At 37.1% G+C, this 115,343-nt stretch carries 100 protein-coding genes, 2 tRNA genes, 3 rRNA genes, 1 pseudogene and 1 CRISPR repeat array (2 of these 107 only partly in view); of the genes and pseudogenes, 26 read left to right on the top strand and 80 right to left on the bottom strand.

Going from position 1 to position 115,343, the window contains the following annotated elements:
* Window positions 1-510, bottom strand: the 5' portion of a protein-coding gene (locus NITER_RS04905) for a tetratricopeptide repeat protein (RefSeq protein WP_159445319.1). It extends 96 nt beyond the left edge of the window; the window shows 510 of its 606 coding nt (coding positions 1-510); the start codon lies at window positions 508-510; its stop codon lies off the left edge, out of view.
* A gap of 86 nt (window positions 511-596) precedes the next feature.
* On the opposite strand from NITER_RS04905, the gene gatC reads away from it, so the two are divergent.
* From gatC to NITER_RS04945, 8 genes are all read left to right on the top strand, one after another.
* A complete protein-coding gene (gene gatC / locus NITER_RS04910; RefSeq protein WP_084275597.1) occupies window positions 597-890 on the top strand; it encodes an Asp-tRNA(Asn)/Glu-tRNA(Gln) amidotransferase subunit GatC in 294 nt (97 codons plus the stop codon).
* 7 nt (window positions 891-897) lie between these two features.
* Window positions 898-1,959: a type IV pilus twitching motility protein PilT gene (locus NITER_RS04915; protein ID WP_084275596.1), complete on the top strand. Its 1,062-nt coding sequence runs from the start codon at window positions 898-900 to the stop codon at window positions 1,957-1,959.
* 9 nt (window positions 1,960-1,968) lie between these two features.
* On the top strand, window positions 1,969-2,598 hold the full coding sequence (locus tag NITER_RS04920) for a CvpA family protein (protein ID WP_084275595.1): 630 nt from the start codon (window positions 1,969-1,971) through the stop codon (window positions 2,596-2,598).
* A complete protein-coding gene (gene lysS, locus NITER_RS04925) occupies window positions 2,598-4,109 on the top strand; it encodes a lysine--tRNA ligase (RefSeq protein WP_084276583.1) in 1,512 nt (503 codons plus the stop codon). The genes NITER_RS04920 and lysS overlap by 1 nt, the downstream gene beginning before the upstream one ends.
* Window positions 4,109-5,356, top strand: a complete 1,248-nt coding sequence (locus NITER_RS04930; RefSeq protein WP_084275594.1) for a serine hydroxymethyltransferase — start codon at window positions 4,109-4,111, stop codon at window positions 5,354-5,356. Before lysS ends, NITER_RS04930 begins: the two co-directional genes overlap by 1 nt.
* A gap of 75 nt (window positions 5,357-5,431) precedes the next feature.
* On the top strand, window positions 5,432-6,202 hold the full coding sequence (locus NITER_RS04935; RefSeq protein ID WP_084275593.1) for an SPOR domain-containing protein: 771 nt from the start codon (window positions 5,432-5,434) through the stop codon (window positions 6,200-6,202).
* The gene (locus NITER_RS04940) at window positions 6,203-7,615 is read left to right on the top strand and encodes an anthranilate synthase component I family protein (protein ID WP_084275592.1); all 1,413 of its coding nucleotides are present in this window, start codon (window positions 6,203-6,205) and stop codon (window positions 7,613-7,615) included. It abuts the gene before it with no gap.
* Entirely contained in the window at window positions 7,612-8,400 is a 789-nt protein-coding gene (locus NITER_RS04945) for a shikimate dehydrogenase (protein WP_084275591.1), read from the top strand. The genes NITER_RS04940 and NITER_RS04945 overlap by 4 nt, the downstream gene beginning before the upstream one ends.
* A gap of 165 nt (window positions 8,401-8,565) precedes the next feature.
* A CRISPR array of direct repeats spans window positions 8,566-10,004; the repeat unit is 36 nt; unit sequence GTCTCAATCCCCTTCAAATCGGGTCTGTATTGAAAT.
* 209 nt (window positions 10,005-10,213) lie between these two features.
* On the opposite strand, the gene NITER_RS04950 is transcribed toward NITER_RS04945, so the two are convergent.
* The 3 genes from NITER_RS04950 to recR form a co-directional block, all read right to left on the bottom strand.
* Window positions 10,214-10,576, bottom strand: coding sequence for a rhodanese-like domain-containing protein (locus NITER_RS04950; protein WP_084275590.1), 363 nt, complete (start codon window positions 10,574-10,576; stop codon window positions 10,214-10,216).
* A complete protein-coding gene (locus NITER_RS04955; protein WP_084275589.1) occupies window positions 10,576-11,919 on the bottom strand; it encodes a class II 3-deoxy-7-phosphoheptulonate synthase in 1,344 nt (447 codons plus the stop codon). Before NITER_RS04955 ends, NITER_RS04950 begins: the two co-directional genes overlap by 1 nt.
* Before the next feature lie 67 nt (window positions 11,920-11,986).
* Window positions 11,987-12,559: a recombination mediator RecR gene (gene recR, locus NITER_RS04960; protein ID WP_084275588.1), complete on the bottom strand. Its 573-nt coding sequence runs from the start codon at window positions 12,557-12,559 to the stop codon at window positions 11,987-11,989.
* A gap of 106 nt (window positions 12,560-12,665) precedes the next feature.
* Here recR and dnaJ point away from each other — a divergent pair, with 106 nt between their 5' ends.
* Window positions 12,666-13,787 (top strand): molecular chaperone DnaJ, encoded by a 1,122-nt coding sequence (dnaJ, locus tag NITER_RS04965; protein WP_084275587.1) that lies wholly within the window; start codon window positions 12,666-12,668, stop codon window positions 13,785-13,787.
* Window positions 13,788-13,794: 7 nt separating this feature from the next.
* Here dnaJ and NITER_RS04970 read toward each other — a convergent pair whose 3' ends face one another.
* Together NITER_RS04970 and polA are read right to left on the bottom strand one after the other, a co-directional pair.
* Entirely contained in the window at window positions 13,795-16,923 is a 3,129-nt protein-coding gene (locus tag NITER_RS04970) for a cytochrome c biogenesis protein (RefSeq protein WP_084275586.1), read from the bottom strand.
* A gap of 113 nt (window positions 16,924-17,036) precedes the next feature.
* A complete protein-coding gene (gene polA / locus NITER_RS04975; protein WP_084275585.1) occupies window positions 17,037-19,703 on the bottom strand; it encodes a DNA polymerase I in 2,667 nt (888 codons plus the stop codon).
* Window positions 19,704-19,838: 135 nt separating this feature from the next.
* On the opposite strand from polA, the gene NITER_RS04980 reads away from it, so the two are divergent.
* Window positions 19,839-20,162, top strand: a complete 324-nt coding sequence (locus NITER_RS04980; RefSeq protein ID WP_084275584.1) for a hypothetical protein — start codon at window positions 19,839-19,841, stop codon at window positions 20,160-20,162.
* On the opposite strand, the gene uvrA is transcribed toward NITER_RS04980, so the two are convergent.
* Together uvrA and NITER_RS04990 are read right to left on the bottom strand one after the other, a co-directional pair.
* Window positions 20,149-22,962: an excinuclease ABC subunit UvrA gene (uvrA, locus tag NITER_RS04985; protein ID WP_084275583.1), complete on the bottom strand. Its 2,814-nt coding sequence runs from the start codon at window positions 22,960-22,962 to the stop codon at window positions 20,149-20,151. The two genes, NITER_RS04980 and uvrA, sit on opposite strands and share 14 nt — an antisense overlap.
* Before the next feature lie 8 nt (window positions 22,963-22,970).
* Window positions 22,971-23,699: a sulfite exporter TauE/SafE family protein gene (locus NITER_RS04990; protein ID WP_084275582.1), complete on the bottom strand. Its 729-nt coding sequence runs from the start codon at window positions 23,697-23,699 to the stop codon at window positions 22,971-22,973.
* 112 nt (window positions 23,700-23,811) lie between these two features.
* On the opposite strand from NITER_RS04990, the gene NITER_RS04995 reads away from it, so the two are divergent.
* Window positions 23,812-24,609: a hypothetical protein gene (locus NITER_RS04995; protein ID WP_084275581.1), complete on the top strand. Its 798-nt coding sequence runs from the start codon at window positions 23,812-23,814 to the stop codon at window positions 24,607-24,609.
* Here the strand turns inward: NITER_RS04995 and NITER_RS05000 are convergent.
* The 20 genes from NITER_RS05000 to pheS all read right to left on the bottom strand — a co-directional run bounded on the left by NITER_RS05000 (window position 24,606) and on the right by pheS (window position 50,465).
* Entirely contained in the window at window positions 24,606-25,553 is a 948-nt protein-coding gene (locus NITER_RS05000; RefSeq protein ID WP_084275580.1) for a tRNA dihydrouridine synthase, read from the bottom strand. The genes NITER_RS04995 and NITER_RS05000 overlap by 4 nt on opposite strands.
* Entirely contained in the window at window positions 25,554-26,561 is a 1,008-nt protein-coding gene (locus NITER_RS05005) for a hypothetical protein (RefSeq protein ID WP_084275579.1), read from the bottom strand.
* A gap of 8 nt (window positions 26,562-26,569) precedes the next feature.
* Complete coding sequence (locus NITER_RS05010; RefSeq protein WP_084275578.1) at window positions 26,570-27,019, bottom strand: 23S rRNA (pseudouridine(1915)-N(3))-methyltransferase RlmH; 450 nt, start codon at window positions 27,017-27,019, stop codon at window positions 26,570-26,572.
* Entirely contained in the window at window positions 27,012-27,608 is a 597-nt protein-coding gene (locus NITER_RS05015; RefSeq protein ID WP_084275577.1) for a thiamine phosphate synthase, read from the bottom strand. The genes NITER_RS05010 and NITER_RS05015 overlap by 8 nt, the downstream gene beginning before the upstream one ends.
* The gene (gene accD / locus NITER_RS05020) at window positions 27,598-28,482 is read right to left on the bottom strand and encodes an acetyl-CoA carboxylase, carboxyltransferase subunit beta (protein ID WP_084275576.1); all 885 of its coding nucleotides are present in this window, start codon (window positions 28,480-28,482) and stop codon (window positions 27,598-27,600) included. The genes NITER_RS05015 and accD overlap by 11 nt, the downstream gene beginning before the upstream one ends.
* Window position 28,483: 1 nt before the next feature.
* The gene (locus NITER_RS05025) at window positions 28,484-29,203 is read right to left on the bottom strand and encodes an inositol monophosphatase family protein (RefSeq protein ID WP_159445318.1); all 720 of its coding nucleotides are present in this window, start codon (window positions 29,201-29,203) and stop codon (window positions 28,484-28,486) included.
* A gap of 1 nt (window position 29,204) precedes the next feature.
* The gene (locus NITER_RS05030) at window positions 29,205-30,584 is read right to left on the bottom strand and encodes a glutamate synthase subunit beta (RefSeq protein WP_084275574.1); all 1,380 of its coding nucleotides are present in this window, start codon (window positions 30,582-30,584) and stop codon (window positions 29,205-29,207) included.
* A 1-nt stretch (window position 30,585) separates the two neighbouring features.
* A complete protein-coding gene (gene gltB, locus NITER_RS05035; protein ID WP_084275573.1) occupies window positions 30,586-35,010 on the bottom strand; it encodes a glutamate synthase large subunit in 4,425 nt (1,474 codons plus the stop codon).
* 277 nt (window positions 35,011-35,287) lie between these two features.
* Window positions 35,288-35,854, bottom strand: a complete 567-nt coding sequence (gene efp, locus NITER_RS05040; protein WP_084275572.1) for an elongation factor P — start codon at window positions 35,852-35,854, stop codon at window positions 35,288-35,290.
* 26 nt (window positions 35,855-35,880) lie between these two features.
* Window positions 35,881-36,084, bottom strand: a complete 204-nt coding sequence (locus tag NITER_RS05045) for a DUF2905 family protein (RefSeq protein WP_197685361.1) — start codon at window positions 36,082-36,084, stop codon at window positions 35,881-35,883.
* The gene (locus tag NITER_RS05050) at window positions 36,081-37,784 is read right to left on the bottom strand and encodes an efflux RND transporter permease subunit (protein ID WP_084275570.1); all 1,704 of its coding nucleotides are present in this window, start codon (window positions 37,782-37,784) and stop codon (window positions 36,081-36,083) included. Before NITER_RS05050 ends, NITER_RS05045 begins: the two co-directional genes overlap by 4 nt.
* Window positions 37,781-39,418: an efflux RND transporter permease subunit gene (locus NITER_RS05055; protein ID WP_084275569.1), complete on the bottom strand. Its 1,638-nt coding sequence runs from the start codon at window positions 39,416-39,418 to the stop codon at window positions 37,781-37,783. The genes NITER_RS05050 and NITER_RS05055 overlap by 4 nt, the downstream gene beginning before the upstream one ends.
* Window positions 39,419-39,427: 9 nt before the next feature.
* A complete protein-coding gene (locus NITER_RS05060) occupies window positions 39,428-40,219 on the bottom strand; it encodes an efflux RND transporter periplasmic adaptor subunit (RefSeq protein WP_084275568.1) in 792 nt (263 codons plus the stop codon).
* Window positions 40,220-41,638, bottom strand: coding sequence for a TolC family protein (locus tag NITER_RS05065; RefSeq protein ID WP_084275567.1), 1,419 nt, complete (start codon window positions 41,636-41,638; stop codon window positions 40,220-40,222).
* A 91-nt stretch (window positions 41,639-41,729) separates the two neighbouring features.
* A complete protein-coding gene (gene serA / locus NITER_RS05070) occupies window positions 41,730-43,319 on the bottom strand; it encodes a phosphoglycerate dehydrogenase (protein ID WP_084276582.1) in 1,590 nt (529 codons plus the stop codon).
* Between the two features lie 2 nt (window positions 43,320-43,321).
* The gene (locus tag NITER_RS05075; RefSeq protein WP_143779635.1) at window positions 43,322-44,995 is read right to left on the bottom strand and encodes a 30S ribosomal protein S1; all 1,674 of its coding nucleotides are present in this window, start codon (window positions 44,993-44,995) and stop codon (window positions 43,322-43,324) included.
* A 32-nt stretch (window positions 44,996-45,027) separates the two neighbouring features.
* On the bottom strand, window positions 45,028-45,861 hold the full coding sequence (locus NITER_RS05080) for a 4-hydroxy-3-methylbut-2-enyl diphosphate reductase (RefSeq protein ID WP_084275566.1): 834 nt from the start codon (window positions 45,859-45,861) through the stop codon (window positions 45,028-45,030).
* The gene (gene aroA / locus NITER_RS05085) at window positions 45,851-47,152 is read right to left on the bottom strand and encodes a 3-phosphoshikimate 1-carboxyvinyltransferase (protein WP_084275565.1); all 1,302 of its coding nucleotides are present in this window, start codon (window positions 47,150-47,152) and stop codon (window positions 45,851-45,853) included. Before aroA ends, NITER_RS05080 begins: the two co-directional genes overlap by 11 nt.
* Entirely contained in the window at window positions 47,149-49,476 is a 2,328-nt protein-coding gene (gene pheT / locus NITER_RS05090) for a phenylalanine--tRNA ligase subunit beta (protein WP_084275564.1), read from the bottom strand. The genes aroA and pheT overlap by 4 nt, the downstream gene beginning before the upstream one ends.
* A complete protein-coding gene (pheS, locus tag NITER_RS05095; protein ID WP_084275563.1) occupies window positions 49,473-50,465 on the bottom strand; it encodes a phenylalanine--tRNA ligase subunit alpha in 993 nt (330 codons plus the stop codon). Before pheS ends, pheT begins: the two co-directional genes overlap by 4 nt.
* A gap of 73 nt (window positions 50,466-50,538) precedes the next feature.
* On the opposite strand from pheS, the gene NITER_RS05100 reads away from it, so the two are divergent.
* Window positions 50,539-50,898, top strand: coding sequence for a histidine triad nucleotide-binding protein (locus tag NITER_RS05100; RefSeq protein WP_084275562.1), 360 nt, complete (start codon window positions 50,539-50,541; stop codon window positions 50,896-50,898).
* Window positions 50,899-50,904: 6 nt separating this feature from the next.
* Here the strand turns inward: NITER_RS05100 and argH are convergent, their stop codons facing one another.
* The 15 genes and pseudogenes from argH to mqnE form a co-directional block, all read right to left on the bottom strand.
* Entirely contained in the window at window positions 50,905-52,287 is a 1,383-nt protein-coding gene (argH, locus tag NITER_RS05105) for an argininosuccinate lyase (protein WP_084275561.1), read from the bottom strand.
* Window positions 52,288-52,427: 140 nt separating this feature from the next.
* Window positions 52,428-52,543 (bottom strand): 5S ribosomal RNA (gene rrf, locus NITER_RS05110).
* A 129-nt stretch (window positions 52,544-52,672) separates the two neighbouring features.
* Window positions 52,673-55,580 (bottom strand): 23S ribosomal RNA (locus NITER_RS05115).
* A gap of 355 nt (window positions 55,581-55,935) precedes the next feature.
* Window positions 55,936-56,011: transfer RNA gene (locus NITER_RS05120), tRNA-Ala, on the bottom strand.
* Between the two features lie 92 nt (window positions 56,012-56,103).
* Window positions 56,104-56,180: transfer RNA gene (locus tag NITER_RS05125), tRNA-Ile, on the bottom strand.
* 178 nt (window positions 56,181-56,358) lie between these two features.
* Window positions 56,359-57,889, bottom strand: a 16S ribosomal RNA gene (locus NITER_RS05130).
* Together the 16S, 23S and 5S rRNA genes with 2 tRNA genes alongside form the textbook arrangement of a ribosomal RNA operon.
* 268 nt (window positions 57,890-58,157) lie before the next feature.
* The gene (locus NITER_RS05135) at window positions 58,158-59,216 is read right to left on the bottom strand and encodes an integrase core domain-containing protein (RefSeq protein WP_281847386.1); all 1,059 of its coding nucleotides are present in this window, start codon (window positions 59,214-59,216) and stop codon (window positions 58,158-58,160) included.
* Between the two features lie 48 nt (window positions 59,217-59,264).
* Window positions 59,265-60,236: pseudogene (locus NITER_RS05140) on the bottom strand (DDE-type integrase/transposase/recombinase); the annotation flags it as partial.
* Between the two features lie 62 nt (window positions 60,237-60,298).
* A complete protein-coding gene (locus NITER_RS05145; protein ID WP_084275560.1) occupies window positions 60,299-61,054 on the bottom strand; it encodes a hypothetical protein in 756 nt (251 codons plus the stop codon).
* Window positions 61,026-62,870: a citrate/2-methylcitrate synthase gene (locus NITER_RS05150; protein WP_084275559.1), complete on the bottom strand. Its 1,845-nt coding sequence runs from the start codon at window positions 62,868-62,870 to the stop codon at window positions 61,026-61,028. Before NITER_RS05150 ends, NITER_RS05145 begins: the two co-directional genes overlap by 29 nt.
* Before the next feature lie 11 nt (window positions 62,871-62,881).
* Window positions 62,882-64,213, bottom strand: a complete 1,332-nt coding sequence (locus NITER_RS05155) for an ATP citrate lyase citrate-binding domain-containing protein (RefSeq protein WP_084275558.1) — start codon at window positions 64,211-64,213, stop codon at window positions 62,882-62,884.
* Between the two features lie 133 nt (window positions 64,214-64,346).
* Complete coding sequence (locus NITER_RS05160) at window positions 64,347-65,492, bottom strand: glycosyltransferase family 39 protein (RefSeq protein WP_084275557.1); 1,146 nt, start codon at window positions 65,490-65,492, stop codon at window positions 64,347-64,349.
* Entirely contained in the window at window positions 65,489-66,058 is a 570-nt protein-coding gene (locus NITER_RS05165) for an anthranilate synthase component II (RefSeq protein WP_084275556.1), read from the bottom strand. The genes NITER_RS05160 and NITER_RS05165 overlap by 4 nt, the downstream gene beginning before the upstream one ends.
* The gene (locus NITER_RS05170) at window positions 66,039-66,491 is read right to left on the bottom strand and encodes a phosphoribosyltransferase (RefSeq protein WP_084275555.1); all 453 of its coding nucleotides are present in this window, start codon (window positions 66,489-66,491) and stop codon (window positions 66,039-66,041) included. The genes NITER_RS05165 and NITER_RS05170 overlap by 20 nt, the downstream gene beginning before the upstream one ends.
* Complete coding sequence (mqnE, locus tag NITER_RS05175; RefSeq protein ID WP_084275554.1) at window positions 66,491-67,552, bottom strand: aminofutalosine synthase MqnE; 1,062 nt, start codon at window positions 67,550-67,552, stop codon at window positions 66,491-66,493. The genes NITER_RS05170 and mqnE overlap by 1 nt, the downstream gene beginning before the upstream one ends.
* A 49-nt stretch (window positions 67,553-67,601) precedes the next feature.
* Here mqnE and NITER_RS05180 point away from each other — a divergent pair, with 49 nt between their 5' ends.
* Genes NITER_RS05180 through flgL form a run of 5 tightly spaced genes read left to right on the top strand, consistent with a single transcriptional unit; the run spans window position 67,602 to window position 74,618 of the window.
* Window positions 67,602-70,118 (top strand): [protein-PII] uridylyltransferase family protein, encoded by a 2,517-nt coding sequence (locus tag NITER_RS05180; RefSeq protein WP_084275553.1) that lies wholly within the window; start codon window positions 67,602-67,604, stop codon window positions 70,116-70,118.
* A gap of 3 nt (window positions 70,119-70,121) precedes the next feature.
* Window positions 70,122-71,921 carry a glutamine--fructose-6-phosphate transaminase (isomerizing) gene (gene glmS, locus NITER_RS05185; RefSeq protein ID WP_084275552.1) on the top strand — a complete coding sequence of 600 codons (1,800 nt, stop codon included), beginning with the start codon at window positions 70,122-70,124 and terminating at the stop codon, window positions 71,919-71,921.
* A 1-nt stretch (window position 71,922) separates the two neighbouring features.
* Entirely contained in the window at window positions 71,923-72,279 is a 357-nt protein-coding gene (locus NITER_RS05190; protein ID WP_084275551.1) for a hypothetical protein, read from the top strand.
* 2 nt (window positions 72,280-72,281) lie between these two features.
* On the top strand, window positions 72,282-73,673 hold the full coding sequence (gene flgK, locus NITER_RS05195) for a flagellar hook-associated protein FlgK (protein WP_084275550.1): 1,392 nt from the start codon (window positions 72,282-72,284) through the stop codon (window positions 73,671-73,673).
* A 51-nt stretch (window positions 73,674-73,724) separates the two neighbouring features.
* Complete coding sequence (gene flgL, locus NITER_RS05200; protein ID WP_084275549.1) at window positions 73,725-74,618, top strand: flagellar hook-associated protein FlgL; 894 nt, start codon at window positions 73,725-73,727, stop codon at window positions 74,616-74,618.
* On the opposite strand, the gene NITER_RS05205 is transcribed toward flgL, so the two are convergent.
* From NITER_RS05205 to NITER_RS05235, 7 genes are all read right to left on the bottom strand, one after another.
* On the bottom strand, window positions 74,615-74,869 hold the full coding sequence (locus NITER_RS05205; RefSeq protein ID WP_084275548.1) for a hypothetical protein: 255 nt from the start codon (window positions 74,867-74,869) through the stop codon (window positions 74,615-74,617). The two genes, flgL and NITER_RS05205, sit on opposite strands and share 4 nt — an antisense overlap.
* Entirely contained in the window at window positions 74,842-75,207 is a 366-nt protein-coding gene (fliS, locus tag NITER_RS05210; protein WP_084275547.1) for a flagellar export chaperone FliS, read from the bottom strand. The genes NITER_RS05205 and fliS overlap by 28 nt, the downstream gene beginning before the upstream one ends.
* A 10-nt stretch (window positions 75,208-75,217) precedes the next feature.
* Window positions 75,218-76,525: a flagellar filament capping protein FliD gene (gene fliD, locus NITER_RS05215; RefSeq protein ID WP_084275546.1), complete on the bottom strand. Its 1,308-nt coding sequence runs from the start codon at window positions 76,523-76,525 to the stop codon at window positions 75,218-75,220.
* Window positions 76,526-76,527: 2 nt separating this feature from the next.
* Window positions 76,528-76,893 carry a flagellar protein FlaG gene (locus NITER_RS05220; RefSeq protein WP_084275545.1) on the bottom strand — a complete coding sequence of 122 codons (366 nt, stop codon included), beginning with the start codon at window positions 76,891-76,893 and terminating at the stop codon, window positions 76,528-76,530.
* Window positions 76,894-76,958: 65 nt separating this feature from the next.
* Window positions 76,959-77,816, bottom strand: a complete 858-nt coding sequence (locus NITER_RS05225; protein WP_084275544.1) for a flagellin — start codon at window positions 77,814-77,816, stop codon at window positions 76,959-76,961.
* A 47-nt stretch (window positions 77,817-77,863) separates the two neighbouring features.
* Window positions 77,864-79,315, bottom strand: a complete 1,452-nt coding sequence (locus tag NITER_RS05230; protein ID WP_084275543.1) for a tetratricopeptide repeat-containing glycosyltransferase family 2 protein — start codon at window positions 79,313-79,315, stop codon at window positions 77,864-77,866.
* The gene (locus tag NITER_RS05235; protein ID WP_084275542.1) at window positions 79,312-81,198 is read right to left on the bottom strand and encodes a glycosyltransferase; all 1,887 of its coding nucleotides are present in this window, start codon (window positions 81,196-81,198) and stop codon (window positions 79,312-79,314) included. The genes NITER_RS05230 and NITER_RS05235 overlap by 4 nt, the downstream gene beginning before the upstream one ends.
* A gap of 67 nt (window positions 81,199-81,265) precedes the next feature.
* On the opposite strand from NITER_RS05235, the gene NITER_RS05240 reads away from it, so the two are divergent.
* From NITER_RS05240 to NITER_RS05260, 5 genes are read left to right on the top strand one after another with little or no spacing between them, the layout of a single operon-like run.
* The gene (locus NITER_RS05240) at window positions 81,266-82,468 is read left to right on the top strand and encodes a hypothetical protein (RefSeq protein WP_084275541.1); all 1,203 of its coding nucleotides are present in this window, start codon (window positions 81,266-81,268) and stop codon (window positions 82,466-82,468) included.
* Between the two features lie 8 nt (window positions 82,469-82,476).
* Window positions 82,477-83,529 carry a flagellar brake protein gene (locus NITER_RS05245; protein ID WP_084275540.1) on the top strand — a complete coding sequence of 351 codons (1,053 nt, stop codon included), beginning with the start codon at window positions 82,477-82,479 and terminating at the stop codon, window positions 83,527-83,529.
* Window positions 83,526-83,945 (top strand): hypothetical protein, encoded by a 420-nt coding sequence (locus NITER_RS05250; protein WP_084275539.1) that lies wholly within the window; start codon window positions 83,526-83,528, stop codon window positions 83,943-83,945. Before NITER_RS05245 ends, NITER_RS05250 begins: the two co-directional genes overlap by 4 nt.
* A complete protein-coding gene (locus tag NITER_RS05255; RefSeq protein ID WP_084275538.1) occupies window positions 83,908-84,354 on the top strand; it encodes a MotE family protein in 447 nt (148 codons plus the stop codon). The genes NITER_RS05250 and NITER_RS05255 overlap by 38 nt, the downstream gene beginning before the upstream one ends.
* Window positions 84,341-85,810, top strand: coding sequence for a GGDEF domain-containing protein (locus NITER_RS05260; RefSeq protein ID WP_084275537.1), 1,470 nt, complete (start codon window positions 84,341-84,343; stop codon window positions 85,808-85,810). Before NITER_RS05255 ends, NITER_RS05260 begins: the two co-directional genes overlap by 14 nt.
* Here NITER_RS05260 and flhB read toward each other — a convergent pair.
* The 30 genes from flhB to fliG all read right to left on the bottom strand — a co-directional run bounded on the left by flhB (window position 85,799) and on the right by fliG (window position 112,113).
* Window positions 85,799-86,854, bottom strand: a complete 1,056-nt coding sequence (gene flhB, locus NITER_RS05265) for a flagellar biosynthesis protein FlhB (RefSeq protein ID WP_084275536.1) — start codon at window positions 86,852-86,854, stop codon at window positions 85,799-85,801. The two genes, NITER_RS05260 and flhB, sit on opposite strands and share 12 nt — an antisense overlap.
* Entirely contained in the window at window positions 86,855-87,631 is a 777-nt protein-coding gene (locus NITER_RS05270) for a flagellar biosynthetic protein FliR (protein ID WP_084275535.1), read from the bottom strand.
* A complete protein-coding gene (gene fliQ, locus NITER_RS05275; RefSeq protein ID WP_084275534.1) occupies window positions 87,628-87,897 on the bottom strand; it encodes a flagellar biosynthesis protein FliQ in 270 nt (89 codons plus the stop codon). Before fliQ ends, NITER_RS05270 begins: the two co-directional genes overlap by 4 nt.
* Entirely contained in the window at window positions 87,894-88,604 is a 711-nt protein-coding gene (fliP, locus tag NITER_RS05280) for a flagellar type III secretion system pore protein FliP (RefSeq protein WP_197685308.1), read from the bottom strand. Before fliP ends, fliQ begins: the two co-directional genes overlap by 4 nt.
* Window positions 88,597-88,863 (bottom strand): flagellar biosynthetic protein FliO, encoded by a 267-nt coding sequence (locus NITER_RS05285; protein ID WP_159445317.1) that lies wholly within the window; start codon window positions 88,861-88,863, stop codon window positions 88,597-88,599. The genes fliP and NITER_RS05285 overlap by 8 nt, the downstream gene beginning before the upstream one ends.
* Entirely contained in the window at window positions 88,853-89,101 is a 249-nt protein-coding gene (locus NITER_RS05290) for a FliM/FliN family flagellar motor switch protein (RefSeq protein WP_084275532.1), read from the bottom strand. Before NITER_RS05290 ends, NITER_RS05285 begins: the two co-directional genes overlap by 11 nt.
* 12 nt (window positions 89,102-89,113) lie before the next feature.
* A complete protein-coding gene (locus NITER_RS05295; RefSeq protein ID WP_084275531.1) occupies window positions 89,114-89,623 on the bottom strand; it encodes a flagellar basal body-associated FliL family protein in 510 nt (169 codons plus the stop codon).
* A 9-nt stretch (window positions 89,624-89,632) separates the two neighbouring features.
* Window positions 89,633-90,946 (bottom strand): flagellar hook protein FlgE, encoded by a 1,314-nt coding sequence (locus NITER_RS05300; protein ID WP_084275530.1) that lies wholly within the window; start codon window positions 90,944-90,946, stop codon window positions 89,633-89,635.
* Between the two features lies 1 nt (window position 90,947).
* Complete coding sequence (locus NITER_RS05305) at window positions 90,948-91,598, bottom strand: flagellar hook assembly protein FlgD (protein WP_084275529.1); 651 nt, start codon at window positions 91,596-91,598, stop codon at window positions 90,948-90,950.
* Window positions 91,599-91,673: 75 nt separating this feature from the next.
* Entirely contained in the window at window positions 91,674-92,972 is a 1,299-nt protein-coding gene (locus NITER_RS05310; protein WP_084275528.1) for a FliI/YscN family ATPase, read from the bottom strand.
* Window positions 92,938-93,627, bottom strand: coding sequence for a V-type ATP synthase subunit I domain-containing protein (locus NITER_RS05315; protein ID WP_084275527.1), 690 nt, complete (start codon window positions 93,625-93,627; stop codon window positions 92,938-92,940). The genes NITER_RS05310 and NITER_RS05315 overlap by 35 nt, the downstream gene beginning before the upstream one ends.
* A complete protein-coding gene (fliF, locus tag NITER_RS05320) occupies window positions 93,624-95,237 on the bottom strand; it encodes a flagellar basal-body MS-ring/collar protein FliF (RefSeq protein WP_084275526.1) in 1,614 nt (537 codons plus the stop codon). Before fliF ends, NITER_RS05315 begins: the two co-directional genes overlap by 4 nt.
* Window positions 95,238-95,246: 9 nt before the next feature.
* Entirely contained in the window at window positions 95,247-95,531 is a 285-nt protein-coding gene (fliE, locus tag NITER_RS05325; protein WP_084275525.1) for a flagellar hook-basal body complex protein FliE, read from the bottom strand.
* A gap of 10 nt (window positions 95,532-95,541) precedes the next feature.
* On the bottom strand, window positions 95,542-95,949 hold the full coding sequence (gene flgC / locus NITER_RS05330) for a flagellar basal body rod protein FlgC (RefSeq protein WP_084275524.1): 408 nt from the start codon (window positions 95,947-95,949) through the stop codon (window positions 95,542-95,544).
* A 2-nt stretch (window positions 95,950-95,951) separates the two neighbouring features.
* A complete protein-coding gene (flgB, locus tag NITER_RS05335; protein WP_084275523.1) occupies window positions 95,952-96,317 on the bottom strand; it encodes a flagellar basal body rod protein FlgB in 366 nt (121 codons plus the stop codon).
* Between the two features lie 2 nt (window positions 96,318-96,319).
* Window positions 96,320-98,293, bottom strand: coding sequence for a tetratricopeptide repeat protein (locus tag NITER_RS05340; RefSeq protein ID WP_084275522.1), 1,974 nt, complete (start codon window positions 98,291-98,293; stop codon window positions 96,320-96,322).
* Window positions 98,280-100,253, bottom strand: coding sequence for a hypothetical protein (locus tag NITER_RS05345; RefSeq protein WP_084275521.1), 1,974 nt, complete (start codon window positions 100,251-100,253; stop codon window positions 98,280-98,282). Before NITER_RS05345 ends, NITER_RS05340 begins: the two co-directional genes overlap by 14 nt.
* Window positions 100,250-100,885 (bottom strand): sigma-70 family RNA polymerase sigma factor, encoded by a 636-nt coding sequence (locus NITER_RS05350; RefSeq protein WP_084275520.1) that lies wholly within the window; start codon window positions 100,883-100,885, stop codon window positions 100,250-100,252. The genes NITER_RS05345 and NITER_RS05350 overlap by 4 nt, the downstream gene beginning before the upstream one ends.
* A 3-nt stretch (window positions 100,886-100,888) precedes the next feature.
* The gene (locus tag NITER_RS05355) at window positions 100,889-101,734 is read right to left on the bottom strand and encodes a MinD/ParA family protein (RefSeq protein WP_084275519.1); all 846 of its coding nucleotides are present in this window, start codon (window positions 101,732-101,734) and stop codon (window positions 100,889-100,891) included.
* Entirely contained in the window at window positions 101,731-102,903 is a 1,173-nt protein-coding gene (locus NITER_RS05360) for a flagellar biosynthesis protein FlhF (RefSeq protein ID WP_084275518.1), read from the bottom strand. The genes NITER_RS05355 and NITER_RS05360 overlap by 4 nt, the downstream gene beginning before the upstream one ends.
* The gene (gene flhA, locus NITER_RS05365; protein WP_084275517.1) at window positions 102,890-104,977 is read right to left on the bottom strand and encodes a flagellar biosynthesis protein FlhA; all 2,088 of its coding nucleotides are present in this window, start codon (window positions 104,975-104,977) and stop codon (window positions 102,890-102,892) included. Before flhA ends, NITER_RS05360 begins: the two co-directional genes overlap by 14 nt.
* A complete protein-coding gene (locus NITER_RS05370) occupies window positions 104,974-105,252 on the bottom strand; it encodes a rod-binding protein (RefSeq protein WP_084275516.1) in 279 nt (92 codons plus the stop codon). Before NITER_RS05370 ends, flhA begins: the two co-directional genes overlap by 4 nt.
* A 9-nt stretch (window positions 105,253-105,261) precedes the next feature.
* Window positions 105,262-106,353: a flagellar basal body P-ring protein FlgI gene (locus NITER_RS05375; RefSeq protein WP_084275515.1), complete on the bottom strand. Its 1,092-nt coding sequence runs from the start codon at window positions 106,351-106,353 to the stop codon at window positions 105,262-105,264.
* A 36-nt stretch (window positions 106,354-106,389) separates the two neighbouring features.
* Window positions 106,390-107,073 (bottom strand): flagellar basal body L-ring protein FlgH, encoded by a 684-nt coding sequence (locus NITER_RS05380; protein WP_084275514.1) that lies wholly within the window; start codon window positions 107,071-107,073, stop codon window positions 106,390-106,392.
* Window positions 107,031-107,972 (bottom strand): flagellar basal body P-ring formation chaperone FlgA, encoded by a 942-nt coding sequence (gene flgA / locus NITER_RS05385; protein WP_084275513.1) that lies wholly within the window; start codon window positions 107,970-107,972, stop codon window positions 107,031-107,033. Before flgA ends, NITER_RS05380 begins: the two co-directional genes overlap by 43 nt.
* A complete protein-coding gene (flgG, locus tag NITER_RS05390) occupies window positions 107,935-108,735 on the bottom strand; it encodes a flagellar basal-body rod protein FlgG (protein ID WP_084275512.1) in 801 nt (266 codons plus the stop codon). Before flgG ends, flgA begins: the two co-directional genes overlap by 38 nt.
* 11 nt (window positions 108,736-108,746) lie before the next feature.
* Window positions 108,747-109,463 (bottom strand): flagellar hook-basal body protein, encoded by a 717-nt coding sequence (locus tag NITER_RS05395; RefSeq protein ID WP_084275511.1) that lies wholly within the window; start codon window positions 109,461-109,463, stop codon window positions 108,747-108,749.
* A gap of 3 nt (window positions 109,464-109,466) precedes the next feature.
* Entirely contained in the window at window positions 109,467-109,973 is a 507-nt protein-coding gene (fliN, locus tag NITER_RS05400) for a flagellar motor switch protein FliN (protein WP_197685307.1), read from the bottom strand.
* Window positions 109,966-110,937 (bottom strand): flagellar motor switch protein FliM, encoded by a 972-nt coding sequence (gene fliM / locus NITER_RS05405; RefSeq protein ID WP_084275510.1) that lies wholly within the window; start codon window positions 110,935-110,937, stop codon window positions 109,966-109,968. The genes fliN and fliM overlap by 8 nt, the downstream gene beginning before the upstream one ends.
* Before the next feature lie 153 nt (window positions 110,938-111,090).
* A complete protein-coding gene (fliG, locus tag NITER_RS05410) occupies window positions 111,091-112,113 on the bottom strand; it encodes a flagellar motor switch protein FliG (RefSeq protein ID WP_197685306.1) in 1,023 nt (340 codons plus the stop codon).
* 98 nt (window positions 112,114-112,211) lie between these two features.
* On the opposite strand from fliG, the gene NITER_RS05415 reads away from it, so the two are divergent.
* The 4 genes in view from NITER_RS05415 to NITER_RS05430 are tightly spaced (at most 9 nt apart) and all read left to right on the top strand, a layout consistent with a single transcriptional unit that may run on beyond the window.
* Window positions 112,212-112,553, top strand: a complete 342-nt coding sequence (locus NITER_RS05415) for a hypothetical protein (protein WP_084275508.1) — start codon at window positions 112,212-112,214, stop codon at window positions 112,551-112,553.
* A gap of 3 nt (window positions 112,554-112,556) precedes the next feature.
* Window positions 112,557-114,605 (top strand): chemotaxis protein CheA, encoded by a 2,049-nt coding sequence (locus tag NITER_RS05420; protein WP_084275507.1) that lies wholly within the window; start codon window positions 112,557-112,559, stop codon window positions 114,603-114,605.
* Window positions 114,605-115,114, top strand: a complete 510-nt coding sequence (locus tag NITER_RS05425) for a chemotaxis protein CheW (RefSeq protein ID WP_084275506.1) — start codon at window positions 114,605-114,607, stop codon at window positions 115,112-115,114. Before NITER_RS05420 ends, NITER_RS05425 begins: the two co-directional genes overlap by 1 nt.
* A gap of 9 nt (window positions 115,115-115,123) precedes the next feature.
* Window positions 115,124-115,343, top strand: partial view of a chemotaxis protein gene (locus NITER_RS05430; RefSeq protein ID WP_084275505.1) — the beginning only. It continues 740 nt past the right edge of the window; 220 of the gene's 960 nt are visible here — the first part of the coding sequence; the start codon lies at window positions 115,124-115,126; its stop codon lies off the right edge, out of view.

Raw genomic sequence — 115,343 nt, forward strand, 5'->3', positions numbered from 1 at the left:
AGCTATTGCATCTTTCATGAAATCCATATAAGCACTATCTAAATATGCAAAATCACGTAAAATTGCATCAGAATTATTTGCATATCGTTCAAGCGCTTTGCTATCTTTTTTGATAACTGCGATATGGTATTTTGCAAGATCTCCAAGTACTCTATCATCTCCATTTGCAATCTTTTGGAGTGCTTCTATATCATTTTTCTCTATAGCTTTTTGATAGATATAAAGTGCATATAGTTTGGGATTTTTGTTTTTAAGAGTTTGTAAAGCTTCTTTATCCTGAGGATTTTGTAATAGAGAATTGTACGCAGCATTACTTACTTCGAGATTATGTGTTTTCATCATATCGTAACCAACATACCCCAAAAACCCTATAACTACAAGAACCACCAGAGCTGTTATCTTTTTTTTATGTTTTTTATAAAACTTTTCTGCTTTTATTACCGATTCTAAAAACTTCTCCTCACTATCCAGCTCTTTTTTTATATATTCAATATTATCTTTTGTACTCAATGTCACTCCTTCAATAAATTCACCTAATATTATCAAACAAAACATTATTTTATGGTAAAATACGAAAAATTTTACGAAGGTTTGGGATGAAAAAGATCGATGAAAATCTGCTCCAAAGGCTGCAAACTCTCAGTATGATTCAGATAAAAGATGAAAACAGAGATCGCATTCTCGAAGATCTCAATAAATTCTTAGAATTTGTAGATGTTTTAGATGAGCTTGATATATCTTCATACGCAGCTACGTACAGTCCAATAGAAGCAAGTGCTCCTCTTCGCAAAGATATTCCGCAAAACCAGAGTGAGATCGGACAAAAAATCTTACGCAATGCACCAAAAAGTGAAGATGACTTTTTTATTGTCCCTAAAATAATCGAATAGGACATTTATGGTAGATATCAACTCTTTACTCAAAACTGTTGTTGCGCATAAAGCTTCAGATCTCCATTTGGTTTTTGGGAGTGAACCGCAAGTAAGAATCGATGGAAGACTTATCCCACTCAATCTTCCTGTCTTAACTGGCAAAGAGATACAAACATTGTGCTACTCTCTCTTAACTGATAAACAAAAGAAAGAGTTTGAAGAAAATTATGAGCTTGATTTTGCCTTCAGTATCCCCAATGTTGGACGTTTCCGTGCAAACTATTACAAAACTTTAGGAGAAGTTGCAGCTGCATTTCGTATTATTCCACAAGAAATTCCAAGTATTGATGATTTGGGACAGCCTCCTATATTTAAAGATATTATTAAACGAGAAAAGGGACTCATACTTGTCACTGGTCCTACTGGAAGTGGTAAATCAACTACTCTCGCTGCAATGCTTAATGAAATTAACAATGTCGAGCATAAGCATATAATTACTATAGAAGATCCTGTTGAGTTTATACATAAAAATAAAAAATCCCTCTTTTCCCACCGCGAGTTAGGATTTGATACAAAAAGTTTTGCAGTCGCGCTCAAATATGCCTTGCGTGAAGATCCCGATGTCATATTGATTGGAGAGATGCGAGATCGTGAAACAATCAAAGCAGCCCTCACTGCAGCTGAAACTGGTCACTTGGTATTTGGGACCCTCCATACCAACTCTGCACCTCAAACTATCAATAGAATTATAGATGTTTTTGGTGGTGATGAGCAACCACAAATAAGAGCACAACTCTCCACAAGTCTTGTGGCTGTTATATCCCAAGCACTTTTGCCAAAAATTGAAGGTGGAAGAGTAGCTGTTTATGAAATCCTCGTCAACAATCCAGCTATCGCAAACCTTATTCGAGAAAACAAAATACACCAGATCTATTCACAAATGCAGTTAGGGCAGCAACAAACAGGTATGCAAACACAAACAAAAGTTTTACAAAAACTCCTCTTACAAAAAGTAATAGACAAAGAGACTGCAATAAAATTCTCTAATAGACCAGAAGAGTTAATGAACTTTATAAAAAATCTTTAAAGGAAATAGATGACGTTTGACTATTTCGATCTCATCATTGGCGCACTCATTATCTTTTTAGGACTCAAAGGTATCATAGACGGTTTTATAAAAGAGTTTTTTGGATTAGCAGGAATTATTGGTGGTATATACTATGGCTCACGCTATGCAGAGAGTGTAGGGAATTGGATTAGTGATAACCTCTATCACATAAAAAATGAAGCAGCACTCACTTTCGTAGGGTTTCTTGCTGCACTATTTGCAATCTGGATCGGGATGGTAATACTAGGAAATCTTATAACCAAACTGACACATGCAAGTGGAATGGGGTTTTTTAACAAACTTCTTGGCCTTCTATTTGGTTGGGCAAAAATTTTTCTCATCTTCTCTGTCATCATATATGCAATTTCTAGCATTGAAATAACAAAAAAAGTGCTAGAGAAATATACTAAAAACTCTATTCTCTATCCTCTTCTTGTACAAACAGGAAGCTATATAATCAAACTTAAACCAGAAGATTTCGTTTCTCCAAATGTACAAAAACAGGGAAAAGAGTTTACGAAAAAGGTCTCAAATGACGTGCAAGAGAGTGCAGTAGAAACAGCTAAAAAAAGTGCTATAAAAGCAATAGAGCAAAATATATCGAAGGAGAAGCATTGATATTTGATAATCAATATGAACAACAGCGCATACAAAAAGCCGAAGAACTTCGCAAAGAGGGTATCAATCCTTATGGACACGGCTTTTGTAAAGAGATAACAAATAAGCAATTTTTAGAAAAATATGCATATGTCAAAGAGCGTGAAGAGAAAAAAGATGAATCGGTATGTGTAAAACTCAATGGACGCATCAAATTTTTGCGTCATATGGGCAAAGCAGTATTTGCCAAAATAGAAGATGAAAGCGGTATAGTACAGATATATTTTAATCAAGACTCATTAGGGAAAGAGTGGTTTAAAAAGGTAAAAAAACTTATAGAAGTTGGAGATATTATTGAAGCAATCGGCTATCCATTTGTAACTAAAACAGGGGAGCTGACCCTCCATGCAAATGAACTCAATCTCGTGACAAAAGCAATTGTACCACTCCCCGAAAAATACCACGGATTGCAAGACAAAGAGTTGCGTTATCGCCAACGCTATCTTGATCTTATTATGAATCCAGATGTCAAAAAAGTTTTCGTATTAAGAAGCCGTATTGTAAGCCTCATTCGTGATTTTTTTGAAAATCATGGCTTTTTAGAGGTAGAGACTCCTATGATGCACCCAATCCCTGGTGGAGCAAATGCAAGGCCTTTCATCACCCATCATAATGCTTTAGGAGTTGATAGGTATCTTCGTATTGCACCAGAACTCTATCTCAAACGCCTCATTGTGGGAGGTTTTGAAGCGGTATTTGAGATAAATAGAAACTTCCGCAACGAAGGTATGGATGCTACCCATAACCCAGAATTTACAATGATAGAGTTTTATTGGGCATACCATACCTATGAAGATTTAATGAAACTCACTGAAGATCTTTTTGATTATCTCTTTGAAAAACTTGGACTTCCTAAAAAACTTCCCTATGGTGAGCATACAATCGATTTTTCTACACCGTTTGATAAAATTAAATATAAAGATGCAATAGTTGAAATAGGTGATGTTCCTCAAGAGGTTGTAGAAGATAAAGAGAAGATCATTTCTTATCTTAAAGAGAGAGGTATAGAGCTTGAGTTTCCACATAAAATGAGCTTAGGTGCATTGCAAGCAGAACTTTTTGACAACTTTGTCGAAGAAAAACTCATCAATCCAACTTTTATCACCCATTTTCCAATCGATATCAGCCCACTTGCAAGAAGAAGTGATGACAATCCGGAAATTGCAGAGCGTTTTGAGCTCTTTATAGCAGGTAAAGAGATAGCCAATGGATTTAATGAGCTCAACGATCCATTAGATCAATATGAACGTTTCAAAGCACAAGTTGCGAGTAAAGATGTAGATGATGAAGCGATGCATATGGATGAGGATTTTGTAAGAGCCTTAGGACATGGAATGCCTCCAACTGCAGGAGAAGGTATAGGAATCGATAGATTAGTAATGCTCCTTACAAATCAACACTCTATTAGAGATGTAATACTCTTTCCTGCAATGCGACCATTACCAAAAGAAGAAAAAGGAGAAAAAGAATAATGGATTTTTTAAAAAATGCAGACCCAGAAGTTTTTAACATATTAGAAAATGAGCTGCAAAGGCAAACAGATCATCTTGAAATGATTGCAAGTGAAAACTTCACCTCTCCAGCCGTTATGGAAGCAATGGGAAGTATTTTTACAAACAAATATGCCGAGGGCTATCCTGGCAAACGCTATTATGGTGGCTGTGAATATGCTGATGCTGTAGAAGAACTTGCAATTGAAAGAGCCAAAAAACTCTTTGGATGTGAATATGTCAATGTACAACCCCACTCTGGTAGTCAAGCCAATCAGGGGGTCTATTTAGCACTTTTAAAACCATACGACAAAATATTGGGAATGGATTTAAGCCATGGGGGTCACCTCACACACGGTGCTAAAGTCAATGCAAGTGGAAAAATCTATCAAAGCTTTTTCTATGGCGTCAATGATGAGGGGTGGATCGATTATGACAGGGTATTAGATATAGCAAAAATAGTGAGACCAAAACTTATTGTTTGTGGAGCAAGTGCATATCCAAGAGTAATTGACTTTAAAAAGTTTCGCGAAATTGCTGATGAAGTGGGTGCACTATTGATGGCAGATATTGCCCATATTGCAGGACTTGTAGCAGCCGGTGAGCATCCAAGTCCTTTTCCTTACTGCGATGTGGTAACAACTACTACACACAAAACTCTTCGAGGCCCAAGAGGCGGTATGATTATGACCAATGATGCTGATATCGCCAAAAAGATCAATAGTGCTATCTTTCCTGGAATCCAAGGTGGGCCTCTTGTACATGTCATTGCTGCAAAAGCAGTCGGATTTGGCGAAAACTTGAAGCCTGCATGGAAAGAGTATGCAAAACAGGTGCGCAAAAATGCTTCAACTTTGGCTACTGTACTCATGAACAGAGGCTACAATGTAGTAAGTGGCGGTACTGACAACCACCTTGTACTTGTAAGCTTTCTTGACAAAGATTTTAGCGGGAAAGATGCAGATGAAGCACTTGGACGTGCTGGAATTACAGTAAATAAAAATACTGTCCCGGGAGAGACAAGAAGTCCATTTGTTACAAGCGGTATCCGTATAGGAAGCCCAGCACTTACAGCTCGAGGCATGAAAGAGGGTGAATTTGAGCTTATAGCAAACCGCATCGCTGATGTCCTTGATAATATCGAAGATGTCAATCTCCAAGAAAAGATCAAAAAAGAGATGGTAGCACTTGCTCGCAAATTCATCATCTACGATCGCCCTACCTTCTAAGGGTTCTTACCCTTATGAAGCTCTCTTTTAGTAAAATATATTATAATATCTTCTAACTTGCCTAAAGGATTTATTATGGCTAATGAGCAAATGGATAATTTTGAAGATCTTGAAGAGCTTCATACTAATGAACTTGATGATATAGTCTTAGAAAAATATGAAAAAAAGAATAAAATCAAAAAGTATTTTCTCATTGGCGGTTCACTCCTTCTTATCTTTTTAATTGTCCTTAGCGTCGTCAAAATAATTTCAGACTCCTCTTCTGCACCACAAGAGAGTTTGGTAGAAACTCAAGAGGTTCCCACTCAACAAGAGCAATTGTCTGAGCCTTCTAATATGCAAGAAGTCCCCATTGTCGAAGAAGACACTTTGAAAAAAGAAGAGAGCGAAATATCGCAGGTCATTAATGAAGTTATGAAAAAAGAGAAAGAGATTGCAGCTACAAATCAAAATGAGCCTCCTCAACGTAAGATTATCCCATCCCACCCTGTTGAAAAAAAAGTGCAAACTAAGCCTGTCGTAAAACCTAAAAAAGTAGCAAAAGAGACAAAAAAAGCCCTTACAAAAACTCCTCCAAAACATACCAAAAAAACACAACAAATAGTAAAAACTGGCTCATACTATATCCAGGTAGGCGCTTTTTTAAAATATTATCCTGATAAGGCCTTTTTGAAAAAAATCAAAAAAGCCGGTTTTAACTATATTATCAAAGAGGTCATAAGCAATGGAAAAAAGATTAGACGCGTCTATATAGGACCATTTCAAAGTCGTAAAGAAGCAAGTAAATACCTCGGGAAGGTACGTTCTAAAATTAGTAAAAATGCATTCATTACAAGGATACGATAGATGATTTTTTACCGGCAGTTTATGCTCGATGAGTTTACTCCCATTGCTCTGTATGAAAAAGCTAAAGATTTTTTCAAAAATGAAAAGAGCTACCTTTTTGAGAGCGTCGTCAATACAAGCGATGGCAACTTTAGCTACATAATATGTGGAGAAAAAGAGGCTATTTGGAGTGAAAATGGCAAAAGCTTCTATAAAAACAGTGAAGGAGATATTAAAGAGGTTGAGAGTAATCCACTCCTCTTTATGAAAAGGTATTACAAAAATATCAATTTTGCACAATATAAAAAGATTTCAAAAGAGCTTGGTGTAGGTTTTATAGACGGTTTTATTGGCTATATCGGATATGATATGGTACAAGAGTTTGAACCTGTACTCAAAAAATATATGCAAAATCTCAAAGATGAACTGCATACTCCAGATTTTTATATGCTTCGTCCAAAACTCATCATCGCTTATAGCCACAAAAACTCCACACTTACACTGATTACATCAACAAAAGAGATAGAAGAACAGATTTTCCCTCCTATAGAAAGTGCCATAAAAGATAGCTACCAATATACACCTCTAAAAAAAGCAAAGCTTTTAGGAGAAGCCACATTTGCTCATAGCAAAGAGAAATTTTTTGCTATGGTTGAAAAGAGCAAACAGATGATTCGCAGTGGCGATGTTTTTCAGATAGTTATCTCCAATCGTCTCAAGCAAAAAGCGGTTGTGGATCGCTTCAGCTTTTATCGCAAACTCAGATCCCTCAACCCTTCTCCATATCTCTTTTTATTGGAATTTGAAGATTTTGCGATTGCAGGAAGTAGTCCAGAGGTTATGGTACGCCTTACAGATAGAGAAATCCTCTTGCGTCCAATTGCTGGTACTCGCAAACGCGGTAATACAGCTAAGAGGGACAAAGAGCTTGAAATCGAGATGCTTAACGACCCAAAAGAAGTGGCCGAGCATGTCATGCTCATAGACCTTGGGCGCAATGATGTAGGAAGAGTAGCAAAAGCTGGAACTGTCAAGGTGCCAGAAATAATGCGCATAGAGCGCTATAGCCATGTAATGCACATGGTAAGTGATGTAGTAGGTATTTTGGATGAGAAGTATGACATGTTTGATCTTTTTATGGCTACTTTTACTGCTGGTACAATGACAGGAGCACCAAAAATTAGAGCGATGGAGCTTATCGCGGAGTTTGAGGGACTCAAAAGAGGATATTACAGCGGGAGCATCGGCTATTTTGGCTTCAATGGAGATATGGATAGCGCCATTACTATACGCACCGCACTCTTGAAGGAAAATGAAGTCATTTTCCAAGCAGGTGCTGGAATAGTAGCAGACAGTAAACCTGAGCTTGAGTATCTCGAAGTTAATAATAAACTTGGTGCGCTCAAAAAAGCTTTAGAGGAACTAGCACAATGAAACTCTATGCAATATTTGGCAACCCTGTAGCACACTCCATCTCTCCAACAATACACAACTATGCCTTTATGCATCTTAGATTTCCTGGTTGCTACACCAAAATCTTAGTACAAGATGGAAGTAAGCTCAAAGAAAAGTTTTTAGAGCTGCAACTCCAAGGTGTCAACATCACTGTTCCTCATAAAGAGTGGGCTTATAAACTTGCTGATGAAGTTTTTGGCATTGCAAAAGAGGTAGAAGCTGTTAATACCTGGTATAACAAAGATGGAAAAATTCATGCTTACAATACAGATGCACCTGGATTTTATGAAAGCATAAAGGAGTATGAGTTTTCTAATATCCTCATCTTAGGAGCTGGAGGTACCGCAAAAGCGATAGCCCTCTATCTCAAGGAGCAAGGCTACGATCCGCAAATACTCAATAGAAGTGAAAAAAGACTTGCTTTTTTCAAAGAAAGAGGCTTTAGCTGTTATACGTGGGATGAGTTTTCTGTACAAAAGTATGATCTTATTATCAATACCACTTCTGCAGGACTAAAAGATAATAGCTTGCCTGCTCCTCAAGATATTTTGCTTCCCCTTATGAAGCAGGCAAAATACGCTGTAGATGTTATTTACAATAAACTCACACCTTTCTTAGCCCTTGCAAAAGATCTAGGACTCACTTATAAAGATGGTACAGATATGCTGCTATATCAAGGGGTTTTAGCATTTGAGATTTTTACTGACTTTGCATACGAAAAAGAGTATATTATTAAACTAATGAAAAAATCACTTCAACTTTAAAGAAATTTATATCACTATCTCTTACTTTCTTGCAAAATAAAGCTATCTTAACAATTCAATAGAAAACTATTAATTCTCCAGCCACCTTTAACCCAACACTTTTAAAATCACATCTCTAGCGTAACTGAGAGTTTTACTGCAAAAAGTTTTGAAACTTATCAAAGGGTCTCAATCCCCTTCAAATCGGGTCTGTATTGAAATTTTTGATAAAGCTGTAGAAGATGAAGCAATAGAGAGAAAGTCTCAATCCCCTTCAAATCGGGTCTGTATTGAAATCTGAGTCCTATCACAACTCAACCCCTTTGGCAGGTCTCAATCCCCTTCAAATCGGGTCTGTATTGAAATCTTCAAAACAATAGAAGAAGCAAGAGACTACAAGGAAAACCAGTCTCAATCCCCTTCAAATCGGGTCTGTATTGAAATAAAGAAAAATGTCTGAAAGGAGTGTCTGATGAGAGCATGTCTCAATCCCCTTCAAATCGGGTCTGTATTGAAATATAGACGAACTTCCAAAAGAGATTGAAATAGAAGCTGAAGTGGGTCTCAATCCCCTTCAAATCGGGTCTGTATTGAAATAAGCTTGCGCTGTCAAAGTTGTTAGACTTGATTAAGTCTGTCTCAATCCCCTTCAAATCGGGTCTGTATTGAAATCCCCTTTGTGGTAAACAGAGTAGAAAACGGTGTGTCTCAATCCCCTTCAAATCGGGTCTGTATTGAAATTCATTACGCCCGCGAAGCATTTAGAACCAGCGGGCTTGAGTCTCAATCCCCTTCAAATCGGGTCTGTATTGAAATAGTTAGATAAATATGTCAAAGAGCTTAAAGAATGGTTGTCTCAATCCCCTTCAAATCGGGTCTGTATTGAAATTTTGCCGTTGAGGCAAGCACAAAAGAAGAGTTAGATAGTCTCAATCCCCTTCAAATCGGGTCTGTATTGAAATTTGTAAACTTTTATGCTGCAAGACGTGGAGAGTTTGGTCTCAATCCCCTTCAAATCGGGTCTGTATTGAAATAAGTTGAGTATGAAAGAGTAAATACTATGTTACCGCGAGGTCTCAATCCCCTTCAAATCGGGTCTGTATTGAAATTTGACGCGAAAAACAAAAAACAGGAGGTGCAAAGATGAGAGTCTCAATCCCCTTCAAATCGGGTCTGTATTGAAATTAGAGAGCATTTTAAAGAACACAGAGACTGGGTAGAAACAGTCTCAATCCCCTTCAAATCGGGTCTGTATTGAAATAAAACAAACACCTCTCAAAAAAAGAGAGGAAGGGCGAGGGCAGTCTCAATCCCCTTCAAATCGGGTCTGTATTGAAATAATTTTATGACGTAACGAACACCAAGAGAACAGTCTCAATCCCCTTCAAATCGGGTCTGTATTGAAATTCTTTAAGAGAAGAGATTGAAAAAAGAAAAGAAGTCTCAATCCCCTTCAAATCGGGTCTGTATTGAAATCTTCTAAAAAACCCCCCCAAACACTACCAAATAGCAACAAGTCTCAATCCCCTTCAAATCGGGTCTGTATTGAAATAGGGCTTCTCCGCTATACAAATCAAAAAGCCCTTTTTGTCTCAATCCCCTTCAAATCGGGTCTGTATTGAAATAGCAACATTAAGTTTTCAAATACCCATAAAATCGATATACTAGTGTAACAGCAGTTTTCTTAAAAATTGCTTTAATACTCATATTCTGCACCACTCAGTAGAGTGCAATCCCTTCAGAACGGCACTTTCAGGTTTGTTTAATACTTAAATGAAACTTTAATAAATAGACCTTTTCATACACAATTTGAAAGAATATAGGCTTTAAATGACTATTTTTGAAGAGGAAAGCCTGCCGCTTTCCACTCCAATATACCACCTCTTAAATTATAAACCTTTTTTGCTCCCCAGCTCTCAAACCATCTACTCGCAGTGACACTCCTATTGCCACTACGGCAGTAGACGAGTATTTTTTTATTCTTTATTCCCAAACCACCAAGTTTGAGATACTGAAAAACTTGAACGGGAACAAGATTTGCTCCCAAAATGTGCCCTTCTTGAAACTCCTGAGGAGTACGCACATCAAAAAGCACAACATCTTTTTGGCGCAAAAGATTTGCAAACTCTTTAGAATTTACATTTTCAAAGGCAAAAGAGCTTACAATCATTGCACACAAAAATAAGAATGTTCGCATTAAAGATCCTTAAATGTTTCAGCTACCATAAATGCAAGCTCAAGCGCTTGATTAGCATTGAGGCGAGGATCGCATTGCGTGTGGTAACGGCTGTTGAGTGCATCTTCTGTAATAGAAGCGCTGATACTTCCTGTACATTCAGTAACATCACTTCCCGTCATCTCAAGATGCATTCCTCCAGGTACTGTTCCTTCAGCTTTATGTATCTGGATAAACTGTTTTACTTCAGATAAGATCTTTTCAAAATCTCTTGTTTTGAGTCCACCACCTGTTTTATATGTATTTCCATGCATCGGATCGATACTCCATACCACCTCTTTGCCAGCCTCTTTAACAGTGCGAAGAAGTGGAGGAAAGAGTTCTCCTATCTTCTCTGCTCCCATTCTCACAATGAGAGTCAATCTTCCTGGCTCATTTTCTGGATTAAGCTTATCAATGAGTTCTAAAAGCTCATGTGGTTTCATAGAAGGGCCCACTTTGACACCAATTGGATTTTTAATACCTCTAAAAAACTCTACATGCGCCCCATTAGGATCTCTTGTGCGATCCCCAATCCATAGAAAATGTGCACTACAATCATACCAATCACCTGTAAAAGTATCTTTTCGCGTGAGTGCCTCTTCATAATTGAGAAGTAATGCTTCATGAGAAGTATAGAGTGTGGTTTGCTTGAGTTGTGGTGTATTATCTGGATTTACTCCACACGCCTCCATGAAACGGAGTGCTTCAGTAATTTTATCAGCCAACTCCTCAAAACGACTCTCAAGTTCATTCCCTTGTAGAAACTCGAGATTCCATTTATGTACTGCACGTAGATCCGCAAATCCTCCGCGCGCATAGGCACGTATGAGATTAAGCGTAGCTGCAGATTTATAGTACGCTTCAAGAAGCTTTTCTGGCTTTGGCTCACGTGCCTCTTCGCTAAAAGCAATATCATTGACTATATCACCGCGATAGCTAGGAAGTTTCACTCCCCCTATCTCTTCATAATCGCTACTGCGAGGTTTTGCATACTGCCCTGCAATACGGCCAATTTTTACAACAGGCTTACCTGTTGCATACATCAAAACCATATTCATCTGCAAAAGCACTTTGAAAAGATCGCGAATGTTAGCTGCATTGAAGTTGGCAAAACTCTCTGCACAGTCTCCACCTTGCAGCAAAATCGCCTCCCCTTTTGCAACTTTTGCGAGATCTTTTTTAAGTTCTCTTGCTTCACCTGCAAAAATGAGGGGTGGAAATGTTTTAATCTCTGCTTCAATACTGTGAAGCTTATCTAAATCTTTATAAGTTGGTTGCTGTTTTATAGGAAAATCTCTCCAACTGCTTGGACTCCAGCTCATAGTTCTACCCTTTGTTGAAATTGCGCCATTATACCAAAAAGTTTCTTCTCTTTTGCAAAACTTTTATTTAAATTTCTACACGCTCAGCAATAGCTTTGGAAAGGGAAAGTGTGTCCACATTTTCAAGATTTACACCGGTTGGAACACCTTGGGCGATTTTTGTAAATTTTATGGCATACTCTTGGAGCTGATCCTCGATATAGAGTATAAGTGCATCATTTTGAATCGAGGGTGTAAAAGCAAAAATAATCTCTTGTATCTTTTTTATTGTAACGAGATTTTTAAGCTTATCAAGATTTGTCTGGTTGAGTCCTTCAAAGACAAAGTAGAGACCATTATATTCCCCACTCTCCTCGATGATATAGATATCTTTTGCACTCTCTACTATACATAGAGTCTGCTGATCGCGCAAATCATCACTACAGATATAACAGAGCTCATCTTCACTAATACCGCCACATTGCGAACATTTATGAATCGAGCTTACGGCATCTTCGATTGCGTGGGCAAGTTTCATAGCATCCATAGGATTTTGAAGTACAAGATGGAAAGCTAGTTTTGTAGCACTCTTTTTGCCGATACTTGGCAAGGTTTCAAGTGCTGCTACAAGTTTATAGAACTTCTTAATTCCTCTTTTCAATCCGCCCCCGAATTTTTGCGCAATTATATCAAAAATTTAACTCTTTATAAAAAATTTTTTGCTACACTTACACAACTTAAACAAAACTTAAACAAAGGATGCCCTCTTGGTAGATATCGATTATTACGAAATTTTAGAAGTTGACAGAAACGCCACATTTGATGAGATAAAAAAAGCGTATCGCAAACTTGCTCTCAAATACCACCCCGATCGCAATCCAGATAACAAAGAGGCAGAAGAGAAGTTTAAACTTATTAATGAAGCCTATCAAGTTTTAAGCGATGAAGAAAAAAGAGCACTCTATGATAGGTATGGTAAAAGTGGCCTAGAAAATCAAGGCTTTCAAGGGTTTGATAATACCAGCTACGAAGATATTATGGACTTTTTTGAATCAGTATTTGGTCAAACTTTTGGTGGTGGTTTTGGGCAAAGAAGAAAGCAGGAAGAGAAGTATCCTTTAGATCTAGCTATTGAAGTGGAAATATCATTTGAAGAAGCCCTCTTTGGAACAAAAAAAGAGATCTCATACCGCTATAAAGTACCATGCGAAGAGTGTAAAGGTACCGGAGCAAAAGGCGGAATTCTCACAACCTGTCCTGAGTGTCATGGTAGAGGACAGATCTATTACCGTCAAGGATTTATGACATTTTCACAAACTTGCCCTCGCTGCCATGGAACTGGAGAAAGCGCACAAGAGAAGTGTCCAAAATGCGCCGGAAGAGGGTATGCCATAAATGAAGAGACAATAACAATCGAAATTCCAGAAGGAATAGATAACGAAAATCGTATCCGTGTACAGGCAAAAGGAAATCTCTCTCCTTCAGGTCTGCGAGGAGATCTCTACATCAATGTCTATGTAAAAGAGGATGAGCATTTTGTACGCTACAATGACGATATATATATGGAAGTACCTGTCTTTTTTACCCAAGCGGCATTAGGAGAAACCATCACTATTCCTACTCCTCGTGGAGAGCGAGAACTGCAACTTCATGTAGGTACAAAAGATAAGGAGCAGTTTATTTTCAAAGGCGAAGGTTTCAAAAATATCCATACCGGTCGCAAAGGTAATCTCATTGCACAGGTAAAACTCATTTTTCCCAAAAAACTCACAGATGAGCAAAAAGAGCTTCTTCATAAACTGCAAGACTCATTTGGGGTAGAGAGCAAACCTCACGAAGAGAAATTCTCATCAATTTTTGAAAAAGTTAAAAGCTGGTTCAAAAAATAACCAGCTTTTATATTCTTATATCTATATTGTATTTTTGTTTTTTATAGTAGGCTGCAGCGATTATTGCAAAGATTATTCCAATTGCCCAATAAACCCACTGTGGAATTGGCACAGGATCTCCTTGAGCGTATGAGTGCAATCCACTTAAGTAAAAATTTACTCCAAAATAGGTCATGATAACACTTGAATATCCAAGAAGCGCCAATACATTATATAAAAATAGTTTATTCATTTTTGGTATCAAGCGTACATGCTCTATACAGGCATATACTAAGATGGTTACAGCAGCCCAAGTCTCTTTGGGATCCCATCCCCAATACCTTCCCCAACTCTCATTTGCCCAGACACCACCAAGAAAGTTTCCAAGCGTTACAAGAACAAGCCCAATAATGAGACTCATCTCATTAATATATGTTAGCTCTTTGAATGTAAGCTCCATTAAATCTTTATTATTCTCATTGACAAAAATAAAGAGTATTAAAACCACAAAAGCTAGAAGAGCACTGAGACCTAAAAAGCCATAGCTAGCAGTAATGACTGAAACATGTATCATCAGCCAGTAGGATTTAAGTACTGGAACAAGGTTAGTGATTTGAGGATCAAGCCAGTTGAGATGTGCTACAAAGAGAATCAAACCACCTAAAAGTGACGTAGCGGCAAATGCTATCGGACTCTTTTTTGCAAAGAAAAATCCTGCAAAAATAGTAGCCCACGAGATATAGACCATCGATTCATATCCATTACTCCAAGGCGCATGCCCTGCAACATACCAGCGCAGTGCCATTCCAAAAGTCTGCGCCATAAAACCCAAAAAGATAAGCACAACGCCAACTCGTACAATCCATTTGATATTAAACCGAGGATTGATGAGATTGATAAGTATGAGAATAAGCAGAATAAAACCTATAAGCATATAGTATGGCACGAGCCTGTTGAAAATATCGAGTTTGTTGTAAAGAAGCTCTGCTTTTATTTTACTTTTTGGCGGAATAAGATCTGAGCCATAATATTTTTGATAATCGGCTATAACATCCAAAGATTTGTCTGCTTTACTCCAATCACCAGTTTTAATACCATTTTCTACATTTTGAAAATAGCTTGCCATTATAAGTCGTACCAATTCAGCCTCTTTCGGAGCAAAACTCTTCATTGCTTCAATTGGAGTTACCCATTTACGGTTTTTATCTTTATTATTTGGAATGATACGCAAAAGCGCTCCGGTATAGACCATATAAGCCACATTGACTCTCTCATCTACTTTAATCACATCTTTATCAAATTGATCTCTTGCACCCGGTTTCTTGGCAGTCGCTTTTTGCACATATTGCAGTAACTTATATGCCCCATCTTTGCTCATATCGAAAAAATCGTTAAAAGTAGCATACTTCTCATTTGGATTGAGACCTATAATTTTTTTAATAGCTGGATGATGAACATAGATCATCTTTATCTTTTGAAAAATCTCTGGCTTTACAGTCATGCCTAAAAAGAACTGATTTGCATCAAGACCATAAAGCTCCTCTTTGCGAGCAATTTTGGCAAGTACTTTGCGAGAAAGTGTATCTATCGGCTCAATTCTTCCGCTATTATCTTGCACTAAAATCTTTTCTCCAAATTTGTCAGCATGAGTTTTGCTTATCTTTTTTGCAACTTCGAGAGGATTATCAGCTGCATATCCAGACATGCCAAGTATCAGAAAAGCAATGAGAGCAAAATTTTTCAGTAACATACTTTCACGCTGTTCTTGCACTCTTTTTGTCAAACGTGCTAACTTTTGAAAACGACTTTGCGGCATAAAAAAGTGCAATAACATACCAACAGCTAAAAGAAGGTATCCGATATATGTAATGAGAGTTCCAGGATCATGATTCACTGAAAGAATGGTGCCTTTTTCATCCATATCGTAAGAACTTTGAAAAAATCTATATCCTTTGTAATCAAGCACATGGTTCATATAGATCCTATAATCAAAACTCTTGTTTCCATCTACTACTGTCACTTCACTCGCATAAGAGCTTGGACTCATGGAGCCTGGATAGCGCTCCAGCTGAAAATCGCGCAGTTTCAGCGCAAAAGGAAGTTGTATGCGTCTTGCCCCATAGCTCAGCGTCAATTCCAAATCTCCCAACTTCACATGTACAGGCTCCCCTTCTCGTCCACTTTTACCAAAGAGCGTTACAATCTTTTCACCCTTAGTACTTTTTACACGTAAAATAAGTGCATCATCATGAGGAGAGTTTTTTGCCAGTGGATTTTTGCTTTGCAGCTCCACTTTTGCATGGGGTTGGAAGTTTTTGAGAACAATATTGAGCCCTGCAATTGCGTAGAGATGTCCTTTTTCAAATGGAACATCCTCACTAGGTGCAAAATTTTCTTCTTGCATCGAGCCCATTACCATTCGCTTGATATGAAAAGGGGCTTTGATATAAAGCTTTCCCTCTTTTTGTGTAATTGTTATAACAGGTTTATTGATTTTTATCTCTTTATCAAAAGTAATAACTGCATCACCAATATCTACTGATTGCCCCTTTTGGAGAATCTTTTCTACTCTTCCACCCCCAGCTGAGAATACAAGTTTTACTGTGGCTTTACCATTTTTATCTGCAACTATTGTATATGTGGCATTTGGTATATAGCGTAAAAGCTCTACCTCTATTTTTTCATCGCCTATTGCTATTTTTCTCTTATAAGTGTTGCTGCCAATTTTTGAGAGATAGATTGGTTCTGCATAAGAATAAAAATTTTTTCCTTTTTTAGCTTCTATTTGCAAATAGGTACGAGCACTTAGGATTGTATTGCTTTGAGAGCCTTCTCGTATATGCATTGTGCCTTCATAGCCAAAATAGCGCGTTACAGCAGCACCAATTATTATTACAATAAATGCTAAATGAAATAGCCCAGTAAAAAATTTGTCTTTGCGAAAAAGCCGAAATCTGAAAATATTGTAAAGGAGATTAAGACTTAAAAGCACCAATAAAATCTCAAACCATTTTGCTGTATAAACCAAAGCCCACGCTGTTTGCGTGCCATAGTCATTTTCAATAAACGTAGCAATTCCAATACTTACAGCAAAAATAAACATCATTATGACAGCTGATTTTATGGAGAAGAAGCTTTTTTGCAAAGATTTGAGCATCTATTTCCTTTGGAGTATTCTCAAAATAGTTTTATACGTCTATCGAGAATACAATTGTAGTGAACTTCAATCAAAAATAGTAATATCTTTTTGATTTAGAGTCATTTCTTAAACTATTTCAAATCTCCCCATCTATGGGCAATACCTATAGAGCATTTAATAGGTACCCGCAGCGGATAGATATGCTCCATAATTGAAGCAAATCTTTGTGCAAGATCCTGAGCCATATCCTCTTTAACTTCAAATATAAGCTCATCATGGATTTGCAGTAGCATTTTGGTAGGCAATGCTTCGTTTTTGATAATTTTATCAATAGCATTCATGCTCATTTTTATAAGATCTGCTGCGCTTCCTTGAAAGACTGTATTTGTAGCTTCTCGCAAATATGCAGCAAGCTGTGCTCCACTAGCTGCAGCAAAATCAAAGTAGCGCCTGCGTCGCAGTAAAGTCTCAACATATCCATACTTTTTCGCAAAATCTTCAATACTTGCTAAGTAGTTTTTGACAGTAGGAAATGCATTAAAATAGCTCTCAATAATCTCTTTTGCCTCTTTTGCGCTAATTCCTAAAGTCTGTGCAAGTTTTCTACTTCCCATACCATAGATAAGACCAAAATTAATGCTCTTTGCAATATTTCTCTTTGCTTGTGCCGCATCTTTACCAAAAAGCTTTATTGCAGTCTCTAAATGGATATCTCGATCTTCTTGAAAAGCTTGTACTAAGGCAGGATCCTGTGAAAAGTGTGCTAAAAGTCTCAGCTCTATTTGCGAATAGTCGATTCCAAGGAGTTTATACCCCTCTTTAGCAATAAATCCATACCGGATTTGGCGTCCGACTTCTGTTTTCACTGGAATATTTTGCAAATTTGGATTTTTACTCGCAAGTCTCCCTGTAGCGGTGCCAGTTTGCACAAAACTTGTGTAAATACGATGATTTGTATCTTTTTTAGCATATTTTAGAAGTGGATCGATATAGGTGCTTTTGAGTTTAAAGAGCTCACGGTATTCCAGAATATAGGCTATTATTGGATGTTTGTCCTTCAGTGCCTGTAGCGTGGTTTCATCCGTACTATAGCCAGACTTTGTTTTCTTCAAAGGCGGAAGTCCCAGTTTTTCAAAAAGCACGCTTGCTAACTGTTTAGTTGAATTGATATTAAACTCCCCTCCTGCAAGCTCATAAATCTTTTGCGTAAGCTCCTTGAGGCGCTCTTCACTCTCTTTGCGTAGTTTTTCAAAAAAAGCAATATCAAGTTTGATTCCAGCTCTCTCCATCGCTATAAGAGTATTGACAAAAGGAAACTCCACCTCCTTTGCTTCATCAATGAGATGGGCTGCATTTTGTGAGCGGAGAGTATCAAGTAATTTAAAATAGATTTTATAAGTTATAACCGCATCTTCACTAGCGTAGCGACAGGCAGTATCTATTGCTACATTGCTAAAATCTTCACCCTTCTTTACTGTATCTTTATAGGCAATCATATCATAATCAAGTACTCTCTTTGCCACACTATCTAGCCCTACACTGCTTCCTGGATCACTTAGCCATGCAAGAATCATTGTATCTGCAAAATCTGTAATCTCTTCTATTCCATAGCGATAGATTAAAGAGAGATCAAATTTGAGATTGTGTCCTACAATATTATACGTAAAGAGCCTCTTAATAGCTCGCAATGCACTATCTAAACTTACTTGCTGTCCTACTCCAAGATAGTTGTGTCCAATTGGTACATAGTATGCCCTCTCTTCATTAAAAGAAAAACTAAATCCTATAAGATTGGCTACTTTTGTGTCCAAAGAGTCAGTTTCTGTATCAAAAGCTACTATCGCACCTTGCGGTATTGTATCTATTACTTTGAAAAGCTCCTCTTCGTTATCAAGGCAGATAGCTTTAAACTCAATTTGTGTTTGACTCTTTTTAATAAGAGGTGTAGCTTTGAGTTTGCGTAAAATCGCAGTGATATCATATTCCATAAGCTCATCAGCAATTTTTACTATTGGATTAATCTGAGGCAGATGGTAATCTTCTAATGAGCAACTATCAAAAACATCATCACGGAGTGTAATAAGTTTCCTGCTAAGATATGCACTCTCTTTGCCTTGCTCTAGCAGCGTCCTCACGCGCGGCGGTGTCACCTCATCAATGTGTGCATAGATTGCATCAAGAGATCCGTAAGTATTGAGAAGTTTTGCAGCAGTTTTTGGCCCAATACCTTTGACTCCTGGAATATTATCTGCACTATCTCCCACAAGCGCAAGATAATCCCCGATGAGTTTTACCGGAACACCAAATTTTTGCTCAGCCCTCTTTTCATCGATCTCCTCTTTTTTTATAGGATCATAGAGTACCACTTTTTCATCATCTATTAGCTGGTAGAGATCTTTATCGTGTGAAACTATTTTGACTTTTATACCCATCTGCTTTGCACATTTTACCAGTGAAGCGATAATATCATCAGCTTCAAAACCCTCTTTTTGCAATGTTTTAAAACCCATTTTCTCTATCCAGTCAATTGCAATAGGAAGCTGCTTTTGCAGATCTTCTGGAGGTGTGGGGCGCTGAGCTTTGTAGTTGGGATCAATTGCAGCGCGAAAACTTGGACCCTCACTATCTAGAGCAAAGACTATATAGTCACTCTTTTCTTCTGCTACTAAGTTATTGATAAAATTGATAAAACCTGTCAAAAGACCAGTGGGAAATCCCTGTTTACTTTTTAATGGTGGCAATGCATAGAAACTGCGAAAGAAAAAACCGAAGGTATCGATGATTGTAAGCGTCTTCATCCACAACCTTTTTGGCGAGATTATAGCACAATACTTTTTTAATCACAGACTAAATAGCCTTATCAAGAATCCAATTTTATGGTAAACCTTTGAAAATAGCTAATTTTTGATAAAATTACCAATTAAAGGAGTACAATGAGATATCTACTTATTTTTTGTTGCATAACTTTTGCATTTGCTGATTGGAAAACAGCGCAAATTTTAGCTATTGATAAAATCATCCAAACATATCAAAACCGCCAATCTTGCCTGCAAAAAGAGGAGGCACATTTTTGTATCCAAAAATATCCACTCGATCCAAAAAGTGACGCACTTGCTAAAACTTTTGCAATGAGCTTTCCTCAAGCCTTCTATGCAAGTAAACTCCAACGAGATATAAAACTATTAGAAAAGCAAAAACTCTGTATCGGAAGAGCTTTGAGCGAGATGGAAGCGAAGCGCTGTCTCACTCAATTTTAAGCTCTTTAGCCAAAAACTCACCTGTAAAGCTACCACTCTTTTTAGCATTTCGCGCAACCTCTTCAGGTGTACCTTGGGCTATAACTTTTCCCCCTTTGCTTCCTCCTTCTGGCCCCATATCGATAATATAGTCTGCATTTTTAATTACATCAAGATTATGCTCAATCACTATCACACTATTTCCAAGCTCTACAAGTGAATGGAGCACTTTAACAAGCCTATCCACATCTGCAAAGTGTAAGCCTGTCGTTGGCTCATCAAGTATGTAAAGAGTATTACCAGTATCTTTTTTGCTTAGTTCCTTTGCTAGCTTAATTCTTTGCGCTTCACCACCGCTCAATGTTACAGCATTTTGCCCAAGCGTAATATAGCCTAGACCTACATCTTGTAGTGTTTGGAGTTTTCTTTGAATTTTTGGAATCGCTTTGAAAAACTCTAGTGCTTCATCTACACTCATAGCAAGTACATCTGCAATATTTTTACCTTTATATATTACTTCAAGGGTTTGTTCATTGTAACGTCTGCCTTTACAAGCGTCACATTTGATCATGATATCAGGCAAAAAGTGCATCTCAATTTTTAGCTCACCCTCGCCTTTACATTTCTCACATCTTCCACCAGGTACATTAAAACTAAATCGCCCTGGTCCATATCCTCGCAGTTGCGCCTCTTTGGTTTTTGCAAAGAGAGCGCGTATCTCATCCATTACACCTGTATATGTTGCAGGATTGCTGCGAGGAGTCCTTCCAATGGGACTTTGATCAAGATATATCACTTTATCAAGTTTTTCTAATCCCTCGATCTCCACACCAGCAATCTTTTTGACCTTTTTAGCTCTATTGAGTGCCTCTTTTGCAACTGGCAAAAGCGTTTGCAAAACCAATGAGCTCTTCCCGCTACCACTCACACCTGTTACAGCTACCAGATTTTTTAAAGGAAACTCTACTTCAAGATTTTTTATATTATTGATTGTAACGTTTTTTATAGCAAGCCAATCCTCTTGGGGTCTGCGGTAGAAATACTCTATTTTTTTCTCGCCACTAAGATACTTTGCAGTAAGTGTATCGCTCTTTTTAAGATCACCCACACTTCCAGCAAAGACCACCTCTCCCCCAAATTTTCCAGCACCAGGGCCAATATCAACGATGAAATCTGCAGCTTCTATTGTCTCTTTATCATGCTCAACTACTATAACAGTATTGCCTTTTTTTTGGAGATTTTTAAGTGTGCGTATAAGTTTTAAGGTATCTCTTTCATGCAAACCTATACTTGGCTCATCAAGCACATACATCACTCCCGTAAGTCCACTACCAATTTGACTTGCAATTCTAATACGCTGGGACTCTCCTCCACTTATAGTGCGGGCGTCTCTGCCAAGAGTAAGATAGCCAAGTCCCACATCTACCAAAAAGTAGAGCCGCTCTCTTATCTCTTTAAGAATAGGTGCAGCAATGGTCTGCTTCTGAGGAGTAAGATAAGCAAAATTTGACTCTTCGTTAAAAAAAGCATACGCATCCTCTATTGGCATATCAAGAATCTCTCCAATACCTTTACCAGCAACTTTGACTGCAAGACTTTGGGGCTTGAGCCTATGGCCACCACACTTGTCACACACCTTCTCACTCATATATTCACCCAGCTCTTTTTCATCTTTAAACATATCGTAAGCGATCTTTACAACTCCAGGCCAAATACGGGTGAGATTGTGAGACTTCCAGCGAAAACTTACCGCCTGGGCTGAGCCATAGAGGATCGCTTTTTTTTCATACTCTGCTAAATTTTCGTAAGGAGTATTGATATCAATACCTTCACTCTCACAAAAAGCCTTGAGAAAATTAAAGTAGTAGCTCTTGTTGTAGCCATAGAGTATTTTAATTGCCCCCTTGGCAATAGATTTATGCTCATCTATAATCTTTTGCAAATCTAGTGTATAGCGGATCCCCAATCCATCGCATTCTGGACAGGCTCCTTTAGGAGAGTTGAAAGAAAATGTGAGAGGCTCAAGGGGCTCAAAACTCACTTTACAATCAAAACATGCTAAATGCTCACTAAAGTGGTAATGCTTTTGTACTCCCATCTCTTCAGCATTAAGCACCTCAACTTCCACTTCTCCATAACTTAACTTTAACGCTTTTTCGATATCATCAGCAATTCTCGTTGCACTCTCCTCTTTGCGTATAACCCTATCAATAACAGCTTTGATTGTATGTTTCTTTGTCTTTGCTAGCTCAATCTCCTCATCTAAGCGCACCATGACCCCATCTATCATGGCACGCACATACCCCTTTTGGCGAAGGGACTCTATGAGATCTGTAAAAGTACCTTTTTTCTCTTTGATTAAAGGAGCAGTTATAACAAGTTTGCTTCCATGAGGAAGTTTTAATACCTCATTAATAATGTCTGTTGGTGTCATGTGAGAAATCGGTTTGCCACACAAGTGGCAGTGCTGGATACCTACTCTTGCATAGAGCAAACGAAGATAATCGTAAATTTCAGTGACTGTACCAACGGTACTTCTTGGGTTTTTACTCGTTGTCTTTTGCTCAATAGCAATTGCTGGAGTAAGCCCCTCGATCTTATCTACTTCTGGTTTATCGAGCTTATCCAAAAATTGGCGTGCATAACTTGAGAGCGACTCTATATAGCGCCGCTGCCCTTCAGCATAGAGCGTATCAAAAGCGAGCGTACTTTTCCCGCTCCCTGAAAGTCCAGTAAAAACAATCAATGCATTTTTTGGTATCTCAAGATTAATATTTTTAAGATTGTGCTGCTTAGCACCAAATATTTTTATCTTATTCATTTAACTCCTCAGAAAAATATCTTTTTTACAACAAGCACCAAAATCACTGTATATATTCCAATAAGCGCTTTTTTAAATTTTTTTCTCTCTATTGCATGTGCTGCTTTTATACCAAAAAAGACACCCAAAAGTGAACTAGCACCCACTAAAAATCCATGCAAATAGTCTATATGGCCAAAGAGGCTCAAGCTCACAAAACCACTTATTGAAGAGAAAATCACAAAAAAGAGGCCCATAGATGCAGCTTTTTTCACATCAAGATGAAAAAAACCGACTAAAATAGGCGTTACTAATATACTTCCTCCAACACCGATACTAATAGCAAAAAGCCCAATAAATACTCCTACAAAAAAGATTAAAACCGGAGGAATATCTTTTGCTCCATCGTGTGTCACAGGAGATCGAAAAAAACGATACATCGCATAACTTACAAATCCTAAAAACATCCACTCAAGTACTCTGCTTGAAACAATGCTTACAAAATATCCACTGCCAAGAGCTCCTAAAAATCCTCCTATACCTAATGCCAAACCTTCATGGATTTTAAAAATATTTTTTTTGAAATTGAGATACGATCCAAACAGAGAGCTAAAGACCATCTGGGTAACAGAAATTCCTACAGCCTCTTTAATATCAAACCCAAGATACATCAGTATTGGCACTAAAATTGTCCCACCACCTATACCAAAAAAACCGGAGAGAAAACCGACAATAATTCCGACCGCTATCAATTCCATCAACGACCTTTTTTGGAAGGGATTATACTACATTTAAGCAAATTTATGACGAATTTATCTATTATTCAATATAATTAATTAACTTATAAACCTTAAATAAAGAGGAGAGTTTTTGAGAATAGTGGCCATTTTATTACTAGCTGTCCATCTCTTTGCTACGATGATACTCAACCTCAATGTCAAAGAGCAAAAGAATAGCGTCGAACTCTTGATAAACTTCGATGTACCGTATGAAGGAAAAATAGCGCAAAAAAGAGAGAGTGACAAAATAATCCTTTTTCTTAAAAATGTAAAGATATTGGCTCACTGGAGTAAAAAACTTAACAATCCTTTTATCTATCAAATAGACGTAGTTCCCACAAAAAATGGAACAGAAATTTTCATATATACTGTGGAAAAGATAAAAATATATGCCTCTAAATCAAAAGACGGTTTTAGCCTTATGCTTAAATTCAAACGCCCTGGGGTCTCATCAAGCGCGCGGCCTTCTAAAGGTTTTTTTAGTAGCATAAATTTTGCAAAGATAGGCTTATGGGTTGGAATTGGTCTGTTTGGAGTAATTCTTATATTTATAGTGCTAAAACTTCTGAATCAAAATAGAACACGAAAAACTAAACGTATCATAGTCCAAAATAGTGACAATGAAGAGTTTGCAATAAAATTTGAAAAGCCACTAGATGCACACAACAAAATTGCACTCATCTCTTTTAAAGGTATCAACTATCTTGTCATAATTGGCAGTACAAATGTCTTACTTGGAAAATATAAAGAGGGTGAAATTGAGAGTCACGAGGATTTTGAAAAAGCGATAGCATCGCAAAATCTTACTGCTGCTATGCAACCAAAAGAGGAGGATGAGATATTTATGACAATAGAGGAGTATAAACGAAAAGCAAGTGGCGAAATCTAAGCAGCTGCAGCGTCTGATCTAAAAAATCTCTCTATCAGCTCCTCCATTTCATCTTTATCTGTAACTCTATTTATTATCTCTCGAAATTGTGAAGCTCCGGGATATCCTTTAGAGTAGGTATGAAGATGCTTGCGAAAGAGTACCACTCCATAATCTCCATAAAAATGCAGCATCTGTCTAAAATGCTCGAAAATAATCTCTTTTTTTACCTGCTCATTTACAAAAGCTTCACCCTGTTTAAGTTGATAGAAAATCCACGGGTTTCCAATCGCACCTCTTCCTATCATCACCCCATCTGCTTTTGTCAGATGCAATACCTCTTGGGCTTTTTGATAGTCAGTAATATCACCATTTGCAATTACTGGGATCTTTACAGACTCTTTTGCTCTTTTGATAGCTGCATAATCCACAGGAGCTTTAAATCCACCACTCCGTGTCCGCCCATGAATTGTGATAAAATCTGCCCCAGCTTCTTGTGCAGCAACTGCAATCTGTTCTACTATATTTTCGCTAAATCCAAGTCTCACCTTGACAGATGTATAGGTTTTATTTGAGTACTTTTTAATTGTTTCAACTATTCTCTTAAATCGGTCAAGATCTTTTAAAAGTCCACTTCCCGCACCTTGTTTAACAACTTTTGGCACTGGACAGCCGCTATTGAGATCAATACCATCAATGCCTTCAATTGTATTGAGTTTTTCTACTGCTTTTTTCACTATCTCCTCTTCAGCGCCTGCAATCTGCACAAAATAGGGATCTTCTAAAGAGGATTTTTGGAGCATTTTCATAGTCTTTTTACTCTCATACACCAAAGCATTAGAGCTAATCATTTCACTGATAGTAAAATCTGCTCCAAATTTTTTTACTACACTTCTAAATGGTAGATCTGTATATCCTGCCAATGGCGCTAAAACATAAAGCGGTTTTGTAAAATCGAGTTTCATCTATGCAAACATCTCCAATGGATAGTTTTTGCCACACTCTTTTAGTTCCAGATAGGCTTTGAAATTGAGCAACTCATTTTCTGCTGTAGTTTCTAAAAACTCTTTTGCTTTTTCTATCATCTCCAAATCCAAAAGTGTATAAAGGTATGCTGCTTCGCTTTTTTCATCTTTTTCTTTAAGTTTTCCAAAAAATTTAAGCCTCTCATCTGGAGAGAGTACATCCTTTATTTTTTTAGCCAATTGCATATACTCTTCTTCATTTAGTTGCATTTGTGACTCTTGTAAAATATACTCTATATCTTGCTCATGAAGCATCTCTTTTTCTTTAGTTGCATATTGCTCAATAAGCTCCATAAGTGTCTCGAAAGTAAAGAGTTTAGCATAATCTTTGATTTTTGATATATCATTAAAAGTAATATATGCTTGCAGTGCTTTTTGACACAGCTCCTGAGGATATTCACTGCAATTTTTCAAAATTACTCCACTAAAAATCGGCTCACTTTTGAGTCTATTTTCATAGTTTTTCACTAAAAGTGCATTTTTAGGTGAGAGTTTGAAATCCTCTATATCAACATAGATACCATTAGTAATATCTTTTACATAGTCCAAAGGCTTTTTGAGACGTTCATCCTTCGTATCTATTTTAAAATCAACAGGGAGTATATGCGATTTGTCAGTTACGTTACCAAGATTTTTTGCTTCTGTTGTTTTATATTGATGTGATTTTGGCTCTTGCATAATCGCATCTGCAAATGAATCGATGAGAGTATCGTAATCTTTACGGTAACGCTTAAGCACCATAAAGTTGATAAAAGAGTAGTATGACATGTGAAAAAAAGATGCCAAAAAGAGAATAAACATAGGTACAATAATCCAAACAGCAACAGGAAGAGTAACAGGTACACCAAAAACATCAAAAGTATATACTTTGTCTACTTGGGAGTAGACAATACCAGCAACTATTAGCATAAGTATAATACTAAAAAAGATATAGCGTTTGATTCGCATTTAAACTCCTATTTATGGTATGGATGTTTATGTATAATACTTAAAGCCCGAAATATCTGCTCTAAGAGCACAATCTTTGCCACTTTATGACTCATCGTCAATTTACTAAGGCTCACTACTTTATCACACTTGTGCAAAAAATCCTCTTCAAATCCATATGCACCACCTATAAAAAAGGAAAGTTTATCATACTTTTCAAAAACTTTTGCAAATGCAAAACTATCAAGCTCTTCTCCTTTTGGATCGAGTGCAATGGTATAATCTTGCAAATAGGGCATTAAAACTTGTGTATAAATTTGACGTGCTTGCTGTTTTTGCGCTTGATTGATTTTTTTATTAAAAATATTTTCCATTTTTATAGTAGCATATTTTTTGGCATTTTTTATAAGATCTTCATAGATCATCTCATAATATTTTGCATCTTTTTTTCCGATGGAGTAAAGAGCTATTTTATGCATAACTTAAAGCTTTGATAAGAAAATCTCTTCCGACTGCTCTCTTCCAAATATCTTGTATCGGCTCATAAAGATATATACCTCCGATTGCTACAACTTTATGGCGTGAAAGTTTTGCTAAAGAAGAGAGTTTGAGGCCAAGTACACTGCTCACATCTTTTGTATTACTTGCTCTATATGCCCCAAGACCTATATAATCAAGATCTAAATCGTTAGCAACTGCTATCTCTTCTTCATTGTGCGTAGAGAGACCTACAATCTTTGCACCTATAAATTTGCGAAGAATTGTGATAGCTTCTGCTAAAGTTTTTGCACCAAAATTCTCTACTATCTTTGCAAGATCCTCTTGGCCAATATGTACTCCATCACAAAGCCTTGCCAATGCGATTTCATCATTGATAAGGAGTATACCATCCCACGCTTTTCGTAGCCGCTTGAGATTTTCATGTTTAGTTTCAAAAGATCCCTCTTTATCGCGATACTGCATGATTTCACATCCATACATCGCAGCTAATGAGGCATACTGCTCTAAACCTACACCAAATTGATCCAGCAGTGCCATATCACAAAGGGCATAAATATCACTCTTCATCGCTTTGCTCTATGAGAGGTTCTACATTTTGCTGCTCCTCTTGCCACAAAAGGCGCAAGAGATCCGCAATTGTCTTTTTCATCTGTGGACGCTCTACAATCATATCGATAAGTCCATGCTCAAGCAAAAACTCACTTCTTTGAAATCCTTCTGGCAAATCTGCACCAATTGTCTGTTTAATGACGCGCTGTCCTGCAAATCCTATCAATGCTCCAGGCTCTGCCATAATAATATCTCCAATCATTGCAAAAGAGGCACTCACTCCTCCCATAGTAGGATCTGTAAGAACCGATATGTAAGGCAATCCCTCTTCTGCCAACTTTGCTAGCGCGGCACAGGTTTTACTCATCTGCATAAGACTAAAAGTGCTTTCTTGCATTCTTGCACCACCACTGGCACTCACAATTACAATGGGCTGACGCTTCTGGATAGCTCTATTAACAGCACGAACGATCTTTTCACCTTCAACTGAGCCTAAACTCCCACCCATAAAAGCAAAATCAAAAACGGCAATTTGTGTAGGAACTCCCTCTATCAAACACTCACCACTTATTACTGAACTTGGATGTCCCGTCTTCTTTTTTCCCTCTTCGATGCGCTTTTTATAACTCTTTTTATCTACAAATTTAAGTGGATCCACAGGCTCCAAATTAGCGTCATACTCTACAAATGTCCCTTCATCGCAAAGGATCTCTATACGCTCTTTTGCACCGATACGAAAATGGTATCCACACTTTGGACAGACATTGTAGCGGTTTTGTACCTCTTTATAATACATCAAAGCGTTACATTTAGGGCATTTTATCCAGTGGCTAGGCTGCTCAGCCTTACTTGGCTGTGATTTGCGAATTTTAAATAGATCACTCAGACCCATACTAGTCCTTTATGACAATTTCATAAATTTTGTCAAAAATCTCTTGCTCTTTGCTCACTACTATTATTGTATCATTTTTATATGTGTAGAGGCCTTCACACTGATGCAAACCCGCTACCACATCATAGGGGCGAATCTCTCCTACAAAAATTACAAATTTGACATACCGAGCATAAGCCAAAGAGAGTGCAACAGCACCAGGACTACGAAATTTAAGTCCTGCAAATTTGAGTCCTTGTACAATATTAGGATTAGCGTAAGCTTTTTCAAAAAGTCCTACTCTTGCATGGTAATTTGACTGTACATCTTTTAATTTTTCATAAAGAAGTGAGCCTTTTTTGTAAAAACTACCATCTCTTACAAAAAACTCGCCTGAAGCATAATTGACAATAAAAGAAAAAAGCGTTTTTCCATCTTTCATAAGAGCAATAGAAGATCCAAAGTAGGGAAAACGAGAAAGAAGATTATCACTCCCATCAATAGGGTCTATAATGAGAGTAAATTCCCCTTCTCCTATCTCACCAGCTTCTTCTGAAATAATTTTCCCATATTTAGCCAGATATTTTATAAAAATCTTTTCTGCAAAGAGATCTATATTACTTGAGAGATCTCCTCCTGCACCACGACCGGCATACTGATAGAAATTTTCATCCATACCAAAGCGTACAGCCTGGTAAACTTCTTGGCATGCCTTTTTGACATCTTCAAAAAGTGTTTCCATCTTAGTCAAGTAGTTTTCTCGCAATTGCTTTTGCAGCCTCTCTTCCATCATACGACGCAGTCACTACAAGATGTGCACCTCTATAGCAGTCTCCACCTGCATAGACACCAGGTTTTGTTGTTTCATAATTTTTATTGATTTTGATTGCTCCCCAATCATTTGTCTCAATACCATGTTTTGCTAAAAACTCTAGTGGGGTATTTTCAAAACCAAGAGCAAATATCACCACATCTGCATCGATAGTAAACTCGCTATTTTTAATTACCTCTAATTTACGCTTACCATCTTTTGTTGTAGTAGAGATAGTTTTTACAAACTCAACGCCAATTACCTTATTCTCTTCATCTGTAAGAATTTTTGTTGGAGCAACATTATAGATAAACTCTGCGCCCTCTTCTTGGGCATTTTTCACTTCTTTACGGCTTCCTGGCATGCTCGCAGCATCACGTCTGTATGCACAGATTGCTTTAGCAGCTCCCTCTCTAATACTTGTACGCACACAGTCCATTGCAGTATCACCACCACCTATGACAACAACTCTTTTATCTTTAACCTCTTTATCTTTATCATAACTATCACCAAATATTTTTCTTTGAATATTTGTGAGAAAATCCATCGCCATCATAGCGCCTATAGCATTTTCTCCCTCTATACCAGCACGTCTTGGTTTCGTTGCACCTATTCCAATAAAGATTGCATCATAGTTTTCCAAAAGCTCTTCAAACTCTAAACTTTTTCCAACTTCCACATTGAGATTGAGTTTCATGCCAGCTTCTATAAGCCAATCAATACGGCGCTGGATTACCTTTTTATCGAGTTTAAAGTTTGGAATACCATATGTCAAAAGTCCTCCAGCTCTATCAGCTCTTTCAAAAACATGCGGCTCAATCCCAGCTCTTAAAAGATAGGTAGCACAGCTAAGTCCAGCAGGGCCACTTCCTATAATCGCTACCTTTTTATCTGTCTTTTTGCTACAAAAATCGGGGCGCATCCCTTTTTTAAATCCCTCTTCACTGATAAAAGTCTCAATTGCACCAATTGTAATTGCACCATACCCCTCATTGAGGGTACACGCACCCTCACAAAGTCTATCTTGCGGGCATACTCTTCCCATAATTTCTGGAAAAGGTGATGATTCATTGCTAATTTTAAATGCTAGCTCGAGATCTTTTTCTGCCACGGTTTTAAGCCAATGAGGAATAAAGTTGTGCAGTGGACAAGCATTATGGCAATATGGATCCCCGCACTGCACACAGCGATCTGCTTGTGTTGCTGCCTCATTGGGATTGTATATCTCATAAATCTCTCTAAAATCTTTTATACGCTCATTAACAGCTCTCTTTTTTGGCTCGATTCTCTCATTGAAAATAAAATTTTGCATATTATTCCCCTTCCTCTAGGTTCAAAGGAACTTTTCTTAATTCCTTCGGTCGTACCATCCAAAAGTCTCTAATCTCCATTCTAAAATTATCCAAAATCTCTTTTGCTTTTTGGCTGCCTGTCTCATCATAGTATGATTGCAAGAGTTTTTTAAGATAGTGACGCGCTTCGTCAAACTCATCTATGTCTATACGTCTTGCTTCAATCAACTCTTGGTTGATTTTTTCAATAAATGTATGATCTTCATCGTAAACAAATGCTAGTCCCCCTGTCATACCTGCACCAAAGTTTATTCCGGTCTTTCCAAGTATTACTACAATACCACCTGTCATATATTCACAGGCATGATCCCCAGTACCTTCTACTACTGCAAGAGCACCGGAGTTACGTACTGCAAATCTCTCACCCACTTCACCAGCTACAAAGAGCGTTCCACCTGTTGCACCATAGAGGCAGGTATTTCCAGCAAGACTAAATCGTTGCTGCGGATATTTAGAGGTAATTATGATTTTACCCCCATGCATTCCTTTGCCCACATAGTCGTTCGCAGCTCCTGTCACATTGATAGTAACACCATTAATGAGAAATGCACCGAGGCTCTGTCCTGCAACCCCTTCAAGATTGATGCGAATAGCATCCTCTTTGAGGCCAGCATCCCCATAATATTTTGCAATCTCTCCGCTAATACGTGCACCAAAACTTCTATTCACATTGCAGATCTTTTTATTAATAATAATGCTTTGCTTTGGATTTTCAATAGCTGGATAGACCTCTTTGAGGATCTCTTTTTCAAACTCGTTACTATCAAAAGGCTCATTTGATGGCACTTGGCACGTATCAACGCCATCAAGGCGCATCAACACAGAGCTAAAATCAAACTTCTTAGCAAACTCATTGTCAACCACTTTCAAAAGATCTGTTCGCCCAATCACATCTTCAAGTTTTGTATAGCCAAGCTCAGCCAAAATTTTGCGCACATCTTCAGCAATGAGTGTAAAATAGTTAATAAGTCTATCAACAGTGCCTACATAGTGCTCACGCAAAAACTCATTTTGCGTTGCAATTCCCACGGTACATCTATTGAGATGGCACACACGCAAAATTTTACATCCAATAATTGTAAGCACTCCTGTACCAAATGCGTAGCTCTCTGCTCCCATAATTGCTGCTTTTACAATATCAAGTCCAGTTTTGAGCCCACCATCAGTTTGGAGCTCTACAAATTCTCGCAAATGGTTAGCTTTAAGAGCATTGTGCGCTTCTGTGAGTCCTAGCTCCCATGGGTTTCCTGCAAATTTTATAGATGTGAGAGGCGCAGCACCTGTACCTCCATCTCCACCACTAATAATTATCTTATCAGCATACGCTTTTGCAACACCTGTTGCAATCGTTCCCACTCCAGCAGTTGAAACAAGTTTTACTGCTACTTTTGCATCAGGATTGACCTGCTTGAGATCAAAAATAAGCTGTGCAAGATCTTCGATAGAGTAGATATCATGGTGTGGCGGAGGAGAAATAAGTGTGACTCCCGGCATAGTATGGCGAAGTTTAGCAATGAGAGCTGTTACTTTATGTCCTGGAAGCTGTCCACCCTCACCAGGTTTTGCACCTTGTGCTATTTTTATCTGAATCTCTTCAGCACTGCGCAAATAGGCTGGAGTAACACCAAAACGGCCACTAGCTACCTGTTTAATTTTTGAATTTTTGATTGTTCCAAAACGGCTCTCATCTTCGCCGCCCTCGCCAGAGTTACTCTTTGCGCCGATTCTATTCATTGCTTCAGCTATACACTCATGTGCTTCAGGACTGATAGAACCAAGACTCATTGCAGCAGAATCGAAGCGTTTAAAAATATTTTCAACTGGCTCTACTTCATCAAGGGAAACAGGTTTTCTATCACTTTGAAATTCAAAAAAGTCGCGAATGAATTTAAATTCTCTCCCCTCTATCATATTTTTTAGCTCTTTATAATCATCCCAATTACCTGTGATAGAGACTTCATGTATCTTATTGACTACATTTGGATTAAAATCGTGATACTCACTCCCATCAATATACTTATAGTATCCTCCTAAATCGAGTGGAAAGATATGTTTTTCAAGATCTATCTCATATGCGTTTTTATGGTACTCATCCAATCTCTTCTCAATATCTTCATAATCAAGACCATGCACAAGGCAATGGCTTCCAGCAAAGCACTCTTGCACCATCTCTTCGCTCAGTCCTAAAACATCAAAGAGGGCAGAGTTTCTGTATGAAGCAATAGTAGAGATCCCCATTTTAGACATAATTTTCAAAAATCCACCATTGAGAGCATTGATAACATTTTTAAATCTGTTTCTCAACTCAAAAGGACTTAAATCCTGTTTCTTGAGTCTTTCATAGACTGTTGCAAAGAGAAGATACGGATAAACCGCACTTGCACCATATGCAATCATTACAGCAGCTGAATGAGAATCATGCACTTCACCTGTAATTGCCACAATTGAAACAAGATGGCGTACACCTGCATCAAGGAGCTTTTTATTTAAGCGTCCTATAAGCATCGCCATGGGTATTGTCTTCTTATGAGGGCTAAGCTCTCTATCATCGAGCATAATAATACGCACGCCCTCTTCTTTTACGCTTCTAATAACCTCATCTGTTAAACTCTCTAATGACGCTTTGAGGTCTTTTTCAAAAGCAGTAGAGAAAAATCTATTTTTAAAACACTCTTTGTAGCGTGGATGTTTTGGATCCCCATACGAGAGCAACACATCCATTTTCTCTTTAATAAGAATTGGAGAGACAGCTTTGAGTCTTATGGCATGATCGGGATCTTCATCTAAAATATTGTGAATCTCTCCAAAACCTGTATTGAGGCTCATTACTATCTTTTCACGAATAGGATCTATTGGCGGATTAGTTACTTGAGCAAATTTTTGCTTAAAAAAATCGGTAAAATTACGCTGTTTTGAGCTAAAAGCTGCCATAGGCGTATCATCACCCATGCTTCCTACAGCCTCTTTACCCTCTTTTATCATTGGTTCAATCACTTGCTCTATCAATTCATGCGTAATATGGTAGTAGCGCTGTTTATGGATAATATCATCAATTTTATACTCATCAATATTGCTAAATGGTGTTTCGATATGCTCTTGCAAATAGACCATATTTTCATTGAGCCATTCGCTGTATGGATTAGAGTTTTTGAGATAATCATTAATATCTTCATTTTTGAGAATAACTCCATATTTAAGGTCGAGCGCAATCATCTCTCCACTTTGCAGTCTTCCACGCTCTATAATATTCTCTTCAGGTACTCCCAAAATTCCATATTCGCTTGCAATTATGAGGCGTTTGTCTTTTGTGATGATATATTTTGCTGGACGCAATCCATTTCGATCGAGCACACATCCAATGTAGCGCCCATCTGTAAGACTCACAGCTGCAGGACCATCCCACGCTTCAAAACATGTACTTGTATACTCATAAAATGCTCGTAGCTCTGCATCCATGTGAGGAGCATTTTGCCATGGAGCAGGAATGAGGGCTCTGGCAGCTTTGAAAAACTCTACACCATTAACGATTAAAAACTCAAAAAAATTATCTAGACTCTTACTATCGCTCGCTTCAGGTTCTAGTGGTGGAAGAATCTTTTGCAACTCTTCATCGCTAAATATTTCACTCTTTAGCGATTCACACTTTGCATATACATTATATCTATTGGCAGTAACAGAGTTAATCTCACCGTTATGGGCAATCATACGAAAAGGCTGTGCAAGCTTCCATTTTGGTAGTGTGTTGGTTGAAAATCTTTGGTGAAAAAGTGCAAAACTTGCTTCAAAATCCTCATCTTGCAAATCTGGATAGAAAGTCTTAATATATGTAGGCATAACGAGGCCTTTGTAGGCAATTGTCGTACGTGAAAAACTTGGAATGTAAAAATCTTCATCTTCAACTAGCGCCTTTTCTATCTCTCTTCGTGTAAGATACAAAAGCGCATCAAATCTTTTTGTAGCAATCAGTGAGTTTGGTGCTACAAAAATCTGTACAATATTAGGGAGTGTCTGTTTGGCTAGTTCCCCAAGTGCATCGGTATTAATTGGTACATTGCGGATATATAAGATACGTAAATCATTTTTAAGACAAAACTCTTTAAAAACTTCTAAATTCTCTTCATTTTTATAAAACACCATAGCAACAGCATAGGTTTGCGGAAGGACAAAATCCTCTTTTTCAGCTATTTTTCTAAAAAATTTGTGTGGCATAGAAAAGAGAAGACCACTTCCGTCTCCACTCTTGCCATCTGCTGCAATTGCACCACGGTGCATCATGCGCTCAAGAGATTTGATTGCATCGTTAACATTTTGATGAGACGGTCTATTATCGATGCTTGCTAGTAACCCAAATCCACAATTATCTTTGTAACTTGTTAGAAGATCCATATCAACCCTTTCGGTTTAGAAGTAATTTCAACAAACTTTAAACCTATTTTTTGTATATAAGTGAATTATTATACTTTTTGATTCGTTAGAAGCTACTTAAAAGAGGGAAATATAGACAAACTTCAATAATATTGATACGAAGAGAAATAAAACTGCAAGCTACAAATGTGAAGTTTCATAGTAGTGCAAACAACTATTTTTCTACATAAAAGGAAAATGTTTGAAAATATAAATATTTAGAAGAAGGAAGAAGCAGTAATCCAAACTTTCGTTTGGATTACTTTACTTTTTCTAGATATTTACCTTCGATCGTATCAACTTTGATTACATCACCGGTGAGAATATGGAAAGGTACTTGGACAACAGCGCCTGTCTCAAGCGTTGCAGGTTTGCGGCCACCTGTAGCAGTATCACCTTTAAAGGCTGGAGCTGTTTCAGTCACTTCAAGTTCAACTACTTGTGGAATTTCTACTGAAATCGCTTTACCATTATGAAAGAGAATCTTCACATTCATTCCATCTTTCATATATTTGATATTGTCATCTCCTACTTGATCATGTGTCAAAGCTATCTGCTCATATGTAGAAGTATCCATAAAATGCATATTTTCGCCATCATCATAGAGATATTGCATCTCTTTTTCTTCTAAATCTGGCTTTTCTGCCTTATCTCCTGCATGAAAAGTCTTTTCCAAAACTCTTCCATCTATTAACGACTTAATTTTAGTACGCACATACGCTGCACCTTTACCAGGCTTCACATGCTGATACTCTACAATTCTGTAAGGTACTCCACCAAGCTCTATGCGTAGTCCTTTTTTTAGATCGTTCATACTATATGCCATGTTTACTCCTCAAATTTTTTGCAATTTTATCGAAAAAATCTTGAAAAGAGATATAAAAGCAGTGATAGAACAATGCTCAGTACTATCGAGGTAGTAATAGGAAAATAGAAAGTAAAATTATCTTTCTTGATATAGATATCACCGGGCAAGCGCCCGATAAATTGTATAAAGAGACCAACAACGATAAGGGTTATTCCTATAAATATTAAGACCTTTCCAAAATCCACTATTTAAATTCCTCTTCACTTCTTGTCTGCTCATCAGTGAAATCCATCGCTTTTGCATTATCCATGAGCACCGGAATAAAAAGAAGTGAAACTACAACAGCAGCAACTGTACCACCAATGAGTGCAACACCAAGTCCCCCAAAAATAGGATCGCTAGCTAAAAGTGCCGAACCTAAAATAATAGCAATAGCAGTAAGCATAATTGGGCGTGCCCTCGTTGCAGTTGCAATCGCAATTGCTCTTCTTTTAGGAATATGTTTTTCTATCATCAATGCTTTTGCAAAATCGATAAGTAATATGGAGTTACGTGAACTAATTCCCATAAGAGCGATAAATCCAATAAGAGAAGTTGCAGTGAGGAAAAAGGTATCTCGTGTTACAAGATCTGCAACCCAGTGTCCAACAATCACTCCAATAATGGAGAGGAAACTTCCAGCCATAACAATATTGGAGAGAGTATAGCTCTTATAATAAACAACTATAAGCAGATAAATGAGAATGAGAGCAGCGATAAAAGCGAGTCCCAAATCTCTAAAAGTATCGAGGGTAACTTTCATCTCTCCATCCCACTTGAGATCTATTACCTCACCTGTTTTTTTATCGATGAAGCGAAGGTTAAAGAGATAATCAGTCTTTTGGATCTCATAATCTTTCGCAAACTCTTTCATTATTGTCTCTCTCGCTTCCAAAAGAGGATAGACTTGCGAGACAAGATCTGTTTCAGCAATTACATTTGTATAGCGTCTGAGGTTTTTATGCATAATAGTAGGCTCATTTGTCGCTTCAACAATATCAACTACTTCAGTAAGTGGTACCATCATTCCTTTTTGATTCATCAACTCAAAAGAAGCAAGTTTTTTCTTGACAGCCTCTAAAGATTTATCATCAAATCTTCTTGTACTATCGCTCAAACGCAAAAAGAGCTCTATTTGAGAAGGGTAGTTTTCGCTATTTTTTACGCCAACGCCCATCCCTTCAAATGCAAGATAGAGTATCTTTTGTACCTGCTCTACTGCAAGACCACTCTTTTGAATCTTGTCGATATTTGGTTTGAGATGAAACTTTTTGTAAAGCTCATCTTCCATTATATCTACATCAACAAGCCCTGGAGTGTTTTTGAAAATATTTGCAACTTTTTGAGCAAAATCTCTTCTCGTTTTCTCATTTGGTGTATAAATCTCTGCAACAATAGATGCTAAAGTTGGGGGGCCAGCTGGCTGCTCAATAAGTTTAATAGAGGTTTGTTTTACAAGCGACTCACACTTTTTTTGAATAATTGGTCGCAAACGGTGTACCATATTGTAGCTACGTTCTTCACGCTCATGTTTATCAGTAAGATTAACTACAATTTCAGCAACGTTTTCACTATTTTTAAACGCACTCCCCTTTACGAGCCCAGCATAATCAAGAGGTGCACCCATACCAATGAAACTCTCTATATCTGTTACCTCTTTTTCATCTTTTAAAATATCTATAACACATTCTGTTACCTCTTTTGTCTGCTCTTTTGAAGATCCTGTAGGAAGATCAATATAGACACTAAAGGTATTTGCACTTTTTCCTGGCAACATTTTTACCCACACGATTTTTGTAGGAATCATAGCAATTGAGCCAGCTAGAGCAACTAAAACAAGGAGGATGACGAAGAATTTCTTCCATTTATGCTCTAATATATTGTAAATGAACTTTTCAAACTTTTTCACTGCTTGCCTCCATCTATATCACACTCTTTTGGAAGTTTCTCCTCTTTTTGAAAATGGTGATGGTGATGATGCATGTGTGGTTTTTTGAGCATCTTTTTGGAAAGATATGGCGTAAAAATATAAGCAATGAGAAGTGAAGCCAAAAGTGCAACAGGAACATTAAGTGGAATTGGCTTCATAAATTCACCCATCATACCACCTACAAAAGCCATAGGAATCATAGTCATAATAATCGCAATAGTTGCCACATTTGTAGGTGCACCTATCTCATCTGTCGCTTCTACCAAAATGGTATCCATATCCTTATCCACTGCATCATGCTCGTGTAAATGTCTATGAATATTTTCTATAACAATAATTGCAGCATCAACCAATAGTCCCAATGAGAGTAAAAATGCAAAGAGTGTAATTCTGTTAATTGTCTGCCCAGTGATATAGGCTATAAAAAGAGTGATTGCTAAAATAGCAGGTACAGTAAAGGTAACGATGAGTGCCTCTTTCCAACCAAGGAAAAACACTAACATCACAGCAATAATAGCAATGGTAATAAGAAGATGGTCAACAAGCTCATTTACCGCATCATTTGCACGTTTTCCATAATCCCTTGTCAAGACATATCCAATGCCTTTATGCTCAAGATATGGCTTGAGATCTTTCATGAGTGCTAAAACATCATTAGCAACAAAAACTGCATTTGTTCCCTTAAGTTTACTCACTTCTAATGTATATTGAGGCTTTGTACCCAATTTTTTTGTCCAGATTCCAGCTTCTTTGAAGTTTTGAATATCTATACCATCTTCTACTTTTGCAATATCTTTTACATATATAGGCGATCCCATATAGTTAGCGACCATGATGTTTTTTACATCTTCTATGCTCTCTATTGCATTAGGTACTCCAAAAATGACAATTTTTTTATCTTTGGTCCTATTTTTTACCTCCGGTACCTCTTTCGCAACAGAGCTTACCGCTTGCATAATCTGCCCTAAAGAGAGATGAAAGCCTGTTAGTTTATTGAGATCAACTAAAATATTAAACTGCCTTTTATGCGCACCTTTGAGATTTGTTTTTGAGACATTTTTTATGCGGTTAATTTTATACTGGATATCTTTTATGACTTTAAAAAATTCTGCATCACTCAAGGCTTTGTCACGTTTATAAAAAGCAAAAGTCAAAATAGGTATATCGATATCAATATCAAAAGGTTTGACAAGCGGTTGCATCGCATTTTTTGGAAGTAAATTCATATTTTGCATTACTTTGTCATAGAGCTTGAGATTAGATATCTCTCTATTTTGCCCGATGTAGTACTGTACATTCACAATTCCTACATTCTCTTTTGCTATTCCATAAATATATTCAACTCCACTGATCTCTCGAATCTTCTCTTCTAAAGGTTTTACAATAACATTTTCAATCTCTTTAGGTGTAGCGCCAGGCATAGGTACAATCACTGTACCACCACTAATTGCTATTTGTGGATCCTCTTCTCGAGGCATTATCTCAAGCGATAGGTATCCTACTGCCAATACAAAAACAGCAAGGAGGGCAGTCAAGGGGTTATGTAAAAAGGTTTTTGCAAGTTTTCCTGCAATATCTTTTGGTTCATAGTGGCATTTTATCTCATTACTCATAGCCTACCCCTATTTAAAATCTAGCTTTGCATACATTCCAGGAATGATAGTAGCTTTGTTAGGATTTTTGAATGAGACTTTTATTTTAAATTTATGCGTCATAGGATTTGCTGCAGGAATGATAGAGGTCACTCTCCCTTCAGCCTCAAAAGCTAGAGAAGGAATATACACAGCTACTTTTTGTCCAATCTTTACATTTTTGAGATTACTTTCGCTAATCTCAGCCATTACTTTAAGATTATCGAGTGTTGTAAGTATCATTCCAGGATATCCAGGAATAGTGAGTTGTCCCTCTTTTACATTATTTTGAATAATTACACCATCATTAGGCGCTTTGATTTTGAGATATTCATATTGATGCAACACTTCTGCGAGTTTCGCTTTAGCCATTTGGAGCTGTTTTTTTGCAATCTGTACCATATCTTTTGTATTCTTATACATAAGTTCCATGCGTTCTAGTTCAAATTTTGAGACCATACCTTTTGCAAAGAGTCTCTTATGGCGCTCGTAATTTGTTTTTGCAAACATATACATATTATTATTCATTGCAATAGCAAGTCTTGCTTGAGAAATCATAAGTTCAACTTGCGATTTTGCTAAATCAATCTCTTTTGAATCAATTACATAGAGCACCTCGCCCTTTTTTACCCAGTCACCCTCATGCTTATAAACCTTTTTTACAAATCCCATATAGCGAGTACCAAGCATTTTGGTATCATCACTTATCACAGTTCCTGAAAGACTCAATCCTTCTGCATAGAGTGATAATGCAAAAAGCATCGCAAATACAATATTTTTCATCTATTCTCCTTTATCCAAAAGACTCTCTAGTTCAAAAACTTTTTCGTTGCGCTCAGTTTTTGTTTTGAGAAGTTTAAGCAGTACTTGAATCTCTTCAGAATGCTTAATGAGTACATCACTTATTTTACTCAAACCCTCTTTATATTTTTCCACATACATTCTGTAGATCTCTTTTGCCAATGCATACTGCTTGCTTTGTGCTTTAACATCATAATCTTTACTTTTAACAGCAGTTTTAATCTGATTAATTTTAAGAGCGAGTCCCCTCTTTGCCAAACTCAACTGCTCATTGACTTTGAGATATTTAATTTTAGCCTGTTCAACTTCTGCTTTTGTTTTTCCACCACTAAAGAGATTCCATTTAAGCTGCGCACCTACAGTGTAAAAATCTTTATCAAAAAAGTCATTAAAAGGTTTATCATCACTGCTTCCATACTCACCAAATGCACCAATCATCGGATAATAACCACTCTTTTGCAATCTTACATTCATTCCCATCATCTTTTTCCCAAGCTTTGCTCTTTTATAGTCAATTGCTTTTTGTACGAGATTATGAGTATCTTCTTTTGGAAGAGGTGCAAGTTCACTTACATGCACAATACTTGCAACATCTTCTCCGATGAGAAAACTGAGATATTGGTATGCAAGTTCCCTATTGAGTTTTGCTTGATTAAGGTAACTAAGAACTTCTGCTTTTTTTGCTTGAACCTCTAATACATCTGTCTTTTTCGCATATCCCTCTTGTTTAAAATTTTTAATAATATTTTCTAGTTTATCCATATTCGATTTCAGTATCTCAAGATTTTTAATGTAATTTTCTACAAGAGTAATATCATAAAAAGTTTTCTTCGTTGCAAAAACCATCTCATTGACAATTTTTTTAGCTTCGAGATGTTTCATTCTCTCCATCTCTTTGGATATCTTTTTATACATTGTCAGTTTCATTCCAGTATAAAGAGGTATCATATACTGTAGTTTTGTTTGAAAATGGTTCCTTGCATCAGGATTGTTGAGATCATTTGGTGCAGTATCTAAGAGCATATTTTGCATTTGAGGATTTGCCATCATCTGCGAAAATGTAGCAAAATTACCATTTGCCATGCTAAGGGCTTGAGAGACACCACCTAAAAAGTCTTTAAATCCAAAATCTCTAAAAGTAGCTTCTCTTGATTGGAGTTTAAATCCAAAGACATTTCCCGCATCATTACTACGCAATGCATTAAAAACAAGGTTTAGAGATCCGTAATTATAGCTTTGAGCAATTTTCGTATTGAATTTTGCTATTTTTTCCTCAAATTGAGCAATTTTGATATTACTGTTGTTTTTTTTGAGTATTGCAATTGCTTCATCTAATTTAAGGTTTTCGACTTTAGCAAAAAGCAGTCCTATGGTTAATGTAAGTAGCAAAAGCTTTTTCATAATCCCTCCAGAGATTGAAAAAAATTATTGACAAGATTATATAAAGTTATAACTTAGTGAAATATTAACTCATATAAGCAGGAACCCCTGCTTATAAAATTGCGTAGGAGACAGAGAGGCAAGCTTTGAGGTCTGCAAGCTCTTTGAGTACATCTTTACTTACATCATCATCAACAATTATCACCGCCAAAGCCAGTCCATGATTATCGCGCCCTAACCGAAAATCTGCAATATTAATATTATGTTTAGCTAAAATCATACCGACCTCTCCAATGACACCTGGCACATCGGTATTTTTAAAAAGGATCATTTTCCCTTTTGGCTCTACATCAAGGGCAAAATGATTAATATCAACGATTCTTTGTACATTCTCTTCAAAAATCGTTCCACTTATTTCTATGATGTCTCTATCAGTAGTGAGTTTTACTGTTACTTTATTTTTATAACCACTTGTTTCAGGATTTTTTTTGCTAAGTATCTCAATCCCACGCTCTTTAGCCACAAATTCTGCATTGACATAATTGATTGTCTCACCTAAAGATTCTTTAAGTACACCAACTACTGCAAAAGTAATAAGAGATTTTATATACTCTCCAATTTCACCTTCAGCAATGACTTTAATAGATTTATATGCACCCTTATTTACTTGTGCAGCCAAAAAACCCATCTTTTGCGTTAATTCCAGATATGGCTTTACAAAAGGAGGCATCTCATCTTCTTTGATTGGAAGATTTAAAGCATTTGGATAGCTGATGCCTCTAGCTGCTTCAAGTGCTTGCGTTGCAGCTCCAATAGCAATCTTTTCTTGTGACTCTTCAGTATTTGCACCAAGATGTGGTGTAACTGTAACATTATCAAGCTCTAAGAGTTTATTGTCAGTTGCAGGCTCCTTCGCAAAAACATCAATTCCAGCAAATTTGATTTTCCCACTTTTCAATCCCTCATAGAGAGCATCTTCGTTATAAAGGCCACCCCTTGCACAATTGATAAGGATCACACCATCCTTCATCTTTGCGATCTCTTCACGATCAATCATATTGATCGTCTCTTTTGTTTTTGGTGTGTGTATAGTAATAATATCACATGCTAAAATATCATTGAAATCTGTGGTATATTTTACACCAAGATTTGTTGCTTTTTCTGGTGAAATATAAGGATCGTACGTGATAACTTCCATCTCAAAAGCTAAAGCGCGTTTTCCCACTCTGCTTCCAATATTACCAAAACCGATAATTCCTAACTTTTTACCTTTGAGCTCATTCCCTATCCAAGCTTCTCGCTTCCAAATGCGCTCAAGTTTTAGTTGATTATGTGCATACGGAAAAGCTCGCATACAGCTAAGCATATGTGCAAAAGTGAGCTCAACTGCTGCAATTGTGTTCGCAGTAGGAACATTCATGACAATGATCCCGCGTCTACTACACTCTTCCATATCTACATTATCTACCCCGACTCCTGCTCGAACTATCGCTTTAAGATTTTTTGCATGCTCCAAAAGCTCTTTATCGACCGGGGTAGAGCTTCGTGTAATGATGACATCAGCGTCTTTTATCTTCTCATAAAGAGGACCACCTTTTGGTACATCTGCTGCGTTGACATATTCTATATCTTGCTCTTTTGCAAGAATCTCTTCAGCCTTTTTATGCAAATGATCACATACAACTATCTTTCGTTTGTGCATTCTCATCCCTGTCTATCAAGTTTCTCTTTGATAATATCACCAAGAGTTGTACTCTCTTCTTGATTAATTTCTCGAAGAGCCTCTTTCTCTTTCATCTTTTGGAGTCTTCTAACTGAAACACGAAGACGATTATTCTGCGTATCAAGATAAGAGATTACTCCCTCGATTTCATCACCTTTATTGAGTTCCTCTTTTTTTAGTGGAGCAAGATCTTCGTTACGCACAAGAGCATCTACTCCATCTTCAAGCTGTATGAACACACCAAAATCTTTAATATCACGAACAGTCCCTTTTACTACGTCGCCCACTTTATGTGTTTTTGCAAATTTTTCTAGAGGGCTCTCTTGCAAGGATTTTCTATCAAGTGAAACGCGCTCTTTCTCTCTGTCTATACGTGCAATTTTTACTTGTGTCGTATCCCCCACATTAAAAAGATCTTTTGCCTTCAAGCCTTTTTCCCAGCCAAGATCTTGATTATGAAGAAGACCTTCAATTGCCCCAATCTTTACAAAAGCACCAAAATCTGTCAATGAAGTAATTTCTCCCTCGACTACATCGCCCTCTTTATAGTTTTGCAAAAACTCTTCAAAAGGTTTCGGCAAAAGATTCTTAAGAGATACTCGCAGTTTTCTATTTTCTATATCAATCTCTGTTACTTCAACATCAATCTGTTCACCCTCTTTTACATACTCACTTGGATGTTTAGGTTTTTTCTCCCACGTCATTTCACTAATATGTAAAAGTCCTTCAATATCATTACCAAGATCAACAAAAGCTCCGTAAGGCTCAATATTACTTATAGTGACATTGATAACATCGCCTGGTTCAAGCTCTCCTTTGATCTCTTCCCAAGGATCTGGTTGTGTAGCTTTAATGGAGAGAGAAAGTCTATTTTTATCGCTCTCATAATTGATAGCTTTTACATTAACTTTATCACCTTCGTTAAAATACTTTGCAGGATTTACAGGGCCTTTATAGCTTATTTCATTATAGTGTACTAAACCCTCTACGCCTGGAGCAACTTCTACAAACATACCATAGTTTGTAATTTTTTTCACAGTACCTTCTACAACCTTATCCTCTTGCATCAATTCATCGATAATCTCTTTTCTCTTTTGTGCAAGCTCTTGAATAAATTTTTTGCGTGAAATAACTATCGAGTCGTTATTCTCGCCGATTTTGAGTATTTTTGCACTTACTCTTCTTCCAGTATCTGGTTTGTTTTTGAAAAAACTTTGGGAGTTTGGCAAGAAAAATTGTACGCCTTCATCGTTTTCTACGATATATCCACCTCTATTTTTCCCAACAATTCGTCCTTCAATGACCATATTTTCCAAGTTGTCTTTGTTTGCTTCAATAAAACTCTTTACTTTCTCTTTTGCAATAGCTTTTTTGTGTGAGATTATTGGACGCTCATTTCTATATCCAGACACCATAACCTTAATTGTATCCCCAGGTTGGTAGAGAAGATTTCCCTCACTATCTTGAATCTCTTTGATATTCAAAATACCCTCTTGCTTCTCACCCACATCCACCAAAACTCTCTCATTATCTTGTATCTCTACAATCACACCATCTATAACTCTTGATTCACTACGTTTATTCTCATGCTCTTCAAGCATTTTTGCAAAGTCTTCGCCTGTATTTTCCATACCCATGTTTACCTCTTTTTCCATAATTTGCTTTTCCCTTGATAAAATTTTGCTAATTATACTTTAATTTTCTTTATCTTTTCTATAACTTCTTCAATAATCCAGTTTGGAGTAGATGCACCAGCAGTTATACCACAAAGTTTTTTCCCCTCAAACCATAATGGTTGAATCTCCTCTTTATTTTCTATAAGATAACTATCTGGACAATTCTCTTTACAAATTCTAAAAAGCTGCTTGGTATTAGAAGAGTTTTTCCCTCCTATAACTATCATCACATCAGCCTCTTTACTCAACTCTCTTGCAGCGCTTTGGTTTTCAAATGTGGCATTGCAAATAGTATTAAAAACTCTCACCTCTTTTTTGTGTTGCATCAAGAAATTTACTATTTTTGCATACTCTTCAAATTTTCTCGTAGTCTGCGCAACTGTTGCTACTTTCTCTTTGAGTTTTGATAATTGAGGTTCAAGCTCTGCAACATCCAAAACTACAATAGGATCTTTTGCATAACTCATAACACCTTTAATCTCTGGATGATTGCGATCTCCAAAAATAACAATGCTATACCCCTCTTCGCTCATCTTTTCTACAATCTCTTGCGGTTTTGTCACAAAAGGACATGTAGCATTAACAACTTCAACATTTTTCTCTTTTAATATCTGAAGCTTATCTTTGGGGATACCGTGTGTGCGGACAATGACTTTGCTATTTTCTTCTACTTCATCTATATCTTCTACAAGCCCTACATTGAAATTTTTTTTGAGTCTTTCTATCTCATTTTTATTATGAATCAAAGGTCCAAATGTTACGCTATCGGGACTCTCTTCAGCAATTTTAATAGCTCTTTTGACACCAAAACAAAAACCGTAATTTTGTGCTAATTTAATCTCCACGTTCTACCTCGGTAATTTTTTGTAACAGTTCCACAAAATTTGGAAAAGATGTAGCAATACACTCTATATCCTCTATCTCCATTCCCGCTAACAATCCAGCTATAGCAAAACTCATAGCAATACGATGATCTCCATAGCTGTCAATAACAGCTTTTTGTAACTTGCCACCTCTTATCTCATATCCATCTTCATACTCTTCCACGCTTATACCACATTTGCGCAAATTCTCTACAACACTTTTTATACGATCACTCTCTTTTACCCGCAGCTCTTTAGCATTTTTAACTCTGCTTACTCCCTCAGCTACAGCCATCGCAATTGCAAGAGCTGGCAATTCATCAATGAGCCATGAGATATGCTCACTTACTTCTACCCCTTGAAGTTTTTCTCCACATACTCTAATGTCCCCAATAGGCTCGTAGATATTCTCTTTTTGCATATATTCTACTTTTGCACCCATTTTTTGTAAAACTTTGAATGCTTCAATGCGTGTAGGATTGAGAGTAATATTTTTAAGTAGTACACAGCTACCTGGCATAATTGCAGCTGCAACAGCAAAGAAAAAGGCACTAGATGGATCAGATGGAATGGTTATGTCAAGAGGTTCTAGTGGAGCCTTTAAAGGTTCAATCTCTACAAAATATTTTCCATGTCGATATTCACTTTTTATATTTGCTCCCATACCCCGCAGCATTCTTTCTGTATGGTCGCGGCTGAGTTCTGGCTCAGAATAGCTGCTTGCTTCCTTAGCTCGCAATCCTGCTAAAATCAAAGCGCTTTTGACTTGCGCAGAAGCTATGGGACTTTCATAAAAAAAAGATTCTAAATATGTATTGCCTCGGATTGCCAATGGAGCTTTATTCCCCTCTTCTCTCCCATCAATTTTCGCACCAATTGAGCGCAAAGGTTTCGCAACACGTGCCATTGGACGATTACGGAGATACTTATCTCCACTGAGGACAAAAAAACCCTCAACACCTGCCAAAAATCCACAGTAAAGTCGCATACCTGTACCACTATTTCCACAATCTAATACATCATCAGGCTCTACAATATTTTTTGGAGGCTCTATCTTAATAACATCACCCTCTTCAACCTTTGCTCCAAGCTTTTTGACAATTTGCAGCGTATTGAGGGTATCTTCAGCCTTCAAAAAATTTCTAATTTTTGAAGGCTTATCACTCAAAAGCGAAAACATCGCTGCTCTATGGGAAATAGACTTATCTGGTGCAATTTCTGCTATTTCAATATTGAAACTATCTTTCTTTGGTGCTATTTTCAATCTGCTCATCGCAATTCCACATTAAAACTCTTTTGAAGAGTTTGCAATATATTTTCCATAATAGCAGCAATCTCCTCTTCACTTAAAGTTTTTTCATCTGATTGCACCACAAACCGGATTGTTAAAGAGAGTTTGTCTCCCAGCTTCTCATCCTGATATGTAGCGATAGGATAGAATCTTTTGATCTCATGTGGTAAAGACTCTTGCAACACTTCTTTAATCTGTGCAAATGTTAAATTCTTATCAATCAATATACTCAAATCACGAAAAGCCATCTGGTAGATAGAATACTCTTTTGCTTTTGGATATGTAAGTGAAAGTTTTTGCATATCAATTTCTGCAATGTATGTAGGTGGCAACTCCATCTCTTCTTGAATAGATAGATGCAGCTTATATGCAATCCCAATCTCTTGTTCGTTTTTTATAATAGCTGCACACTGATATGGATGTAAAAGGCTTGTAGTTGCCTCACATTGATGTAGCTCTACATCGCCAAAAATATGTCCGAGATCATCGGCAAATGTTCCAAAATCTACACTTAAAGGTTTGCCACTATTTTGAAGAGTATCTGGCTCTTTAGCACCACTAAAAATAAGAGCTAAAGCAGGCTTTTCGTTGCGTTCTTTATCAAATATTGAACCTATCTCAAAAAGCTTAACTCTCTTACTTCCATTTTTAAAGTTATTGGCCACTTGCATTAAGAGATTTGGAACAAGTGATGTGCGCAGTGTATTGAGTTCACTCGTAATAGGATTAATAATATCAAGCTCCTCTTTGACTCGTGGCAGACCAAGTTTTTCCAAAAGTTTACTGTCAGTAAAAAGATAACTGATAGTTTCAAAATATCCCGCACCAACAAGCAGTGTACGTAACTGTTTACCTTCCTGATAGCGTTGATAAGCAGCATTAATTCTGTTTTTCTCTTCTACTTTTAAAGGCTTAGCATGAATATTATCAATTCCGTAAATTCTTACAATCTCTTCAGCAACATCTTGGAGATTAAAAATATCATGTCTGTAAACAGGAGCTTTTACAACCATGAGATCTTCACTAAAATTTACTATTGTAAATCCCAAAGCTTTGAGTATCTCTACAATTTCTGTTCTTTCTATCTCATCGCCTATCAAAGCTGTGAGGGCTGGAAACTCTATTTTGATACCAGGCCTTTCTAACTCTTTATGAATCTCATGGGATCCAGTATAAAATTTCAAATCTTTATAGTATTTTTGTAAAACCATTTTCGCATATGTAGCACCAATTTCTAGTTGCGGATCACTTCCTCTACTACTACGATAATAGCTCCAATCATTTTTAATTGGAGCTTCATACATTTTTTTTGCAATAGTTTCTGGATCGATATAGCTCATTTCTAAAACAATTGTTTTCTCATCTTTTGTAGGTTTTGATTTGTCAAACTGGTATACTCCTATAATACTCGCCTTTTGTATACCATAAACAGATTCATACCCTTTTTCATCCTCTTTGACTACAATTTTAGGCTCTTCATCCTCAAAAATACTATATCCATATAGTCTCGTAATCACTCCCGTAGCATGAGTTACATAATATCCAAACTCTTCAGCCTCATTTGTAAAAGATTCGCCGCACAAAGCCACACGAAAACGCACTATAAAAGGGTTATGAAAACTCTCTTTTTCAAAAGCTTTATATAATAGATTTGATTGAATCTCTTTTGCTGGCTCAAAATTGAGTAGTCTTCCAATCCCCATTTGGAGATTTTGTACCTCTTCTAAAGAGGGTTCTTTTACGCTTCTTTTCAATGCTGCAGCCAACTCTCTTGCAATACCTAAAACACTGAGACAATCACCTCGATTAGCAGTAAGTTCTATATCGATAATAGTATCTTGAAAAAATGGGTAGCTTTGCAACTCTTTACCGAGTTTAAGTTCACCTATACTCTCATCAAGCACCATAATACCATCTTCCATCTTTGGAAGCCCTAGTTCACTTGACGAGCAGATCATTCCAAAACTCTCTACCCCACGAAGTTTTGCTGGCTTTATTGCAAAATCTCCTGGTAGTATAGCTCCCACTTTAGCAACAGCCACATATTCAGCATCCACTACATTTTTTGCGCCACAAACAATTTGAAGCTCTTCATCTCCTACATCGACTTGACACAGATTAAGCTTATCTGCATTGGGATGTTTTTGACACGACAAGACCTTTCCTACTACTACATTGGCAGGTATATTAATATTTTTGACTTCTGCTACCTCTAGTCCAATACGATTAAGAGTTTTTACAAGTTCTTCAACAGAGATATCTTCAATATCTATCCATTCGTTTAACCATCTTTTTGTTACTATCATCTAAACTGCTCCAATAGACGCAAATCTCCTTCAAAAAGGCTACGCAAATCACCAATTCTATGAATAAGCATAGCAAATCTCTCTACACCTAAACCAAATGCATAGCCACTGACATCTTCATACCCTACAGCCTCAAAGACATGCGGATCTACCATCCCACATCCAAGCACTTCTAACCATCCAGTTTGAGAGCAAACACGACACCCCTCACCTTCACAAAATATACAACTTATATCCACTTCAGCACTAGGTTCAGTAAAAGGGAAAAAACTTGGGCGAAAGCGTACATCAACATCACCAAACATATAATGCAAAAAATCTTGTAATAAAAATTTTAAATTAGCAAAGCTCACTGCTCCCTTTTCATCGACCACTAATCCTTCTACCTGATGGAACATCGGAGTGTGTGTAAGATCAAAATCTCTGCGAAAAACTGCTCCAGGGCTAATCATACGAATAGGTGGTTTTTGATTTTGCATTGTCCGTATCTGTACAGGAGAGGTGTGCGTACGTAACAATTTTCCATCTTTAAAATAGAATGTATCTTGCATATCTCTTGCTGGATGATATTTTGGAAGATTGAGTGCTTCAAAATTGTGAAAATCATCTTCCACCAAAGGACCTGTTTCTATAGCATAATTAAGGGCTATAAAATAGTCTATAATCTTATCCATTGTATAATTTACTGGATGCATTGCACCTTTGAGGCTACGAGGAGAATAGAGCGATACATCTACATAATCTTCTTGAAGTTTTTGCTGTATCGCTTTTTGCAATAGATCATCTTTCTTTGCTTGCAAAAGTGAATAAAGAGAGTTTTTGGCTTTATTTAGATCCTTTGCTACTTGTGGTTTTTCTTCATTTGGCACATTTTTAAGCTTTTCAAACTCTTTAGCAAAATAGCCCTTTTTACCAAAAAGCTCAATCCTGATTTTTTCTAATTCATCTAGCGACTGACATTGCGCTATGATTGTTTGCCAATCTTGCAAATATCACCTCTTTAAATTTTTTTGAAGTATAATAATACAATAATGATTATAAAAAGATAAGGGAGGCAAATTTATGTGTATCTTTTGTAAAATAGTTGCTGGTGAAATTCCAGCTAATAAAGTGATGGAAAATGAGGAGTTTTTGGCTTTTCACGATATTAATCCTAAAGCACCTATTCATATTCTCATCATACCAAAACATCATGTAGAAAATTTCCAAAGTACTCCACCTGAACTTATGGCAAAAATGACACCTTTTATTCAGGAGGTAGCCAAAAAATTAGAACTTGATAAAACAGGTTACAGGCTTATAGTCAATAATGGCGAAGATGGGGGACAGGAAGTGATGCATCTACATTTTCACATGCTTGGAGGTGCAAAACTGAGTTGGCCATATCTTGCTATTGAAGAAGAGGCCAAAAAATATATGTAAAGCCCTCTAGGCTTTACGTAAAAACTCTTCAAAATATGCAATCTGCTTTCTTACTTGCTCTTTTGAAGTTGCTCCATAGGAGTTACGTGCATTCATAGAATTGATAAGATTAAGGTACTCTAAAACATCTTTTCCAATTCTCTCATCAATACTTTTAAGCTCTTCATAGGTAAGTTCAGAGATATCTTTGCCTTTATGTTCAGCCAGTGCTACCGCCTTGCCCGTTATAAAATGTGCTTCACGAAAAGGGATGCCAACCTTTTCCACTAAGTAATCGGCTAAGTCAGTTGCAGTTAAATGGCCGGTTTTTGCAGCTTTAAGCATATTTTCTTTGTTGATCTTCATAGTTTTTAAAACTTCATTGAGAATAATCACAGATATCTTTGCATGTTTTACGCTATCAAAAACCCCCTCTTTATCTTCTTGCATATCTTTATTATATGCTAGTGGCAAACCTTTCATTACTGTCAAAAGACTCACAAGATTTCCATAACTTCTTCCTGTTTTTCCCCGTAAGAGCTCAGGAACATCCGGGTTTTTCTTTTGTGGCATGATCGAACTTCCAGTAGCATATTCATCACTAATAGTAATAAATTTAAATTCATAGCTACTCCATAAAATTAGTTCTTCAGCAAGTCTTGATATATGCATCACCATTGTAGCAATATTAAAGAGTATTTCAAGTGCAAAATCTCTATCACTTACCGTATCAAGACAGTTGATTGTCGGTGCCTTAAAACCTAATTCTTTAGCTGTATATTCTCTATCAATATTATGAGGAGTTCCTGCAAGTGCCGCACATCCTAATGGAGAATAATTATTACGTTCATAAGAGCTTTGAAACCGCTCAATATCTCTTTTAAACATTGAGGCGTAGGCTAGCATATGGTATGCAAAACTTATTGGCTGCGCATGTTGTAAATGGGTCATACCAGGCAACACAACATCATCAGTTTTCTTCGCAATATTTACAAATGTAGCGATAAGGTCTTTAAGGAGCTCTATAAATTCTTGATTTTGTTTTTGTACATAAAGTCTAAAGTCAAGAGCAACTTGATCATTGCGGCTGCGTGCAGTGTGAAGCTTTTTTCCAGCATCACCAATAAGTTGTGTGAGTCTCTTCTCAATTGCCATATGAATATCTTCATCAGCTATATCCCATACAAACTCACCTGACTCTATCTCTTCTTTAATCTTTTGCAAGCCATTAATAATTGCCTCTTTCTCTTCTTCACTCAAAACACCCTGTTTAGCTAACATCTTAGCATGAGCGATAGATCCTTGAATATCTTGTTCATAAAGCTCTTTATCAAATGGAAGACTTGCATTAAATTCATCAAGAAGTTTACTTGCACTCTTTTCAAAGCGGCCTGACCAAAGCTTTGCCATTATACACCTTTTTTTCTTGCAATTGTAACATACAAATTTTGTAAAGTAGACTGTAGAAATGCACTATAAAGAGTTAATTTCTTAGATTTTGTAATTATGTGAGGTATCAATCGAAGAAGTAATCGAAGGAAAAAATCTTGGCCTGGCGCCGACCTACTTTTCCACAGCCGAAGGCTGCAGTATCATCAGCGATGCGGAGCTTAGCTTCCAGGTTCGAAATGGGACTGGGCGTTTCCTCCGCTCTATAGGCACCAGGACAAGAGAAGAGAGGCTTTTGGAGTTAAAAGACTCTCTTCTCTTGTCATTGAGACAATAGTTTTATTTAAAGAACACTCATTGTTCGTAGCAAAGAGCGGTAGCTCAGTAAGGCGGCGGTGCATATGTTATGTGTAAGCCAAACGGACTATTAGTACTGGTCAGCTAAACGCATTGCTGCGCTTACACACCCAGCCTATCAAGGTGGTAGTCTTCCACCGTCCTTCAGGGAAGGCTCATCTTGGAGTCGGCTTCCCGCTTAGATGCCTTCAGCGGTTATCCGTTCCGTGCATAGCTACCCAGCGGTGCCCTTGGCAGGACAACTGGTACACCAGTGGCACGTCCAACCCGGTCCTCTCGTACTAGGGTCAGCTCTCCTCAGCCTTCCTACGCCCACGGAAGATAGGGACCGAACTGTCTCACGACGTTCTGAACCCAGCTCGCGTACCGCTTTAAATGGCGAACAGCCATACCCTTGGGACCTGCTCCAGCCCCAGGATGCGATGAGCCGACATCGAGGTGCCAAACCTCCCCGTCGATGTGAGCTCTTGGGGGAGATCAGCCTGTTATCCCCGGGGTACCTTTTATCCTTTGAGCGATGGCCCTTCCACTCAGAACCACCGGATCACTAAGACCGACTTTCGTCTCTGCTCGAGTTGTCTCTCTCACAGTCAGGCTGGCTTATGCCTTTATACTCTCCAAGCGATTTCCAACCGCTTTGAGCCAACCTTTGTAAGCCTCCGTTACTCTTTAGGAGGCGACCGCCCCAGTCAAACTACCCGCCAGGCATTGTCCTCCCACAGGATAACTGTGGCGAGTTAGCCACCAGAATGAGGAAGGGTGGTATCTCAAGGACGGCTCCACCAGAGCTGGCGCCCTGGCTTCTCAGCCTCCCACCTATCCTGCACATCCTCATCCCGATGGCAGTACCAAGCTGTAGTAAAGGTCCACGGGGTCTTTCCGTCTTTCCGCGGGTAGGAGGAATTTTCACCTCCACTACAATTTCACCGGATCCCTGGTCGAGACAGCCCCCATCTCGTTACGCCATTCATGCAGGTCGGTATTTAACCGACAAGGAATTTCGCTACCTTAGGACCGTTATAGTTACGGCCGCCGTTTACCGGGGCTTCGGTTCACGCCTTCGCTCCGAAGAGCTAAGCGATCCCCTTAACCTTCCGGCACCGGGCAGGCGTCACACCATATACATCCTCTTACGAGTTAGCATAGTGCTGTGTTTTTGATAAACAGTCGGATGGAGCGCTTCGCTGCGACCCGCCTCGGCTCCAGCCGCATGGGCCTTCACCTACTACGGGCACACCTTATACCGAAGATACGGTGCCAGTTTGCAGAGTTCCTTGACCAGGGTTCTTCCGCGCGCCTTAGAATACTCATCTCACCCACCTGTGTCGGTTTACGGTACGGGCTACTTACTACTTAAACGGCTTAGAAGCTTTTCTCGGCTCGACGGCATCACCGGTTCCCCCGCCGCCCCGAAGGGCTTTGGGGGCCTGTCAGGTCTCGGCCTCACGCTAGGCGGATTTGCCTACCTAGCAGCCTACACCCTTCGAGCCCGTATTCCATCACGGACCCCGGCTAGCCCTAAGCGTCCCTCCATCGCCTTGTAGTAAGTAGGTATCGGAATATTAACCGATTTCCCATCGCCTACCCCTCTCGGACTCGGCTTAGGACCCGACTAACCCTACGTTGACGAGCATCGCGTAGGAAACCTTGGGTTTTCGGCGAAGTGGATTCTCACCACTTTTATCGCTACTCATGCCTGCATGCTCACTTCCAGCCGCTCCACTGCTCCTCACCGGTACAGCTTCACCGCTGACTGGAACGCTCTGCTACCGCGCATACACCAGTATGCACCTGCGACTTCGGTGTGTGACTTAGCCCCGTTATATTTTCCGCGCAGGGCCGCTAGACCAGTGAGCTGTTACGCTTTCTTTAAAGGATGGCTGCTTCTAAGCCAACCTCCTGGTTGTCTAAGCAGCCCCACATCGTTTTCCACTTAGTCACAACTTGGGGACCTTAGTCGGCAGTCTGGGTTGTTCCCCTCTCGACATAGGATTTTATCACCCTACGCCTGACTCCCAGGATTACACTACAGGTATTCGGAGTTTGACAGGGTTTGGTACCGCGGTGAGCAGCCCTAGCCCTATCAGTGCTCTACCCCCTGTAGCTACTTCCTGAGGCTATACCTAAATATATTTCGCAGAGAACCAGCTATCACCGAGTTTGTTTGGCCTTTCACCCCTATCCACAGCTCATCCAAGGAGTTTTCAACCTCCACTGGTTCGGCCCTCCATGGGGTCTTACCCCCACTTCAGCCTGGCCATGGATAGATCACCCGGCTTCGGGTCTGCAGCCAGTGACTCAATCGCCCTATTCAGACTCGCTTTCGCTACGGCTTCGCGTTTGCTTAACCTCGCCACTGACCACAACTCGCAGGCTCATTATGCAAAAGGCAGTCCGTCACCCTGAGCCGAAGCTCATAGGGCTCCGAATGATTGTAGGCATACGGTTTCAGGTTCTATTTCACTCCCCTCACTGGGGTTCTTTTCACCTTTCCCTCACGGTACTTGTGCACTATCGGTGTGATGGTAGTATTTAGCCTTGGAGGGTGGTCCCCCCATCTTCAGTCAGGATAACACGTGTCCCGACCTACTCGCAAGGCCTCTGCTTAGTCCCACCTACACTATTTCGTCTACAGGGCTATCACCTTCTATGGCTTACCTTTCCAGGTAATTCAACTATAATGTAGGCTACACAGAGGCGGGCTACTCCCCGTTCGCTCGCCGCTACTAGGAGAATCTCGGTTGATTTCTTTTCCTCCGGGTACTGAGATGTTTCACTTCCCCGGGTTCGCCCCTGACATAGTCAGGTGACCAGTATTACTACTGGCCGGGTTGCCCCATTCGGAAATCCCCGGATCAACGCTTCTTGGCAGCTCCCCGAGGCTTTTCGCAGCCTAGCACGTCCTTCATCGCCTCCATCACCCTAGGCATCCACCGTACGCCCTTTGTAGCTTACACCTACTTCTAAGACGCACCGCCGCCTTACTCAACTACCTTAGTCAAGTAAAACAGCTTGCCTATTGTTTTTACCTCTTTTACTACGAACAATGAGTTGTCAAATAACCTTAGACTTAAAAGTCTAAAAACAATCTTCCTCTGAAGATTCTTTTTAGACTTTGGTGGAGTCTACCGATGACCCTTCCGGTAACCTCTCACAGGCGTATGCTATGCACTCGCTCCGCTCGCGCATATACGCATCGCCGTGCGCAGCTACAAACGACAAGCAGTTGTCGTTTGCTTTACGCTCCTCCCGTGCAAAGCACGCAGTCGGCAATGTAATCTCTCTTACACTCCCAACTACGTGCTTTTATCTTGGTGGAGTCTACCGGGATCGAACCGGTGACCTCCTGCGTGCAAGGCAGGCGCTCTCCCAGCTGAGCTAAGACCCCATCTTGTGTTTAGTTGTGAATTGTTTAGATTTTTTAGCGTAGCGTACAACTGAGTACGTGAGCTGGAAAATCTAGGCAAGATTCAACTAAACTGGTGGGCCTGAGAGGACTTGAACCTCTGACCTCACCCTTATCAGGGGTGCGCTCTAACCACCTGAGCTACAGGCCCATTATTAAAGCTCCGCCCCTGATAAGGGCTTCTCTTAGCTCTTGACTCCACTTTTCCTTTTCAAAGAACATCCTTGATCTCTCACAACTAGACAGAGAACGAGCCCCCTGAGTCAATAAGTGTGAGTACTTATTGACTCTTCCATCCAAAGAAACGAATCTTTGGATCATCACTCTAGAAAGGAGGTGATCCAACCGCAGGTTCTCCTACGGTTACCTTGTTACGACTTCACCCCAGTCGCTGAGCCCACCGTCGACAGGGGTCCTCCCTTTCGGGTCGGTCCCCCGGCTTCGGGTGAGCTCAACTCCCATGGTGTGACGGGCGGTGAGTACAAGACCCGGGAACGTATTCACCGCGGCATGGCTGATCCGCGATTACTAGCGATTCCGACTTCATGCAGTCGAGTTGCAGACTGCAATCCGAACTGGGACGCGCTTTAGAGATTTGCTCCACCTCGCGGTATTGCCTCTCTCTGTACGCGCCATTGTAGCACGTGTGTCGCCCTGGGCATAAGGGCCATGATGACTTGACGTCATCCTCACCTTCCTCCCGGTTACCCGGGCAGTCTCCTTAGAGTGCCCACCCGAAGTGCTGGCAACTAAGGACGAGGGTTGCGCTCGTTGCGGGACTTAACCCAACATCTCACGACACGAGCTGACGACAGCCGTGCAGCACCTGTCACCTGGCTCCCCCAAAAGGAGGCACCCCTCTATCTCTAGAGGGTTCCAGGGATGTCAAGCCCAGGTAAGGTTCTTCGCGTATCTTCGAATTAAACCACATGCTCCACCGCTTGTGCGGGTCCCCGTCTATTCCTTTGAGTTTTAGCCTTGCGGCCGTACTCCCCAGGCGGGATGCTTATTGCGTTAGCTGCATCACTGAGGTGACTAGCACCCCAACGACTAGCATCCATCGTTTAGGGCGTGGACTACCAGGGTATCTAATCCTGTTTGCTCCCCACGCTTTCGCGCCTCAGCGTCAGTACCGTCCCAGCAGGTCGCCTTCGCAATGGGTATTCCTGGTGATCTCTACGGATTTTACCCCTACACCACCAATTCCACCTGCCTCTTCCGGACTCTAGTCTACCAGTTTTGGACGCAGTTCCACAGTTAAGCTGTGGGCTTTCACATCCAACTTAGCAGACCGCCTACGCGCCCTTTACGCCCAGTGATTCCGAGTAACGCTTGCACCCTCCGTATTACCGCGGCTGCTGGCACGGAGTTAGCCGGTGCTTATTCGACAGGTACCGTCATCTTCTTCCCTGTCAAAAGGAGTTTACACCCCGAAGGGCGTCATCCTCCACGCGGCGTTGCTGCATCAGGGTTTCCCCCATTGTGCAATATTCCCCACTGCTGCCTCCCGTAGGAGTCTGGACCGTGTCTCAGTTCCAGTGTGGCTGACCATCCTCTCAGACCAGCTACCCGTCATAGCCTTGGTAGGCCTTTACCCCACCAACTAGCTGATAGGCCGCAGCCCCATCCCATAGCGCTAACGCTTTCCACAACCATACTTTCGTATGGAAGGAGTATAGGGTATTAGCAGCCCTTTCGGGCTGTTATCCCCCACTATGGGGCAGGTTAGCTACGTGTTACTCACCCGTGCGCCGCTTAGCTGACACTCTATCCCGAAGGATAGAGCCGTTCTCGCTCGACTTGCATGTGTTAAGCACGCCGCCAGCGTTCACTCTGAGCCAGGATCAAACTCTCCATAAATATCTTTATGAAGTTTTAAAATCCTCTTTTAAAACTCAAAGGACTCGTCTCTGTCTAGTTGTCAAAGATCCTAAATTCACAAGAACTCTCTCACTCATCTTCACTCAAGATAAGTGATTTGAACTCTTCTCAGCTCTCTTTTTCAAGGGGCGTTATTTTACTCAATCTCTCGATTTTTGTCAAGAGCTCTTTGAAATCTCTCTTCAGATTTCTCTCAATTCCCCTCTTTTTTCGAGGACTGAAATTATGCCAAACTTTCAGCTCTTTGTCAAGAGCATGTATAAGTCCAATACATATGGCACTCATAATGATTTTCAAGAAGGTATTGTACCGGAGATTTAAAATTAAGAGAAGAGTGTGGTATTTTGGTATTGTAATCGATGAGCCATTTTGCTAATTTTTTATTGAATTCATCCAAATCTGTAAAGAGTAAATCTTCATAGTATTGAATAAATTGTTCTTGAATTGTTCTATTGAATCTTTCATTGTGTGCATTCATTTTAGGGCTCCTTGGATATGTCCAGTAGTGTGTAAAGCCTTTTTGTTCAAGCAGAGCATCAAACTCTTTTTTAAATTCACTGCCATTATCTGAAAGAATTGCAAGTTTACGTTTTTGTTTGATGGAGGTTATTCCATCAATTAAAGCTTCAAGAGCATATGCAGTATGTTTTGCTCTTTTAGATGGAATTGCTACTGCGAATGCAATACGTGTGAGTGGGTCAATCATAGTAAGGATATATCGTTTTATACCGTTTGATACTATTTGGATGGTATCGACTGCCCAGAGTTCAAATGGTTTAGATTTGAGGTTTTTTGGTTTTCTGTTTTTTTGTGTCTTCTTTTTTGGTTTCACTTTTCCTTTTGTATCGATGCGGTAGGGAAAAAGTCTCATTGTATCTGGTGCTTTTGCGATTATTCTTCCTATTGTGGATTCCGAGGGAGTTTTAAGTTCTTTTTCTTCACAAAAAGGTTTAAGCAGGTGGTAGAGTTTTGCTTTGCCGATGTTGGGATATGCTTTTCTTAATCGTTTTATCTCTTTAATAACTTCTATTGGAACTTTTGACTCTCTTACTCTTTTTGGTCTTCGTGATTTTGGATTTAAGGCTTTTATATCGCCATCTGCATCATTTAAACTCTTTTTCCATCGAAAGAGTGTTCTTCTGCTTACTCCAAAAGCTTCAGTTGTTGCTGCTAGTCCATATTTTTCCCAAAACTCCAATATCTTTTTTCTTCTTTTTGCCTCTTCGCTTATCATAAGCGAATTGTAGTATATCCTCTCTAATCTTTTATATCCTTTGAGCCCTGGCAACGTGTATTTGATTTGCACTCCTCACTCTCCCTCTCGGAGTGCCATATGTGTTTGAACTTATGCAGAGTTTGGTATTTTGGTATTGTAATCGATGAGCCATTTTGCTAATTTTTTATTGAATTCATCCAAATCTGTAAAGAGTAAATCTTCATAGTATTGAATAAATTGTTCTTGAATTGTTCTATTGAATCTTTCATTGTGTGCATTCATTTTAGGGCTCCTTGGATATGTCCAGTAGTGTGTAAAGCCTTTTTGTTCAAGCAGAGCATCAAACTCTTTTTTAAATTCACTGCCATTATCTGAAAGAATTGCAAGTTTACGTTTTTGTTTGATGGAAGTTATTCCATCAATTAAAGCTTCAAGAGCATATGCAGTATGTCTTGCTCTTTTGGATGGAATCGCCACTGCGAATGCAATACGTGTGAGTGGGTCAATCATAGTAAGGATATATCGTTTTATACCGTTTGATACTATTTGGATGGTATCGACTGCCCAGAGTTCAAATGGTTTAGATTTGAGGTTTTTTGGTTTTCTGTTTTTTTGTGTCTTCTTTTTTGGTTTCACTTTTCCTTTTGTATCGATGCGGTAGGGAAAAAGTCTCATTGTATCTGGTGCTTTTGCGATTATTCTTCCTATTGTGGATTCCGAGGGAGTTTTAAGTTCTTTTTCTTCACAAAAAGGTTTAAGCAGGTGGTAGAGTTTTGCTTTGCCGATGTTGGGATATGCTTTTCTTAATCGTTTTATCTCTTTAATAACTTCTATTGGAACTTTTGACTCTCTTACTCTTTTTGGTCTTCGTGATTTTGGATTTAAGGCTTTTATATCGCCATCTGCATCATTGAAACTCTTTTTCCATCGAAAGAGTGTTCTTCTGCTTACTCCAAAAGCTTCAGTTGTTGCTGCTAGTCCATATTTTTCCCAAAACTCCAATATCTTTTTTCTTCTTTTTGCCTCTTCGCTTATCATAAGCGAATTGTAGTATATCCTCTCTAATCTTTTATATCCTTTGAGCCCTGGCAACGTGTATTTGATTTGCACTCCTCACTCTCCTTTGGAGAGTGCCAGATCTGAATGAACTTATGCAGCTGTTGCAGCAATTTTTAAAAAGACATTGAAGAGATGTAAGAAAAACCAGTTTCTGGTTCAATTGCAATTTTAAAATTTGCTTTGCAACTGTTATCATAAAAACAAAATGTAATTTCGCATTGCTGCTGTAATATTTTTGATTGGGTATATGCAGATATATAGCTCTGTGGATCTCCTATAAGCGGACGTCCTTGATTATCAAAAACTATTCGTTTACTACCTCTATATGAGCAACTTGGAGAAAAACGCACATCAACGATTTTGTATGTCTCTTCAATTGCTGCTTGTTTCAACGTCCTCTTATCAGTATAGTTTATTGTGAATCCGCCACTGATAAGCTTTCCGGTTAATGGATCTTTTGCAACCTCGCCAGTTGTTGCATTGGGATTACCATCATAACCGCTTCCACTGTTTTTATCTGAAAATATTGCGTATCCCCATTTAGCTGTACTTCCATCACTACTTGCTTTTTTCTTTTTAAAAAATCGTATCTGCCATAATTCTTTGTACCAATCGCTTTTGGTAGGATTAAATTTATCATCGATTATTGCTAAATGCTGTGTATAGCGAATATGTGAGAGAATTTGATGCGCAGCATCTACTACATCATTTTTTTGAAATCTTGGAAGCACCATCGCAGCTAGGATTCCAATCACTATAATAACAAAAATCACTTCAATAAGAGTAAATGAAGGAGAAAAAAGGAGACGATCGGCAAAAAGTTGCCGATCTTTTATAGATTTATTTAATCTCTTCAGCCTTTTGTACATCGTACAAAATATCATCAAATGGATGGCGGTACATTGGCATACCAAGGCGTTTTTCATCAAGGATGTGACCAATGAAACCGATCGTTCTACCAAGAATAAAGAAAGAATTAAGTGTACCACTTTCGATAAATTCATCAATCTCCTCTTCAGTGTATCCCAAAGCTCGCCACATATCTACCATCAAAATCCCAATAGTTCCATCAACATTGAGAATCAAATTGTCTTTTTTACTAGTTGTGAGTTTTTCAACTTCTAATGCATACTCAAGCAGTGGCGTTGCTGGAAAGTTTTCAGCTGCAAATTTTTTAAGTCCTTCAACCCTCTTATCTGGATTTCTTACAGATTTGATTCTGTGTCCAATACCAGGAATTGGAATACCCTGTTTTTTCATATAATTTAAAAATTCTGCTGGACTCATGTTATTATCGTGTGCATATTTAAAATATTTAGCCGCTCCGTCTATCGCTCCACCAAATCTTGGCCCAATGGTAAGAAGACCTGTTACAAGACTCTCTACTACAGATTTTCCAGCGCGTGCTGTAACTTTTGCATTATGCGCACCACTTACCGCTGGTCCATGGTCTGCAACTGTTTTGATAACTGTTTCGATAAAATCAACCGCCCATCGTGGATATACTTTTTTAAACCAAAGAAGGCTTACAACATCACCAATTGTTTTACCAGTATCTGGAGTTGCTACGCTACTAATTGGATAACCAGCATATGTTGCCTCTTCTCCTCTATCATCACTGATAGTACAAACAAAGTTTTTCGGTTTTCTGATTTTTCCTTGTGCTAAAGCTTTAGCGTAATCTTCAGGAATTGGTGGAACTTCAGGCTCTTCTATATCTTTAATAATGCCTTTTCCTTTAAGTTCTTCGTACACACCTTTGATCACGTGTGGAAGATCGTTAAAACTATCAGGCACATGAATACCAGCTTCTCTCATAGCTTGGTTTTTTGCAACTGCAGTCTCTTCATCTGCATTTGCACTAGCTCCTGCGTGACCGAACTGTACACCGCTACTGAAGTGCTGCGCAATTGTTCCGATACACCAACCAATTACTGGCTTAGTGATTTTTCCACTTTTAACTGCTTCGATCACTTTATACTCTTCGCGTCCTCCAACTTCACCAAGCAAAAGCATATATTTTACATTTGGATCTTTTTCCATGCGAAGAAGATGATCGATAAATACAGATCCAACAAATCTGTCACCACCGATTGCTACACCATCTGCTACACCGTCTGCATTGAGGGCAATAATGTTACAAAGCTCGTTAAATAGACCACCACTTCGAGTCACCAGACCACAGCTTCCCGGTCTATGAAGCTTGCTTTTTACGATGTTTTCAATTGTTCCACCAATATTTGCAACTTTGAATGCTCCTGGAGTGATTGCACCAACAGTTGCCGGACCAATAATTAAAACGCCTTTATCTCTTGCAGTCTTATTCATAATTCGAGCAAGTCTTTCAGGAATCCCTTCAGCTGTAATCATAATTGTTTTAAACTGAGGGAATCGAAGAGCATCCATTGTCACATCGTAAGCTGTTCTAAAAGAAGCAAAGTTTAGCAAAACATCAGCATTTGGATGGGCTGCAGCTGCTTCCTCAGTACTTCTATAGATTGGAATCATTACTTCATCAGTTCCAAAGAAAAATTTATCAAATTTATTTGAGCTCGTTGGTGCAACAATAGCAGCAACAGATGGCTTTTCTCTTTTGATTACATAATCGTAATCGAGCATACGCTGAATAGCGCTTCTGTTGTTATTCCAAAAAATTGCTTGTGTATCTCTTGTAAAAAGTCCCATTCATTCTCTCCTTATGCTTTTGCTTTATCTTCTTCAATTGCCATACGAACGATATCTGTGATATGCGTTTCTGGTCCAAAAACTTTGATAGGTAGACCCAATCTCTCAGCTGCTTCTTTAATATCTTTCAAACCTTTTTCATAGTTTGGACCACCACGTCTTACATAAATTCTTACACCTACATCTTTCATCTTATCTGCATACTTTTCAAAAGCTTGAATAATACCTGTAAATGTTTTTGCAACATCTGTAAAGTTTGCTATCGCACCACCAATAATTAAGATTTTATCTCTTCCTTGCGGGTCTTTTTTTCGGGTCATTAAATCAAGCACAGTCTCAGTATAAAATCGTGTCTCATCAGTTGTAGGACCACCAGAGTATTCACCATAATTTGCAAGTTCTGCAACACCGCCAGCCAAGTCTGCAATAGTATCCGCATAGACAACTGAAGCACCACCACCTGCTACAAGCGTCCAGATTCTTCCTTCTGGATTAAGTACAGTCAGTTTCAAAGAAGCACCACTTTTTGCATCCGCTTCCGCAATCGCTTTTTCTTCTGGACTCTTTTCTGGCATTCCAAAAGGTGTTGGAAACTCAATATCGCCCCACTTATCTCGCATCAAAAATCCTGCAGTATCATCAAGTCGTGCAACAAGGTCAAGAAGATAGACATTATCGCCAACAATAACTACAGGGTTGATTTCAAGGTATGCAAAATTGAGATCTCTAAAAAATTTATAGAAATTTACAGCAAAATTTGCATAGGTCTCTTTTTTATCTTCTGGAATATCAGCTGGAATGTTCTCTTTAATAATTTTTTCAATCTCTTCATCACTTGCATTAATTGGAATTTTCACTTCAACAACTTTATCCCAATTCTCTTCTACCTCCATACCGCCATGAGCACTCATATAGAGCACATCATAGTTTTCATCAAGAGTTGTTGCCGCAATATAGTACTCTTCATCTTCCGTATGTGGTGTAAAAGGCTCAACGATAAAATGTGTTAAAACACCTTTTTGTCCGCTAAGAAGTGTGGTTTCTTGATTTCTTTTTTCATCGATCCATTTTGCTGCATCTTCAAGTGTCACATCACCTGGCTTATTGACTTTAAAAAGTACAAGATTGTTTTTTCCTCTTTTTCCAAAAAGCATATCTGGTTTTGCAACAAGAGGTTTGTTTTTGAGCCACTCATATCCTGGCTCCTCAGCTTTCTTTTTAAGTTCCTCTCCACTTGTAACAAGTACCGACTCGAAAGGATATTTAAGAGGAGCAAAATATTTGTCCCAATTTTGTGCAAAAAGCTTCTTGCCGTCGTATTCACGTATCGCTCTTTGAGCCATCTGTTCTCCTTAAAAATTATTGATTTGTGCTATTGTAACATTTAATTTAAAATATACTCATTTATTTTTTTTCAAAAGAGTTTATTCACTCTTTTTATGTTTATTTTTGTTACAAATTATATTTTATCTCTATTTATTCGTTACTTTTAGAAACATAATAACTCGCCAGGATCCTATTGTTATAGTGTATATTAATTTTTTCCCCTGAAGTTTTTGAAAGTTTAAAATTACTACAAAAGCCAATACCATAAAACTGCAGTTGCAGTGACAGTGAAGCATCAGAAGTAGTAAGACAGGAGATACCTCTTTGCTGTAGCTCTTTTGCAAGGAGTTTCCCTATATAATACTGCTTTGCAAAATGGCGTTTGAGATGACCAAAAAGAAGTTCATTGAAAAAAAGAGCAGCATCATTGAGAATCATAAAAGAGATAACAATAACAAAAGCAAAATAAAACTTTTTGCGATATTTTGGAAGACGTGAACGCACACTATGCAAAAAGGTGCGTACCATCAAAATCACTCCAAACACTGCAAAAGGAGCAAAATCTAAAAGGTTTATTTTTTGTCTGAAAGAGAGAAATAGTGCAAACAAAAATGCTACTGCACTCACAAACCATAAAACATCTTTATGCTCTTTTATCATAGTTCTATAAATGACATAAAAAAAATAGAGAAAAAGAAGAGGGGAAAATATTGCACTAAAAACTCCAAAAGTATCAAGAAAATAGCTTTTTGGCTTCCCTCCTACAGAAAAACCAAAAAGAAGTATAGATGCACAAAAGAGAATAAAATAAAAAAATGCATATCTCCATCTTTTTTTATAGAGTGTATAAAAAGCAATAGCTAAAAACAAAATTGCAAAGGCCTTATCCAAAAAGAGTAAAACGAGAGCAAGAATCATCCCACCAATACGAAAGGGGGAAAGAAGCAGTAAAAGTGCTGTTAAAAAGATTAAAAAAGGGGCTTTATTGAGAATTACACCGGTTGCTAAAACTGCTGGAAGAAGAGAGTAAATAACTGCTGCCAGCAGTGCATCTTGCTCTTTTTTTACATAACGTTTTGCCAAAAGATATATGAGATAGACATTTGCTATAGAGATAAGTAGTACTGGTAACCGCACAAAGAGCTCTTGCGGGTATATTTTATACAAAGTGTTTGCAAGAGTATGAAGCCATCCAGATGAAGCAAACACAATTTTTGCCTCATCTGGACCTATGCCAAGTTTTAATGAACCATAAAGAAGAATAAAAAAGTAAAAAAGAATATAATAAAAGATCATATATGCAAAAAATTATCCAGTATTTCGTATCCGTGTTCACTCATAATTGATTCAGGATGAAATTGTACACCATATATCGGTCTTCCTGCCACTTCCAATGCCATAATCTCTTTATCATCTTTGCTATAAGCAGTTGGCTTGATAATAGATGGAAGGTTGTTTTGATTGACAACAAGAGAATGGTAACGCGTAGCACGAAACTCTTTAGGGAGTTTGTTAAAAATTTTTGTATTGTCACTAACTACAATTTGCGAAGTTTTTCCATGCATCATATTTTTTGCTTGAATAATCTCTCCCCCAAAAGCTTGCGCAATAGTTTGATGTCCAAGGCAAATCCCAAGAATAGGTTTTCTCTCAGCAAATTTTTTGACAACATCAAGACTTACTCCAGCCTCATTTGGTGTAGCAGGGCCTGGTGAAATGATAATTTTTTCAGGATTGAGTTTTTCAATCTCTTCAACGCTCATTTCGTCATTGCGAATAACTTTGAGATTTGCTCCAAGCTCTAAGCAGTATTGCACAATGTTATATGTAAAGCTATCGTAATTATCTATCATAAGTATCATGTAAATCCCTTGTCCAAAAAAAATCTATCCATTCATCGGCATATTGTACAAAAAAATCTGGCTGAAACTTTGCACTCGATTTATAAAACAGTACTGCAGACTTGCAAATAAGATGAGGAAATTTCTCCTTTACTTGTGCAATCACACGCTCCAATGTCTCACCAGAATCAACGATCTCATCTACAATTAAAATGCGCTCATGACAACTAAGATCTGGAATATTGCCTATAGTAACACATGGTAATTTCTTTTGATCCTCATAGCCAATTGCACTAATTGCATAAACACTACGAATATTGTAATACTCTCCCAAAAAATGGGCGATCGTTAAACCACCTCTACTTATTGCAACTATTGCATCAAACTTAAAATCTATTTTTTTTGTAAGAGTTTTGAGATCTCTTATAAATTCTTCGTAGCTGTAATAGCGCATTACCAAACTTTTATTTCATTGTAGAGGCTGTCACGCTCGACGGGAATAAAACCGCTATCTTTAATAAGTGCTACAAACTCTTCTAGTGGCACACCATAACGGCTTTGGGCTCCTGCAGCACTTTGAATAGCTTCGCGCTCAATTGTACCATCTAAATCATCTGCACCAAACTCCTGCGCAACAAGTGCAAGATTGAGCGTAGAGGTAGCCCAATAGGCTTTGATATGAGGAATGTTATCAAGCAAGATTCTTGCAATTGCTATAGTTTTGAGATACTCCTGGCCTGTTACAAAATTTTGGACTTTGAGGTAGTTGTTCTCTTTTTGATAAATAAGAGGAATAAAACAGTTAAAACCTCCTGTTTCATCTTGAAGATTACGCAGTCGCAGCATATGATCTATACGATGCTCCCTTTTTTCTACATGGCCAAAAAGCATTGTGGCATTACTTTTACGCCCTCTTTTGTGCCAAAGTCTATGAATTTGCAGCCACTCTTGGCTTGAGACTTTTCCTTTGCAGATATATTCTCTTACCTCTTCATCAAATATTTCAGCACCACCTCCTGGCATACTATCTACACCATTATCAATCATCAAATCGATCATCTCTTCAAACTCAAGACCATACTCTTTTGCCAAAAAATTCACCTCAGCTGCAGTGAGGGCTTTTATATGAATATGAGGAAATTGCTCTTTAATTTTGCGAAACATCCCCAAATACCAATCAAGTCTAGCTTTGTCATTATGCGCTGAGACAATATGCACCTCTTTGATGCCTCGCTTACTTGCATCTTCGACTATTGCCAAAACTTCATCATGGCTCATTGTATAAGGATTTGGATTTTTACGGTTGGCGCTAAAAGCGCAGAACTTACAGATGTCTTTACAGATATTTGTTGGATTTATATGACGATTGATATTAAAAAAACTCTTTTTACCATAAAGCTCTTTTCTTCTTTTATCTGCATATTTTGCTAATGTAAAAAGATCTACATCATAGAGCTGTACACCTTCATCAAAACCGAGCCGCTCACCGTTTTCTAGTTTTTGGAGAATATCCATCTACCCCTCTTCTAAGTTTTGTATAATATTATACAAAAAAAGGGCAGACTTGGATATAAAATATGTTATAGAGGAGCTTCTCAATGAAAATGCAGATGATCTCACTATCTCCAAAGCACTTCGCAACTCAATCAATGAATATTTCAAAAAATTAGATCAACTATTCGATAAAACACAGGGTAAAGATTTTCTTGTCAAACATACAAGGTATATTGATTCTATTATTACTGCTATATACAAAGTGGCAGTACGAAAAATGTTTGGAATCTACTCTCCCCTTTCAAATGCCATTCCCATAACAGTTATTGCTCTTGGAAGTTATGGAAGAGAGCAGCTCGCTCCCTATTCAGATATAGATCTTTTGATCTTATATGAAGAGACAGAAGGGTACAATACCAAAGCTCTCATAGAAAAGATTCTCTATATTATCTGGGATACGAAACTCAAACTCGGCCATAGGGTTCATGAGTTAAAAGAGATCCAAGAAATAGCAAAAAGTGACGATACTATCAAAACGGCCCTCTTAGAATCGCGTTTTTTGATAGGAAGTAAATATTTATGGTTTAAATATGAAAACGAGCTTGCAAAGGTGCGCCAATATAATCAAAAAGAGTATATTTTGGCAAAAATTGAAGAGGCAAAAAAACGCAGACACAAATACCCTTTTGCGATGGAGCCACATATAAAAGAGGGAGTGGGAAGCCTGCGCGATGCAAATCTGGTTTACTGGATTGCAAACGTAATATATGGCATAACTTCTTTAAAAAATCTCATTGGCACACTTTTCAATGAAGAGGAGTACAAAGAGTATCGTATCGCACTTGAATGGCTCTTTCGTATCCGTGCAGCTCTTCATCTTGTAGCTAAGAAAAAAGAGGATAGACTTTTACTACAATATATACCTGATGTGGCAACAAAGCTTGATGTCAAAGGTACAACGCCACAGAAAAAACAGCAAAATCTCGTCACAAAAACCCTCCAAGCTATGCATACGATTGATACTTTCTCTCAGATATATACAAAAAAGATGATACGCAGATATCTCTTTAATGCACTAAATATTCCAAAACTCCATAGTGGTAGAGTAAAAGAGAGACTCTTTATATGTGAAGAGATGGCATTTGCATCCTATTTTGTACAAGAAAATGCACTTAAATCATTTCTTGATTTTCTTGTGCACAATGAATTTAAAAAATATGATCCAAGCCTTGTGCACTATGCAAAAAAAGTAAAATCTCCTAAGCAATTAGCAAAAACGACTGCTAAAACCATCAAAAAACTCTACTATAAGAACAGTCTCTACCCCGTCTTATGCCTTTTACACAAAAGCAATCTCCTTGCAAATGTGGTACCTCCTCTTAAAAAAGTGATGTTTATGCCGCAATTTGATGGATATCACAAATACCCCGTAGATATTCATTCGCTCATGTGTATCAAAGCATTGGAAGAGATAGATGATCCACATTTACAAAATCTTTGGAATAATTTAAATGATGAAGAAAAAGCTCTTCTCAAACTTGTTATACTCCTCCATGATAGTGGTAAGGGCAGACGGCAAAGGCACCATGATGTTGGTGCCAAACTTTTTAAGACTTATGCACAAAAGTTGGGATTTTCTTCAGACTTAATTGAAACGGGCGCAATTCTTATCAAACACCACACAGATATGACAGATAACGCATATAACAAAGATTTTCATAATGAAAAAGTGCTTCTCGCTTTTGTAGCACCTCTCAAAAACAAAAAGAGACTGGATATGCTCTATCTTCTCACGTATGCTGATGTTAATGGTGTAGGAAACAATGTCTATACTTCATACAATGCAAAACTTCTCAAAGAGCTTTATACGCTTGCACTTGAATCTTTACAAAGAAGCGAAATACTCGATGAAGTAAGTAAAAGGCTCAAAAAAGAGAATGCACTGAAGAAAAATGCAGCATTTCTTGCTCTGCCAAGGATGCTGCAAAAACGTATTTTATCTATAGAATCAAATCTCTTTTTTATAAAGCATAAAACCGAAGAGATTATTGAAATATCAAAGATAGCTTATGAAACCGATGATTATACATACAAAATAAAAAATGATGACTTTTTGCGTATTGAGATCATTAGAACCACACCTATAAATTTGGGATATCTTCTTGGGAAACTCTCCTACCTCGATATAGTCTCTATGGAGGTGTTTAAGCTCTTTGATAATAAAAAGTTTTTTCGCATAGAATTTATGGAAAAAGATGAAGAGAATATCGACTTTATTACACATGTAATCGAAGATTCTTTTGATATGAGCAAAAAAATTCGCCTCAAACGTCCGATAATCGAAAAAAGTGGTATAAAAATCGATTGTAATCACTCAAAAACTTACGCGATGATGAGTATAGAAGCGCCCAATCAAAAAGGTTTGCTCGCTTATATAGCAAAAGTTTTTGATGAGTTTGGTATCGATATAGCCACAGCAAAGATTCATACTATTAAAAAAAGAGCGAAGGATCTCTTTTTGATAGAAAAGAATGGAAACTTTTGTACAAGAACTGAGGAAATCTTAAAAAAATTGCTAGGAGAGTAGCTGGTGTGCGGAATTGTTGGTTACATTGGACAAAATAATATCAAAGAGTTTTTGCTTGATGGCTTAAAAGAGCTCGAATATAGAGGATATGATAGTGCAGGATTAGCAATACTGCAAAAGAGCGAACTTAAAATTTGCAAAGCTGTAGGAAAACTCGAAAATCTCCGCCGTAAATGTGCTGATATGAAAGTAGAGGGCTTTGGTGTTGGGATTGCTCATACAAGATGGGCAACTCATGGCAAACCAACAGAACTCAATGCCCATCCCCATTTAGGTGAGTTTAGTTATGTTGTCCACAATGGAATCATAGAAAACTATAAAGAGCTTAAAGAAAGTATCGATGCAAAATTTGTTAGTCAAACAGATACAGAAGTAATCGTACACCTTTTTGAAAAAAATTTAAAAGAGTTAAATGATCCTCTCAAAGCTTTTAAAGCAACTATCGATGCACTCAAAGGCGCTTATGCAATTTTGCTTATTACAAAAGCTGCACCAGATAAGATCTTCTTTGCAAAAGAGGGTTCCCCTCTCATAGTTGGCAAAAATGAAGAAGAGATCTATTTTGCTTCTAGCGATGCACCCCTCATAGGACACGCAAAAGAGGTGCACTATCTTGAAGATGGAGAGTGGGGAGTAGCTGCGTATGGCAAAGTTACACTCTTTAAAAATGAAGAGCACATCGAGCCCGATTTTCAACCGCTCACTATCAACAAAGAGCTCGCGCAAAAAGGTGGATATCGCTTTTTTATGGAAAAAGAGATCTATGAGCAAAGCGATGTAATTACTGAGACGATGATGGGAAGAGTGGTTAATTCACATATAGAGTTTGAAGAGATTGAGAGTGAATTTTTACAAGAAATCAAAGCAATCAAAATTTGTGCATGTGGCACAAGCTACCATGCAGGACTCAGTGGTGCCTATCTTATCGAAAAACTTGCTCGCATTCCTGTATCTTGCGAGATAGCTAGTGAGTTTCGCTATAAAGATCCTGTTTTACATAAAGATACGCTCTTTATTGTTATTAGCCAAAGTGGTGAGACAGCTGATACTCTCGAAGCTCTCAAGATGGCTAAGAGTGCAGGCCTTAAAACTTTAGCTATATGCAATGTAGATAACTCATCGATTGTACGACTTGCAGATCGCACTATTCTTACCCGTGCAGGCATAGAAAAAGGAGTTGCAAGTACCAAAGCATTTACAACGCAAGTGATGGTACTATGGATGCTAGCTCTCTATTTCTCTCAATTGACCAATACACTTGATGAAAACTCCCGCGCAAAAGAAATAGAAGCGCTGCTGCATACACCACATGCGCTCAAAGTTGATGAGAATCTCCATGAGCGTATTCGGCGTCTGTCAAAACGTTACCTCCATGGTCATGGATTTTTTTTCATTGGGCGTGATATTTTCTTTCCCCTTGCACTTGAGGGTGCATTAAAACTCAAAGAGATTAGTTATCTCCACGCAGAGGGCTACCCAGCTGGAGAGATGAAACATGGTCCCATTGCCCTTGCAGATCCCGAACTCTTTACTATTGCACTTATGCCAAAGAACCTCCTCTATGACAAAATCAAAAGCAATGTAGAAGAGCTTAGTGCAAGAGATTCTACAATTTGTGCAATCAGCTCGCAAGAGTTTGAACTCGCGGATGACTTTGTCCGTATCCACACATGGGATCACTATATGCTCGAATACTATGAGATGGCTGTAGTATTGCAGCTTTTGGCTATGGAGATTGCCATTAGACTCGGCAATGACGTAGATATGCCAAGAAACTTGGCCAAATCAGTAACGGTGGAATAATATGAACGCGCAAGAGCTTTTAAATCAATTTATCGAAGAGTTGAAAAAAGAAAATAAACTTCTTATCGAAAGTGTCAAAGAAAAAGATGCTTCGAGTAGACTCATGGAGATTGTCCAACGCAAAGAGGAGATCTTGCGCCAAATACTCTCGCTAGAAAAAGAGGAGGTAGAACCATATCAAGAGGAGCTGCAGCTCATTGATGAGCTTACTGAGCGCAATAAAAGTCTTGCAGTCAATAACATAGAGTTTATTAATGACATCTTTGATGCCATTTATGCAGCCAACTCTCCCACAAAATATACAAAAGATGGTAATATAACTACATCCAAAGAGGGTTTTTTCAATAAGAAGGTGTAGTCATGTCTCTTTTTAGCCTACTTAATATCAATAGCCAATCTCTCAACAGCTTCCAAAAAGGCATAGATCTTGTCAATAAAAATATAAATAATGTTAACAACAAAGACTACTCCAAAGAGAGGGCTGTTTTTACAGAACTTGCAAACTATGGTGTCTCTCTCACTGAAGCACACCGTATCTTTGATCAGCGCTACTTTGATCGCTTTATACACGAAAATCAAAAATACTCTTTTTATAACGAGGTTGCATCATCTTTAGGCACTATTGAATCGATTTTTAATGACATTCAAGGAAGTGGACTAGCTGAAGAGTTTAACAAATATTACCAAGCTATTAATGATATTATCAATGAACCAGATAATATCCCTGCGCGCAATGCATTTATAGAGCAAGCAAAGGTTTTGATATCCAAATTTCAAAACAGCTACGAATCGCTTGAAAATGAAAAAGACAACCTCCATCTAGCCATGCAAAGTGAAGCCGATACTATCAACAACCTTACCCAAAGTCTCGCACTCATAAATAAAAAAATAGCAGGTCAACCCAAAAACCTCATCCCAGAGCAAGAAAAACTCAACTCGCTGCTCAATGAGCGTAATAAACTCATCAAAGATCTTAGTAAACATATCGATGTAAAGGTACGCTACAACCCAAATCAAACGGTTGATATCTTCAGTGCTAAAGGGCATGCTCTCGTTCTTCATGATAATAGGTATAAACTCAGCGTCGATACTTCCAATTCAAAAGACCTAGAATTCGACCTTAAAACATTTTCAGCCAAAATCTTCATTAATGGACAAGAACTGACTGACGATTTTACCAAGGGTAGTCTCAGTGCAAAACTGCAAGTAGAAAAGACAATAGATGCTACTATTACTAAACTCAACAAGCTATTGCATACATTCGCTATAGAAAATAATAATGTGAATAAAAGTGGTATTAAACTCAATGGAAATAATGGAAGCGATATTTTTTCTTCTACAGACTCTACACAGGAGATAAACCTTGCAAATATCAAAGTAGCTATCCAAAAACCTGATGAGATTGCAGCTGCAAAAGATGCAAATGATCTCCCAAATGATAACAGCAATATAAAAGATCTCTATGCACTCAAAGGCAAACCAATAACTGAACTTGACAATAAAACATTCTATAACTATTATATAAAGATGGTAAGCGATATTGCGAATGAGAAAAATCGCAATGAAGGTCTCGCGCATGATACTGAACAACTTGTCAATGCTTTGGACGATAAGTTGCAAGAGATTGGAGGGGTCAATCTCGATGAGGAGCTTGTCAATCTTACGCAGTTGCAGCGATCATATCAAGCGGCAGCGAGAGTTATAAGTGTAACTGATAAACTATTAGAAACAGTTATGAGTATAATTCGCTAAAATAAATCTGAAACTATCCGATAATGAAAAAAACTCTAAAAGAAGGGTATTATGAGAGTAAGTAATAATCAGATTTATCATACATTCTTGAAGTATGATAAAACACGACAAGAAAATATTGCCCGTTACACCAATCAGATAGCATCTGGTAAGCGCATTCTCAACCCATCTGATGATATCGTAGCTGTCGCAAAATCACTCAAAGTAAAAGAGACAGCAAACGAGCTTGATGGATATTTGCGCAATATTACTACCATAGAAAATCATCAAATTGCAGCGCAAACTGCACTTACAAATATCTATGATGCAGCCCAGGATGCAAGAGCGGAAATAGTACGTCTCCTCAACCATGGCGTCTTGGACCAAGAAGATGCAGAGATTGTCGATGATTATCTTCAAGGACTCAAAAACTATATCATTGATCAGGCAAATACAAAAATTGGAGATACCTATCTCTTTGCTGGTACAAAGAGTGATACAAAACCCTTTAATCCAGACGGAACATATAATGGCAATAATAAAACACAAACTGTTCCCGTATCTAAAGGATATGAAGTAGATAGCACATTTAATGGCAAAGAGGTTCTTGGTGCGCAATCAGGCAAGATAAAAATTGTAGAGATGATAGACCGTATTCATGACAAAATCCAAGCAGGTACTCTTACTGGCATTGATGACTCATGGCTAGAAGAGTTTGATAAAGGAATGGAAGAGATTTCAAGGCATCGCTCATTTATCGGTAGCCAGCAAAAGAATGTAGAAGATTTTAGGCTTCAACATGAAGCATACAAAACAATGTATAACGATATGATCGCAAAATTTGAAGATGCAGATATAGCTGAAGCAGTCGCAAAGCTTGAGCAGTCTAAAGTAGCATATGAAGCTTCTATGGCAGTATTTTCACAAAACAAAGATCTCTCTTTACTCAAGTACTTCGCAGCCTAAAACCTATACTTTTTGAGGCTCTCTTGTTGCTGGAGAGCCTCAGCTTTTTTCTTTTTCTCTTTTTCAATACAATCGATAATATAGTCAATTTGCTGTAGTATTGTTGGAAGTTTTCGTGTATCTATGGAGGTAAAATCTATACTATTAATTTGTTGGAGTTGTTTTTGAGCTTCATCGATATTGCCACTTTGCAGAGCAATTTGAAGGAGATCAAGAATCTGATCTATACTTTTGATTGTATTCCCTCCCAACCCTCTTTGAGACGAGACAATACTTCTATGAGATCATCAATGAGTTGCAAATCATTTTTGGCATGCACCTCAAAAAGACTGCGATTGATAAAATCGTAAAGCATATGGAGATTTGTAGCTATCTCGCCGCCATTTTTAAAATCAAGTGAACTGTCAAGTGCACGAATAATATCCCCTACTTTTGTAATATTACTAATTTTTGATTTAATATCACCATTTTTGATATCCTCTTTTGCTGCTCTAAGACAGACTATCGCTTTATCATAAAGTAAAATAACTTGTTCTAGCGGTGAAGCAGTTTGCACACTATTTTTCATATATGCATCTAATGGATTCATCTATTTCCTTTTATTGCTTATTATTTTTTGGAAGAATTGCACTGATTCGCGAGCGCACATCATTCATTTGTGCAAGAAGTGAATCGAGATGGATAAACTGTTTTTTCAAAATATCACTCTCTTTATCGATTCTTTTTATCATTTGTTCGATACTATCTTCATACTTTTGTATTTTTCGCTGATAATTTTTCTCTTTTTGCTTGATAGTCCCTTGAGGATCAAAGAGGAAGTCTAGATATGACTCAAGACCTATTTTTACTTCATCTATCGTATTTTTTAGTTCATCTTTATTGTTTTTGAGAAGTGATTCAAACTCATCGCTACGTAGTGATATGTGTCCATTGGTATGATCTACATCTATGAGACCTCTTTCCATGAATGGAGTAAGTTTGTCAAAAATTGATGCACGGATAGAGTGAAGAGTATAATCTCCACTTAATTCTCCATTTCCGCTACTCTTTTGTTTAATATAATCAACTAAAGAATTATAAGCACTAAAAAGATCTTCAATGGCTTGTCTTGGAGCCTCAGTATCTTGCTTAATATCTATTTGAATAGGATCACTGCTCTCTTTTTTGACAGTGATATCTATCCCATCAATAACATTAGAAAAGGTATTAGTTTGTGAGGTAACCTGCTGACCATAAATATCGATCACAGCATTTTGGGCAGTTTGCACATGAGAGGCCTTATAGTTGCTACCAAGTTGCAGTTGATCGAGAAGATCACCAGTATCACTAAAGTTTATCTGACTGTTCTCGCCAGTTTTAGTTGAAGAGATAATAAGCTTATAACTGCTTCCATTGTAAAAAACAGAAGCATTAGCTTCGTTTGTAGCTTGATTGATTTTAATTGCAATGCTATCGAGTGTATCAGTTGTGGTATAGTCAACAGTTATATCTTGACCATTGATGCTCAGTGTCAATGTGCCATCTTGCGTAGCTACTGTATCGTCGCGATTAGTTTTCCCAGATTGCGATAGCCAAGCATCATTTGAAGCAAGTTGTGAAACGGTAAAAGAGAGCTTCGTAGAATTTACTTCGCTCTCATATGTGATATTTACTACTGCTACATCTTCATTACTTACATTCACCGTTTTTTTATCAACAATAGAACCATCTTTGATTTCATCAAACTTGTTCTTGAAATCTTCGAGCATATTTGCAAAGGCTTTAAAAGCAGACTCAGCCTTTTTAACTTTATCCTCTTTTTGCTCTATGAGATTTACTTGCTGAAATTTTAGCTGCTGAAATTTTTGCAATATAGACTGATAATCAAATTGCCCACTCAAATTACTCAAATAAATCTCACCAGCCATTATTAAACCTTCTTCTCAAAGAGGAGTCCTGTTATCTCATCAATATATTTGGCAATTTTGAGTACTGATTCAGGCGGCAACTGACGAATTACCTCTTTTGTTTTGCTATCAACAATTTTTACCACTTGTATTCCTGTATCTTTATCTATTTCTACCCGTAATGATGAATTAAAAAGCTGCAACTTTTCATTGAGTTGTTCTACTGTTTTTTTTATTATATCATTTTGCATTAGAGGATCGAGTTTTTTAAACAATTCTTCATCGTTTAATTTTTTTTCATTTGAAGATGAAAGTTCATTTTTTTGAGCCAAATTTGCAGTATGCATATCTATTGCAGCTTGAGTAGATTGAATCGCTTTTACATCCATACTAAACTCCTTGATTCCTTAGCTAAACCCGCAAGCTTAGCTAAAGAATCGATAAGGGATATCCCTTATCGAAGAAGTTGTAGGACAAGCTGTGATTGCTGATTTGCTTGAGCAAGCATTGCAGTACCAGATTGCATGAGGATATTGTTTTTGGTAAATTCTGCCATCTCTTTAGCAAAATCGATATTTCTAATGCGGCTTTCCGCATCATTTGTATTGACTCTTTGTGTTTCATTATTTGATATAATTTTTTCTAGCTCAATTTGCGCAGAACCAAATTTTGCAGCCACTCGATCCACTGCCTTAATTAAAGCATCGACTTGAGAGATTGCTGCATTTGCTTTCGTTTGGCCAGTAACATTTATCGTATATGCTGTTCCTCCTATTGTCACAGTTGAAGTAGCAGCTGAATTAGCGCCAGCTGCAGCTTGAGCTGTATCAGAAACTATTGCTAAACTCTGATTTGTTCTTCCACCATACTGAATGGTAAAAGTCTGCACTCCTGATGAAAATATAGTTCTTCCGTTAAACTCTGTATCAGAAAAAATCTTTCCAATTGCGTCAACAAGCTTATTGATATCTTGCTGTATAGTTTTACGGTTGGTATCATCATTAGTATCGTTTGCAGCCTGAATAGTTTTGGCTTTTATATCATTGAGGATGTTATAAACCTCTTCTAAACTCCCCTGTGCAATCTGCGCCAAACTCACACCATCTTGTGCATTTCTTGTACCTTGATCAAGAGAAACTGCAAATGTTTTCAATTGATCAGCAATATAGAGTCCTGCTGCATCATCTGCTGCACGATTAATTCTATGACCAGTTGCCAGACGCTCCAAGTTTTTATTGACATTATGCTCAGTCTTTAGCATATTCGCATGCGTAAAATCAGACTGAAAGTTGTAGTTGATTTTGAGTGCCATTTTTTGCCTCCTGATTTTTTTTACACTTTTAGTATCGGAGACAAAAATTAATTTTTTAGCACTTTTTGGAGTTTTTCTACCAATTCATCTTCACCTAGCGCTTTGAGAGTATTGATATAATCAGGATATATCTCAATATTATAATTATCTATTAACGTTTTTTCAAAATATATCCTTGCATTTTTATAATCTGCTTTTTGATAGTAGATTTTTGCAACTATTTCATTTATAGTTTTATCATTCTCACTATTTTGCAAAAACATTTGGGCAAATTGTAAACTTTTTTCATAGTTCTTACGATTGAAATAATATATAGCGAAATACTTTTCAAAAAAACTATTGTTATAAAAAATTTTTTCTATTTTTTTAAATAGTTTTAAAAATCTCTCATCATTATGCTCTTCAAAATATCTCAAAAGTAAATAAATTTTATATATATTTTTCTCTTTCTTCCAATTTTTATATATTTCATCTATCTCCTCTTTTGTAAAATAATCTAAAATTTTTTCTGTAATAACATCTATTTTATTGACAGATTCGCTTACTTGCACCTCAACCATTTTCATACCTGGTTGAAAATCTATAGCATGTTCAAAAAATTTGAGATAATATTTCTTTGCTAAATCATACTTTTTTGCTGCAAAGAGTATTTCAGCTTTTTTATATAAATAGTCCGGATGAAAGTTCCAAATTTTCAAAGCCCTATTTATTGCTCTAATAGCATTACAATAATCTTTATCTTTGAGATACGCCTCTACAAGATATGTCATACCATAGGAGAAAAAGTGGTTATTCATTCTCTTTTCATCAAAAATATCAATAAATTTTTCTCCTATTTTTTTAAGTTTTTCATTGTACTTATCATCTTCATATGCAAGAATTGCGTATGTTTGCATAAAATAGAAATATTTAATAAAAATCTCTTTTTTGTCTTTTAAATTTTTAATTTCCGATTCTAATAATTTTAAATTTCTTTTTGCTTTTTGAAGTTGTACATTTGTCTTTTGATATCCATAGTGATTAACAAAAATTGGTAGAGCTATAACTTCTTCAACATCGACTCTTTCATGAATATCTCCTATCCATTTAATCTGTGGTTTATTTTTATGGATAAACGTTTGCGAAGAGATTGAGAGAACTCTCCCATCAAGACCAAAATTTTTCACATAAATATTTATTGCATCATATGGAATCTCTTTATAACTCCTGATATACACTTGAAACTTATTAAACTCATCCTTTTCCAACTCAAAATCAGCATCAAAATGCCATATCCATTTACCCTCACATTTGCTTATCGCATAATTTCTCGCGTCTGCAAAACCGTTCCACTTTTTTTTATACACCTTACAGCCATACTCTTTGGCAATCTCTATACTTCGATCAGTGGAACCTGTATCTACAACAACGATCTCATCAAATTTACCTTGGAGACTTTTGAGAAGTCTTGGAAGATTTTCCTCTTCGTTTTTCATGATAAGTGCGGCTGATATTTTCATGACCAATACTTTTGAATAAATTCATTTTTATTTTCTTCATAGCTATTTGCTATTACTTTTATTCTTCTATCTATTGCCTTAGTTTCTACACCAAATCTCTTCGCAACTTTTTGGCTTTCTAATTTCAAAGGATTTAAAAGATATGCAGCTCTTGCAAAATTTTTAGCTTGCCGTATATCTTCACTCTTTAGAGCCAATGTATAATAAAAAAGCCAAAAATTCTCAAACCCTCTCAATGATACGCCATCTATATTTTCTCGCATAAGAAGCTTTTTAATTTTTTGATATCTTTTAAGCAATTTTCTTAGCTTTTCATTCTCTTTCACATGTTGTAATGCATATTTAGCGATTGTTAAATTGTCACACTGTAGAGCTTGAGAAAATTTCATTCTTGCAATTTCCTCCGATTGAGATATATATTCAAATCCATAGTAAAGTGCATTCAGTCCATCAAAATAGCCTATGAGACTTGAAGATAATTTTTGGTTTATATCTTTCATATCATCAAAATGATAGAAAATCTCTTCTAATCTGTAATACTTTAAATTTAATCTCATAGCTAAAGATTCATAACTTCTATCAGCATAATAAACAGAATTTTCTCCATTTGTTGTATTAGATAAATGTATTCGCCATAAAGCAACCACATTATTAAGTTTTTTAAATCTAGCAGTTTTTGCGACCCTTATCCAAAATTCAAAATCCTGAGCTCTCTCAAAACGTTCATCATATTTTCCTATTTTCGTATAAAGTATTGTTTTCACCATTGACCCAAGATTGGGTATATACGATCCTTTTCCTTCATATAACATTTGTAAGAGAGTATCTCCATTTTCAAAAAAATCTAATGGTGTAAATCTTAATTCCTGTTCGCCAAAAGAATTCAAATTTCCATAGACAACGTCAGGTGTTATATCTACATCATTAAGCAAATCAACGTATTTTTGCAAAATATTTGGCATTAATTTATCGTCGTCATCAAGCCAAAGAATATACTCACCTCTAGCTTCTTCTATACATCTATTGCGTGTATATGGTCTTCCTCTGTTTTTTTCATTGGCAAAAAAGCGGATTTTAGGACTATTGAACTCCTCAATTACCTCTTGCATATCCACATCTGAGCCATCATCCACCACCACTATTTCATAATTTTCATAGTTTTGGTTAAGGGCACTTTGCAACGCTTCGCGTAAAAACTCTTTTCTATTGTATGTGGGAATGGCTATCGTAATCAACGGCTCATAGCTATTTTTTTTAAAATAGAGTTTTGCCGTACCTTTTTGTGTCTCATAATTTTCACTTCGTAAATTGTAATCATCCCTCAACCATTTCTCAACTATTTTCCTTTCTTCCTCTCTATGAGCATCATCGAGTAATATAACTGTTTCATTGTTTAAATAGCTATAAAGTAATGGAAGAGCTGGATAACGTGCCAAAGGCTGCGTATCCATAGGTGGACCATCTACAAGTAAAATATCTATGGGAGCATCAATATGGAGTTGCGAGATATCGTACCATAACCACTCATCCTCATCTATTAAATAGTATTTCAAAGGAGCATAAAGAGGCTCGACAAACTTCAAAAGGTTATGAAGTTTAAGTTCGTTTTCTGTTTTTTTCAAATAATCGTAACTATGATCGAGTGAGATAATTTTAGAGTTGGGCGAATGTTCTTTCAACAAATATGCCATTAAAATTGTAGAAACTCCACTTCCACATTCAACTATTATCAAATCTTTTTTATTTCGAATCTTTTTTAGTAATTCACGATAGACAATTTTCATAAAATCTGCACTAGCAGCCCATCCTCCCAACCTATTAAGTGGATAGTTAAGATTAATAAATGATAAAATCTGCTCAAGATCTTCTAATTGATATTGCATAATTGTTCCTCATTAAATGTATGATTTGTTTAATTTTAGCTAAAATAAAAATAAAAAAGGCTCAAAAATGACTTTTGACGTTTGCATAATCAATCAAAATAATGAAAATTTAGAAAAAACGTTGCAATCTTTAGACGCAAATAAAGAGTACATCTCACAAATAATAGTCTCTGGCAAAAGTGAGGATAAAGGCATACAATCTTTAAATATAGATTCAAAAAATGAAGCAGATCACCGCAATGCATGTTTGGAAGCTGCAAAGAGTGAATATATCTTATGGCTGAGTCCCGATATAGAGCTTGAAGATGAAACACTCGAAGAGTATGCTGATATTTTAGATGAGATAGAGAGTGATGTAGATATTATCTATCCCAATGAAGTTTTTTTTGATGAAGAGGATGAAAAGATCAGAAATTACGAAGATTGGTATGGCAAAGAAGAACTTTTGCTCCAAAGTCTTTCATTAGAAAACCATCTTCCAAACTGGGCTGTTCTTACTAAAAAGAGTACACTTGAAAAATTTGGAGGGTTTGAATCACAATATAACGATTACACTTTCTATGCATTTATATATAAAAATCTTAAAAATCTCTCTCTTAAACTATCTGATTTAAGCTTTATTAATCATTATATTCATGAGAGCTTTATTGATACATCGTATCGCAGTAAACTCGTACGCGATATCGTAGAAAAATATACTTTGCAAGAGATTTTTCCAAAACTAAATTGGGAAAATGAGAATCTCGCACTCGCAACCGCTTACACGCTTATAGGTGATGTCCTAGCTAAATACTATAACTACTTCAACGCATCTTCATTTTATCGCAATGCAATGCTGAGCTTTCATAATCAAGAGACACTAAGAAAACTTATTGATGCATACCTACAAATGGGACTTTTTGATGAGGCAAAACAGCTTCTTACCACACAAGATGCTACACAAGAGATGCAAGAAGAGTTATTACAAAAAATAGAGCAGACCCAAAAACTTGTACAAAATATTGAAAAATCTGTTGAAGAAGGAAAAAGTGGTGAGATATTAGCTATGGCAAATGATATAATGTCATATTATGAAGGAGCGCCGATATATAATGTGTTAGGAGTTATATATACTCTTAAGGGAGATTTAGAAAATGCATACAAATTTTTCTATAAAGCAGCAACTATGAATCCAATAGATAAAGACATTTTAGCTAACCTTGCAGAAATTGCAAAAAAGATACATAGAGAAAATGATGTAATTGCACTTTATGAAAGAATGACAAAATAAGGATATCAATGCAAGAAAATCTCTCGCGTTTTGATACGCTCAAGCTTGCTACGCAGTATTGGCACGGAGATGAGACTACGACAATACTTATAGTGGTGCTCTTTTTTTTGGCAATAGTTCTCTTTTTTATCATTGGTACAATTTTGCAAAAGAGACTCAAAGAAAAAAACATCCAGCACTATTTTGATATATATGCCAAAGAACGTGAACTAAATGAGCGCGAAAAAGAGACTCTTTGGAAATATGCCCATAAGATGGAGCGCGATCCCATGCTTGTATTGGAATTCAAAGCGCCTTTTGAAAAGGTAATGGATCTCTATATAAAAACAGATCCACACCCAGATGAGGAGCTTGTGAGGAGTCTGAGAAAAAAACTCGATTTTGAAGTAGTAAGCCCCTATATTCCTCTTATCACAACAAAAGATATTGAAGTATTTCAAAATGGGCGTATGATTCTATCAAACAATAAAGCCCTCGATGTCGCACTCTACGATAAAGATGAAAAATATATGTATTGGCTCGTAATCGATGGCGACCTTCCGCTCTCTACACACCCGGGAGAGTATGTTAAAATAGTCTTTATCCGTCAAGATGATGGGATTTATAGTTTTGAGCAACCAATAGCGGAAATCCTCAAAGAGTCTGGTAAAACAATTATTAAGATTCCTCATACATTTGAACTAAGCAGAACGCAACGCCGGGAAACTCCTCGCATAAAAATAGATATTCCTCTCAATTTCATCATCTATACCAATGATGGACAAAACGTTTTTGAAGGGAGGTTTGTCGATATTAGTGCGGGAGGGGCAAAGTTTTGTGCAAAAAATGATAATGATATATTAAAAAAGGTAAAGTTTGGTGATAATATGGAGCTTATTTTTAATCTCGACAAACATACATATACCCTAAGCTCCAAAGTGCTCGAAATCGATAGAAGACCGAAAAGTATCTGCTTTCGTACCCTCTTCGACAATATTGACAAAGAGATAAAAGAGCGGATTTTAGAGTTTGTGCTCAAAGAGCAGCTTAAACATGCCCAACTTAAAAGAAAACGCCAATGAGAGAGAAGAGCTTCAAGTTTTTTATAAAACAAAAAAGCATTCTTATCGATGAGAAGAGATTTGTAATAGCAAATTTGCAAAAAAAGATGGAAAACCTCCAAGAAAAAATAGATCAAAAAAAGAGTAAGATAGATTTACTAGACTCACAAGAGTATGAATCTCTCTTTTCTTTACATAATGCAAAAGCTTTACAAAAAGAGCTCAAAAAAGAGATCGCACAACTTAACCAGCAAAAGAGAGTATTAGAAGAAGAGATTGAAGAGATAAAAATAGAACTTAAAGAGATTTTCAGCCAAAAAAAGGCTTTAGAAAAGATGCTACAAAAACAGCGCATCGAAGCACAACATAAAAAAATGCAAGAGGAAAACAGGTTAGCAGATGAGAGCCATTTACGTAAAACTCTTTTTCATAGTTAGTGTCAGCAGCTTGCTTTTTGCTAATGAATGCAAAGAGATATCCAAAGAACTCAAAAAGCTTCAAGAACTTAAAACTGTTGTAGAAGCAAAGATTGCCAAAAATAAAAAACTGCTCCAAGAGATAAAAGCGCAAAAGAAGGCACTCCAAGATCTCAATGCTACTATAGAAAAGCAGATTGCCCAGATAGAGTCTCAAAGGTTCAAAAAGCTTGCAAAAGATTTTGAAAGTATGGATCCAGAGTATGCTGGAGAGAAACTCTCTAAAATAGAGGATCCAAAAATTGCAGCATATATTCTTTATAATATGAACTCAAGAAAAGCGGGCGAAGCACTCAATTATGTAGCTCCAGAATCACTGAGTAAAATAGTCAAAATACTCACACAACTCAAAAAACATGAAAAAAAATAGTCTCATACGTATCCTCTTTTTTCTTATAGTGTATGTTACACTCAGTGCCATTGCCACCTATTATTTTAGTATTGATAAAAGAGAACGCACAAAACTCTACCTTGCACAACAGATAGAGAAACTCTACTCTGAATACCAAGCTACCAAGTATGCTTATCGTATGCTTGCAAACTTCTTTTATGATGAGTTGAGTCACGATACAAAATTTCTCCAGCTCCTTGTGTCGTGGCAAAAAGATTCAAAAGTAGGAAAAGAGATAGAAAGGTTCTTGAGCCAAAAATTTAGATTATTGCAAAAATATGAGATAAATTATCTCACTATCTATGATCCTTCTGGCAATATTGTAGCGAGTATGCATAAAATGGCACCATTAAAGAGGAAAAAGAGTAAGCTTTTCGAAAAAAAAGAGACAACAAATGAGCTGGTTATTGAATTTAAAAAGCCATTCTATTTTCAACGCAATATGGTAGGAATCTATAAAGCAGCTATCAGTTACAATGTATTTAAAAATAGACTTGCAAAACTTTTCAAAGGTTATTATGAGTACATTATAAATGGTACACTTATTAACAAAAAGGTCTTCAGCTACGGCAACTACCTCTTTGTCCAAAGCGATCTTCACAAAGATTTTTACTATGAACAAAGCTCTAAGTCGCTACAAAATAGTAGGCAAAAAGAGCTCATCCATCGCATTAATAGTACAATAAAAGAGAAAATCGCTTCCTCTTTAGCAAAAAGAAAAAATTTTGCAATTTTGACAAAAATAGATGACACATATTATACGGTCTCATTTCTTGCTATAAAAGGAAAAGAGCATATAGGATATCTCATATCATATAAACCAGACTCCAATACAGCAATTTTTGAGTCGATCTTTTTGCAAAATGTCATCCTTAGCAATATCATTATAGCAATAGTACTCCTATTCATTTACTACGTGCTTGAAACGAGAAACCGCTTTGAGATGATGGCGGTGACAGACAAGCTTACCAAGCTTTATAACCGTTACAAATTCTATTCTATTGCAGAGCAAGAGATCCAAAGAGCAAAAAGGAACAAAAGGCCTTTTGCAATTATAATGTTTGATATAGACAAATTTAAACTTATCAACGATACGTATGGACATGATATAGGTGATCTGGTACTCAAAGAGATCTCGCAAATAATTCGCAAAAATATTCGAAGATACGATTACGCTTTTCGCTGGGGTGGAGAGGAGTTTATTATCCTAGCTCCAGAGACAGATATAAAAAATGCGATGAAACTTGCAGAAAAGATTCGTAAACTTATAGAAAATCATTCATTTGAAGAAGTTGGCAAAGTGACGATTAGTTTGGGTGTGACGCAGTTTGATCCTGAAAATGAAGATAATATTGATGCAGCGATTAAACGGGCTGACAATGCCTTATATCTATCCAAAAAAGAGGGGCGCAATAGAGTTACTCTAGCTGTGTAGTCCCTGCTTTTTATAGATTTTAGCAAATATTTTAGCAATCGCTTGATAGAGACTCTCTGGTACAAAATCTCCTATATCACACGCTTGATAGAGAGCTCTTGCTAAAGGAGGATTCTCTTCAATTGGTACATTATGAAGCCTTGCCTCCTCTTTTATGCGCAGAGCAATTCTATCTACACCCTTTGCCACTACTTTGGGCGCTTGCATTTTGCCTCTTTCATATTTCAAGGCAACGGCATAGTGCTCTGGGTTGGTAATGACTACATCTGCTTTTGCAACTTCAGCCATCATTCGTGTCAGGCTCATCTCACGCATTTTCTTTCTAATGGCAGATTTTATTTGTGGGTTTCCTTCATAGAGTTTTTGCTCCTCTTTTATCTCTTGTTTACTCATTTTAATATTCTCTTCAAACTCGTACTTACGAAAGAAAAAGTCAATAACACTCACAGGAATTGAAAGAAGCGCAAATCCCAAAATCATTATAAGTGTATATTTCATCATCAAATATGCATCATCATAGATTCCTGTTGCAGCAAACCGCAATACCCCTTCAAGTAAGTAACTTACTAAGTAGTATGAAACAACTGTAGCCACTATGAGTTTTAAGAGATTTTTAAACAGTTCAAAAAGTGTCTTGAGTGAAAAGATCCTCTTAAGGCCAGAGATAGGGTCAATTTTTTCTAATTTTGGAATGAGAGGTTTGAAAGTAAACAGAAAACCAAACTGCGCAACATTGGAAAATATGCCTATAATAAGAAGCAAACCAAAAATAGGGAGAAGTAAAATTGCAAGATCTTTTACTATTTCATAAATAATAGCGTAATTATACTCTGGAATATTGTGCAAAGGATCAGAGAAAAAATGGATAAAAATTTTATAGAGTCTCTCAAAGGCAAAAGGTATATAAAAAAGCAGTGTCAAAAATACTGTTATTAAAGAGGCGCTAATAGCAATATCCATACTCTTGGCCACCTGCCCCTCTTCGCGCGCCTTCTCACGCCTCCGGGGGGTGGCCTTTTCGGTTTTATCTGGATCTTTGGCCATCTATTTTCCTAAACTTTTTATAAGATATATTATATCGTGAATGAGATCTTTGAGATACTGCTCTCCAGCAAAGACAATCACAGAAGCTCCTAACGCCAAAGCTGCAAGACCTATAAATATCTGTAAAGGAAGTCCAACAATAAAAACATTGATTTGAGGTATGAGGCGATTTACAAGAGCTAAAGCAAGATTTACGAGATAGAGGATAAGTGCAAAAGGAAAAGCCAGTTTAAAAGCTAAAACAAAAATTGTAAAACTATTTTGTATGATATATTGCCAAAACCCTCCCTGGATATGCATCATACCCAATGGAATATATGAAAAACTCATAAAAAGCGCCGAAACAAAATACCCATAAGCACCTGAAGCAAAAAAAATGATATAAAAAAGCATCAAAAAGAGTTTACTCAACACTGAAATTTGTCCATAAGTTGGATCAAACATATTAACAACTGTTAGCCCCATGAAATAGCTTATTATTTCCGCTGCATAGGAAAATGCCGATACAAAAAAATTGACTAAAAGCCCTATACCAAATCCTATGAGCAGCTCTAAAAGAATCATGAGCAAGATTTTGTAGAGTGTGATATCTTCCAAAGAGAACGTAAATGAGATATTTTTGACTATAAAAAATGAAAGACTCACCACTAATAAAATTTTGACATTTGTTGGTATCATTGTAGTATTGAAAAATGGAAAGCTCAAAAATAGGGCTATAATACGCGTAAAAACAAGTGATATTGCAATAGCATCATGTACAGTGACAAGAGGCGTCATTGTATCAGTGTATGAATGGATTCAAAAATAGATCGAAAATAGTCGGTAAGCTCTACAAACATCCATGAACCAAACACTATTAAAGCAATGACAGTTGCTACAATTTTTGGAATAAATGTAAGTGTCATCTCTTGGATCTGGGTGGCTGCTTGAAAAATACTTACCAACATCCCTACCCCAAATGCTGTAAGAAGAACAGGCCCCCCAACAATTAAAGAGGTTTTGAGCATCTGCTCAATGAGTGTTATTACTTGATCTAGATTCATTTGTAACTCTCTATTAAAGCTTTAATTAAAAGTTCCCATCCATCAGAGAGTATAAACAAAATTAACTTAAAAGGGAGTGAGATCATCATAGGAGGGATCATCATCATACCCATAGACATCAAAATACTTGCTACCAAGAGATCTATTACCAAAAATGGTAAGAATATAACAAAAGCAACCTCAAAAGCAATTTTTATCTCACTGACTAAAAATGCAGGAATAAGGGTAGTAAGCGAGATATCTTCTGGCTTTGTTACCTGCTCTTTTGTAATATTTAAAAAGAGTTGAATATCTTTTTTTTGCGTGTTTTGCAGCAGAAATTTTTTTACTGGTTTGATTGCCAGTTCTAGTGCAGTTTTATCATCAATTTTTTTTTGCATAAAGGGCTCAATTGCTTGTGTATTGATATCGATAAATACTGGTTTCATGATAAAAAATGTCAAAAAAAGTGCCAATGCTATAATTACTTGATTTGGCGGGGACTGAGGGATACCTAGTGCATGACGAAGAAGTGAAAGCACAATAACAATACGTGTAAAAGAGGTAACAGTAATCAAAATTGCTGGTGCGAGACTAAGTATAGTTATAAGAAAGAGAATCTTAAGAGAAATGTCAAGATTTTTAAGCTGTGCAACAGTTTCTTCTACAACACCTGCAGCAAAGAGGGGTAATGTTAAAAAAGCAAAAATTCCAAATAGTCTATACACTTTCCCTCTCTTTTTTCCACTCTTTTAGTACTCTTATACCATTTTCATCAGAGGCAAGCAATATAATATCATCTTTAATCTCTACTAAATAGATATATCTGTTTCTTCCAAGAATTTTGGTCTCTTTGATTTTGATCTCTCTATTTTGCTTGGAGAGTTTTGGAAAGTTGTTATTAAAATAGTAGTAGAGCGCATAAAGAAAAATTATAATAAGAGAAAAAGTAGCAAGAAACTTGATTATCGCATAGCTATCCTGCAAGATCAACTATCCTTACGCCATATTTTTCATTTGCAATAACAATCTCACCAATAGCAAAGGGGGCATCGTTGAGAGTGACTGTCACATACTCTTCTACGCTCTTATCAAGCTCTATCACATCACCCTCTTTGAGAGCAAGTATCTCTACGAGTAGTTTCTCAGTACTACCCACATTTATACTAAGCTTGAGATTGATATCTTGTAAAAACTCTAGTCCTGGATTTTGTGGATTTTCCATGATTATAATCCATTATGCTGTTTGAATGACAAAGTCAGTAAAATAGACATTTTTCACGCCACCAATAGGCAAAATGGCATTAACTCGCTTTAAAATCTCCTCTTTAAGCTCCTCTATCCCTTCGGCAGTTCTTAGTTCACTTGAACTTTTTGTAAAAAGCAGTGTCGTAATTGCATCTTTTACCTGTGGAAGTCTCTTATCAAGCTCTGCTTTGATTTTTTCATCCTGTACATCGAGCACAATGCTAATTTTAAGATATCTGTCAGCATCTTTATCTTGGAGATTTACAATAAACGTACCTACATCAAACTGCACCCCAAGATCTTCTACATTTTTAATCTCTTCAACAACTTTTTCGGCTTTTTTTTCTTTTTGCTCCTCTTTTTTCTTATCAAGCACCAAAAATTTATAAGCAGCCGCTCCGCCACCTCCTATGAGTATAAGCAGTATAAGGAGTATAAGAATGAGCTTTTTTTTACCGCCTTTTTTCTCCTCTTGCTGCTCCTTTGTCTCTTCAGCCATCAAATACCTTTATCGTTTTATATCCATTGTTGTCTGGATGATTTGATCGCCCGTTGTAATTGTTTTTGCATTGGCTTGATATGCTCTTTGAGCAGTAATAAGATTGATAAACTCTTTTGAGATATCTACATTGCTCATCTCAAGCATACCGCTTCGTACTTTGCTAATCACACCTCCTGGTACTATTATCGGCGTAAATGTTTTTTGATTTGGTAAATAGAGGTTGTCTCCTTTTCTTATGAGAATCTCTTTATCTTTAAACGTAGCAACACCGAGTTTTGCAACATCTTTGACCTGACCATTTGTATAAGATCCCTTGAGCACTCCATCCTCTGAAACAGAAATGTTCATCAAATCACCCTTGCCATAACCATCTTGTTGAGAGTAAAAAATAAAATCCGAAGCAACTTCACTTACATTATCGAAAGACATAGTTAGAGAAAGAGGAGATGCTGCACCATTTGTTAACGGGAATGATGGCTGAGGATCGTTTCCGCTTTTAGATTGATTTCCTTGAGCATCATAGGTATATGTTGCCGTATTAGTCCCATCAGAAGCTGATGTTATTCTTCCTTGATCATCGAATTCCAAAGTCAATGTATTATTTTGAGTTCCAGTTGGAACTTCACCATCCAATAACACCACTACCTCCCATCGTCTAGCAGTTTCATCAGTATGCCTATAATAATAAGAAAGAGTATGAGAGTTACCTAAACTATCATATGCAGGCATTGTATTAATATAATTATAAGTAGAGGTATTATTTTGATCAAAAGGTATTGATATCACTGGAACACTAGAATCAAGATTTGTTGGCTCTTCAAAACTAACTTTGGAAGTCATATGAGGTGCTAGTGAACTTGGGATATTCACATCTTCCAGATCACCTATCATATTTCCATTTTCATCCAGTTTCCATCCTTGCAGTTTATATCCGGATTGATTAATAATGTCTCCATTGGCATCTATCCTGAAATTACCGTCTCTTGTATAATATTGTAAATCATTGGCACTGGGACTACGTACAATAAAAAAACCTTCTCCATCAAGTGCAAGAGAGAGTGGTTGATTGGTGTTTTTAAATGCCCCTTGACTAAAATCTTTTGTAGTTGATCCAACAAAAGATCCACCACCTATCTCTCTATTTTTTGGTGCCCCACCTGCTGAAAAAGTTGTCAAAGAGCTTGAAACTAAATCATTAAAATTGACAACTTCTTGCTTGTAACCATTTGTATTTACATTGGCGATATTATCTGAAATCACAGATAGCCAATCCCTGTTTGCTCCTAAACCTGTATTTCCTGTATAAAATGACTGGAGCATTTTAGCCTCCTATCTTCTCAATATTTGCTATATCGATGGTACCTTTATCATAAATTGCTACGATATTTGCACCATCCTTTTCTATTCCTGTAACAAGCGCAGTAGCTTTTACTTTCGCATCTACTCTCTCTTCGCCCTCTTTAGCAACAACACTTACTCTATAATATCCATCTTCAATCGTTTCATCATCCACCTCGAAAATATATTTCTCATTTGCTTTTAGATCACTATACTCTTTTTTAGCAACAATATCTCCCTCTTCATTACTCAGATACACTACAGCATGGTTAGCATCTTTTTTCAAAGAAAATTGCACTTCGCTCTTGCCATTTTGTACAAACGTGTTGTCACCCTCATATAACACTTTTTTTCCTATTAGATTGGTAGCATTCATAAAAAGTGTATTATTGTTATTAAGAGCATTCACAGAGTCTTCAAAATTTTTCATCACTTCTAACTCGCGAAGCTTCACAGTATTATCTATGAATTTTGTAATATCTTGCGCTTCAAAAGGATCTTGATACTGGAATGATGTAAGCAATACTTTCAAAAAACCTTCTTGGTCTATTTGAGAGTTGTCATAATTTGCATCATAAACTTTGATCTCTTTGCCACTAAGACCTTGAAGTGTGTCGATAGCGCTAGTCGCCATAAGTCACCTTTATAATGCTAGTTAAAAAAGATTGTAACCCAAACAAAATTAATAAAACTTTAAAATTATTGAATTTTAGGCTGATTCGATAGAATTTATCAATTTTTGCAGTTCTAAAAAGCTCTCTTGCAGATTTTTTTTAGTATCGACTGATTGTTTTAGAAATGCTTCAAGCTTGTCATAATTTTCAATTGCCAAATCTATTTTTGGTGAAGATCCCTTTTTATAAAGCCCCATATTGATCATATCTTCAGCATCTTTGTATGTTGCAAGAAGATTAATAAATGTAGACTGCATCTGTGCTACTTCATCACTTACAAGTTGAGGAGCAAGACGGCTAATACTTTTTAGAGGATCGACTGCTGGAAAGATTCTTTTTTGTGCCATCTCTTTTGATAGCACTATATGACCGTCTAAAAATCCTACCGCTGCATCAGCTACAGGGTCACTTGCTATCTCATCTCCCTCTACAAGAACAGTATAAATACCAGTAATTGATCCTTTTCCACTAAATGTTCCGGCTTGCTCTATGATTTTTGGCAAAAGTGAAAAGACTGAAGGAGTGTACCCTTTGGAGGTGGGCGGCTCGCCTATGGCAAGACCAATTTCACGCTGCGCCATCGCAAGTCTTGTGAGAGAATCTACAAGAAAAAGGACATTTTTATTACGATTAGAAAAATAGTTAGCAATAGCAATAGCAACATAGACTGCTCTTACTTTTGCTAAAGGTGTTTGATCAGATGTAGCAGCAACCACTACAGACTTTTGCAATGCTTTTTCGGTTAAATTATCTTCAATAAACTCTCTTACCTCTCTTCCTCGCTCTCCAATGAGCGCAATTACGTTGACATCCGCTTCTGTATAGCGAGAAATCATACCAAGCAGGGTACTTTTTCCAACACCAGCACTTGCAAAAATACCTACTCTTTGCCCTTTTCCAATCGTTAATAATCCATTGATACTACGTATGCCAATATCAAGAGGCTCTTTGATGCGGTCACGAAGTAAGGGATTGAGCGGATCATTTTTGAGGTAATATTTATTCTCATAGCGAACAAAATCTTTATTAAGAGGGTTTCCAAATGGATCTATTACACAGCCTAACAGATCTTCTCCTACACCTACATTCACTCGCTCTAGTGAAGCTTCAACAAAACTCCCAACTTTAATACCTCTTGTATCATCATAAGCCATGAGCAAAGTTTTGCCCTCTTTAAAACCAACTACTTCAGCTTCTAGTCCATTTTCCAAATAGCACGAATCCCCAATGGAGACATTAGGCAAATAGGCCTCTATAATAGGGCCGCTTACCCCTATGATACGCCCTTTGACAATAAACTTAGGTAAGCTTTTTAGTCTCTCTTTTAATTTCATCTTTTATAACATTCAACTTTTCTTCTATTTTATTTTCTATTTTAAAATCGTGAAACTCTATAATAAATTCGTTTTCTTTTAGTTCCTCACTTCTTTTTACTTGTACTGTTTCAAAACGTTTTTTTATATCTTCAAACATATTTGGCGAAACAATAATATCAAGTGGCATATAGTTGCTAAAGTCCTCCAGTAGTTTCTCTATAGCTTCGGTAATAGTTTGCATATTTTTTTTGTCAATAAAGAGAAATTCTAGTATTTCATTGACATTATCCAATACAATATCTGTGAAACGGTGGAGAAAAAGATTGTATTTTTGTGCAAACTCTTTCTCAAAATCGAGATATTTAGTCTGCAGATGTGCAATCTCTTGCTCTTTTTCTTGTAAAAAATGAGATTTTAGTTCTTGGATTTTAACCTCAAGAACCTTATTAAATTTTTGCTCTGCGTCACTAAATCCCTGCTCATAACTCTCCTTTGATACTTTGGCTATGAGCTCTTTATACTCTTTCTCCATCTCTTCTATTTTTTGCTGATAAAAGCGCTCTATCTCCTTTATCTTTTCATCAAAATTTTCTGTATCAACTTTTTCTTTAAGCTCTTTACTCGCCTCTTGCATCTGCTCAAAAGCTGTAAAATCGTCAAGTTCTAATTTCATTTGCTCTCTTCTTTTATCCATTTGCTAATCATATCTGCAAGTATATCGGGATTTTCTTCTGCAACTTCCAAAATTCTTGTATAGAGGGGCTCTTTCTCAAAATTAAAAATATCTTCTTCTTTCGCATGGAGCGCTGCTGCAGCTTCTGCTGCTTGCGCCCCAGCACCTTGCAACGCTTCTACTTGTTTAGCTTCTAGCTCTTGCAATTTCGCTCTTCTTCTTTTCATCAAGAGTGTAGCAACAAGTCCAAAAAGTATAAGTACCATTAATACTATAGCTCCTATAAGAAGATAAATTTGCATAGTTTTTTCTTGAGGAGCAGCTACACTCTCAGCCGGTTTTGTAGTCTCAAAAGGTACACTTACTACAGTAACTTTATCTCCTCGCTGCTCGTCAAACCCAATTGCACTCTTTATAAGACGCTCATAAGCAGCAAGCTCCTCTTTGCTTCTTGGTACATACTCTACTGTAACGGTACCGTTTTTATCGATTTTTTTAATGTATTTGCCATCTACAAGTACCCCAACACTTATCTTTTTTACTTTAAAAACATTCTTCTTGGTAACTATGTACGATTTTGTCACATCATAATTGGTAGTAACATCTTTTTTATTTTTATCTAAAAGGAGATTATTGTTTTTTCTATTAATAGTGGCTGGAACATTTGTCGGTGTTCCAGGAGCACCAACTTTTTGCTTCTCAAATCCTTTTGTTTTTTCTTGAATCTTTCTCTCACTGACAATAGCTACCTTGTCTGGATCATATATCTCATCTTTTTTATTAACTTTAGATGTCTCTACATCTACACTTGCTCGCACGACGACTTTTTGTGCTCCAAGAGCTCGTGCTAGCATCGATTGAATGCTCTTTTCAATCTCTCGTTTGATTTTTCTTTTGATATTGACAATATCGCTAGGCTCATCTTGTTTTTCATTGGCAACGAGATCTGAGAGTACTCGGCCTTGATTGTCAACCACTGTTACATTTTGTGGTTTGAGTTTGGCAACTGCATGAGAAACGAGAAATATAATTGCTTTAACCTGCTCTTTACTCAAATCTTTACCAGGCCATAGTGAAACAATAACAGATGCTTTTGCTTCATCCTCTTCTCTTGCAAATATAGAATCTTGTGGCAATGCAATGTTGACTTTTGCTTCCTTTATTGCATCAATCTTTTTGATAGTACGGGCTAATTCACCTTCAATTGCGCGAATATAATTAATGTTTTCTTGAAAATGGGTAGCTCCCATTTTCGGCTCATTAAAGATCTCAAATCCTACATCATGCGATGAGGGAATACCTTTTGCAGCAAGCTTGAGGCGAATATCATAAATTTTATCTTTTGGTACAAGAATAATAGATCCATCACCTTTGACTTCATAAGGAATATTTTCTTGCTGCAGTTCTGAGAGAATCTTTCCTGCATCATCAGGACTTAGGTTTGTATAGAGTACACCATAACGCTCTTTTGAAATATCACGAAAGAGAAGTGCTGAGAGAAGGATAATAATAGCTATAACACTAAGAGCTAAAAAGAGTGTTTTAAGGAAATTCTGATTTTCAAAAAGCTCTTTTGCTTTTGTTTGAAGTGTAGTAAAATCTAGTGCCAATTACTCACCTCATACCTGCATACGCATAATCTCTTGATAAGCTTCAATAGCCTTGTTGCGAATTTCAGTAGCAAGGCGGAGAGAAATATCAGCTTTTTCTATGGTACTCATAAGTTCTACCAAATTATCCACATCGCCTTGTATAAGTTTTGCTTGTGCACTGCTGGCAGCTTGAAGATCGCCATTGACATCTGCAACAAATTTTTCTACAAGATCTGCAAAATCACTCTTTTGAGATGTTTGGACTTGCGCAAGATTTGCAGAAAGTGCACTTGATACACCATCTATTTTCATTTTTTATTCCTTACACTTTTATAATTTCTAAACTTTTAAGAAGCATATCTTTTTGTGTATTAAACGCCGTAAGATTTGCTTCATAAGTCCTCATTGCAGAAATCATATCAACCATCTCTCGCATAGGATCTATATTTGGCAGTTTCACATATCCTCTCTCATCAGCTAAAGGATTTTGTGGATCGTATTTGAGTTTATATGGTGTTTGATCCTCTATCACCTCCTTAATAGCAACTTTTGAAAGAGGCACACCATTTTGGGCATCAAGAACCTCTTCAAATACTGGGATTTTTCGTCTATATGGGTTGCCTTTGTCATCAACTGCATTGCTATTTGCCATGTTGCTCGAAATGATGTCCATTCTATATTTTTGGACAGAAAGACCAGTTTGTGAAACTTCAAGCCCTTTAAAAATCATTGTTATCTCCCACTAATGACGAGTTTAAGTTTTGCAAACTCTTTTTTGAGATTTTCTGCCAAAGATTTATACATAATCGAACTCTCTGCAAGCTTAGCGAGCTCTTCTTGTACATCTACACGGTTGTCATCATATCCCCGTATTTTTGAAAGCTCTATCTCTTTAAATTTTTTCCCATTACTTGTAGGCTCAATATGTTTGGGATTATCTTTTTTCAACTCCATACTACGCTCTAACTCTTTTGCAAAAACCAGTTCTTTAGGCACATACCCTGGTGTATCGGCATTAGCAATATTTGATTGGATCACTTTTGTTCTTTCAAGATAGAAAGAGGCAGTTTGAGAGATTTTATCAATTTTATCCCACATATCTATTCCTTCACAGCAGCTTGCAGTAGCATATCTTCTATTGCGAGTTTTGCCAATATATTCCATGTCGTGTTGCAATCTTTTGCAGACTCTACCAACTTCTTAGCATACTCTATTTTACCAATTCTAACATAAGAGAGAGATAATACGCCATTTAAGAAGCAGTCTTTTTGAATCTGCTTTGCTAATGGCCCCAAGAGATCGATAAGCTTTTCATACTGCTCTTTATCAAGAAGCTTTTTAGCAAAAAGTTGTACAAATTTTTGCACTACCTCATCATGTTCATAATTTTTCGCTAACAAAAGACTTTGATCATGTAAAAATGTGGTATCTACTTTGTTTGTGCGCAGCAATACTATATTGGCAAAAATATTTCTATAAAGATCGCTTTTAGGACACAGAGCTACAGTTTTTTCATAAACCCCTGGACACTCTTTTTGTGCAATAAAGCAGATTTTTGCGTAGAGTTTATAAAATTTACAGCTATGTACTTTACTTTTTTGTAAAACCTCCAAAGCTTTATCAAACATTCTGTTTTGATAGAGTGCTTCGAGATACACATAAAGTACCTCTCGTGTATTGTAGCGTTTGGACAAATACTCTAAAAGAGCTATGCGCAAAGACTCTCTCTTACATTCATGCAAAAAAGAGGCGACACGTAAAAGTGTTTGCAGTTCAAAAACAGCCTTAAAAAACTCCGGATTGGCACTATAAAGCATACATAGAGCATGAGAGCGCTTTGTATCGATATACTCTTGCCAAAGCCGCGCAAAATACTCTTTGTGCTCATATTTTAGCTGCTTTGCAGAGACCAATGACAACTCCCAGCTCAATCGCTTATAGAGTTTTTGACTATCAAGAGAAAAAGCCTCAAGTCCAAAGTTGGCAAGTGCAAAGAGTCCTATATAGCTGTTGCGATATTTGACCAGTGTTTTTACTGTAAATCTTAAGGGATCTTGTAAAAATTCCTCATTAGGAAAATATTTTTTAATGTAATAAGCACTCTTTTTATCCTTACGGATAATATAGAGAAGTTTTAGTCTTGCTACTGTAGCCAGAGGTGTTTGCGGAAAGTTTTTTATAAGACGAATATAGTAGTTGATGCTACTTTTGTAATCTTTTTGCAAAAACTTAATATCACCCAAGCGCAAAAGGGCTTTTTGCAATACCTCTTTATTTTTCACATAATTCAAGATCCTACGAAATAGCACTTCAGCAAATTTCAGATCTCCATATCTGTATGCATTTTCTGCAACATAGTAATAATAAGAGGGATTATCAATAAGATAGCTCTCAAACTCTCTATAGGTTTTTTTGAAAAACTCCAAAGCCTTTCCATACTCGCCTTTTGCAAAGTAGTACATTCCTTGCAAAAAAGCAAACTCTTTTTTTTGCGTTTTTTCTAAATTTTCAATTGTAAGAATAAGCATATATTTTGTTGCTAAATCCATTCTTTTGAGCCATACGGCTGTACGCAAGAGCCCCATGAGGATATTGAGCTTCTCTTTTTTCGTAGTAGCCTGTTTAAAAGCTATCTTATAATTTGAAAATGCTCTTTCATAAAATCCAAGATTTTCGTAAATATTCCCTTTGAGATAGTAGTACTCACTATCTTTTTTACCACCTTTTGCTAAGTACGTATTCAAATAGTTTATTGCAGACCAGAGATACTTCTTGTCTCCGATTCTCTTTCCAATATAGAGATAGGTATGAGCAACCATAAAAAGAGATTGCAGATAATAAGGAGATTGAGGAAATTTTGTCAAATAGGTAAATTCATCCAATGCTCTATAATAGGATCCATAGCGAAAGTCTCGCATGGCGTTTTCAAAAACTCTTTTTTCATTTTTATAAATTTTCGAAATTTGTTGTGTAGCATTACCTTCTTGTGTAGAAGAGAGAGTTTCTTGAACAGTATTAATTTCAGCAGTTACAAATAGAGGAAAAAGTAGAAGAAAAAGACTAAACCTTAACATTCACTGAGCCATTTGCACTCTTTGTTTGTTCACTACTGTCCTCAGAAAAGAACTCTGTTTGCTTTTCTCTATCTTTTATTCTTACTCTATACCTTTCATATCCGCTATCTTTCATTACATTTTCAACGTATTCTTGCAAATCTGGTTGTAACTGGAGCGGAGATTGGGATATAAAATGAAGATTGAGACGGTTTTGTGTCATAGATATATTGATATAGGTGTTTTCTATTTTTATACGTACAGCTCTTTGTTGCAAATTCTGCTCAAAAAACTCATGCTCGCCTTCAGTTTGCATAAACTCTTGCGCCAAATGACTACCGTCATCATGAAACATATCATGACTTTGACTATCATGCTTTCCTGAAGAGTTTTGCTGTAAAGTAGCCTGCTCTACGCCTCTTTTTTCACTATGGTTTGGAAGATCTTTATTTATTATTTGTTGCGTTCCATCATGATTATTATGCTTCAAATGGAGGATGACTTCTGCCAAGTCTCTATCAATATCAGTACTTGTCTGTAGCTGTGTAATAGGTTCTTTTGATCTATTTGCTATTTTTTCTTTATGTATTGTATGCAGCTTATTTATCTTTATTTTTGATGACGACATAAGGGATATTTTCTTATCAAAATCTCTTTTTATTGCTGTTTTCATAAAAGGCAACTCATGAGATGATTCAAAAATGTTCTCATTTCTTTGCAATATATCGTAGAGTTGATCTTTATCTTTTTTAACATTACGCTTATTATCTATAAACATTGACTGAGTTTGAGAAAGTTGTGGAGCAATATTACCTGCACTCTTTTGTATATTTTTTATTTTATTTAACTGCATCTCATCATTAGCAGATATTTCTCTTTTCCAATTTGTTGGTAGAGATTGGATAGTTTTTTGTTTTATAAATGCCTTCGATACAATGAGGCTTTTACCCTTTTTTTCCTCGGCAATTACTTTTGATTCAATTTGAGAAAGTTGTCGAGTATGTAGATCATGGATTTTCGTAGAGCTTTGGATATTTTCTCCACTATTTTGTGTATTTTTTATTTTATCATCAGAAAATATTTCTTTTTGCCAATTTGTTGCTAGAGACTGGATGGTTTTTTGTTTTGCAAATACCTTTAATACAGTCTGGCTTTTACTCTTTTTTTGCTCGGCAACTGCTTTTGCTTTAACGGGCTTTTGTTGTTCTTGTATTATATTGCCTGAAAAAGAGTTTTGAAGATTTTCTACATTTTGTAAAGGTAGATCTTTTTTTGACTTTTCCTGACTCTTTGCAAAAGTCTGCTTTTTCGTTTGTTTTGCTGCAGGTACACTATAGAAATTGGAAAGTGCAACTTCTCTTTTTATTGTATTTCTTTTATAAGATTTTACCTCTATAAATGGAGAAGCATGATTTATAAATGTACTCTCAAACTGCTTTTTATCTTTTACAACGACAGTTTCATTGCCAGTATTATAAAAGTTATCTTTATTTGACTGCTGCAATTTTTTTGAAGCTTCTTGCTGTAAATCTTTATTATTTATTAGATTGGCATCTGTATGTGGGGTTATTTTTTGTGCAATACTATCCTCACGGATAAAAGCCCGTTTCTCATCTCTTTGCACAATACGTGGCTTTTGCTCTTTTTCAAATCCTTGCAAGAACTTTTCATTGCCATATTGCTGATTATTTACAATATCGTTGTACTTTTTTAATATATCGTGTAGTTGTATTTTATTGGGAGAACCAAAATTATTTTGAGTAGTTGGAAATTTTTGATTGGATGATATAAAAATATTACGTAAAATGGGACTTTTTTCATGCAGTACTTTTATGCTCTCTTGCCCATTTTTTGGCAGTTGCAGGATTTTTCCAAGAATTTGGGTAAAACTCTCTTTTTGAGATATAGCAGCACCTTTTACTGCTACTCCCTGCTGTGAAGAGACAAAACCCTGTTTGAGCAAGAGATCAAAAATGTTCATGTCTGCTCCAGATCTTTTAAAATAGTTTTAAGTTTTTTAATAGCCTGCGTCTTTATCTGTGATACACGCGACTGGGAAATCCCCAACGTTTGCGCAATCTCTTTTGGCTCCCGCTCTTCAAAGAAGAACATCTGCAATGTTCTCTTCTCCTTCTCGCTCAGCTGCTCCATAGCCATTGCAATCAAGTCACCAACTTGAGAAGAGATCGCCTGATCTTCAGGCCCTATATCATCACTTATCATCACATCTATAAGGCGCATCGAATCATCACCAGATCCAATAGCCTTATCCATACTTATCATTATAGCTAAATTTGAAAGAGGAATATCTTTGCCCTCCTCTTTTTCTTTTTTTATCTTTTCACGCATACTACGAGGCATTATGTGAAGGCTACGCAAATAATCTAAAATTTCTCCTCTGATTTTTATATACGCATACGTGGAAAATTGGGCTTTGCTCTCATCAAATTTGTCAATTGCTTTTATGAGACCTATAATGCCTGTGTTTACCAGCTCATCAAACTCTATACCCGCATCACGTGGCAGTTTAAAAAAAATTTTTGATGCCACTTTTTTTACTAAGGGGGTATTATCGAGTATAATCTGCTGCTTCTGCTCCACAGTAACTTTCATACGTTAATTCTTTCCCATAAAATCAAAGAGTTTTTGCCAAAATTTATCATGAGTTACAGATTCAACTTTGAGCTCCTCTTTGCATATTCTTCTTATACTATTAGTGTATCCATCCTTTGGATAGAGTACTGCAACAAGCTCTTTTCTCTTTACTGCTTGACGAAGATTGTTTGTAAAGGGAAGAACCCCTAGCAGCTCGATATCTATTCCGAGAAATTTATTTGTAGAAATTTTAAGTTTATTGAATGTCTGCTCCCCCTCCTCTTTGTTTTTACACATATTGACAACTATTTTGAAGTTGTCATATTTATAGAGATTATAAAGCGTCTTTATTAGTGCATATGCATCCATGAGTGCAGTTGGTTCTGGAGTAGTAATCACATAGGATTTATGCGACGCTCGCAAAAAGGATGCAACCTTTTCATCTATTCCAGCTCCTGTGTCTATAATAATATAGTCATACTCTTGTGACACAAGTTCAAGCTGATTAATCACAGTCTGTATCGAAACATCTTCCATTTCAAAGAAATCATCAATACCTGAAAAGCCTACCAATACATCAAATCCAGCAGCATGTTGGATAATATTTTCTATTTTCTCACCTGTAAAAAGATGCTTAATATTCTTGCCTTTATCCAAACCTAAAAAGAGATGCACATTCGCCATACCTATATCTGCATCAATAAGGAGCACCCTCTTTTTAAACTCATTTGCCAATATATAAGAAAAATTGACAGCAAAATTGGTCTTACCTACGCCCCCTTTTCCACTAGCAATGGTAATAAATTTACTATTTTTTGTATCGCTTTTGGATACAAGTTCTCTTAGACCACTCGCTTGATCAATCATACACTCTCACCTAATATATAGTTGGCAATCCTCTCAGGATTGAGTACTCGAATATCTTCTGGAACCTTTTGACCAGTACTAATAAATGATACTGGAATGTTACTTTTGATAGGAAGATTGAGCAAAATTCCAGGCTTATATGTCTCATCAATTTTTGTAAAAAAGATTTCGCTTATAGGGAAAAAAGTTCGATAACGGTTGACAATCTCCATCGCTTCAGAGTTTTTATAGTTACAGCTAATAACTAAGGATATCTCCATAAAATCGCTTCCACTTCCTAAAATCTCTTTCATCTCACCAAGTCGCCAATAATCATAGTGACTACGTCCCACTGTATCAATGAGCACTACATCAACTCCATTAAGATTTTGCAACGTCTTTTTAAGGTTTTTCGAATCAGTTATGGCATAAAAAGGGATATTGAGAATATTAGAAAAGGAGCGTGCTTGCTGAATAGCTCCTACTTTAAATGTATCAATACTTATAACTGCGATTTTGAGTTTTTGGTTGATAACAAGCTCAGAAGCTATTTTGAAAAGATTTGTTGTTTTCCCAACACCAGTTGGGCCTACAAAAGCAAAAACCTTAAAGGCACCTTTTTGGATTTTGAGGGGGCCTTTGAATTTAATCTTTTTTTCTATGGCTTTGACAAGAGCCTCTTTAAAAAAAGAGGTGTTGAGATCAAACTTATTTGCATCAATATCAAATCCACAGGACTCTTTAACAAGAAGTTTTGCAATTTTTGGATCTACATCTTTTTTGATAAGAAGCTTAATAAGTTCTAAAGCATCTCCTGTAAACTCTTTAAACTCTTCTGCAAAATTGAGTGGAGCTGCAATATTGGCATGTGGAGGCACTTCTCCAAAATTCACTTCACCTTTTACTATCGCTTTTTTCAAAGGTTCAATCTTTTTATCAATCATCTTCTCTATACGCTCTAAAAAGCGATCTACCTCTTGATTTTTCTCCTCTTTTGCCAAAATATCAAAAAAACCCTCTTCTGGTGTTGGAACTTGAACAAAAAGTGAATATTTTTTCTTCTTCAAAAAAGGAATCAATCCCTTCTCACTCACTTCGTAGCTTATTATTTTCACCTCATCGCCGTACTCCTTTTTTGCTTGCTGTATCAGCTCATCAAGGTTGTAACCTTCATACTTAACTATTTCCATGTAATTCAACCTTAGCTACGACATTGAGTTTTGTTTTTGGCTCAATCTCATTGTATGCAAGCACCGCTACATTTGCCAAATAGGGCTCTAAAATCTTTCTCACATATCGCCTTACAGATGATGAAGTGAGTAAAACAGGGGTACGCTGATTGATAATAAACTTTTCTAAATTTGCATTTATCTGTGTGATAAAGTTTTGAAGCATGAGAGGATCTAGAGGTGGCAAATTACCCTCATACTCTTTGATTTTTTCAAAAAGATACTCTTCACTGGAACTCCCCAATGTCATTGCATACAAAACACCATCTTTGGCATAGATAGAAGTAATAAGGCGAGATAAGGATTCACGTACAAGTTCAGTTAATATATCTGTGTCTGCTGTTTTTGTAATATTATCTGCAAGAGACTCTATGATAGTAAGAAGATCTTTGATGGGAATATTTTCTCTCAGCAGATTTTGCAGTACTCTATGCAGCACAGAGTAAGAGACCTGTTCAGGAATAATCTCTTTGACTATCGGATAACGCTTTGCAAGTGCTTCGACGAGATCTTTTGTCTCACTGCGCCCTAAAATTTCATACGAATGGTTTTTAATTACTTCTGAAAGATGAGTAATAATAACTGTTGCCACATCTACTACGGTATACCCCAGTATTTTGGCTCTATCTTTTTGGCTTGCATCAATCCAGTAGGCTTTGAGGTTAAATGTTGGCTCTCTCGTCTCAATCCCTTCAATCTCCCCTTTCGTACTACCAGTATCGATTGCTAGATATTTGTCTGGATAGACCTCACCGCGAGCTACCTCTATCCCCCGAATCAAAATACGATATTCGCCTGATTGCAGCTCAAGATTATCTTTGATATGTATCAAAGGGATAATAATACCGAGCTCTTTACTCAGCTGCTTTCGCAATGATTTTATACGCTTGACAAGCTCACCACCTTGCTTTTCATCTACCATTGGGATAAGTGTATAACCGATCTCAAAAGATATACTCTCTGGCTGTACGACAAGTTCTTCTTCAGTCTCTTCTTCAGTTTGCTTGATAATCTCTTTTGCTTGCTGCTGGGCCTGCTCCATCTCTCTTCTTTTGAGATCTAGCTGCATCATATAAGCTGTAATAGCAAGCAAAGATGCCAGTGTCATAAAAGGGATAAAAGGCATACCTGGCACTACTCCCATGACAACAAGAGCGCCAGCAGTCATATACAAAGCTTTTGGATAGCCTGTAAGCTGTGAAAAGATCTCTTTACCAAGATTTTCTTGCGATACTGCTCGTGTCACCATCAGGCCTGCTGCTGTAGATGTAATAAGTGAAGGAATTTGTCCAACAAGTCCATCACCAACAGTCAAAATGGTAAAGTTTGCCGTTGCAGTTGCGATATCCATACCATGCTGCGACATCCCAATAGCTATACCGCCTATAATATTTATTAGTGTAATAATTATGCCAGCAATTGCATCACCGCGAATAAATTTACTCGCACCATCCATTGCACCATAAAAATCGGCCTCCTTAGCTATCTCTTCTCGCCTCTTTTTTGCCTCCTCTTCATCGATTAAACCAGCATTGAGATCTGCATCAATTGCCATCTGTTTTCCTGGCATTGCATCGAGTGTAAAGCGCGCACCAACTTCACTGATTCTCTCTGTACCTTTGGTGATTACAATGAAGTTGATAGTCACAAGTACAATAAAAACAATAATTCCTACAACATAGTTACCGCCCACTACATACTGACCAAAGCTCTCTATAAGCTTTCCCGCTGCACTTGGCCCTTCGTGACCATGCAAAAGTATTCTTCTAGTGGTTGCTACGTTGAGTGATAGGCGAAAAAGTGTAGCAATCAGTAAAAGGGATGGAAAAGCTGAAATTTGCAGTGGATTTGTCACATACACTGCAGACATTAGCATCACGAGTGAGAGCGTAATACTTGTGGTGAGCAAAATATCAAGCAAAAAAGGAGGTACAGGAAGTACCATAGAGCCTAAAATGGCTAAAATAAGTACAATAACAATAGCATCTGAGTGCTCATTAACTTTGGTAAAAAAAAGCTCAAAATTAGCTGTCATTTACTATTCTTTTCGTACTCTTTTAGAGCAGCTTCTATATACTCTTTGATACCTAAAGCATCACTATCACTTATCGCCTTGGCTAATTGCATATCTACCATATCAAGATACATTTTTGAAGAAAATGAATTTCCCAATAGCATACCTTGAGGGAGAGTTTTGCGCACCTCTTTAAGAAACATATGTACAAACTCCTCTTCAAAGGCTTTTGTAGCCATTTGAGAGCTCTTTATTTGTGAAAGCTTCGCAATGTCCCAGTATGCTTCTACTTTCATTTTTCTATCCTACATTATCACAATTTTTGCATGAAGCTTGCCCGCTTTTTTTATTGCTTCAATTATAGCAATGAGATCTCTAGGTGAAATTCCAAGATCGTTAAGCGCCTTGACAAGGTCTTTGAGAGACGGCGATCGAATTGCAAAAATTCTACCATTTTCTTCTTTAATTGAAGTTGTAACAGACTCGCTTTTTACCGTTTTTCCAGGGGAAAGTGGATTTGGTTGGGAAACAAAAGGCTCTTTTTGCACAGTCACATAGATATTGCCATGCGATATGTAAACAGGAGTGTCAATCTTAATATCACCACTCATAATAACTGTGCCTGTTCTTTCATAAATAATGATTTTTGGTTCATTTGATGTTTCAACAGGCATAGCGAGTATCTGAGAAATAAACTTGACTTTATCTGGCATTGTTGGTGAAGGGAAAAACACTCTAATAGTAGCTGCATCCATAGCATAAGCTAAGGTCTGTTTGAAATGGCTATTGATAGCTTCAACAATATTTTTCGCTAGTTTAAAATTGGGATGTTTGAGTGTCAAAGTGACAAATCGCTGGGAATCGAAACTATAGGGAAGATCTTTTTCGATAATTGCGCCGTTGGGAATAATTCCGGTAGTTGTAAAATTTTTACTAACTTTACCACCTTTATTAGATTCACTATACCCCCCACCTGTAGATACTGGTCCTTGAGCAAAAGCATATATTTTTTTATCTGGACCAAAAAGAGGTGTACGAATGAGTACACCATTGCCAATATCTTTTGCATCACCCATGGAGGATACTGTAACATCAGCCATCATACCGCTTTTTGCAAAAGGTGGGAGTTTGGCAGTTACAATCACTGCAGCAGCATTTTTTGTTTTCACATCTTTAGGATCGATATTGATTCCCATCTTTTTGAGCATATTAGCAATGCTTAGAAGTGTAAATTTTGTAGTAGTTCCATCTCCAGTGCCATGAAGTCCAACGACAATACCGTATCCTGTAAGATAGTTTTCTCGTACGCCTTGAATATTTACCTCATCCCCTATGCGTACCTCAACTGCCGATAAATTTATAAGGAGAAGTAAAACACCTATTACGAAACGGAGCAATTTTCTATCCTGCTAGTTAAATATAATTTATTATAACTAAAATGGCCATATTTTCATAATGAAATTTGCAAGCCAGCCGGGACGCTGTGTAGTATTTAAAAACCCTTTTCCATTGTATTCAACATACATATCTGCAATTTTTGATGAGTCAATACTATTGTCAGGATTGATATCTTGAGGTTTTACTATGCCAGATATTTTGATGTATTGTGTATCATTGTTGATTTTGACATATTTTGTACCTACAATAAAAAGGTTACCGTTGGGATAGACTTTTACCACTCGTGCTGTTATTTTCGCTATGAGTTTAGCACTTCTATTGGTACCGCCTTTTCCTTGAAATGCATTGGTTGATTTTTGATTAATTCCAAATATAGTCGATTTGTTGTGAGGAAGCTTTTTATCCAGTACCGTCACAGATGGAAAAGAGAGGTTAAGATTGTTACTCCTTTGGCTCTTTGTATCTGTTGTTCCAGTACCTTGGAGATTTTCATTGACCAATATCGTAACAATATCACCTATATTATGTGCTTTTGCATCACTAAAGAGATTATCATACCCTGTATAAAGAGATCCTGGGGCTTTATATGTGGGCTTAGGAGCAACTTCACTCATAACTGGTATTTTTGGCGGCTCTTTTTGGACAAGCTCCTTTTGGGCACATCCACTGAGTAGTATTAATAGACAAAACCAACTACACCGTTGGACAAAACTTTGCATCGTAGTACCTTATTTGAAGAGAGATTCTTGACTCGTATTATATCACCTACATTTCCATTCTCAAGAGCAAGACCAAGAAGCTCAATATGTATGCCATCTCTTTGATAGATGATTTTCACACTTCTTTTTCTTTTGACGGCATAGTTTGGCTCTATCATATACTCTTTGATAATCACATTTGCTCCGATATCTCTCTTTGCCACAGCTCCTAATACTTCGCCAGCAGACACAAATTTTTGTGCAGAATTTTTTAGGCGCACTTTTTTGGTTGTAATATCTCTATCTGTAATAACGGTTCCTTTTGGAATTTTTTTGGTGGCTACTGCAGCTTGTATAAAACGCTCTATAGCTACACTTGCGCGCAGACTCTTTAATACTTTTCGTTGTGAAAAGATTTTTATCCGTAGATATATATGAGCAAAGCTGACTGTGGTGGGCTTTATTGCAATATGATACCCCTCAGGAGGTATTTTTATTGCTACTTTTGGCAAATCAATGCTTTTAATACGAATATGAGGATAGTTTGCTTGTATAAATTCTTCTATCTGCTTTCGCAGATTCTGTTTTGTAAGAAGAGTTGCTTTTTTAAACAGAACTACTTTTTGACCAACTATTTTGACTTTTTTCGTATCAATCAAACTATTTGCCAATATTTTGGTTATTTCTGCTTGAGTAATGACTCCATCGCTACGATATTGAGGAGGGATTTGCAATGAGGCTATAAGATTTTTTATATTTGATGGTGCTTCAATAGTAGCGATATCGGCTAACTTTAAAGGAGATTTATCTAAAACGCTTGTTTTTAGTACTATGAGATTTTGCGCAGCAGCAAAAAGGACTAAGCCTAAAAGGAGAAAAAGATTACGACTTAAGATTCGCAACAGTTCGCAGCATCTCATCTGAAGTTGTCACACCTTTTGAGTTCATTTCGTATGCCCTTTGAGCAACGATAAGATTTACCATCTCCTCAACGATATTGACATTGGAACTTTCTAAAAATCCTTGAGAGAGCTTTCCAAAACCATCTGTGTTAGGATCTCCTTCCACTGCTTCAGATGAAGCTTCAGTAGCCAAAAAGAGGTTTTGTCCTATTGCTTTAAGTCCTGCAGGATTCACAAAACGATAGAGCTTGATATCTCCTAACTCTTCTACAGTTTGCGTACCTCCCTCATTGCGTACGGCATTGACTTTTCCATTAGGGCTAATAGAGATACTTACAAGAGTCTCAGGTGAGTTTACCTGAATATTTGGCATGAGCTTATACCCTTCGCTTGTTACAATATATCCCTCATTGTCGATTTGAAAATTCCCTGCTCTTGTATATGCTTCACCCCCATTAGGAAGCTCGATTTTAAAAAAACCTCTCCCCTCGATCGCTACATCAAGATCTCTTTCAGTGTGCTTGAGGCTTCCTTGAGAAAAGATCTTACTTACATCAGAGACTTTTACTCCCAAGCCGACTTGGATTCCTGATGGTACTCTATTGCCATCAGCACTTACTACGCCGGGATCTTTGATATTTTGATAGATAAGATCTTCAAAGTTTGCTCTGCTCTGTTTAAATCCCACTGTATTGACATTTGCAATATTGTGAGAAACAACATCCAAGTTTGTCTGCTGCGCAGCCATTCCCGAAGCTGATGTCCATAGTGCCCGTATCATCTTCTCTCCTTTTAAGCTTTACCGATTTCATTTGTTTTTTGATTGAGTTGCTCGAGACTCTTTATCATGTTACTATACATCTCAAATCTTCTTTGCGCAGTAATAAGTGAAGTCATCTCTACAATAGGATTGAGATTGCTTCCTTCTAAAAATCCCTGTTTAAGTTTATATGTAGCAGGCTGCTCACTCCCCTTTGCAAGATAATAGGTATCACCCATAGGTTCAATTTTTGCAAAATCTTTAATTTGTAGTTTTGCTACTGCTTCTCCCTGTTGATAGATTGTCCCATCTTCACCAAGATCTACTCTTTTGCGTGAATCAAGCTTTATAGGTTTATCTCTATCATCAAGCAAGAAATTACCATTTTTATCCACTAGATACCCCTCTTCATTGAGGAAAAAGTGGCCGCTGCGTGTAAGTATCTTTTCTCCCCCTTTTTGCACAAGAAAATACCCACTTCCTTCAATAGCAAAATCAAGAGGATTCCCTGTTTGCCTCAATGGACCCTGTTTCATATCAATAAGAGTCTCTTGAAACCGTGGGAAAACAAAAAGGTGATTTGCATCCCCTCCATTTTCATCAAGTCTTTGACTCATCTCTTTTATAAGGAGTTTTTTAAACCCATCCGTATTGGCATTGGCAATATTGTTAGTGGTAGTGTCGAGCTGCTCCATCGCACGTGACCCACCACTTGCTAGCATATAGATCGATTGCATATCAAGGGCCATTTTTTACCTCTCTAAAATCTTTAGTCTATCTTCTGGTTTTATAATGTGGGTTATTTTGATACCAAAGTTATTTTTTACTGTATAGAGCTCTCCTTTTGCAATGACTCTTCCATTTACTTTGAGATCTATTGGCTCATTGACATACCTATCAAGCTCTATAACACTGTTTGGATTGAGTTTGAGCACATCCTCTAAAGGCATCTGCGTTGATCCAATCTCCACAGTAATTTCAAGTGGAATATCCAGTAAAAGTGAGAGCTTCGAATCAACACTCTTTTCATACTCACCAAACTCATCTAATGGTTTTGTATTCTCTTCATCATTATAACTCATTTGAGCAAACTGCTGTGCCATAAGCTCGTCTGGACTTAACTCTTCACTCTTTTCATCAGCATTCTCTTCTTGTGTGCTCTCTTGGGCTTCCGGTTCCTCTATCTGTTCATCACCCATATCTGCAAACTGTTGTGCCATGAGCTCATCTGGACTCAGTTCTTTATTCTCTTCACTCATTCTCTTCTTCCTTACTTACTTCCTCTTTTAGAAGTGCTGCATAACGATCTCCAACTTTACCCAGTCTACATACAAATTTCTCTTTATCTGCAATGCGGAGCTTTACTAGATCCTCTTTACTTACATCTAACATCAACTCAGTACCTACTTCCCAACCTATGATTTCTCGCAAAAAATACTCTTTTTTTGCTAGCTCCAACGTTACCTCTACATCTGTTTGCAATAAAAGCTCATTGAGCTTCTCTTTCCACGCAGTATCTACCTCTCCTGAGAATTCGCTATATATCACATCTTTAATAGGCAAGAACATTCCTTGCGGATAGCAAAAATATATAGGAGCCTCATACCCATCAATATCAACAAGACACTCTGCAATAATAACCTTCTCATTTCCTGAAGTTATTTTTGCAAGAGCAGGATTGAGCTCAGTCGATCTCTTCTCTACTTCAATATTATATACTAAAGAAAATGTTTCTTGCAGTTTTTTAAGAGCCAAATCTATAAAATCTTTAATCACATAGGTCTCAAGTTTTGTAAACTCTCTTCCTTCTACTTTAAAAGGTTTAGCAGGTCCTCCAAACATCACACTGATTATTGTAAAAACAAGTCTTGAATCCACAACTAAAAGAGCTGTCTCTTTCAAAGGTTTCATCGTAAAGGTTGTATAACTTGAGGGCATTGGAATTTTAAACATAAATGTATTGAAGCGTGTAATGTATATGCTCTCTTTGGAGACCATATTTATTTTTGGAAGAAGTTTACGAATATCATCACGAAAACTCTTAGCCCATCGCTCATAAATGAGTTCTAAGCCAGGAAGTCCACCTTTTTTAATACTTTCAAGTTCACTAAAATCAAAAGGTCGGATATCTGATTGCTCTTGCGGCTCTTCTGTTGCACCAGCATCATCACCGCCAAGTAGCGCATCAATCTCCTCTTGGGAGAGAAATTCTTGTTCAGACATCCTTAACCTTCATAAATCACTTAATAAAATTATATTTTCTCATTCTATTTTATTGATAAAACTATATATTATATTTGATTATCGTCAATTTTTACAAGCTATTTATTTAGAAATAACAAAAAACGTCAAAACAGATACATTTCTCCCATAAAATCATACATACTCTTCACCGGCGCCAAATTCAATAACACCTTTATTGATGAGATTTTTGATCTCTTCAATAACTTTCTTCTGCGCTTTTTCTACATCACTCTTTTTCACTGGACCCAATACTTCCATATCCTCCAGGAACATCTCTGCAGCTCTTTTTGACATATTAGAAAGAAATTTATTGAGTATATCCTCTGGTGCACCCTTGAGTGCGAGCATGAGATCGTTTTTATCAATGTTTTTGAGTATCTCAATAATAGCTTTGTTGTCAAGTTTGATAATATCTTCAAATTTAAACATTCTCTCTTCGATATTATCAGCTAAAAGTTCATCCTCTTTACGTACATCTTCAAGGAGTTCTACTTGGAGATCTTTTGGCAATGCATTCACAATTTCTGCTGCAACATCAATACCACTAAGAGTCTCTTCATTGCCAGCACCAATTGTGAGAAGCTCCTCTTCAAGAGTGTTAGCTACAACTTTGAGAGTTTGTGAAGAGATTTTTTCTATAGAAGCGATACGTTTAATAACCTCTTCTTGTACATTAGTCACACCAACGCGCTTAGGAATATATTGCAAAATCTCCGCAGCTTTGGAGGGTTTAAGCTGTGATAATATCAGTGCAATTACTTGAGGATGCTCATCTTTGATAAGGTTCGCAACCATTTTGGCATCAAGTTTTTCCAACTCTTTAAATATCGCTTTTCCCTCTTGCTCATCAAATGTTTCGCTGAGGAGTTTTTCTAAAAGCTCAGGAGGCAACGCCTCTTGTAAGATTTTTTTGAGATGATCTGGAGCAATTTTAACAGGCGATATATTTTTTAGATGCTCGTATGCCTCTTCAAGAACAGATTTGAGCACCTCTTTAGAGGGGGTTTCCAAAGATAATATAGTTTTAATGAGTTTTTCAATCTCATGCTCTTTAAGCCTTTTGAAAATATGTACCGTCACCTCTTCTGGTAATGATGAAATAAGTATTGCAGCTTTTTGTAATCCGTTTACACTTTTTTTGTCATCAGCCGCCAAATTAAACCTTTTTTGCTTTTGGAACATTTTAATATTTTTTTATTAAAAATCCTATGAAATTACCGATAATCACAAAAATCACCTGCAAAGGGATACGCATGTCAGGATTGAATAATGAGCAAATAGCAATAGCAATAAATCATATCAATTTAGCAAAAGACGAGATTACTGAGTGTGCTAATACTCTCTATGCGACACTAGAGATGTTAGAAGAGCAGTGCGATAATCATGAGATGAAAGAGAGCATTATCAAAGCAATCGCTACATTGCAAATGCAAGACATTGTCACACAAAGGTTAACAAAACTAGAAGATTTTATGCAGCGTATCGATACTGTAACTTCTCTTCCTCAAGACAATGCATATCTTGAAGAGTTTGCGTGGGAAAATGAAGTGGATCAAAACGATATAGATGCAATGTTCAATGAAAGAAAAGGATAATCTATGCATATACAAATAACAGAAGATATGCAAGAGATTTTGGATGAGTTTATACAAGAAGCTGAAGAGATCCTAGAAAATCTCGATCAAGAGCTCATAGAGCTGGAAAATGATCCTACAAACAAAGAGTTACTCAACCAGATTTTTCGGGGTATGCATACCCTTAAAGGTGGAGCAGGTTTTTTAGGCTTAGAAAGTATCATCAATCTTGCCCATATCATCGAAAGTATTTTCGACAAACTTCGCAACGATGAACTCCAGCTCAATTCAGATATGATGGATACGATTTTGGAAGGTATCGATATTATCAAAAACTCTATCGAAACACTCAAAACACAAAATGAGATTCCAGACACACAAGATATTCAAGGCATATTAGATAAACTTAATGATCTTCTTGAAGGAAAAGAAATAACATCAACACAAGAAGAACCTGTAGAAGATGCAGCACCTCAAGCGCAAGAAGATATAACTCAATCACATGATGAAGACCAAGAAGTACCCGTAGCACAGATAGATAAAGAGATTGAAATTGTGTTTCATGAAGATGTAGATCCAGATATCCAAAAACTCATCTTGCAATATCCTGATAAATCTATGATAGAGATCCTCGATGAACTCATATTGCTTCCACCAGAAGAGCGAGATATGGATCTCATCGCAAAACTTGATGAACTCATTCAGCAAGGCAAAGATGTAGAGGATCTCATTGTACAAAAAATTGTAAAAGAAAAAAAAGAGCTTGAAGAAAAAACAATTGAAGAAAAGTGCGAGGTTGTAGAAGCACCTCAAGAAGAAAAGAAGCAAAAAGCTCCAGCACCATCTCCCAAAGCGCCAGCCAAAAAGGCAAAAAAAGAGGAAGGGGAGACGATACGTATCGATATAGAGAGAGTCTCTACACTCATGAATCTGGTGGGAGAACTTGTTTTAGATCGCAACCGTATTGTCAAACTTACATCCAGACTCAACACTACACAAGATGATACAGAAGTTATCGAAGAGCTTAGTGAAGCAATAGCTGGAATGAGTAGAAGCGTCTCAGATTTGCAAGAAGTGGTAATGAAACTGCGCATGCAGCCAGTAAAACGTATTTTTAGTAAATTTCCTCGCATCGTAAGAGATTTGGCAAAAAAAGTTGGCAAAAAAATCAATCTTGAACTCGAAGGTGAAGATACAGAAATCGATAGAAGTATTCTCAATCAGCTTGAAGATCCGCTCATTCACTTGGTACGTAACTCTATCGATCACGGCATAGAGCCACCTGAAGAGCGTATCGCAAAAGGTAAACCAGAATATGGCACAATTTTGCTCTCGGCTCTTCAAGAGGGAGATCGCATCATCGTATCAATTGAGGATGATGGACGTGGAATAGATCCAGATAAGGTCAAACAAAAAGCTATAGAAAAAGGGCTTATTAGACCTGAGCAAGCAGAACAGATGAGTGATAAAGAAGCGTTTGAACTCATTTTTATGCCTGGATTTTCTACAGTGGAAAAGGTAAGCGATTTGAGTGGACGTGGTGTAGGAATGGATGTGGTAGCAAATGTGATTCACTCTTTGCGCGGAGCAATTGAAGTAGAGAGTGAAAAAGATGAGGGAACTAAAATCACTATGAAACTTCCACTTACAGTTGCTATCATACGTACCCTTATGGTGGGCGTTAATAATCGTATATTTGCTATACCACTTTTTAGCGTTGTTGAAATTATTAAATACCGTCCAGAAGATATCAAAGATGTTGGTATTTATAAATCACTTATGCTCAGAGACGAAGTCTATCTCTTTTTTCATCTCAATGAGCTTTTTGATATAGAAAGTAGCAGTGAAAACAAATTTGTCATTATCATCAACATTGGAGAAAAAAATATCGCTATTGCAGTAGATAATCTCTATGGAGAAGAAGAGATTGTTATTAAACCTCTTGGTGAGATGCTCAAAGATGTAGAAGGTATTGCAGGAGCAACTATTACAGGTGATGGAAAAGTGGTACTGATACTTGATATTAAATCTCTTATCAACGATAAACGTAACGATCTCATAGGAGTTATCTAATGAACGACATTGAAGTATTAGGTCTTAGTGAAACAATAGAAGAAGATCTTAAAGAAGAGCAGCGAGTTATTGCTTTTTTACTTAATAAGGAACTTATTGGCATTGATATCAAAAACATTATCAAAATTACAAAGCGTCTTGATATAACTCCTGTACCTAAAACACCAGAGCATATATTAGGAGTGATGAATCTGCGTGGCAATATTGTACCAGTAGTCAATGTAAAGCAGATGCTGGGGCTTCCTCACGACAAAAAAGAGGAACAAGAATTTATCCTTATTATCGATTCAGCTATTGGCAATATCGGACTTATGATTGATCAAGTGGTAGGCGCTATAACAATAGATGATGAAGAGATACTCCCAGCTCCTATCAACTCTATCGGGATTGATGCTAAATATATAACTGGAGTGGTCGTTACTGATGAAGAGGTAGGTGATAAAAACCTTCTCATCCTTCTTGATATTGAAAAACTGTTTCATAAATCTGACCAAGAAAACGAAGAATAAGAGGCTGCCATGAGAAAAAAAGAGTATCTACCTAAAATTTTGGAGACGGGAGCAAATGAACTTGAAGTTATAGATTTTCGCATGTTTGAAGAACTCGAAGATGGGAATGTTTATGAGTGGGTTTTAGGTGTCAACGTCGCCAAAGTCAAAGAGGTAATCCAGCGCCCCACCAATATATTTCGCTCTCCCGGTATGCCGCCTGAAGTAGAAGGACTAGCAAAAATCCGTG

Source organism: Nitratiruptor tergarcus DSM 16512 (assembly GCF_027946175.1).
GTDB classification, from domain to species: domain Bacteria; phylum Campylobacterota; class Campylobacteria; order Campylobacterales; family Nitratiruptoraceae; genus Nitratiruptor; species Nitratiruptor tergarcus.

Excerpts from the sequence above, each read along its gene's own strand:
- gatC (WP_084275597.1), top strand. The coding sequence starts at position 597 with ATGAAAAAGATCGATGAAAATCTGCTCCAAAGGCTGCAAACTCTCAGT.
- NITER_RS04915 (WP_084275596.1), top strand. The coding sequence starts at position 898 with ATGGTAGATATCAACTCTTTACTCAAAACTGTTGTTGCGCATAAAGCT.
- NITER_RS04920 (WP_084275595.1), top strand. The coding sequence starts at position 1,969 with ATGACGTTTGACTATTTCGATCTCATCATTGGCGCACTCATTATCTTT.
- NITER_RS04930 (WP_084275594.1), top strand. The coding sequence starts at position 4,109 with ATGGATTTTTTAAAAAATGCAGACCCAGAAGTTTTTAACATATTAGAA.
- NITER_RS04935 (WP_084275593.1), top strand. The coding sequence starts at position 5,432 with ATGGCTAATGAGCAAATGGATAATTTTGAAGATCTTGAAGAGCTTCAT.
- NITER_RS04940 (WP_084275592.1), top strand. The coding sequence starts at position 6,203 with ATGATTTTTTACCGGCAGTTTATGCTCGATGAGTTTACTCCCATTGCT.
- NITER_RS04945 (WP_084275591.1), top strand. The coding sequence starts at position 7,612 with ATGAAACTCTATGCAATATTTGGCAACCCTGTAGCACACTCCATCTCT.
- NITER_RS04950 (WP_084275590.1), bottom strand. The coding sequence starts at position 10,576 with ATGCGAACATTCTTATTTTTGTGTGCAATGATTGTAAGCTCTTTTGCC.
- NITER_RS04955 (WP_084275589.1), bottom strand. The coding sequence starts at position 11,919 with ATGAGCTGGAGTCCAAGCAGTTGGAGAGATTTTCCTATAAAACAGCAA.
- NITER_RS04970 (WP_084275586.1), bottom strand. The coding sequence starts at position 16,923 with ATGCTCAAATCTTTGCAAAAAAGCTTCTTCTCCATAAAATCAGCTGTC.
- polA (WP_084275585.1), bottom strand. The coding sequence starts at position 19,703 with ATGAAGACGCTTACAATCATCGATACCTTCGGTTTTTTCTTTCGCAGT.
- NITER_RS04980 (WP_084275584.1), top strand. The coding sequence starts at position 19,839 with ATGAGATATCTACTTATTTTTTGTTGCATAACTTTTGCATTTGCTGAT.
- uvrA (WP_084275583.1), bottom strand. The coding sequence starts at position 22,962 with ATGAATAAGATAAAAATATTTGGTGCTAAGCAGCACAATCTTAAAAAT.
- NITER_RS04990 (WP_084275582.1), bottom strand. The coding sequence starts at position 23,699 with ATGGAATTGATAGCGGTCGGAATTATTGTCGGTTTTCTCTCCGGTTTT.
- NITER_RS05000 (WP_084275580.1), bottom strand. The coding sequence starts at position 25,553 with ATGAAACTCGATTTTACAAAACCGCTTTATGTTTTAGCGCCATTGGCA.
- NITER_RS05005 (WP_084275579.1), bottom strand. The coding sequence starts at position 26,561 with ATGCGAATCAAACGCTATATCTTTTTTAGTATTATACTTATGCTAATA.
- NITER_RS05010 (WP_084275578.1), bottom strand. The coding sequence starts at position 27,019 with ATGCATAAAATAGCTCTTTACTCCATCGGAAAAAAAGATGCAAAATAT.
- NITER_RS05015 (WP_084275577.1), bottom strand. The coding sequence starts at position 27,608 with ATGAAGAGTGATATTTATGCCCTTTGTGATATGGCACTGCTGGATCAA.
- accD (WP_084275576.1), bottom strand. The coding sequence starts at position 28,482 with ATGGGTCTGAGTGATCTATTTAAAATTCGCAAATCACAGCCAAGTAAG.
- NITER_RS05025 (WP_159445318.1), bottom strand. The coding sequence starts at position 29,203 with ATGGAAACACTTTTTGAAGATGTCAAAAAGGCATGCCAAGAAGTTTAC.
- NITER_RS05030 (WP_084275574.1), bottom strand. The coding sequence starts at position 30,584 with ATGCAAAATTTTATTTTCAATGAGAGAATCGAGCCAAAAAAGAGAGCT.
- gltB (WP_084275573.1), bottom strand. The coding sequence starts at position 35,010 with ATGGATCTTCTAACAAGTTACAAAGATAATTGTGGATTTGGGTTACTA.
- efp (WP_084275572.1), bottom strand. The coding sequence starts at position 35,854 with ATGGCATATAGTATGAACGATCTAAAAAAAGGACTACGCATAGAGCTT.
- NITER_RS05055 (WP_084275569.1), bottom strand. The coding sequence starts at position 39,418 with ATGAGTAATGAGATAAAATGCCACTATGAACCAAAAGATATTGCAGGA.
- NITER_RS05060 (WP_084275568.1), bottom strand. The coding sequence starts at position 40,219 with ATGAAAAATATTGTATTTGCGATGCTTTTTGCATTATCACTCTATGCA.
- NITER_RS05065 (WP_084275567.1), bottom strand. The coding sequence starts at position 41,638 with ATGAAAAAGCTTTTGCTACTTACATTAACCATAGGACTGCTTTTTGCT.
- serA (WP_084276582.1), bottom strand. The coding sequence starts at position 43,319 with ATGCACAAACGAAAGATAGTTGTATGTGATCATTTGCATAAAAAGGCT.
- NITER_RS05075 (WP_143779635.1), bottom strand. The coding sequence starts at position 44,995 with ATGGAAAAAGAGGTAAACATGGGTATGGAAAATACAGGCGAAGACTTT.
- aroA (WP_084275565.1), bottom strand. The coding sequence starts at position 47,152 with ATGAGCAGATTGAAAATAGCACCAAAGAAAGATAGTTTCAATATTGAA.
- pheT (WP_084275564.1), bottom strand. The coding sequence starts at position 49,476 with ATGATAGTAACAAAAAGATGGTTAAACGAATGGATAGATATTGAAGAT.
- NITER_RS05100 (WP_084275562.1), top strand. The coding sequence starts at position 50,539 with ATGTGTATCTTTTGTAAAATAGTTGCTGGTGAAATTCCAGCTAATAAA.
- argH (WP_084275561.1), bottom strand. The coding sequence starts at position 52,287 with ATGGCAAAGCTTTGGTCAGGCCGCTTTGAAAAGAGTGCAAGTAAACTT.
- NITER_RS05145 (WP_084275560.1), bottom strand. The coding sequence starts at position 61,054 with ATGTACAAAAGGCTGAAGAGATTAAATAAATCTATAAAAGATCGGCAA.
- NITER_RS05150 (WP_084275559.1), bottom strand. The coding sequence starts at position 62,870 with ATGGGACTTTTTACAAGAGATACACAAGCAATTTTTTGGAATAACAAC.
- NITER_RS05155 (WP_084275558.1), bottom strand. The coding sequence starts at position 64,213 with ATGGCTCAAAGAGCGATACGTGAATACGACGGCAAGAAGCTTTTTGCA.
- NITER_RS05160 (WP_084275557.1), bottom strand. The coding sequence starts at position 65,492 with ATGATCTTTTATTATATTCTTTTTTACTTTTTTATTCTTCTTTATGGT.
- NITER_RS05165 (WP_084275556.1), bottom strand. The coding sequence starts at position 66,058 with ATGATACTTATGATAGATAATTACGATAGCTTTACATATAACATTGTG.
- NITER_RS05170 (WP_084275555.1), bottom strand. The coding sequence starts at position 66,491 with ATGCGCTATTACAGCTACGAAGAATTTATAAGAGATCTCAAAACTCTT.
- mqnE (WP_084275554.1), bottom strand. The coding sequence starts at position 67,552 with ATGGATATTCTCCAAAAACTAGAAAACGGTGAGCGGCTCGGTTTTGAT.
- NITER_RS05190 (WP_084275551.1), top strand. The coding sequence starts at position 71,923 with ATGAACGCGCAAGAGCTTTTAAATCAATTTATCGAAGAGTTGAAAAAA.
- flgK (WP_084275550.1), top strand. The coding sequence starts at position 72,282 with ATGTCTCTTTTTAGCCTACTTAATATCAATAGCCAATCTCTCAACAGC.
- flgL (WP_084275549.1), top strand. The coding sequence starts at position 73,725 with ATGAGAGTAAGTAATAATCAGATTTATCATACATTCTTGAAGTATGAT.
- fliS (WP_084275547.1), bottom strand. The coding sequence starts at position 75,207 with ATGAATCCATTAGATGCATATATGAAAAATAGTGTGCAAACTGCTTCA.
- fliD (WP_084275546.1), bottom strand. The coding sequence starts at position 76,525 with ATGGCTGGTGAGATTTATTTGAGTAATTTGAGTGGGCAATTTGATTAT.
- NITER_RS05220 (WP_084275545.1), bottom strand. The coding sequence starts at position 76,893 with ATGGATGTAAAAGCGATTCAATCTACTCAAGCTGCAATAGATATGCAT.
- NITER_RS05225 (WP_084275544.1), bottom strand. The coding sequence starts at position 77,816 with ATGGCACTCAAAATCAACTACAACTTTCAGTCTGATTTTACGCATGCG.
- NITER_RS05230 (WP_084275543.1), bottom strand. The coding sequence starts at position 79,315 with ATGAAAATATCAGCCGCACTTATCATGAAAAACGAAGAGGAAAATCTT.
- NITER_RS05235 (WP_084275542.1), bottom strand. The coding sequence starts at position 81,198 with ATGCAATATCAATTAGAAGATCTTGAGCAGATTTTATCATTTATTAAT.
- NITER_RS05240 (WP_084275541.1), top strand. The coding sequence starts at position 81,266 with ATGACTTTTGACGTTTGCATAATCAATCAAAATAATGAAAATTTAGAA.
- NITER_RS05245 (WP_084275540.1), top strand. The coding sequence starts at position 82,477 with ATGCAAGAAAATCTCTCGCGTTTTGATACGCTCAAGCTTGCTACGCAG.
- NITER_RS05250 (WP_084275539.1), top strand. The coding sequence starts at position 83,526 with ATGAGAGAGAAGAGCTTCAAGTTTTTTATAAAACAAAAAAGCATTCTT.
- NITER_RS05255 (WP_084275538.1), top strand. The coding sequence starts at position 83,908 with ATGAGAGCCATTTACGTAAAACTCTTTTTCATAGTTAGTGTCAGCAGC.
- NITER_RS05260 (WP_084275537.1), top strand. The coding sequence starts at position 84,341 with ATGAAAAAAAATAGTCTCATACGTATCCTCTTTTTTCTTATAGTGTAT.
- flhB (WP_084275536.1), bottom strand. The coding sequence starts at position 86,854 with ATGGCCAAAGATCCAGATAAAACCGAAAAGGCCACCCCCCGGAGGCGT.
- NITER_RS05270 (WP_084275535.1), bottom strand. The coding sequence starts at position 87,631 with ATGACGCCTCTTGTCACTGTACATGATGCTATTGCAATATCACTTGTT.
- fliQ (WP_084275534.1), bottom strand. The coding sequence starts at position 87,897 with ATGAATCTAGATCAAGTAATAACACTCATTGAGCAGATGCTCAAAACC.
- NITER_RS05290 (WP_084275532.1), bottom strand. The coding sequence starts at position 89,101 with ATGGAAAATCCACAAAATCCAGGACTAGAGTTTTTACAAGATATCAAT.
- NITER_RS05295 (WP_084275531.1), bottom strand. The coding sequence starts at position 89,623 with ATGGCTGAAGAGACAAAGGAGCAGCAAGAGGAGAAAAAAGGCGGTAAA.
- NITER_RS05300 (WP_084275530.1), bottom strand. The coding sequence starts at position 90,946 with ATGCTCCAGTCATTTTATACAGGAAATACAGGTTTAGGAGCAAACAGG.
- NITER_RS05305 (WP_084275529.1), bottom strand. The coding sequence starts at position 91,598 with ATGGCGACTAGCGCTATCGACACACTTCAAGGTCTTAGTGGCAAAGAG.
- NITER_RS05310 (WP_084275528.1), bottom strand. The coding sequence starts at position 92,972 with ATGAAATTAAAAGAGAGACTAAAAAGCTTACCTAAGTTTATTGTCAAA.
- NITER_RS05315 (WP_084275527.1), bottom strand. The coding sequence starts at position 93,627 with ATGAAATTAGAACTTGACGATTTTACAGCTTTTGAGCAGATGCAAGAG.
- fliE (WP_084275525.1), bottom strand. The coding sequence starts at position 95,531 with ATGAAAATAGATGGTGTATCAAGTGCACTTTCTGCAAATCTTGCGCAA.
- flgC (WP_084275524.1), bottom strand. The coding sequence starts at position 95,949 with ATGATTTTTAAAGGGCTTGAAGTTTCACAAACTGGTCTTTCTGTCCAA.
- flgB (WP_084275523.1), bottom strand. The coding sequence starts at position 96,317 with ATGTGGGATAAAATTGATAAAATCTCTCAAACTGCCTCTTTCTATCTT.
- NITER_RS05340 (WP_084275522.1), bottom strand. The coding sequence starts at position 98,293 with ATGTTAAGGTTTAGTCTTTTTCTTCTACTTTTTCCTCTATTTGTAACT.
- NITER_RS05345 (WP_084275521.1), bottom strand. The coding sequence starts at position 100,253 with ATGAACATTTTTGATCTCTTGCTCAAACAGGGTTTTGTCTCTTCACAG.
- NITER_RS05350 (WP_084275520.1), bottom strand. The coding sequence starts at position 100,885 with ATGAAAGTTACTGTGGAGCAGAAGCAGCAGATTATACTCGATAATACC.
- NITER_RS05355 (WP_084275519.1), bottom strand. The coding sequence starts at position 101,734 with ATGATTGATCAAGCGAGTGGTCTAAGAGAACTTGTATCCAAAAGCGAT.
- NITER_RS05360 (WP_084275518.1), bottom strand. The coding sequence starts at position 102,903 with ATGGAAATAGTTAAGTATGAAGGTTACAACCTTGATGAGCTGATACAG.
- flhA (WP_084275517.1), bottom strand. The coding sequence starts at position 104,977 with ATGACAGCTAATTTTGAGCTTTTTTTTACCAAAGTTAATGAGCACTCA.
- NITER_RS05370 (WP_084275516.1), bottom strand. The coding sequence starts at position 105,252 with ATGAAAGTAGAAGCATACTGGGACATTGCGAAGCTTTCACAAATAAAG.
- NITER_RS05380 (WP_084275514.1), bottom strand. The coding sequence starts at position 107,073 with ATGCAAAGTTTTGTCCAACGGTGTAGTTGGTTTTGTCTATTAATACTA.
- flgA (WP_084275513.1), bottom strand. The coding sequence starts at position 107,972 with ATGAGATGCTGCGAACTGTTGCGAATCTTAAGTCGTAATCTTTTTCTC.
- flgG (WP_084275512.1), bottom strand. The coding sequence starts at position 108,735 with ATGATACGGGCACTATGGACATCAGCTTCGGGAATGGCTGCGCAGCAG.
- NITER_RS05395 (WP_084275511.1), bottom strand. The coding sequence starts at position 109,463 with ATGGCCCTTGATATGCAATCGATCTATATGCTAGCAAGTGGTGGGTCA.
- fliN (WP_197685307.1), bottom strand. The coding sequence starts at position 109,973 with ATGAGTGAAGAGAATAAAGAACTGAGTCCAGATGAGCTCATGGCACAA.
- fliM (WP_084275510.1), bottom strand. The coding sequence starts at position 110,937 with ATGTCTGAACAAGAATTTCTCTCCCAAGAGGAGATTGATGCGCTACTT.
- NITER_RS05415 (WP_084275508.1), top strand. The coding sequence starts at position 112,212 with ATGTCAGGATTGAATAATGAGCAAATAGCAATAGCAATAAATCATATC.
- NITER_RS05420 (WP_084275507.1), top strand. The coding sequence starts at position 112,557 with ATGCATATACAAATAACAGAAGATATGCAAGAGATTTTGGATGAGTTT.
- NITER_RS05425 (WP_084275506.1), top strand. The coding sequence starts at position 114,605 with ATGAACGACATTGAAGTATTAGGTCTTAGTGAAACAATAGAAGAAGAT.